The 110,015-nt window shown below is 73.7% G+C and carries 111 protein-coding genes, 1 tRNA gene and 2 pseudogenes (1 of these 114 running past the window's edge); 48 read left to right on the forward strand and 66 right to left on the reverse strand.

Going from position 1 to position 110,015, the window contains the following annotated elements; translation table 11 throughout:
* Positions 1-287: 287 nt before the first annotated feature.
* The 5 genes from ACVCAH_RS22225 to ACVCAH_RS22245 form a co-directional block, all read right to left on the reverse strand.
* Positions 288-965 carry a maleylpyruvate isomerase N-terminal domain-containing protein gene (locus ACVCAH_RS22225; RefSeq protein WP_447138111.1) on the reverse strand — a complete coding sequence of 226 codons (678 nt, stop codon included), beginning with the start codon at positions 963-965 and terminating at the stop codon, positions 288-290.
* 91 nt (positions 966-1,056) lie between these two features.
* A complete protein-coding gene (locus tag ACVCAH_RS22230) occupies positions 1,057-1,458 on the reverse strand; it encodes a TFIIB-type zinc ribbon-containing protein (RefSeq protein ID WP_447138112.1) in 402 nt (133 codons plus the stop codon).
* Between the two features lie 19 nt (positions 1,459-1,477).
* Positions 1,478-2,110, reverse strand: a complete 633-nt coding sequence (locus ACVCAH_RS22235; protein WP_447138113.1) for a phosphoribosyltransferase — start codon at positions 2,108-2,110, stop codon at positions 1,478-1,480.
* 83 nt (positions 2,111-2,193) lie between these two features.
* The gene (locus tag ACVCAH_RS22240) at positions 2,194-3,471 is read right to left on the reverse strand and encodes a glycosyltransferase family 87 protein (protein ID WP_447138114.1); all 1,278 of its coding nucleotides are present in this window, start codon (positions 3,469-3,471) and stop codon (positions 2,194-2,196) included.
* A gap of 120 nt (positions 3,472-3,591) precedes the next feature.
* Positions 3,592-6,111: a putative bifunctional diguanylate cyclase/phosphodiesterase gene (locus tag ACVCAH_RS22245; protein ID WP_447138115.1), complete on the reverse strand. Its 2,520-nt coding sequence runs from the start codon at positions 6,109-6,111 to the stop codon at positions 3,592-3,594.
* An 814-nt stretch (positions 6,112-6,925) separates the two neighbouring features.
* Between ACVCAH_RS22245 and moaC the strand changes: the two genes are divergently transcribed.
* From moaC to ACVCAH_RS22265, 4 genes are all read left to right on the forward strand, one after another.
* A complete protein-coding gene (gene moaC / locus ACVCAH_RS22250; RefSeq protein WP_447138116.1) occupies positions 6,926-7,417 on the forward strand; it encodes a cyclic pyranopterin monophosphate synthase MoaC in 492 nt (163 codons plus the stop codon).
* Positions 7,414-7,884 carry a MogA/MoaB family molybdenum cofactor biosynthesis protein gene (locus tag ACVCAH_RS22255; protein WP_447138117.1) on the forward strand — a complete coding sequence of 157 codons (471 nt, stop codon included), beginning with the start codon at positions 7,414-7,416 and terminating at the stop codon, positions 7,882-7,884. Before moaC ends, ACVCAH_RS22255 begins: the two co-directional genes overlap by 4 nt.
* Before the next feature lie 109 nt (positions 7,885-7,993).
* Positions 7,994-9,253: a molybdopterin molybdotransferase MoeA gene (locus tag ACVCAH_RS22260; RefSeq protein WP_447138118.1), complete on the forward strand. Its 1,260-nt coding sequence runs from the start codon at positions 7,994-7,996 to the stop codon at positions 9,251-9,253.
* Positions 9,250-9,678: a molybdenum cofactor biosynthesis protein MoaE gene (locus ACVCAH_RS22265; protein ID WP_447138119.1), complete on the forward strand. Its 429-nt coding sequence runs from the start codon at positions 9,250-9,252 to the stop codon at positions 9,676-9,678. Before ACVCAH_RS22260 ends, ACVCAH_RS22265 begins: the two co-directional genes overlap by 4 nt.
* 12 nt (positions 9,679-9,690) lie before the next feature.
* Here ACVCAH_RS22265 and ACVCAH_RS22270 read toward each other — a convergent pair whose 3' ends face one another.
* Positions 9,691-11,136, reverse strand: a complete 1,446-nt coding sequence (locus ACVCAH_RS22270) for a glycosyltransferase 87 family protein (RefSeq protein ID WP_447138120.1) — start codon at positions 11,134-11,136, stop codon at positions 9,691-9,693.
* 216 nt (positions 11,137-11,352) lie between these two features.
* On the reverse strand, positions 11,353-11,898 hold the full coding sequence (locus ACVCAH_RS22275) for a DoxX family protein (protein ID WP_447138121.1): 546 nt from the start codon (positions 11,896-11,898) through the stop codon (positions 11,353-11,355).
* 133 nt (positions 11,899-12,031) lie between these two features.
* Here ACVCAH_RS22275 and ACVCAH_RS22280 point away from each other — a divergent pair, with 133 nt between their 5' ends.
* Entirely contained in the window at positions 12,032-12,577 is a 546-nt protein-coding gene (locus ACVCAH_RS22280) for a GNAT family N-acetyltransferase (protein WP_447138122.1), read from the forward strand.
* 10 nt (positions 12,578-12,587) lie between these two features.
* On the opposite strand, the gene ACVCAH_RS22285 is transcribed toward ACVCAH_RS22280, so the two are convergent.
* From ACVCAH_RS22285 to ACVCAH_RS22295, 3 genes are all read right to left on the reverse strand, one after another.
* Positions 12,588-13,829: an AAA family ATPase gene (locus ACVCAH_RS22285; protein ID WP_447138123.1), complete on the reverse strand. Its 1,242-nt coding sequence runs from the start codon at positions 13,827-13,829 to the stop codon at positions 12,588-12,590.
* A gap of 157 nt (positions 13,830-13,986) precedes the next feature.
* On the reverse strand, positions 13,987-14,397 hold the full coding sequence (locus tag ACVCAH_RS22290) for an LppU/SCO3897 family protein (RefSeq protein WP_447138219.1): 411 nt from the start codon (positions 14,395-14,397) through the stop codon (positions 13,987-13,989).
* A 638-nt stretch (positions 14,398-15,035) separates the two neighbouring features.
* A complete protein-coding gene (locus ACVCAH_RS22295; RefSeq protein ID WP_447138220.1) occupies positions 15,036-15,539 on the reverse strand; it encodes an LppU/SCO3897 family protein in 504 nt (167 codons plus the stop codon).
* 450 nt (positions 15,540-15,989) lie between these two features.
* On the opposite strand from ACVCAH_RS22295, the gene ACVCAH_RS22300 reads away from it, so the two are divergent.
* Positions 15,990-17,018, forward strand: a complete 1,029-nt coding sequence (locus tag ACVCAH_RS22300) for an EamA family transporter (protein ID WP_447138124.1) — start codon at positions 15,990-15,992, stop codon at positions 17,016-17,018.
* A 264-nt stretch (positions 17,019-17,282) separates the two neighbouring features.
* On the opposite strand, the gene ACVCAH_RS22305 is transcribed toward ACVCAH_RS22300, so the two are convergent.
* The 5 genes from ACVCAH_RS22305 to ACVCAH_RS22325 form a co-directional block, all read right to left on the reverse strand.
* Complete coding sequence (locus ACVCAH_RS22305; protein ID WP_447138125.1) at positions 17,283-20,474, reverse strand: UvrD-helicase domain-containing protein; 3,192 nt, start codon at positions 20,472-20,474, stop codon at positions 17,283-17,285.
* Between the two features lie 61 nt (positions 20,475-20,535).
* Positions 20,536-21,780, reverse strand: coding sequence for a metallophosphoesterase (locus ACVCAH_RS22310; protein ID WP_447138126.1), 1,245 nt, complete (start codon positions 21,778-21,780; stop codon positions 20,536-20,538).
* Between the two features lie 11 nt (positions 21,781-21,791).
* Positions 21,792-22,067 (reverse strand): MoaD/ThiS family protein, encoded by a 276-nt coding sequence (locus ACVCAH_RS22315; RefSeq protein ID WP_447138127.1) that lies wholly within the window; start codon positions 22,065-22,067, stop codon positions 21,792-21,794.
* A gap of 1 nt (position 22,068) precedes the next feature.
* Positions 22,069-23,082: a GTP 3',8-cyclase MoaA gene (gene moaA / locus ACVCAH_RS22320; protein WP_447138128.1), complete on the reverse strand. Its 1,014-nt coding sequence runs from the start codon at positions 23,080-23,082 to the stop codon at positions 22,069-22,071.
* The gene (locus ACVCAH_RS22325; RefSeq protein WP_447138129.1) at positions 23,079-23,993 is read right to left on the reverse strand and encodes a fructosamine kinase family protein; all 915 of its coding nucleotides are present in this window, start codon (positions 23,991-23,993) and stop codon (positions 23,079-23,081) included. The genes moaA and ACVCAH_RS22325 overlap by 4 nt, the downstream gene beginning before the upstream one ends.
* Before the next feature lie 257 nt (positions 23,994-24,250).
* Here ACVCAH_RS22325 and ACVCAH_RS22330 point away from each other — a divergent pair.
* Together ACVCAH_RS22330 and ACVCAH_RS22335 are read left to right on the forward strand one after the other, a co-directional pair.
* Positions 24,251-25,337: pseudogene (locus ACVCAH_RS22330) on the forward strand (DUF4192 domain-containing protein).
* A 55-nt stretch (positions 25,338-25,392) separates the two neighbouring features.
* Positions 25,393-25,791, forward strand: coding sequence for a hypothetical protein (locus tag ACVCAH_RS22335; protein ID WP_447138130.1), 399 nt, complete (start codon positions 25,393-25,395; stop codon positions 25,789-25,791).
* A 50-nt stretch (positions 25,792-25,841) separates the two neighbouring features.
* On the opposite strand, the gene ACVCAH_RS22340 is transcribed toward ACVCAH_RS22335, so the two are convergent.
* Together ACVCAH_RS22340 and ACVCAH_RS22345 are read right to left on the reverse strand one after the other, a co-directional pair.
* A complete protein-coding gene (locus ACVCAH_RS22340) occupies positions 25,842-26,036 on the reverse strand; it encodes a DUF397 domain-containing protein (protein WP_447138131.1) in 195 nt (64 codons plus the stop codon).
* Complete coding sequence (locus tag ACVCAH_RS22345) at positions 26,024-26,770, reverse strand: Scr1 family TA system antitoxin-like transcriptional regulator (protein ID WP_447138132.1); 747 nt, start codon at positions 26,768-26,770, stop codon at positions 26,024-26,026. The genes ACVCAH_RS22340 and ACVCAH_RS22345 overlap by 13 nt, the downstream gene beginning before the upstream one ends.
* 363 nt (positions 26,771-27,133) lie before the next feature.
* On the opposite strand from ACVCAH_RS22345, the gene ACVCAH_RS22350 reads away from it, so the two are divergent.
* The 4 genes from ACVCAH_RS22350 (at position 27,134) to ACVCAH_RS22365 (ending at position 28,428) form a co-directional block, all read left to right on the forward strand.
* Complete coding sequence (locus ACVCAH_RS22350) at positions 27,134-27,367, forward strand: hypothetical protein (protein WP_447138133.1); 234 nt, start codon at positions 27,134-27,136, stop codon at positions 27,365-27,367.
* Positions 27,364-27,615: a flavin reductase gene (locus ACVCAH_RS22355; protein ID WP_447138134.1), complete on the forward strand. Its 252-nt coding sequence runs from the start codon at positions 27,364-27,366 to the stop codon at positions 27,613-27,615. Before ACVCAH_RS22350 ends, ACVCAH_RS22355 begins: the two co-directional genes overlap by 4 nt.
* Positions 27,616-27,720: 105 nt before the next feature.
* Positions 27,721-27,903 carry a hypothetical protein gene (locus ACVCAH_RS22360; protein ID WP_447138135.1) on the forward strand — a complete coding sequence of 61 codons (183 nt, stop codon included), beginning with the start codon at positions 27,721-27,723 and terminating at the stop codon, positions 27,901-27,903.
* 51 nt (positions 27,904-27,954) lie between these two features.
* On the forward strand, positions 27,955-28,428 hold the full coding sequence (locus ACVCAH_RS22365) for a GAP family protein (RefSeq protein WP_447138136.1): 474 nt from the start codon (positions 27,955-27,957) through the stop codon (positions 28,426-28,428).
* 92 nt (positions 28,429-28,520) lie between these two features.
* Here ACVCAH_RS22365 and fdhD read toward each other — a convergent pair whose 3' ends face one another.
* Positions 28,521-29,378 (reverse strand): formate dehydrogenase accessory sulfurtransferase FdhD, encoded by an 858-nt coding sequence (fdhD, locus tag ACVCAH_RS22370; RefSeq protein ID WP_447138137.1) that lies wholly within the window; start codon positions 29,376-29,378, stop codon positions 28,521-28,523.
* Positions 29,379-29,429: 51 nt separating this feature from the next.
* On the opposite strand from fdhD, the gene mobA reads away from it, so the two are divergent.
* The 3 genes from mobA (at position 29,430) to ACVCAH_RS22385 (ending at position 31,520) form a co-directional block, all read left to right on the forward strand.
* Positions 29,430-30,041: a molybdenum cofactor guanylyltransferase gene (gene mobA / locus ACVCAH_RS22375; protein WP_447138138.1), complete on the forward strand. Its 612-nt coding sequence runs from the start codon at positions 29,430-29,432 to the stop codon at positions 30,039-30,041.
* On the forward strand, positions 30,038-30,304 hold the full coding sequence (locus ACVCAH_RS22380; protein ID WP_447138139.1) for a DUF6457 domain-containing protein: 267 nt from the start codon (positions 30,038-30,040) through the stop codon (positions 30,302-30,304). The genes mobA and ACVCAH_RS22380 overlap by 4 nt, the downstream gene beginning before the upstream one ends.
* A 103-nt stretch (positions 30,305-30,407) precedes the next feature.
* Positions 30,408-31,520 (forward strand): T3SS (YopN, CesT) and YbjN peptide-binding chaperone 1, encoded by a 1,113-nt coding sequence (locus tag ACVCAH_RS22385; protein WP_447138140.1) that lies wholly within the window; start codon positions 30,408-30,410, stop codon positions 31,518-31,520.
* A gap of 63 nt (positions 31,521-31,583) precedes the next feature.
* Here ACVCAH_RS22385 and ACVCAH_RS22390 read toward each other — a convergent pair whose 3' ends face one another.
* Both ACVCAH_RS22390 and ACVCAH_RS22395 read right to left on the reverse strand, forming a co-directional pair.
* On the reverse strand, positions 31,584-33,473 hold the full coding sequence (locus tag ACVCAH_RS22390) for a beta-propeller domain-containing protein (protein WP_447138141.1): 1,890 nt from the start codon (positions 33,471-33,473) through the stop codon (positions 31,584-31,586).
* Between the two features lie 179 nt (positions 33,474-33,652).
* Entirely contained in the window at positions 33,653-34,111 is a 459-nt protein-coding gene (locus ACVCAH_RS22395; RefSeq protein WP_091593913.1) for an Lrp/AsnC family transcriptional regulator, read from the reverse strand.
* 59 nt (positions 34,112-34,170) lie between these two features.
* Here ACVCAH_RS22395 and ddaH point away from each other — a divergent pair, with 59 nt between their 5' ends.
* Complete coding sequence (gene ddaH, locus ACVCAH_RS22400) at positions 34,171-35,004, forward strand: dimethylargininase (protein ID WP_447138142.1); 834 nt, start codon at positions 34,171-34,173, stop codon at positions 35,002-35,004.
* An 88-nt stretch (positions 35,005-35,092) separates the two neighbouring features.
* Here ddaH and ACVCAH_RS22405 read toward each other — a convergent pair whose 3' ends face one another.
* Complete coding sequence (locus ACVCAH_RS22405; protein WP_447138143.1) at positions 35,093-36,289, reverse strand: ABC transporter substrate-binding protein; 1,197 nt, start codon at positions 36,287-36,289, stop codon at positions 35,093-35,095.
* Positions 36,290-36,368: 79 nt separating this feature from the next.
* A complete protein-coding gene (locus tag ACVCAH_RS22410) occupies positions 36,369-37,166 on the reverse strand; it encodes an alpha/beta hydrolase family protein (RefSeq protein ID WP_447138144.1) in 798 nt (265 codons plus the stop codon).
* A gap of 85 nt (positions 37,167-37,251) precedes the next feature.
* On the opposite strand from ACVCAH_RS22410, the gene ACVCAH_RS22415 reads away from it, so the two are divergent.
* Positions 37,252-37,851, forward strand: coding sequence for a bacterial proteasome activator family protein (locus ACVCAH_RS22415; RefSeq protein ID WP_447138145.1), 600 nt, complete (start codon positions 37,252-37,254; stop codon positions 37,849-37,851).
* A 5-nt stretch (positions 37,852-37,856) separates the two neighbouring features.
* On the opposite strand, the gene ACVCAH_RS22420 is transcribed toward ACVCAH_RS22415, so the two are convergent.
* Together ACVCAH_RS22420 and ACVCAH_RS22425 are read right to left on the reverse strand one after the other, a co-directional pair.
* Positions 37,857-38,669, reverse strand: coding sequence for an HAD family hydrolase (locus ACVCAH_RS22420; RefSeq protein ID WP_447138146.1), 813 nt, complete (start codon positions 38,667-38,669; stop codon positions 37,857-37,859).
* Positions 38,669-39,490, reverse strand: a complete 822-nt coding sequence (locus ACVCAH_RS22425; protein ID WP_447138147.1) for an HAD family hydrolase — start codon at positions 39,488-39,490, stop codon at positions 38,669-38,671. Before ACVCAH_RS22425 ends, ACVCAH_RS22420 begins: the two co-directional genes overlap by 1 nt.
* A 205-nt stretch (positions 39,491-39,695) precedes the next feature.
* Here ACVCAH_RS22425 and ACVCAH_RS22430 point away from each other — a divergent pair, with 205 nt between their 5' ends.
* Entirely contained in the window at positions 39,696-40,217 is a 522-nt protein-coding gene (locus tag ACVCAH_RS22430) for a GNAT family N-acetyltransferase (RefSeq protein ID WP_447138148.1), read from the forward strand.
* A gap of 60 nt (positions 40,218-40,277) precedes the next feature.
* Here the strand turns inward: ACVCAH_RS22430 and ACVCAH_RS22435 are convergent, their stop codons facing one another.
* A complete protein-coding gene (locus ACVCAH_RS22435; RefSeq protein WP_447138149.1) occupies positions 40,278-41,012 on the reverse strand; it encodes a hypothetical protein in 735 nt (244 codons plus the stop codon).
* Between the two features lie 113 nt (positions 41,013-41,125).
* Here ACVCAH_RS22435 and ACVCAH_RS22440 point away from each other — a divergent pair, with 113 nt between their 5' ends.
* From ACVCAH_RS22440 to ACVCAH_RS22450, 3 genes are all read left to right on the forward strand, one after another.
* Positions 41,126-41,557, forward strand: coding sequence for an OsmC family protein (locus ACVCAH_RS22440; protein ID WP_447138150.1), 432 nt, complete (start codon positions 41,126-41,128; stop codon positions 41,555-41,557).
* A gap of 122 nt (positions 41,558-41,679) precedes the next feature.
* Complete coding sequence (locus tag ACVCAH_RS22445; protein ID WP_447138221.1) at positions 41,680-42,027, forward strand: metallopeptidase family protein; 348 nt, start codon at positions 41,680-41,682, stop codon at positions 42,025-42,027.
* Between the two features lie 72 nt (positions 42,028-42,099).
* A complete protein-coding gene (locus tag ACVCAH_RS22450) occupies positions 42,100-42,822 on the forward strand; it encodes an AIM24 family protein (protein ID WP_447138151.1) in 723 nt (240 codons plus the stop codon).
* A 42-nt stretch (positions 42,823-42,864) separates the two neighbouring features.
* Here ACVCAH_RS22450 and pheA read toward each other — a convergent pair whose 3' ends face one another.
* The 5 genes from pheA to ACVCAH_RS22475 form a co-directional block, all read right to left on the reverse strand.
* A complete protein-coding gene (gene pheA / locus ACVCAH_RS22455) occupies positions 42,865-43,821 on the reverse strand; it encodes a prephenate dehydratase (protein WP_447138152.1) in 957 nt (318 codons plus the stop codon).
* Between the two features lie 10 nt (positions 43,822-43,831).
* Entirely contained in the window at positions 43,832-44,368 is a 537-nt protein-coding gene (locus ACVCAH_RS22460) for a hypothetical protein (RefSeq protein ID WP_447138222.1), read from the reverse strand.
* Between the two features lie 150 nt (positions 44,369-44,518).
* Entirely contained in the window at positions 44,519-44,908 is a 390-nt protein-coding gene (locus tag ACVCAH_RS22465) for an ACT domain-containing protein (protein WP_447138153.1), read from the reverse strand.
* A gap of 76 nt (positions 44,909-44,984) precedes the next feature.
* A complete protein-coding gene (locus tag ACVCAH_RS22470; protein ID WP_447138154.1) occupies positions 44,985-45,443 on the reverse strand; it encodes a hypothetical protein in 459 nt (152 codons plus the stop codon).
* Positions 45,444-45,617: 174 nt separating this feature from the next.
* Entirely contained in the window at positions 45,618-46,358 is a 741-nt protein-coding gene (locus ACVCAH_RS22475; RefSeq protein ID WP_447138155.1) for a hypothetical protein, read from the reverse strand.
* Between the two features lie 208 nt (positions 46,359-46,566).
* Here ACVCAH_RS22475 and ACVCAH_RS22480 point away from each other — a divergent pair, with 208 nt between their 5' ends.
* Positions 46,567-47,733, forward strand: a complete 1,167-nt coding sequence (locus tag ACVCAH_RS22480; protein WP_447138223.1) for an arginine deiminase — start codon at positions 46,567-46,569, stop codon at positions 47,731-47,733.
* Positions 47,734-47,855: 122 nt separating this feature from the next.
* Here ACVCAH_RS22480 and ACVCAH_RS22485 read toward each other — a convergent pair whose 3' ends face one another.
* The 15 genes and pseudogenes from ACVCAH_RS22485 to ACVCAH_RS22555 all read right to left on the reverse strand — a co-directional run bounded on the left by ACVCAH_RS22485 (position 47,856) and on the right by ACVCAH_RS22555 (position 62,876).
* Complete coding sequence (locus ACVCAH_RS22485; protein ID WP_447138156.1) at positions 47,856-48,740, reverse strand: DUF5926 family protein; 885 nt, start codon at positions 48,738-48,740, stop codon at positions 47,856-47,858.
* Positions 48,741-48,801: 61 nt separating this feature from the next.
* Entirely contained in the window at positions 48,802-49,218 is a 417-nt protein-coding gene (locus tag ACVCAH_RS22490) for an ATP-binding protein (RefSeq protein WP_447138224.1), read from the reverse strand.
* Between the two features lie 63 nt (positions 49,219-49,281).
* The gene (locus ACVCAH_RS22495) at positions 49,282-50,739 is read right to left on the reverse strand and encodes an ATP-binding protein (RefSeq protein ID WP_447138157.1); all 1,458 of its coding nucleotides are present in this window, start codon (positions 50,737-50,739) and stop codon (positions 49,282-49,284) included.
* Positions 50,740-50,794: 55 nt separating this feature from the next.
* Complete coding sequence (locus tag ACVCAH_RS22500) at positions 50,795-51,586, reverse strand: glycerophosphodiester phosphodiesterase (protein WP_447138158.1); 792 nt, start codon at positions 51,584-51,586, stop codon at positions 50,795-50,797.
* 9 nt (positions 51,587-51,595) lie between these two features.
* On the reverse strand, positions 51,596-51,931 hold the full coding sequence (locus ACVCAH_RS22505; RefSeq protein ID WP_447138159.1) for a rhodanese-like domain-containing protein: 336 nt from the start codon (positions 51,929-51,931) through the stop codon (positions 51,596-51,598).
* A gap of 58 nt (positions 51,932-51,989) precedes the next feature.
* The gene (locus tag ACVCAH_RS22510; protein WP_447138160.1) at positions 51,990-52,931 is read right to left on the reverse strand and encodes an LCP family protein; all 942 of its coding nucleotides are present in this window, start codon (positions 52,929-52,931) and stop codon (positions 51,990-51,992) included.
* Between the two features lie 267 nt (positions 52,932-53,198).
* Complete coding sequence (locus ACVCAH_RS22515) at positions 53,199-54,416, reverse strand: LCP family protein (protein ID WP_447138161.1); 1,218 nt, start codon at positions 54,414-54,416, stop codon at positions 53,199-53,201.
* Between the two features lie 222 nt (positions 54,417-54,638).
* A complete protein-coding gene (locus ACVCAH_RS22520; protein ID WP_447138162.1) occupies positions 54,639-55,859 on the reverse strand; it encodes an LCP family protein in 1,221 nt (406 codons plus the stop codon).
* 67 nt (positions 55,860-55,926) lie between these two features.
* Entirely contained in the window at positions 55,927-56,901 is a 975-nt protein-coding gene (locus tag ACVCAH_RS22525) for an NAD-dependent epimerase/dehydratase family protein (RefSeq protein ID WP_447138163.1), read from the reverse strand.
* A 106-nt stretch (positions 56,902-57,007) separates the two neighbouring features.
* Positions 57,008-58,681, reverse strand: coding sequence for a solute symporter family protein (locus ACVCAH_RS22530; protein WP_447138164.1), 1,674 nt, complete (start codon positions 58,679-58,681; stop codon positions 57,008-57,010).
* Positions 58,659-59,024: a DUF485 domain-containing protein gene (locus tag ACVCAH_RS22535; RefSeq protein ID WP_447138165.1), complete on the reverse strand. Its 366-nt coding sequence runs from the start codon at positions 59,022-59,024 to the stop codon at positions 58,659-58,661. Before ACVCAH_RS22535 ends, ACVCAH_RS22530 begins: the two co-directional genes overlap by 23 nt.
* 185 nt (positions 59,025-59,209) lie before the next feature.
* Positions 59,210-59,746 (reverse strand): annotated as a pseudogene (locus tag ACVCAH_RS22540) (flavin reductase family protein); the annotation flags it as partial.
* Between the two features lie 121 nt (positions 59,747-59,867).
* Positions 59,868-60,359, reverse strand: a complete 492-nt coding sequence (locus ACVCAH_RS22545) for an SRPBCC family protein (RefSeq protein ID WP_447138166.1) — start codon at positions 60,357-60,359, stop codon at positions 59,868-59,870.
* A gap of 73 nt (positions 60,360-60,432) precedes the next feature.
* Positions 60,433-62,127 carry an ABC transporter permease gene (locus tag ACVCAH_RS22550; protein WP_447138167.1) on the reverse strand — a complete coding sequence of 565 codons (1,695 nt, stop codon included), beginning with the start codon at positions 62,125-62,127 and terminating at the stop codon, positions 60,433-60,435.
* The gene (locus tag ACVCAH_RS22555) at positions 62,112-62,876 is read right to left on the reverse strand and encodes an ABC transporter ATP-binding protein (RefSeq protein WP_447138168.1); all 765 of its coding nucleotides are present in this window, start codon (positions 62,874-62,876) and stop codon (positions 62,112-62,114) included. The genes ACVCAH_RS22550 and ACVCAH_RS22555 overlap by 16 nt, the downstream gene beginning before the upstream one ends.
* Positions 62,877-63,018: 142 nt before the next feature.
* Here ACVCAH_RS22555 and ACVCAH_RS22560 point away from each other — a divergent pair, with 142 nt between their 5' ends.
* Both ACVCAH_RS22560 and ACVCAH_RS22565 read left to right on the forward strand, forming a co-directional pair.
* Positions 63,019-63,519, forward strand: coding sequence for a SigE family RNA polymerase sigma factor (locus tag ACVCAH_RS22560; protein ID WP_447138169.1), 501 nt, complete (start codon positions 63,019-63,021; stop codon positions 63,517-63,519).
* Complete coding sequence (locus tag ACVCAH_RS22565) at positions 63,512-64,306, forward strand: hypothetical protein (RefSeq protein ID WP_447138170.1); 795 nt, start codon at positions 63,512-63,514, stop codon at positions 64,304-64,306. The genes ACVCAH_RS22560 and ACVCAH_RS22565 overlap by 8 nt, the downstream gene beginning before the upstream one ends.
* On the opposite strand, the gene ACVCAH_RS22570 is transcribed toward ACVCAH_RS22565, so the two are convergent.
* Positions 64,297-65,955 carry a sodium/solute symporter gene (locus tag ACVCAH_RS22570; RefSeq protein ID WP_447138171.1) on the reverse strand — a complete coding sequence of 553 codons (1,659 nt, stop codon included), beginning with the start codon at positions 65,953-65,955 and terminating at the stop codon, positions 64,297-64,299. The genes ACVCAH_RS22565 and ACVCAH_RS22570 overlap by 10 nt on opposite strands.
* A gap of 1 nt (position 65,956) precedes the next feature.
* A complete protein-coding gene (locus ACVCAH_RS22575) occupies positions 65,957-66,370 on the reverse strand; it encodes a hypothetical protein (protein WP_447138172.1) in 414 nt (137 codons plus the stop codon).
* 243 nt (positions 66,371-66,613) lie between these two features.
* On the opposite strand from ACVCAH_RS22575, the gene ACVCAH_RS22580 reads away from it, so the two are divergent.
* The 4 genes from ACVCAH_RS22580 (at position 66,614) to ACVCAH_RS22595 (ending at position 74,089) form a co-directional block, all read left to right on the forward strand.
* The gene (locus tag ACVCAH_RS22580) at positions 66,614-67,987 is read left to right on the forward strand and encodes a hypothetical protein (RefSeq protein WP_447138173.1); all 1,374 of its coding nucleotides are present in this window, start codon (positions 66,614-66,616) and stop codon (positions 67,985-67,987) included.
* A gap of 329 nt (positions 67,988-68,316) precedes the next feature.
* The gene (locus ACVCAH_RS22585) at positions 68,317-69,606 is read left to right on the forward strand and encodes a hypothetical protein (RefSeq protein ID WP_447138174.1); all 1,290 of its coding nucleotides are present in this window, start codon (positions 68,317-68,319) and stop codon (positions 69,604-69,606) included.
* A gap of 181 nt (positions 69,607-69,787) precedes the next feature.
* Entirely contained in the window at positions 69,788-71,860 is a 2,073-nt protein-coding gene (locus ACVCAH_RS22590; protein WP_447138175.1) for a choice-of-anchor D domain-containing protein, read from the forward strand.
* A gap of 159 nt (positions 71,861-72,019) precedes the next feature.
* A complete protein-coding gene (locus ACVCAH_RS22595; RefSeq protein ID WP_447138176.1) occupies positions 72,020-74,089 on the forward strand; it encodes a choice-of-anchor D domain-containing protein in 2,070 nt (689 codons plus the stop codon).
* A gap of 116 nt (positions 74,090-74,205) precedes the next feature.
* Here the strand turns inward: ACVCAH_RS22595 and ACVCAH_RS22600 are convergent, their stop codons facing one another.
* Positions 74,206-74,868, reverse strand: coding sequence for a DUF5701 family protein (locus ACVCAH_RS22600; RefSeq protein ID WP_447138177.1), 663 nt, complete (start codon positions 74,866-74,868; stop codon positions 74,206-74,208).
* Between the two features lie 364 nt (positions 74,869-75,232).
* Here ACVCAH_RS22600 and ACVCAH_RS22605 point away from each other — a divergent pair, with 364 nt between their 5' ends.
* The 3 genes from ACVCAH_RS22605 to ACVCAH_RS22615 all read left to right on the forward strand — a co-directional run bounded on the left by ACVCAH_RS22605 (position 75,233) and on the right by ACVCAH_RS22615 (position 77,197).
* A complete protein-coding gene (locus ACVCAH_RS22605) occupies positions 75,233-75,709 on the forward strand; it encodes a hypothetical protein (RefSeq protein WP_447138178.1) in 477 nt (158 codons plus the stop codon).
* Positions 75,710-75,794: 85 nt separating this feature from the next.
* On the forward strand, positions 75,795-76,286 hold the full coding sequence (locus tag ACVCAH_RS22610; RefSeq protein ID WP_447138179.1) for a SigE family RNA polymerase sigma factor: 492 nt from the start codon (positions 75,795-75,797) through the stop codon (positions 76,284-76,286).
* 14 nt (positions 76,287-76,300) lie between these two features.
* Positions 76,301-77,197 carry a hypothetical protein gene (locus tag ACVCAH_RS22615; protein WP_447138180.1) on the forward strand — a complete coding sequence of 299 codons (897 nt, stop codon included), beginning with the start codon at positions 76,301-76,303 and terminating at the stop codon, positions 77,195-77,197.
* A gap of 33 nt (positions 77,198-77,230) precedes the next feature.
* Here ACVCAH_RS22615 and ACVCAH_RS22620 read toward each other — a convergent pair whose 3' ends face one another.
* The 4 genes from ACVCAH_RS22620 to ACVCAH_RS22635 all read right to left on the reverse strand — a co-directional run bounded on the left by ACVCAH_RS22620 (position 77,231) and on the right by ACVCAH_RS22635 (position 81,950).
* Complete coding sequence (locus tag ACVCAH_RS22620; RefSeq protein ID WP_447138181.1) at positions 77,231-77,998, reverse strand: LytR/AlgR family response regulator transcription factor; 768 nt, start codon at positions 77,996-77,998, stop codon at positions 77,231-77,233.
* Entirely contained in the window at positions 77,995-79,215 is a 1,221-nt protein-coding gene (locus ACVCAH_RS22625; RefSeq protein ID WP_447138182.1) for a sensor histidine kinase, read from the reverse strand. Before ACVCAH_RS22625 ends, ACVCAH_RS22620 begins: the two co-directional genes overlap by 4 nt.
* A 39-nt stretch (positions 79,216-79,254) precedes the next feature.
* Positions 79,255-80,826, reverse strand: coding sequence for a sugar transferase (locus ACVCAH_RS22630; protein WP_447138225.1), 1,572 nt, complete (start codon positions 80,824-80,826; stop codon positions 79,255-79,257).
* Positions 80,827-81,089: 263 nt separating this feature from the next.
* Positions 81,090-81,950, reverse strand: coding sequence for an Fpg/Nei family DNA glycosylase (locus tag ACVCAH_RS22635; RefSeq protein WP_447138183.1), 861 nt, complete (start codon positions 81,948-81,950; stop codon positions 81,090-81,092).
* Positions 81,951-81,974: 24 nt separating this feature from the next.
* On the opposite strand from ACVCAH_RS22635, the gene ACVCAH_RS22640 reads away from it, so the two are divergent.
* Positions 81,975-83,249 (forward strand): glycosyltransferase family 4 protein, encoded by a 1,275-nt coding sequence (locus ACVCAH_RS22640; protein WP_447138184.1) that lies wholly within the window; start codon positions 81,975-81,977, stop codon positions 83,247-83,249.
* A 298-nt stretch (positions 83,250-83,547) separates the two neighbouring features.
* Here the strand turns inward: ACVCAH_RS22640 and ACVCAH_RS22645 are convergent, their stop codons facing one another.
* From ACVCAH_RS22645 to ACVCAH_RS22665, 5 genes are all read right to left on the reverse strand, one after another.
* Positions 83,548-84,270: a CDP-alcohol phosphatidyltransferase family protein gene (locus ACVCAH_RS22645; RefSeq protein ID WP_447138185.1), complete on the reverse strand. Its 723-nt coding sequence runs from the start codon at positions 84,268-84,270 to the stop codon at positions 83,548-83,550.
* On the reverse strand, positions 84,245-85,312 hold the full coding sequence (locus ACVCAH_RS22650; protein WP_447138186.1) for an iron-containing alcohol dehydrogenase family protein: 1,068 nt from the start codon (positions 85,310-85,312) through the stop codon (positions 84,245-84,247). The genes ACVCAH_RS22645 and ACVCAH_RS22650 overlap by 26 nt, the downstream gene beginning before the upstream one ends.
* Positions 85,300-86,031 carry a phosphocholine cytidylyltransferase family protein gene (locus ACVCAH_RS22655; RefSeq protein WP_447138187.1) on the reverse strand — a complete coding sequence of 244 codons (732 nt, stop codon included), beginning with the start codon at positions 86,029-86,031 and terminating at the stop codon, positions 85,300-85,302. The genes ACVCAH_RS22650 and ACVCAH_RS22655 overlap by 13 nt, the downstream gene beginning before the upstream one ends.
* A gap of 78 nt (positions 86,032-86,109) precedes the next feature.
* The gene (locus ACVCAH_RS22660; RefSeq protein WP_447138188.1) at positions 86,110-86,880 is read right to left on the reverse strand and encodes a hypothetical protein; all 771 of its coding nucleotides are present in this window, start codon (positions 86,878-86,880) and stop codon (positions 86,110-86,112) included.
* Positions 86,877-87,326 carry an NUDIX hydrolase gene (locus tag ACVCAH_RS22665; protein ID WP_447138189.1) on the reverse strand — a complete coding sequence of 150 codons (450 nt, stop codon included), beginning with the start codon at positions 87,324-87,326 and terminating at the stop codon, positions 86,877-86,879. Before ACVCAH_RS22665 ends, ACVCAH_RS22660 begins: the two co-directional genes overlap by 4 nt.
* Before the next feature lie 114 nt (positions 87,327-87,440).
* Here ACVCAH_RS22665 and ACVCAH_RS22670 point away from each other — a divergent pair, with 114 nt between their 5' ends.
* The 3 genes from ACVCAH_RS22670 (at position 87,441) to corA (ending at position 90,628) form a co-directional block, all read left to right on the forward strand.
* Positions 87,441-87,833, forward strand: a complete 393-nt coding sequence (locus ACVCAH_RS22670; protein WP_447138190.1) for a CBS domain-containing protein — start codon at positions 87,441-87,443, stop codon at positions 87,831-87,833.
* A gap of 197 nt (positions 87,834-88,030) precedes the next feature.
* Positions 88,031-89,125 carry an aminotransferase-like domain-containing protein gene (locus tag ACVCAH_RS22675; RefSeq protein ID WP_447138191.1) on the forward strand — a complete coding sequence of 365 codons (1,095 nt, stop codon included), beginning with the start codon at positions 88,031-88,033 and terminating at the stop codon, positions 89,123-89,125.
* 354 nt (positions 89,126-89,479) lie between these two features.
* On the forward strand, positions 89,480-90,628 hold the full coding sequence (corA, locus tag ACVCAH_RS22680; RefSeq protein ID WP_447138192.1) for a magnesium/cobalt transporter CorA: 1,149 nt from the start codon (positions 89,480-89,482) through the stop codon (positions 90,626-90,628).
* 109 nt (positions 90,629-90,737) lie between these two features.
* On the opposite strand, the gene ACVCAH_RS22685 is transcribed toward corA, so the two are convergent.
* Complete coding sequence (locus ACVCAH_RS22685; protein WP_447138193.1) at positions 90,738-91,532, reverse strand: hypothetical protein; 795 nt, start codon at positions 91,530-91,532, stop codon at positions 90,738-90,740.
* A gap of 84 nt (positions 91,533-91,616) precedes the next feature.
* On the opposite strand from ACVCAH_RS22685, the gene ACVCAH_RS22690 reads away from it, so the two are divergent.
* Both ACVCAH_RS22690 and ACVCAH_RS22695 read left to right on the forward strand, forming a co-directional pair.
* Positions 91,617-92,147: a peptidylprolyl isomerase gene (locus ACVCAH_RS22690; protein WP_447138194.1), complete on the forward strand. Its 531-nt coding sequence runs from the start codon at positions 91,617-91,619 to the stop codon at positions 92,145-92,147.
* Positions 92,148-92,237: 90 nt separating this feature from the next.
* Entirely contained in the window at positions 92,238-93,149 is a 912-nt protein-coding gene (locus ACVCAH_RS22695; protein WP_447138195.1) for a rhomboid family intramembrane serine protease, read from the forward strand.
* An 8-nt stretch (positions 93,150-93,157) separates the two neighbouring features.
* Here the strand turns inward: ACVCAH_RS22695 and ACVCAH_RS22700 are convergent, their stop codons facing one another.
* Entirely contained in the window at positions 93,158-93,583 is a 426-nt protein-coding gene (locus tag ACVCAH_RS22700) for a PH domain-containing protein (protein ID WP_447138196.1), read from the reverse strand.
* 88 nt (positions 93,584-93,671) lie between these two features.
* Here ACVCAH_RS22700 and ACVCAH_RS22705 point away from each other — a divergent pair, with 88 nt between their 5' ends.
* From ACVCAH_RS22705 to ACVCAH_RS22735, 7 genes are all read left to right on the forward strand, one after another.
* A complete protein-coding gene (locus ACVCAH_RS22705) occupies positions 93,672-94,844 on the forward strand; it encodes a thiolase family protein (protein ID WP_447138197.1) in 1,173 nt (390 codons plus the stop codon).
* Positions 94,845-94,980: 136 nt separating this feature from the next.
* Positions 94,981-95,979 carry a phosphotransferase gene (locus tag ACVCAH_RS22710; protein WP_447138198.1) on the forward strand — a complete coding sequence of 333 codons (999 nt, stop codon included), beginning with the start codon at positions 94,981-94,983 and terminating at the stop codon, positions 95,977-95,979.
* A 168-nt stretch (positions 95,980-96,147) separates the two neighbouring features.
* A complete protein-coding gene (locus ACVCAH_RS22715) occupies positions 96,148-97,029 on the forward strand; it encodes a DUF1906 domain-containing protein (protein ID WP_447138199.1) in 882 nt (293 codons plus the stop codon).
* 162 nt (positions 97,030-97,191) lie between these two features.
* Entirely contained in the window at positions 97,192-97,704 is a 513-nt protein-coding gene (locus ACVCAH_RS22720) for a hypothetical protein (protein ID WP_447138200.1), read from the forward strand.
* 94 nt (positions 97,705-97,798) lie between these two features.
* A complete protein-coding gene (locus ACVCAH_RS22725) occupies positions 97,799-98,488 on the forward strand; it encodes a response regulator transcription factor (protein ID WP_447138201.1) in 690 nt (229 codons plus the stop codon).
* Positions 98,481-99,920, forward strand: coding sequence for a sensor histidine kinase (locus tag ACVCAH_RS22730; RefSeq protein WP_447138202.1), 1,440 nt, complete (start codon positions 98,481-98,483; stop codon positions 99,918-99,920). Before ACVCAH_RS22725 ends, ACVCAH_RS22730 begins: the two co-directional genes overlap by 8 nt.
* Before the next feature lie 55 nt (positions 99,921-99,975).
* Positions 99,976-100,554 carry a hypothetical protein gene (locus ACVCAH_RS22735; protein ID WP_447138203.1) on the forward strand — a complete coding sequence of 193 codons (579 nt, stop codon included), beginning with the start codon at positions 99,976-99,978 and terminating at the stop codon, positions 100,552-100,554.
* Between the two features lie 65 nt (positions 100,555-100,619).
* Here ACVCAH_RS22735 and ACVCAH_RS22740 read toward each other — a convergent pair whose 3' ends face one another.
* Both ACVCAH_RS22740 and ACVCAH_RS22745 read right to left on the reverse strand, forming a co-directional pair.
* Positions 100,620-102,134 (reverse strand): ricin-type beta-trefoil lectin domain protein, encoded by a 1,515-nt coding sequence (locus ACVCAH_RS22740; protein WP_447138204.1) that lies wholly within the window; start codon positions 102,132-102,134, stop codon positions 100,620-100,622.
* Positions 102,135-102,390: 256 nt separating this feature from the next.
* Positions 102,391-104,580, reverse strand: coding sequence for a hypothetical protein (locus ACVCAH_RS22745; protein WP_447138205.1), 2,190 nt, complete (start codon positions 104,578-104,580; stop codon positions 102,391-102,393).
* Between the two features lie 124 nt (positions 104,581-104,704).
* Between ACVCAH_RS22745 and ACVCAH_RS22750 the strand changes: the two genes are divergently transcribed.
* Positions 104,705-105,412: a glycosyltransferase family 2 protein gene (locus ACVCAH_RS22750; RefSeq protein ID WP_447138226.1), complete on the forward strand. Its 708-nt coding sequence runs from the start codon at positions 104,705-104,707 to the stop codon at positions 105,410-105,412.
* 43 nt (positions 105,413-105,455) lie between these two features.
* Here the strand turns inward: ACVCAH_RS22750 and ACVCAH_RS22755 are convergent, their stop codons facing one another.
* Together ACVCAH_RS22755 and ACVCAH_RS22760 are read right to left on the reverse strand one after the other, a co-directional pair.
* Entirely contained in the window at positions 105,456-106,358 is a 903-nt protein-coding gene (locus ACVCAH_RS22755; protein ID WP_447138206.1) for a transketolase family protein, read from the reverse strand.
* Between the two features lie 2 nt (positions 106,359-106,360).
* On the reverse strand, positions 106,361-107,098 hold the full coding sequence (locus ACVCAH_RS22760) for a transketolase (RefSeq protein WP_447138207.1): 738 nt from the start codon (positions 107,096-107,098) through the stop codon (positions 106,361-106,363).
* Positions 107,099-107,145: 47 nt separating this feature from the next.
* Here ACVCAH_RS22760 and soxR point away from each other — a divergent pair, with 47 nt between their 5' ends.
* Positions 107,146-107,610, forward strand: a complete 465-nt coding sequence (soxR, locus tag ACVCAH_RS22765) for a redox-sensitive transcriptional activator SoxR (RefSeq protein WP_447138208.1) — start codon at positions 107,146-107,148, stop codon at positions 107,608-107,610.
* Between the two features lie 6 nt (positions 107,611-107,616).
* Here the strand turns inward: soxR and ACVCAH_RS22770 are convergent, their stop codons facing one another.
* On the reverse strand, positions 107,617-108,594 hold the full coding sequence (locus ACVCAH_RS22770; protein WP_447138209.1) for an NAD(P)H-quinone oxidoreductase: 978 nt from the start codon (positions 108,592-108,594) through the stop codon (positions 107,617-107,619).
* Positions 108,595-108,603: 9 nt separating this feature from the next.
* On the reverse strand, positions 108,604-109,143 hold the full coding sequence (locus ACVCAH_RS22775) for an AAA family ATPase (protein ID WP_447138210.1): 540 nt from the start codon (positions 109,141-109,143) through the stop codon (positions 108,604-108,606).
* A 97-nt stretch (positions 109,144-109,240) separates the two neighbouring features.
* Between ACVCAH_RS22775 and ACVCAH_RS22780 the strand changes: the two genes are divergently transcribed.
* Positions 109,241-109,327, forward strand: a tRNA-Ser gene (locus ACVCAH_RS22780).
* A gap of 87 nt (positions 109,328-109,414) precedes the next feature.
* Here ACVCAH_RS22780 and ACVCAH_RS22785 read toward each other — a convergent pair.
* Positions 109,415-109,591: a hypothetical protein gene (locus tag ACVCAH_RS22785; RefSeq protein WP_447138211.1), complete on the reverse strand. Its 177-nt coding sequence runs from the start codon at positions 109,589-109,591 to the stop codon at positions 109,415-109,417.
* 147 nt (positions 109,592-109,738) lie between these two features.
* On the opposite strand from ACVCAH_RS22785, the gene ACVCAH_RS22790 reads away from it, so the two are divergent.
* On the forward strand, positions 109,739-110,015 hold the 5' portion of the coding sequence (locus ACVCAH_RS22790) for a YbhB/YbcL family Raf kinase inhibitor-like protein (RefSeq protein ID WP_447138212.1). 257 nt of this gene lie beyond the right edge of the window; only the first 277 of its 534 coding nucleotides appear in the window; the start codon lies at positions 109,739-109,741; the stop codon falls past the right edge of the window.

Raw genomic sequence — 110,015 nt, forward strand, 5'->3', positions numbered from 1 at the left:
TCCTGTGCCATGTGCGCGAACTGCCCGGGCAGCGAGAAGGTCTGGAACATGACCAGGATCCCGAACAGCAGGACGAGGAAGACTCTGAGAGCGGCTACCGCCCGATGCTCTGCAAGCATGTATCGATCTTCACTCGCTACCTATCGAATGTCAATAGATTGGGCGGGTTTGCGAGAGCGTCGCGTTGCGGCACGCGTCGCGGCCGCCCGCCGTGCGGACGCCGCCCGCCGGGCCTGACCCGCAGCCCGCTCCGCCCGACGACCGGGCGAAATGCCGGCAGGGCGGGGTCAGCCGAGCAGCGGGAACCAGCCGGCGACCTCGCCGAGTTCGAGCCGGTCGCGGTCGTTGAGCGGGAGCCGCCCGGTCCCCTTGAGCAGGAACTCCTCGTCGCTCCAGCCCACCGGTCGGACCGCCTCGTCGCTGAGCAGGCCGTCCAAGGTGGCCACCGCGACCCGTACGGCGAGTTCGCCGGGCGGTGGCGCGTCGGGCAGGTCCAGCACCAGGTCGAGGTGGTGGACGACCGCCTCGGTCGTGAGCGTGGCGAGGAAGTCCGGCACCCGCAGCACGTGACCCTGGGTGCTGACGCAGCCGTCCGGGTCCGCCCGGCTGGCGGCGCGTACCGCGGCGGGGGCGGTGTCGCACCAGAGCCGGACGACGCCGGTGGGCCGGTCGAAGGCGGCCGCCGAGCGGCGGGCCCACCAGGCGTGCCGGGCGGCGGTGCCGTCCTCGTCACCCGGGAACGAGCGCCAGTAGCTCACGTCGTCGGCGGTGGGCGGGCCGTCGGCCGGGCTGGCCAGCGCGACCAGGGCCCGCTGGGCGTCGCAGAGGACATGGAAGAGCAGGTCGGCGACGAGCCAACCGCGGCACCGGGTGGGCCGTTGCAGGTCGGCGTCGTCGAGGTCGGCGACCACCCGGGTGATCCCGTCGTACGCCTGCGCCAGCGCGACGTGCCCGTGAGGCGTCATGGGTTGCAGCGTCGCACGACCGGCCGGTTTCGGCACGCGGCGCGGCGGTGCGACCGGGCCGGCGCGCGGCCGGCCCGGTCGGTGTCGTTGCTCAGCCGAACATCTCGTCGAGGAAGCTCTTGTGCTTCTTGCGCCGGTAGTGCCCGTGGTAGCCGTGGTGCTGCTGGCCGTGGCCGCCGTAGGCCGGGGCGGGTGCCGGCGGGTAGCCGTGCGCGGGCGGCGGGGGCGGGGGCACCGCGCCGTAGCCGGGCTGGTGCGGCGCGGGCGCGGGCGGCGGCGGGGGCGGCGGGTAGCCCCCTTGCTGGTGGCCCGGTTGGCCGGCCGGGGCGGCGGTCTGCTGGCGGTTCCAGTTGGCCTCCGCCTCGAACAGCTTCTCCAGTTCGCCGCGGTCGAGGAAGATCCCCCGGCACTCCCCGCACTGGTCGATGACGACGCCGCTGCGCTCGTACTGGCGCATTTCTCCGTGACACTTGGGACAGGTGAGGCTCATCACCCGACGGTACCCGGTCCGGTCACGCGGTCGCGGTAAGCGCCTCGGTGACCTCGTCGTCGGAGACCTCGTGGAAGTCGTCGTAGTAGGCGCTGACCGCCATGAACTCCGGCGGATGCTGGGCACAGATGACCTGGTCGGCCTCGGCGGAGAGCATCTCGTACGCCTCCTGTGAGCCGACCGGCACCGCGACGACCACCCGGCGGGCGCCCAGCCGGCGGGCGACCGCCACGGCGGCCCGGGCCGAGGCGCCGGTGGCTAGCCCGTCGTCGACGATCACCGCGGTGCGCCCGGAGAGGTCCAATGGCGGTCGGCCGGCCCGGTAGAGCCGCTCCCGGCGGTCCAGTTCGGCCTGCTCGCGGCGGGTGACCTCGGCGATGTCCTCGGCGCTGAGCCGGCTCGCCACCTGATCGTTGAGCACCTGCACCCCGCCCGGTCCGAGCGCGCCGAAGGCCACCTCACGGGCCCAGGGCATGCCGAGCTTGCGCACCACCAGCACGTCCAGCGGCGCGCCGAGCCGTTCGGCGACGACCTCCGCCACCGGTACGCCGCCGCGTACCAGGCCGAGCACGATGACGTCCGGTTCCCCGATCAGGGCGGTGAGCCGGTCGGCGAGCATCCGACCCGCCTCGGCCCGGTCGCGATAGGTGGTCATGTCTCCAGGTGTACGCCCTGCCGCCGCACTCCGCCCGCCAGTTGGCCGAACCGGCCGCCCCGAGGTGCCGCCGACCCGGCCGCTCAGGCGGCGTCGGGCTGCCGGCTGGCCCGTAGCGCGGGCGCCCAGACCAGGAACGCGATCGGGTAGAGCAGGTAGCCGAACCGGGTCGACGGCATCAGCAGGATTGCGGCCAGCAGCCCGTACCCGCAGACCAGCGCGGCGGTGGCGGCGCTGCGCGGCGGGCGGCGGGCGAGCCGGACGGCGATCGCCAGCCCGACCGCGACGAGCAGCGCGGCGGCGACCACCCGGCCGGCCGGCAGCGCGGTGGTGATCAGGTGCCCGGGAAACGGGGACTGCGCGGGGCTGGTGACCAGGCCGTGGCCGAGCGGGAAGCGGAGCACGTTCTCCACCAGCGCGTCCCGGTCGACCAGCAGCACGGGCAGCAGCGCGGTGACCGGCAGGCCGATCGCACCGGCCGCTACCCGCAGGCCGGCCCGGCGGGTCGCCCCCCAGATGACCAGGACGAGGGCGACCGGCCAGGCGAAGAGCTTCAGCGCGCCGGCGAGGCCGACCGCGATGCCGGCGGGGCCGGGCCGGTCGGCGGCGGCGAGGGCCAGCGCCAGCAGGCAGAGCGCGAGGACCGGCAGGTCGTCGCCGCCGGTGGCCAGGGTCAGGGCGCAGATCGGCAGTACGGTGGCGGCCTGCACGCCGCGCAGCAGCGCGCCGTCCCGCCGGGTGCCCCAGCCGTCGGGGCCGCGCAGCGCACGGATCGCCAGGGCGAGGGCGATCGCGGTGCCGACGGCGAACCACACCCGGGCATCGGTCCACCAGCCGTCGACGGCCGCCCGGGGCAGCCCGAACAGCGCCATCCCCGGCTGATACGGGGTGTAGCCGAGCAGTTGCTCGCCCGGCGGCAGGGCGGCGATCGCGTCGTGCCCGAGGTAGGGCGTGCCGGTGTCGACGAGCCGCCCGCCGGAGTGCTCGACCACCTGCACCTCCTCCTGCGCCCGGTCGGTGCGCCCCCCGGCCCGTTCCACGCTCTGGATGAGCAGCGGCAGCAGGGCGGTGGTGGCCCAGGCGAAGACGGTGACCGCCCAGCGTGCCCGCAGCCCGGTCAGCGCGGAGCCGGGCGACCGGCGGCGCAGCAGGAGTTGACCGGCTGCCGCGAGCGCGGCGAGGAGGTAGCCGACCGCGGCGACGCCGCCCCACGCCCGGTGCGGCAGGAGGGTCGAGGTGACGGCGGTGACCGCGGCGAACGCGGCGGAGACGGCGTAGAGCCCGACGTCGAGGGCGAGATCGCCGGCGGCGGTGTCCAGCGTCCGCCAGGCGGGGCGTCGGGCGGTGGGGGCGGCGGTCACGCGCGCCAGTCTGGCAGACCGCCGCCCGACCCGTCCCCGCCGTCGCCGGTCGACCCGGCCCGCGGCGGTGCCGCTCCCGGCCTCGGGGACGCGCCAGCTGCCGCGGGTGGCGAGCCGGTCTCAGGCCGGCAGGTGCCGGTCGGTGCGGGTCCGTCCGTTCTGCCGGCGGCCGGGCGCGAAGCGGATCACCGCGCCCGCGTCGTGCAGCGGCGGCGCCAGTGTGCCGGGACTGCCGCCGGAGCCGCGTTGCAGCGCGGCGAGGAGGGTGCCGGCCGGCATCGGCCGGCCGAAGAGGTGGCCCTGCCCGGCGGCGCAGCCGAGTTCCCAGAGCGCGCGGCGCTGCGGTTCCCGCTCGACCCCCTCGGCGACGACGGCGAGGTCGAGGCTGCGGCCGAGGTCGAGGGTGGAGCGGATCACCGCGGCGGCCTCGGCCGAGGTCTCCATCTCGGTGACGAAGCTCTTGTCGATCTTCAACTCGTGCACCGGAATGCGGGAGAGCAGGGAGAGCGACGAGTAGCCGGTGCCGAAGTCGTCCAGCGCCAGCCGGACGCCCTCGTCGCGCAGCCGGCTGAGCACCCGGTCGACCACGTCCAGCTGGCTGAGCGTCAGGGTCTCGGTCAGCTCCAGCACCAGCCGGTCGGGAGGCAGGTCGTGCGCGCGCAGCCGGGCCAGGACCGAGCCGGGGAAGCGGGCGTCGAGCAGGCTGCGCGGGGAGACGTTGACCGCCACCGGCACGTCGAAGCCGGCGTCGCGCCAACTGCCCGCCGCGATGAGCGCCTGGTCGAGGATCGCCTCGGCGAAGGCGGGGAGCAGGCCGGAGCGTTCCACCGCCTCCAGGAAGCGCAGCGGGTCGATCACGCCGTGGACCGGGTGGTGCCAGCGGGCCAGCGCCTCGGCGCCGGTCACCTCGCCGGTGCCCAGGTCGACGATCGGTTGGAAGTTGACGGTGAACTCCTGGTCGGCGACGGCGCGGGGCAGTTCGCCGCCGAGGGCCAGCCGGCCGAGGTCGGCGGTGTCGCGGGTGGGCGCGTACGTGGAGATCCGCCGGCCGGCGCGTTTCGCCTGGTACATCGCGACGTCGGCGCGGCGCAGCAGCTCGGCCATCCCGCCGCTGGCCGGCGCGGCCGCGATCCCGCCGCTGGCCTCCACGCTGATCCGCATGCCGTCCAGGTCGAACGGCTCGTGCAGCGCGCCGAGCAGCGCCTCGGCCCGGTGCGCGGCCACCGCGGGCGCCGGCAGCCCGCGCAGCAGCACGGCGAACTCGTCGCCGCCGAGCCGGGCCACCAGGTCGCTGTCCTGGGCGACGCCGCGGAGCCGGTCGGCGACCTGCACCAGCACCTGGTCGCCGGCGGCGTGCCCGAGGGTGTCGTTGACCTCCTTGAAGTGGTTGAGGTCGATCAGCACCAGGGCGGTCACCCCGTCGGCGTGCCGGGCGCTGAGCTGCTCGGTGCCCTGTTCGAGCAGGTGCCGCCGGTTGGCCAGCCCGGTGAGCGCGTCGTGCGTGGCGGCGTACGCGTGCTCGTCGGCGACCCGGGCCAGCTCGGCGTACGCCTGCGCGTTGCGCACCGCGGTGCAGAGCGCCGAGGCGAAGGTACGCAGCGTGTACTGCTCGCGTTCGGAGAGCTGCACCGGGCCGCGGAACCGCAGCAGGAGCACGCCGACGTCGACCGCCCGGTCGTGCCCCTCGAGCGCGGCCGGGACGACCGTGCCGTCCACCGTGGTGGGCTGGCCGGCCGGTCCGTCGTACGTGATGCCGCCGCCCCCGCCCCGGACGGTGCGGCCGTCGTCGCGTAGCTCGATCTCCACCTCGTCGGCGGAGAAGAGCTCGGCGGCCTGGGTGACCGCGGTGGTGAGGACCTTGTCCAGGTCGACCACGTTCAGCGCGTCGGTGGTGCGGGCCAGCCGCTGCCAGGCCTGCTGCTCGGTGCGGGTGCGGAACCGGGTGGAGTAGGCGAGGTGCAGGCTCAGCACCAGCGGCGGCACGGCGAGCAGGAGTCGGGGGTCCGCCTTGAGGATGAGCAGGGTGCACACGGCGATGACGTACCGCACCGCGTACCCGGCCAGCCGCAGGTCGACGTTGCTGCGGAACTGGCGGGAGATCGGGGTGTCGGAGGCCAGCGCGATGACCGGGATGGCGAGGAGTTCGTCCAGGAACACCGCGACGAGGTAGACGACGGCGAGCAGACCGGCCATCCGCAGCGCGTCGGCCGCCTGCCAGGCGGAGTCGAGCAGCGCGAGCGCGGACCCGGCGCCCCAGGCGACCACGATGTTCTTGCCGACGCCAAAGGCGATCTTGATCGGGGTGAGTCGGAAGGAGGCGATGGCGACGCCCACGCCGGTGCAGAGGACCACCCAGGGCGCGGGGGCGATGGCCACCCCGATGACGATCGCGGTCTCGTTCCAACTGATCAGGTGGCTGGTCGACCGGACGCGGATCCGCGCCTTGACGAGCGTGCCCACCGCGATCATGAAGACGAGCATCACGAGGGTGCCCACGTCGTTCTCGGACCGTGGTGCGGCCGACGTCAGGGCGAGCCGCAGCGAGTCCAGCGCGACGACCCCGGCGACAACGACGACGAGACCGACGAGCAGCCGCAGCTGCCGATCGGTCTCAGTGTCGCGTCGCCTGAAAAGAGTCACTCCACTCCCGGGTGACCGCCCGCACCTGATGGCAGCCTACCGCCGGAATGCCGGGAGAGCTCTGGACGATTTCAGCCCCAGTCGTTGCCGCGCATGCCCCTGCCCCTTCCGTTCACACGCGAGAGTCGCATTTAGCCGGACGTGTCGTCTGGCTGATGAAAGGCAGCTTAAGTGAAGAAGGGCATGGTTAGCAGTGATAAATGTCGGTATCCTCAACATTAGCTAATACAATGCCTATTGGTGACGTTCTGTTGACCCGATCTGCGCGGAGAGCATAGGGATGTTCTCTCCTTCGCAGTCGATCGGTCGCGCAATGTGCCGCTCGGCCCGCCGGCCCTCGGAAAGATGGTCCCCGTCTCTCCAGTGTGCGGGCAAGGCGCCGTCGGCCCATCGTCGTTTCGGCCGGTGTCGGGCCCTCCGGGCCGGCTCCGAGGTCCCGGGTGATCATCTCCCGACCCTGCTGACCAGCGGCAATGCTGCAACTTGCAGGAAGTGAGTTGCGTTCGGGTCCCGTGGTCGGCGAATTTGTGGAGATTCACGTGGTTGGCCACCTCCACCCCACGCGCGACATTCACGAACGGAACCGGACCCGACCGGTGAGCGCTTCTCGCAATGGTCGGTAACAGCTGGATGGCCGGTCGTCATCCGCGGGATGACGAACGTCGTTCGGCAAGCCCGTCGACGGCGCGGTTCCACCGCCGCCGAATCCACGGAATCCCACCACGCCTGAATGCCGAGCGGATTTGTCGTCCACTCCCGATCCGGTGCGCGGGTGCGGCACCCTGCTTTCCCGCCGCCCGATAGGCTCGCCAGCGTGACCGAACCCGCGCAGCTCACCCACGTCGACGCGGCCGGCGCGGCCCGCATGGTCGACGTCTCCGCCAAGCCGGTTTCCGGCCGGGAGGCCGTCGCCGCCGGCCGGCTGCGGACCACCCCCGAGGTGGTCGACCTGCTGCGCCGCGACGGGCTGCCCAAGGGCGACGCGCTCGCCGTCGGGCGGCTGGCCGGCATCATGGGCGCGAAGCGCACGCCGGACCTGATCCCGCTCTGCCACCCGATCGCCCTGCACGGCGTGACCGTCGACCTGGCTCTCACCGACGACACCGTGGAGATCACCGCGACCGCCCGCACGGCCGACCGGACGGGCGTCGAGATGGAGGCGCTGACCGCGGTGGCGGTGGCCGGGCTGGCCCTGGTCGACATGGTCAAGGCGGTCGACCCGGCGGCCACCGTCGACGCGGTCCGAGTGCTGCGCAAGACCGGCGGCAAGACCGGTGAGTGGCTCCGTCCGGCGGACCGGTCGTGATCCGCGCCCGGGTGATCGTGGCATCCAACCGGGCCGCCGCCGGGGTGTACGCCGACACCAGCGGCCCGTTGCTCGTCGCCGGCCTGCGTGAGCTCGGTTGCGAGGTGGCCGAGCCGCTGGTGGTGCCCGACGGCGACCCGGTCGGCGCGGCGCTGCGCGGGGCGGTGGCCGACGGGGTGGACGTCGTGCTCACCAGCGGTGGCACCGGCATCAACCCGTCGGACCGTACGCCCGAGGTGACCCGGGCCCTGCTCGACTACGAGATCCCCGGCATCGCCGAGGCGATCCGGGCACACAGCCGCGACCAGGTCCCCGCCGCCGCGCTCTCCCGCGGGCTCGCCGGCGTGGCCGGCCGCACGCTGGTGGTCAACCTGCCCGGCTCCACCGGTGGCGCCCGGGACGGGCTCGCCGTGCTCGGTCCGATCCTGCGCCACGCCGTCGACCAGCTCCGCGGCGGCGACCACTGACCGGTGGCGCCGCACCGGGCGGCGGCGCGGGCGGGTCGCGCCAGGGTGCGTACGAGCCGGGCGGCCGCTGACGGGACCATCCGGGGCGCCGCCCCGATAGGCTCGGCCGGTGAGCACGGAAACCGTATCGGCCACCGGTCAACCGGCCGCGCCGCCACCGGCCGACTGGGCGGAGGCCCGCGCCCGCGCGTACGCGGTCGGGCTGGCCGCCGCGCTGCCCGCCGTGAGCCGGCCGCTCGCCGAGACCGACGGGCACACCCTCGCCGAACCGTTGACCACCCGGACGGACCTGCCCGCCTTCCCCACCTCCAGCGTGGACGGCTGGGCGGTGCGCGGCACCGGCCCGTGGCGGGTGGTCGGGCGGGTGCTGGCCGGTGGCACACCGGCCCCGCTGGGCGAGGACGGGACCACCGTCGAGATCGCCACCGGCGCGATGGTGCCCGAGGGCGCCACCGCCGTGCTGCGGGTGGAGGAGTCCAGCCGTACCGCCGACGGCCTGGTCAGCGGCACGCCGCGACCGGCGCCGGAGTGGCGCGCGCCCGGCGAGGAGGCCTACGCGGGTGAGGAACTGCTCCCCGCCGGCACCCCCGTCGACCCGGCGCTGATCGGCCTGGCCGCCTCCTGCGGCCACGACGCCCTCGTGGTCCGGCGGCAGCCGCGGGCCGCCCTGCTGGTCTTCGGCGACGAGTTGCTCACCGCCGGCCCGCCGGCGGCCGGCCGGGTCCGCGACGCGCTCGGCCCGGCGGTGCCGGCCTGGCTGCGCCGCTACGGCTGCCAGGTGCGCCCGGCCGACGTGGTGGGCCCGGTGGCCGACACCCTGCCCGCGCACGTGGCGGCGGTGCGGGCCGCGCTGGCCGGCGCGGACCTGGTCTGCACCACCGGCGGCACCATGCACGGCCCGGTCGACCACCTGCACCCGACGCTGGCCGCGCTCGGCGCGGACTACGTGGTCAACACCGTGGCGGTCCGGCCCGGCTTCCCTATGCTGCTGGCCCGGCTGGTCGACGACGACGGCCGGGTCCGGTTCGTCGCCGGGCTGCCGGGCAACCCGCAGTCCGCCGTCATCGCCCTGGTCTCCCTGGTCGTCCCGCTGCTGGCCGGCCTGACCGGGCGCCCGATGCCGGTGCTGCCGCACGCCACGCTCGCCGAGCCGGTGCCGGGCCGCGGCGATCAGACCCATCTGGCGCTGGTCCGGCTGGACCGGGTCGCCGGCACCGCGCATCCGGTCCGGCACGTCGGCTCCGCGATGCTGCGCGGGCTGGCCGGGGCGGACGGCTTCGCGGTGATCCGCCCGGGCACTTCCGGCGAACCGGGTGACCGGGTGCCGGTGCTGCCGCTGCCGCTGCTGCCCGGGGAGCGTGCCTGGTGACCGCCCCGACGACGACCTACGGCGAGGTGACCGACCGGCCGCTCGACCTCGCCGCGCACGAGGCGGCGGTCGCCGACCCCCGGGCCGGCGCGGTGGTCTCGTTCCAGGGCGTGGTCCGCGACCACGACCACGGCCGCGCCGTGACCAGCCTGGAGTACGAGGGCCACCCGAGCGCCGAGCAGGTGCTGCGCGAGGTCGCCGCGGAGATCGCCGCCGACCCCGAGGTGTACGCGGTCGCGGTGTCGCACCGGATCGGTCCGCTCGCCATCGGCGACGTGGCCCTGGTCGCCGCGGTGAGCACCGCCCACCGGGCCGCGGCGTTCGCCGCCTGTGCCCGGCTGGTCGACGAGGTCAAGGCGCGGCTGCCGATCTGGAAGCGGCAGGTCTTCGCGGACGGCACCGAGGAGTGGGTCAACTGCCCCTGACCGGCCGGTCGTTCAGCGGCGGCCGGTCGTGGTGACCGGCCGGCCGAACCGGTCGGCGTAGAAGACCGGCTCCGCGCCCGGCCGCCAGGGCAGCGCGGCGACCAGCACGATCAGGGCCAGCGCCAGCGAGTTCTCCATCAGCGCGCCGAAGAGGCCGTCCTGGTAGTGCGAGACCTCGGGCAGCTGGTGCTCGTACGGCCAGATCGGCGAGACCACGAAGAGCAGGTAGAGCCCGGCCGCCGCCACCCCGTGCCGCATCCCGGTCAGCGTCGGGTACCAGATCGGCGGGCGCAGCCCGTTGACCCCGGGCAGCCCCCCGTACGACGACGCCTGCGCCGCCCGCGGGGTGAGGCCACGGCTGGCCTCCCGGCGGCGTACCGCGGCGTCGGCCAGCACGATGATCGCCGGGATGACCCAGACCAGGTGGTGCGTCCACGAGATCGGGCTGATCACGTTGGCGGTGAGCCCGACCAGGGTGAATGCGGTCAGCTCGTCGCCGTCGGCGTGCGAGTTGGCGGCCCGGGACAGGCCCACCGCCAGCATCAGCACGGCGAACGCGAGCCAGAGCAGGCCGGGCGTCTCGATCGAGTCGTAGAGGCGGGCGAGCAGGCCGGCCAGCGACTGGTTCGGCGTCATGTCCGCCGCGCCCACCCGCTCGGTCTGCCACAGCACGCTGCCGAAGTATGCGCGTGACTCGGTGCCGACCACGGCGAACGTCCCGATGGTCACGCCGACGGCGGTGCCGACGGCGGTCGCCGCCGCCCGCCACTGCCGGGTGATCATCAGGTAGACGATGAAGAGCGCGGGCGTCAGCTTGACCGCGGTGGCCAGGCCGATGCCGGCGCCGGCCCAGGCGCCGCTATAGACGAAGCGCAGCAGCGCACCGTCGCTGTCGGCGGAGTGGGTGCCCCGCCGGGACCGCCAGCGCAGGCCGATCAGGTCGGCCATGACCAGGGCGAAGAGCAGCAGGTTGACCTGGCCGTAGCCGAGGGTCTCGCGGACCGGCTCGAGCGCCGCCGCGAGCGGCACCGCGATGGCGACGGTGTACCAGAGCGGCCAAGCCAGCCGGTCGACGATCGGGCGCAGCAGCCCGGCCAGCACCACGGCCAGCGCCGCGAGGCTGCCCAGCGCGTTGACCAGCCCGGCCCCCGCGACCGGCAGGTGCGCCATCGGCAGCATGGCCAGGCCGGCGAAGGGCGGGTAGGTGAAACCCAGGGTGGTGCCGGGCGCGATGAATTCGTACAGCTCATGACCGCTCGCCCACCACACCACCGCGCCGTGGTAAATCTTCATGTCGAAGAAGTTGTACGGCCGCCCGAAAGCGCCGATGGCGAGCCATGCGGCATAGGCGACGGCGGCCACGACGCCGGTCCGTACGACTGTCCTACGATCGATCCCACGCGTTACGCGACGGACTGGGGCGAGGCGGTCCAGCCGTCTACCGACGATCGCCGGCATGGCGTGGCCACCCCCGTACCAAGGTCGTCCTACCCGTCCAGGTCCGGTACGGAGCCTAGAACGGCGCCTCACGTTAGTGCCTCCCGCGTTATGCGACCGTGTCCGATCCCACACATGTTTTTGACATTTCCACCGCGTTAACGCCTACCGAGTGGTTCAGGTGATTCGCGGCGTTGGGAGGGGTGAGGTCTGCTACGGGGGTGGTATAGACGCAGGTCAGCCGGGGAGTCGTCGGGCCGTCGAGGCGGACCGTACGGCGATCCGGGCCTCCCGGCGGGCGGTCCGGACGGCGCGTTGCACCGAACGTCGGGAGTGGCCGATGCGATGCCCGGTCCGCCACCGCAGACCCGGCTTCCCCTCGGTGTCGGCCGCCGCCAGCAGCAGCCCGCCGAACAGGCCCAGGTTCTTCAGGAAGTGGATCTGGTTGTTGTTCCGGGCCGCCGGGTCGTCGGTGCTCCACCAGGGATGCCCGGCGATGGTGACCGGGATCAGCGTGCCGGCGAGGACCAGCGCCGCGGGTCGGGCGAACTTCCCGGTGGCCAGCATCAACCCCGCCCCGACCTGGACCACCGCGTTGGCCCGGATCAACGTCTCGGTGTCGGTGGGGATGCGCGGGTTGGCCTGCTTGAGCAGTGGCGCCATCCGGTCCGTCACCGGTTTCGCGGCGGGCGCGAGCCGCTCCGGGTTGGCGAAGTTGCGGGCCCCGCTGACCACGAAGATGCCGCTCAACATGGCCCGAGCGAGGGAGCGTACGGGTTTCATGGATCAGTCATACCCCGTCGCGGGCACGGCTACCCCGGCAACCGCCGATCCGATCGGCCGACGTGGACGTCACGCCACGCCGATTCGAGCGACCGTCGCTGATGGACCGGCCCCGACGGGTAACGTCCCCCGCGTGACCACGCTGCGCCTGCGCCCCGAGGATCCGGCCGATGTCGGCCCGATCCACCGGGTGCTGGCCGCCGCCTTCGCCCGCCCCGACGTGACCACTCCGCCCGAGGTGGAGCTGGTCGACGAGCTGCGCGGCAGCGACGTCTGGGTGCCCGAACTGGCGATGGTGGCCGAGTACGGCGGCGAGGTGGTCGGCTACGCCCTGCTCACCCGGGTGCGGGTGCGCTCCGACGAGCACACCGAGCCGGCGTTGGCCCTCGGGCCGGTGGCGGTGGCTCCGCACCGGCAGCGGATCGGGCTCGGCTCGGCGGTCGTGCAGGCGGCCCTCGACGCGGCCACCGAGCTGGGCGAGCGGCTGGTGGTGGTGCTCGGCGCCCCGGCGTATTACCGGCGGTTCGGGTTCGTCCGGGGTGACCGGATGGGCCTGACCAGCCCGTGGTCCGGGCTGGGCGAGCCCTGGCAGGCGCTGGTGCTGCCGCCGGCCACCAGCGGGGACGGTCCGCCGCCCCGGGGCGAGGTGCTCTTCCCGGCGGCCTGGTCCCGGGTCTGACCGGGCCGGGTCAGACCGGCTGGGTGCGCAGGTACCGGCCGAAGTGCGGGACGGTGAAGGCCACCGTGCCCCGCTCGCCGGAGTAGATCAGCCCCTTCTTGATCAGCGCGTCCCGGGCCGGGGAGAGGCTGGCCGGCTTGCGGCCGAGCGCCCGGGCGATCTCCGCGGTCGGCACGGCGGCGTCCATGTCGTCCCGGCCGCCCCCAGACGTCTCCCCCTCGACCAGCGAGAGGGTGGCCATGGCGCGCATGTACTCGCGCTCGGCCGGGGTGGCCCGCTCGAACCGGGAGCCGAAGAACCCGACCGCCAGCTCCGCCTCCGCCTCGGGCGCGGCCACCCGCACGTCGGCGGCGGTGATCGGCGAGCGGGGGGCGTGGTCCCAGGTAGCCTTCCCGTACGCCTGCACGAAGTAGGGGTAGCCGCCGGACTTCTCGTAGAGCAGGTCGAGCGCCTTCTGCTCGTACTCCACCTCCTCGCGCTCGGCCGGCGCGCAGAGCGCCTGGTCGGCGGCGATCCGGTCGAGCCGGTCGATCCGCTGGTAGCGGAAGAGCCGCTCGGAGTACGACTTGGCGGCGCTGAGCACGGCCGGCAGGTGCGGCAGCCCGGCGCCGACCACGATCAGCGGCGCGCCGAGCTGGGACAGCTCGTGGCAGGCGGCGCAGAGCGCGGAGACGTCCTCCGGGCCGAGGTCCTGCATCTCGTCGATGAAGACGGCGATGCCGGTGCCGACGTCGCTGGCCACCCCGGCGGCGTCGGTGAGCAGCTCGACCAGGTCGATCTCGATGTCGCCCGAGTCGGCCCGGCCGCTGGCCGCGGGCACGTCGATGCCGGGCTGCCAGCGGTCGCGCAGCTTCGGCGCGGCACCGCCCCGGCCGGCCGGCGCGGACCGCTGGGCGAACGCCTTGAGCACCCCGAGGAAGGTGTCGATCCGGTCGGGGGCGCGGTGTCGCGGGGCCAGTTCGCGGACCGCCATGTGCAGCGCCGCGGCGATCGGGCGACGCAGCGACTGGTCCGGCCGGGCCTCGATCTTGCCGCTGCCCCAGAGCCGGTTGATTGCCTGCGAGCGGAGCGTGTTGAGCAGCACGGTCTTGCCGACGCCGCGCAGCCCGGTGAGCATCAGGCTGCGTTCGGGGCGCCCGCGCGCGATGCGCTCCAGCACGATGTCGAAGACGTCCAGCTCGCGTCCCCGCCCGGCGAGTTCGGGCGGACGCTGGCCGGCGCCCGGGGCGTACGGGTTGCGGACCGGATCCACGCATCGCACAGTATCGGGCCGTCTAGCTGCGAGGCTAGACATCCGTAGATGGGCCTACCGCGTGTCGCGCGCTTGATCTGACCGGCCGGAAGCCGCCTCGACCCAAAACTAGGGCTGTCTAGCGTTCACGCTAGACAGCCCTAGTTTTCGCGATTCGCTATCGCTTCCGGAGGCAGAGCACGTAGTCGAGGAGGTCGACCGAGTTGTCGTGCACGTAGTGGGCCGTCGACCGCGGCGCCCGGGTCTTGCACTGGTCGGCGTCGGTGGTCGCCGGGAGTCGCAGCAGCACCTCGTACGTGTTCGGGCCGCACGGCACCTTGCGCAACTCGGCGTCGTCGTCGGTGCCGTCGTTGACCACGCAGTCGCCCTTGGCGTAGTCGTCGTCCTCGCTCGGGCTCGGCTCCGCGGTGGACGGGTCCGCGCTCGGCACGTCGGTCGGCTCGAGCGGTGCGCTCACCGACGGGGATGGCGCCTCGTCCGGGTCGTCGTCGGCGGCCTGCCACACCGCCCACCCGGCCAGGCCGAGGCACGGGCAGAGGACCAGCAGCACGACCAGGCCGATGATCAGGGCGATCTTCCCGCCACCGCCTCGTTTCGCCGGCGGGGCGGGCGGCATTCCGTACTGCCCCGGTGCGGGCGGCGGGGCGCCCCACTGGCCGGCGGCCGGCGGGGTCGGCTGCGGCCCGGCCGGCGGGAACGGCCCGGGCGGCGGCGGGTAGCCGGCCCCCGACGTCGGCGGCGGATAGCCGGCCCCGAACGTCGGCGGCGGGTAGCCGGCTCCGGAGGTGGGCGGCGGGTAGCCGGCTCCGAGGGGTGGCTGACCCGGCCCCGGGGTCGGCGGCGGGTAGCCGCCGGCAGGCGGCGGCTGCGACGGATCGGCCGGCTGCTGGGCCCACATCGGCGCGGTGGGCGGCTCGGCTCCGCCGGGCGCGGGCTGACCCCACTGCGGCACGGTCGGCTGCTCCTGGCCGCCGGCGGGCGGTTGACCCCACTGCGGCAGGGTGGGCTGCTCCTGGCCGCCCGCGGGCTGACCCCACTGCGGGACGGTCGGCTGTTCCTGGCCGCCGGCCGGCGGCTGGTCCCACTGCGGCACCGTCGGGTCGTCGGGGGGCGAGCCCTCCGGCCCGGTCGCCGGCCGCTGCGACGGGTCCTCCGGCTGGCCGGGTGGTCCGTAGGTGGTCATCTCTCCCCCAGGGGTGCGGTGGGTCAGCGCTGCTTCAGGCAGAGCACGAAGTCGAGGGTGTCCAGCTCGCTGTCGAAGAAGTACCAGTTGGTGTAGCCGGTCACCTTGGCGCACTTCGCCTCGGCGTCCCGCTCGCCGCTCGTCGCCCCGTCGAAGCGGCGCAGCACCTCGTACGTCTTCGGGGCGCAGTCGCTGATCAGCAGCTTGGGCTTGCCACCGGGCGGCCCCTCGTTGCGGACACACTGGCCGGCCTTGACGAACCGGGGGTCGGCGGACGCCTCCGGGGCCGGCGCGCTGGGCGGCGGCGCCGCGGCGGTCGGCTCCGCGCCCTCGGCGGTGGCCGAGGCGGTGCCTCCGACGGCGGTGGTCGGCGCCGGGGTGTCGTCGTGGCCGAGCAGGTAGAGCACCGCCGCCCCACCACCCAGGACGAGGACCAGCACGGCCGCCAGCACCGCGATCAACGGGCCGCGGGAGCGCCGGCGCTCCGGGGGCGGGACCGGTTCTCCGGCGTACGGACCGGCCGGCACGCCGACGTCGGGGTAGGAGGCGTACGACTGCTCCGCGGGCCGGTACGGGCCGGCGCCGTATCCGGGCTCGGTGTATCCGGGCTCGGTGTATCCGGGCTCGGCGGCATATCCCGGCTCGGCGGCGTACCCCGGCTGGCTGGGGTAACCCGGCTCGGCGGGACGGTACGGCCCGGACCCGTACCCGGTGCCGGGGCCGTAGGACGGCTCGGCGCGGCGGTAGGGGTCGGCGTACGGCTGCGCCGGCCCGTGCTGCGGGTGGCGGCTCTCGGACTCGTCCCACCCGTGCCGGCGGCCGGCCTCGTACTCCTCGTCGGGCCCCCGCCCCCGCCACGGCTCCGGGGATGCGCCCGGTGGTCCGTAGTTCGCCATGCCGCCCTCCTGAACCAGTGGTGAGAGGCCGGCCACCAACGAGGGACGCCGACGCCCAGGCCACCGTAGCGTGGACCACCAATGAGCTCACCTCCGCCAAGTGCGTCCCCGCCCAACGGCCCGGTCACCCGGCCCGGGCCGACCGTCACCCCGGGTCACCCCGGTGTCGCCGCGCCCGCGCTGATCTGGACCGCGCTGCTGCTGGTCTACGTCCTGTGGGGCTCCACCTATCTCGGTATCCGGATCGCCGTGGAGTCCATGCCGCCGCTCGCCTCGGCGGCCGCCCGGTTCGCCGCGGCCGGTCTGGTGCTCGCGGTCGTGCTGCGCCTGCGCCGCGGGCCGGGGGCGCTGCGGGTCGACCGGCGCCAGCTCGCCTCCGCCGCGCTGGTCGGCGTGCTCCTGCTCGCCGGCGGCAACGGGCTGGTGGTGCTGGCCGAGTCCGGGCCGCCCGGGGCGGCGGTGTCGTCGGGCATCGCCGCGCTGCTGGTCGCCACCGTGCCGTTGCTGGTGGTGCTGCTCCGCTCGGCCACCGGCGACCGCCCCCGGCTCTGGACGCTGGCCGGGGTGAGCCTGGGCTTCGTCGGGCTGGTGCTGCTGGTGCTGCCGACCGGTGGCGCGGACGCGGTGCCGATCGCCGGGGCGCTGACCGTGGTCGCCGGGGCGACCTCCTGGTCGGTCGGCTCGTTCCTGTCCGGCCGGATCCGGATGCCCAGCGACCCGTTCGTCGCCACCGTGTACGAGATGTTCGCCGGCGCGGCGGTGCTCGCCCTCCTCGCCGTCGGCCGGGGCGAGCTGCGCGGCTTCGACCCGGCCACGGTCACCACCCGGTCCTGGCTCGCGCTCGGCTACCTCATGGTGGCCGGCTCGCTGGTCGCCTTCACCGCGTACGTCTGGCTGCTGCACCACGCCCCGATCTCGCTGGTCTCGACGTACGCGTACGTGAACCCCGGGGTCGCGGTGGCGCTCGGCGCGCTGCTCGCGGCGGAGCCGATCACCGCGCAGGTGCTGCTCGGCGGCGCGGTCATCGTGGCCGGGGTGGCCCTGGTGGTGAGCACCGAACGCCCACGCCGGCCGGTCGACGGGGCGGCCCCGGAGCCGGCGCGCCGGTGACGCCCGCCGGCCCGTGGCTGGCCATGCTGCTCGCTTGACGCCCTTTCCGCGCCGTAGCGGCGCATGGTCACACCCGGCGAGCCGGGGCGCAGCCGGGCCCGATCCAGGCTGGCAGCCGTGAGCGTGTGGCGTCTCCGGCCGGGTGGGGGCACAGGCTGCGGAAAGCGTCATGCCGCTGCGGCATATTTATGACACTCCGGCATACCCGCGCACCGGACTCTGCCTCCGTCCGCCTTGCCGCCGGCGGCAGCCGTAACGTCCGCGTCAGATCAGCCGGAGCTGGCGGTCCTTGGGGCGGCGGGGCTCGGCGTCGCCGAAGCGTTCGAACAGGCCGGGGTCGATGGTGTCGAGGAACGGGGACGGGCGGCACTCGCGCTCCGAACCGTGCCGACTGCGGCGCGCCGCGTGGCTGACGTAGAGCCGGTCCTGGGCGCGGGTCAGCCCGACGAAGAAGAGCCGCCGCTCCTCGGCCACCGCGTCGTCGTCGGGTTCCGTGCCCGGCCAGCGCAGCGGCAGCAGCCCGTCCTCGCAGCCGACCAGGAAGACCACCGGGAACTCCAGCCCCTTGGCCGCGTGCAGGGTGAGCAGGGTGACCGCCTCGGCCCGCGGGTCGAGCGCGTCCACCTCGGCGCCGGTGGCCAGCTGGGACAGGAAGAGCGGCAGGTCGTCGCCGCAGCGCCGGGCCAGCGGGGTGAGCAGGTCGACTGCCGACCAGACCTCCTCGGGCCGGACCGCGCCGGACCCGTCCAGGGTGGGCGCGGCGAACCGTTCGGCGAGCACCTGACCGGCGAGCCGCACCCGGGCCGGCAGGCCACCGCCGAGCCCCCCGGCGTGCCGCAGTTCCCGGGCGATGGCGGCCACTCCGGGGCGGTCCCGCAGCCGGTCGTGCGAGCGCTTCTGCACCGGGATGTTGGCCCGGGCCAGCGCGTCCACGATCGGCGCGGCCTGCGCGTCGGTGCGGTAGAGCACCGCGATGTCGGAGAAGGAGAGCGACGTCGACCGGCCGTCGATCCGGCCCGAGTCCAGCGACCGGTGGGAGAGGCCGCCGACCAGCTCGTCGACGGTGCGTACCACGAAATCGGCCTCGTCGGCGACGGAGGCCGCCGGGTAGCGGCCGACCAGCGGGGCCTCCGGATCGAGCCGGGCCGGGTCCAGCCGGCGGCCGCGGACCAGCGACGACGGCGCGATGGCCTGCACCGCGGCGGCCAGGATCGGCGCCGACGAGCGGTAGTTGCGGTTCAGCCGGACCAGCCGGGCGTCGGTGAAGTCCTGGGAGAAGCGCAGGAAGTAGCCGACGTCGGCGCCGCGGAACGAGTAGATCGCCTGGTCCGGGTCGCCGATCGCGCAGAGGTTGCCGTCGGCGGGGCTGAGCAGCCGCAACAGCTCGTACTGCACCGCGTCGACGTCCTGGTACTCGTCGACGAAGATCCACCGCCAGCGGTCCCGGTAGTGCTCGACCAGCGCCCGGTCGTCGCGCAGCAGTGCGACCGGAAGGGTGAGCAGCTCGTCTAGGTCGACCAGACCCTGCTTGCGCAGCAGCGCGGTGTAACCGGCCGGGTCGTCACCGGCCTCGGCGCGGGCCGCCGCCCGCTCGGCGTCGTCGGCGATCCGGAAGTCCACCGGCAGCCCGGCCGCCGCCGCGTTCTCCCGCAGGACGGCCAGCCCGAGCGAGTGGAAGGTGCCGACGGTGACGTCCTCGGCGACCGGGCCGAGCAGGCCGTCGAGGCGGTGCCGCAGCTCCTCGGCGGCCCGCCGGGTGAAGGTGATCGCCAGGCAGTGTTCCGGGAAGACGTTCAGCTCCGCGCAGAGGTACGCGATCCGGTGGGTCAGCGTCCGGGTCTTGCCGGTGCCCGGTCCGGCCACGATGAGCAGCGGCCCGCCCGGCGCGGAGGCGGCCACCCGCTGCATCGCGTCGAGCCGGTCCAGCAGGCCGGTGCCCACCTCCTCCATGCCGGCGAGCATCGGCTCGAACGGCTCGTGCGGCGACGGCGGCGGGGCGATCGGCGGCGGCGGTGGGGCGGTCTTCCGCTTCGGCTCCGCCTTGACCGCCGCCGGGCGCTTGGCCCGGGGTTTGGCCGGCGGTTCCGCGGGCTTCCGCTGCGCCGGCACCGGTACGTCGAACAGCGTCTCCGCCTGCGTCCCGGTGACCGGTCCGCGCAGCTCGGCCGGGTCGAAGAGGGTGATCACGCCGTACTCGCCGTCGTAGCCGGGAACCCGGCGCACATCGCCGCGGCGCAACCGGCCGATCCCCTCGGCGAGCACCTCCCCGCCGATCCGCTCGATCTCGTCCAGCGGGGTCCGGGTGAGGATCTCCAGCTCCGGGCCGAGCGCGGCGAGCAGGTCGTTGAGCTTCCCCTCGACCTTCTTGGACCGGGCGCCGACCTTGTTGATCTCGCCTAGGATCTCGGCCAGCGGCACCAGGTGGGTCACCTCGCGGGCCTGCTCGGGGCGGTGTCCGGCCGGCCGGTCGGCCAGCTCCTCGACCCGGCTGAGCACGCCGACGGTGAGCGGCTTGCCGCACTCCGGGCAGCGCCCGCCGGCCGCCCGGGTCCGCTCGGGCGACCAGTTCACCCCGCAGAGCCGGTGCCCGTCGGCGTGGTACTTGCCCTCCTCGGGGAAGAACTCGATGGTCCCGGCGAGCCCGTCGCCGGTGCGCAGCGCGTCCCGGACGGCGAAGTAGTCGCGGGCGGTGGCGAAGACCGTCGCCTCGCGGGCCAGCGCCGGCGGGGAGTGCGCGTCCGAGTTGGAGACCAGCCGGTACGCGTCCAGGCTGCCGACCCGCCAGTTCATCTCCGGGTCGGAGGAGAGGCCGGTCTCCACCGCGAAGATGTGCTCGGCGAGGTCGGCGTAGCAGTCGGCGATCGCGTCGAAGCCGGACTTCGAGCCCAGCGCAGAGAACCACGGCGTCCAGATGTGCGCCGGCACCAGGTAACCGTCGGGACTCGCCTCAAGGGTGATCTCCAGCAGGTCCCGGGAGTCCAGGCCGAGGATCGGCCGGCCGTCGGAGCCGAGGTTGCCGATCCGGCCGAGCGCGGTGTTGAACCGGGCCACCGCGTCCAGGTCGGGCAGGTAGATCAGGTGGTGCACCTTGCGGGTCCGGTCGTCCCGCTTGTAGATGGTGGAGATCTCCACGCTGAGCATGAACCGCACCGGGTCGCTCTCGGCCTCGCTGGCCAGCCGGGGCGGCAGCCGCCGGGCGATGTCCCGCTCCGCCTCCGGGCTGAGCCGGTAGAGGCCGGGCTCGGCCGGGTGCAGCGTCTCCCGCAGGTGGTCGTACCAGGCGGGGTGGGTGAAGTCGCCGGTGCCGAGCAGGCCGATGCCCTTGCGCCGGGCCCACCAGCCGAGGTTCGGCAGGGTCAGGTCACGGCTGCACGCGCGCGAGTACTTCGAGTGGATGTGCAGGTCCGCGACGAACGGCGGGAGGCCACCGGGGGGTGCGGCGCTGAACGGAGGCACGCCGCATCCTGCCACGGCGCGCCGCGCCGCCGCGCGCCGCCACGCTCGGGCGTGAAGTGCGCTATGCCGAGCGCAGCTCGACGAGGGTGATCTGCGGTTCGGCGCCGACCCGGACCGGCGGCCCCCAGAAGCCGGCGCCGTTGGTGACGTACACCTTGGTGCCGTCGACCTCGCCGAGGCCGGAGACCACCGGCTGCTGGAGCTTGACCAGCAGGTTGAACGGGACGATCTGGCCGCCGTGGGTGTGCCCGGACAGTTGCAGGTCGACCCCGAACTTCGCCGCCTCCACCGCGGCGACCGGCTGGTGGGCCAGCAGCACCACCGGTCGGGACGGGTCCCGGTCGCCGAGCGCCGCCGCGTAGTCGGCCGGCGCGGCAAGCCCGGTGCCGGCGGCGGTGACGTCGTTGACCCCGGCCAGGTCCAGTACGCCACCGCGGGCCTGGATCTCCCGCCGCTCGTTCTGCAGCACCCGCAGCCCCAGCCGGTCCAGCTCCTGCACCCACTCCTCGACCCCGGAGTAGTACTCGTGGTTGCCGGTGACGAAGTAGCTGCCGTGCCGGGAGCGCAGATCCCGCAGCGGCGCGGCGGCCTCGCCCAGCTCGGCGACCGAGCCGTCGACCAGGTCACCGACGACCGCGACGAGGTCGGCGTCCAGGCGGTTGATGGCGGCCACGATCCGCTCGGTGTGCGCCCGGCCGCGCAGCGGCCCGAGGTGGATGTCGGAGACGGTGGCGATGCGCAGCCCGTCCATGCTGCGGGGCAGCTTGGCCAGCGGGATCCGGACCCGGTCCAGCTGCGGCGGGCCGAGCGCGGTGCGGACGCCGTACCCGGTGAGGCCGGTGGCGGTGAGCCCGGCGAAGATCGCCGCCCCGCGGGCGAGCAGCAGGCGGCGGGCCGGGTCGTGGTCGGGCTGGCCGACGGCGCCGGCGGCCGGCGGGTCGGCCGGGCCCGCCGCGCCGACCAGGACCGGCTCGGGCGCGGCGGCGGTCGGCTCGGTCGCGGCCACCCGGCGGCGCGACACCAGCCGGGTCACCAGCATCGGCACTTCCAGCGCGACGAGCAGGACCAGCAGGTAGAACATCACCGCGAGCCAGAGGTAGCCGGGCCACGCCAGCCAGTAGAGCCCGGCCTGGGTGCCGACCATGGTGGCCGGCACCAGCAGCGCCAGCACGAGCACGGTGATCCCGCCGACCCGTCGCCAGCGGCCGGGCACCGTGGTGTCCCGGACCAGCCGCTTCCACAGGTAGAGGTGGATCAGGCCGGTGACCAGCGCCAGGGTCCCCACGAACCCCAGGACCGCGAGCATGTGCGCCTCCCTCAGCCGCCCGCGAAGGGGGGCAGCACGTCGATCGTGGCCCCGGCCGGCAACGGCACCTGACGATCATGGCAGGCCACGCCGTCCACCAGGAAACTCGCCGCCCGCAACACGGCGGCGAGCTGGTCACCGTGCCGCTGCGCCAGCTCCGTGACGAGGTCGTCGAGGGTGCGCCCGGCGGGCGCGGTCTCCTCGGTGCGGCCGGCGGCGGCGCGCGCTCCGGCGAAGTAGCGCACGGTCAGCGGCGCCGGCCTGGCCGGCCGGCTGGGGTCGGTCACGTCAGCCTCCGATGGCCGACATCGGCCGGGCGGGTTGCAGGAACGTCGGGTCGTCGATGCCGTGGCCGGCCCGCTTGCCCCACATCGCGGTGCGCCACCGCCGGGCGATCTCGGCGTCGTCGGCCCCGGCCCGCAGCGCCCCGCGCAGGTCGGACTCCTCGGTGGCGAACAGGCACGCCCGCACCTGGCCGTCGGCGGTGAGCCGGGTCCGGTCGCAGTCGCCGCAGAAGGGCCGGGTGACGCTGGCGATCACGCCGACCCGGACCGGGCCGCCGTCGACCAGCCAGGTCTCGGCCGGTGCCGCGCCGCGTTCGGCCGGGTCGGGCCGCAGGTCGAAGACGGTACGCAGGGCGGCGAGGATCTCCTCCGCGGTGACCATCGCGGACCGGTCCCAGCCGTGCTGCGCGTCCAGCGGCATCTGCTCGATGAACCGCAGTTCGTAGCCGTGGTCGAGGGCGAAGCGGAGCAGCGCGGGCGCCTCGTCGTCGTTCACGCCGCGCATCAGCACCGCGTTGACCTTCACCGGGGTGAGCCCCGCCTCGACGGCACCGGCCAGGCCGGCCAGCACGTCGGCGAGCCGGGGCCGGCGGGTCAACCGGGCGAACCGGTCGGCGTCGAGGGTGTCCAGCGAGACGTTCACCCGGTCGAGCCCGGCGGCCCGCAGCGTCGGGGCGAGCCGGCCCAACCCGATGCCGTTGGTGGTCAGCGAGATCCGGGGGCGCGGTTCGAGCGCCGCGACCTCGGTGACGATGTCGACCAGGCCGGGCCGGATCAGCGGCTCGCCGCCGGTGAAGCGCACCTCGGTGACGCCGAGGTCGCGCACCGCGACCCGGACCAGCCGGACGATCTCCGCGTCGGTGAGCAGTTGCGGGCCGGCGAGCCAGGGCAGGCCCTCGGCCGGCATGCAGTAGGTGCAGCGCAGGTTGCACTTGTCGGTGAGGGAGACCCGCAGGTCCCGGGCGACGCGGCCGTACCGGTCGACGAGGAGGCCGTCGGTCGGCCGGGCGGCGGTCACCTGTCGACGGTAGCGCGCGCGAGCCCGCCGAGGGCGGCCCGGGCGGCCCGGGTGACCGCATCGCGGTACGCGGCGCCGAACAGGGCGGTGTGCACGAGCAGCAGGTGGAGCTGGTGCAGCGGCACCCGGTCCCGCCATCCGTCGGCCAGCGGCCACGCCTCGTCGTAGGCGGCGAGGATCCGGTCCAGGTGCGGCGCGCCGCCGAAGAGAGCCAGCTGGGCCAGGTCGGTCTCCCGGTGCCCGCCGTGCGCCGCCGGGTCGACCAGCCAGGCCCGGTCGTCGGCGCCCCAGAGCACGTTGCCCGGCCACAGGTCGCCGTGGATCCGGGCCGGCGGCTCGTCGCCGCCGAACTCGCCGACCCGGTCGGCCACCTCCTCGACCAGGGCGACCTCGGCGCCGGTTAGCGCACCGCCGTCGACCGAGCGGCGCAGGTACGGCAGCAGCCGGCAGCGGGCGAACCAGCTCGACCACGGGCCGGGGTCGGGGGTGTTGTCCGCCGGGAGCGCCCCGATGAAGCCGGTCCAGTCGGCCCCGAAGGCCGGCGCGCCGGCCCGGTGCAGCCCGGCCAGCTCGCGGCCGAAACGCTCGGCCGCCTCGGCGCTCGGCTCGCCGGGCTCGACCCACTCCAGCGCCAGCAGCTCCGGCAGCACCACGAGCACCTCCGGTACGGCCACCGTGCCGGCCTCGCGCAGCCAGCGCAGGCCGGCGGCCTCGGTGGCGAAGAAGCCCTCCGGCACCGGCCGTCCGGCCCGCTCCGGCCAGGTCTTGGCGAAGATCGAGTGACCGTCGTCCAGGGTCAACCGGGAGGCGGCACAGATGTCGCCCCCGGCCACCGGCGTCTCCCGGATCCGCTGGTGGGTCAAAAAGGTCGGCAGGTGGGACGGGTGCGCCCGCAGGTACGCCAGGTCCATGAGCGCAAGGTAGTCGCTCGCCACCGCCCGCGCGCCCGCCCGCCCCGGATCGCGTCCGGGTCGCCGCGGGTTCCCTGCGGATCTTGGAAGATTTCGGCCCCTCCAGGGGCCGTTTCCCACCAAGATCTCGCGGAACCGGCGCTGGGGACAGGTGGCGGATCGAGGTGAGCAGGGTCAATACGGTGGGTAGCTGTGGACGAACGGCGTGTCGTCCACAGGGGCTGCCGGGCCGGGTCGCCGGATCGCAGCCTGCGGGCATGACCTCGACCGACCGCCCCCGGCTCGCCGTCCGTTCCCCGGCCGATCTCATCGCCGCCGTGCCCTACCTGCTCGGCTTCCACCCCGCCGACAGCGTGGTCGTGGTGGCCATGCGCGGCCGGCGGATCACCTTCGCGGCCCGGGCCGACCTGCCCGGGCCGGCCGGCGACCCGGCACCGCCGGCCCGACACCTCGCCCGAGGTGTCGACCCGGCACCGCCGGCCCGACACCTCGCCGAGGTGATCGCCCGCCAGCACGCCGAGGCCGCCACCGTGCTGGGCTTCGGCCCGGCGACCCGGGTCACCCCGGCCGTCGACGCGGTGCGGGCGGCGCTGGCCGAGGCCGGGCTCACCGTGCTCGACGCGCTCCGGGGTCACCGACGGCCGGTGGTGGTCGTACGTCTGCACCGAGCCGGAGTGCTGCCCGCCCGACGGCACCCCGTACGACCCCGGCGCCAGCGACCTGCCCGCCGCCGCGGTCTTCGCCGGCCAGGTCGCCCTGCCCGACCGGGCCGCCCTGGTCGCGCAGGTGGCTCCGGCCGGCGGCCCGGTCCGGGTGGCGATGCGCCGGGCCACCGCCCGGGCCGAACGGCGGCTGACCGAGCTGATCGCCAAGGCTTCCGCGGCCGACCTGCTCGGCGGGCGGTCGCTACGCGCGGCCGGCGTGGCGGCCGTCCGGGCGGCGCTGCGGCGGCAGCGGCGCGGTGAGCGGCTCACCGACGACGAGGTGGCCTGGTTGAGCCTGCTGCTGACCCACCTGCCGGTACGCGACCACGCCTGGGAACGCACCGACGGGCGGGACGCGGACATCGCCCTCTGGACCGACGTGCTGCGCCGGGCCGAGCCGGAGCTGATCGCCGCGCCGGCGAGCCTGCTCGCGTTCGCCGCCTGGCGGGCCGGGCAGGGGGCACTGGCGGCGGTGGCGCTGGAGCAGGCGCTGACCGAGCACCCCGACTACTCCCTCGCGGCGCTCCTGGACGACCTGCTTCGCCGGGGCGTACCGCCGTCGGAACTGGACGGCTGGCCGGCGGTGGGGATGCCCGGGGTGGTCCGGCAGCGCAAGCGGAGCCGTCGTGGCGTCCGCTGACCGGGGCGGTGCCACCGGCGCTGGCCGAGGGCCGGCGGATGCTGGGCGACGTCGCATGAGCCGGGACGTCGCGGTCGTCCTGGACGCCTCCGCACTGGTGTCGTACGTCGAGGGCCGGGTCGCCGTCGGCGAGCTGATGGCCGAGGTCGCCGACGAGGGCCGGCAGGTCGCCGTGCCGGCCGCCTGCCTGGCCGCCGCCTACGCCGCCACGTCGAGCGAGGTCGGTGCCGCGCTCATCGCGCTGCTGATGACCGCGCCCGTCGTGCGGGTGCTGCCGCTCTCCGGTGACGACGCGCGGGAGACCGGCACGCTGGCCCGGTCCGTCGGCGGTGACATTGCGCTGGGCCACGCTGCGCGGGCCGCCCTCGCGCACGAGGCGCATGTCGCCACCGCCAGGCCGGCCGATGCCGCCGCCGTCCTGCCTGAGAAGTGGAGCATCCTCGCGCTCGACTGAGCCTAGAGTCCTGGGAAGCGGGTGGACCAGGGGTCGTAAGAGGTTGGTTGCTAGGCCCGCTCGGCGACGTGGGAGACGAAGGTACGCCAGGCTGCGAGCGAGAAGGTCAGGGTGCCGCCTTCGCGGTCTTTCGTGTCGCGGACGAGGACGACGCCGGGCAGGTTGTCCGCGACCTCCACGCACGCGCCGCCGTTCGAGCTGCTGCGGGTGCTGGTGCGCCATCGTGCACCGGTCAGGTCATCCATGCTCGTGCTTTCAATAGATTGATGGTCTGGTCTCGCGGAAGCGCAACCGACCTGACGGTATCCCAGACCGCCCAGAGAGGAGCAACGTCGTTTGTGATGCGCCCCGCGGACTGGTCGTCGAGATAGCCAACCTCCTCACCCTCGGGTGTGGTCGCGATGATGAACGGACCAGCCTGTCCCGGGTGAAGTCCTGCGCGTAGCGGCACCACGTGAACCATGATGTTGGGTCGCCGAGCCATCGTCACGATGTGGTCCAGCTGGGAGCCTAGGACTTCCGGATCGCCACGGTGGAGGGCCGCCTCGTCGATCACGAACACGGTCAGTGGTGGATGGGGACGGTCGAAGACGGCCACCTGCCGGCGAAGCCGTGTACCGACGTGGATCTCCGCATCTGTCATGAGAGGGCTGCTCGCGAGAACCGCTCGCGCGTATGCCTCCGTTTGCAGGAGGCCGGGGATGACAGCCGACTCGAACCAGCGCAGCGCGGCGGCTTCACGCTCGATGTCCGCCCATGGCCGAAACCAAGCTGGTTCCCGGGGCTTCAGAACGTCCGGCCACAGCTCGGCAACGTCCTTCTTCAAGATCGCTGCTACCTGGGCGCGATGTCGGGTCTGTGGGATTCGTCCGTGGCTCGCCCAGCGTGCTGCCGTCTTCGGGTCAACACCGATCTGAGCTGCAAGGCTCTCGGCAGTCTCCCCGGCTTCGGCCATGGCGGCCTTCACCGCACGGTTCATCCCCAACCCTTCATCGAACGTCCCGTACGTCCGAAGTACATAGTGCAACGCAGTGTGCTCGTTCAACAACACTCGGAAAGGTGGCATCAGGGGGTGCGGCGGGCGGAGAACCCGAACTCGGCGGCCGTGCTCCGGGGCCGCCCCGGCGAGGGGCGGGGCGGTCCCCTTCCGCATCACGAGGGAGGTACCCGTGAGACTCAGGTTCTGGCGCCCTAAGCCCGCCCCGGCACCAACCCCGCTCCGGCCGCCCCGGAACGAGCGACCGAACTGGGCAGAGCCAACGGCCATCTTCCCGACCGCCGGTGCGGGCCGCCCGGGCAACCTGACCCCGGCCCAGCGGTGGCGGGCGAACGGGGGTCGGTGGTGAGCCTGACCGTCGGCAGCACGATCCGGGTGCCCGAGGACTCCTACCGGTTCGGCACCGGACCGCTCACGCTGCACGTCACCGAGATCCTCAGCCGCGGACCGTTCGAGGGGCACGTCTGGGCGGAGGTCCGCGGGCACGACGTACGCGAGGACGGGTCGCTGGCCGTCCGCGCGCGCTTCGCCTTCGTCCGGGTCGACCGGGTCCGCGTCGTACGCGTGGTGAGCCTGTGAGCCGCCGGTCCCGTGACCACCTCCCCACCCGGCCGACCTGGCGCTGCCAGGCGTGCGGGATCGCCTGGCCGTGTTCGGCGGCCAAGCTGCGCCTGCTCGCTGAGTACCGGACGGACCGGGCAACGCTGCTGGTCTACCTGGCCACCCTCCAGGCCGAGGCCGCCGCGGAGCTCACCGGGCTGGACCACGCCACACCGCCGGTCGCGCTGGCCGACCGGTTCACCAACTGGGCGCGCCCGCGCGGATAGCGCTCTCCATCCCGGGAAGGACGCGCCGATCCTCCTGCGGGGCGAGTCGACCGCCCGGGGGACCCGGGAGAATGATCAGGTGGCCGTAATCCTCAATGGTCTCTCATGAGCATCGGACTGTTGCTCGCGCTCGCGGGTCTGGCGCTGGTCGACAGCACCAGCATCGGCACCCTCTTCATCCCGGTGTGGTTGCTGCTCACGCCCGGCCCGGTCAACGCCCGGCGGATCCTGACCTACCTCGGCACGATCGCCGGCTTCTACTTCGCGGTCGGGCTGCTGCTGGTCTGAGGCGGTAGTCGGCTGGCCGACGCGCTCGGCGGCGCGCTGGACAACCGGCCGGTGCTCTGGGCGCAGCTCGCCCTCGGGGTCGGGCTGTTCGTGCTGAGCTTTCGCTACGACGGCAAGCGCCGCCGGCCGGGCGGGGGTGCGGTGCTGCGCTGGCGGGACCGGGCCACTTCCGGTGACGCCTCGGCCCGCTGGCTGGTCGGGCTTGCACTGCTCGCCGCGCTGGCCGAGGTGGCGACGATGCTGCCGTACCTCGGCGCGCTGGGTCTGCTGACCACCTCGGGGTTGGACGCGGCGGCGGTGGTGGCGCTGCTCGCCGGGTATTGCCTGGTCATGGTGGTGCCGGCGGTGCTGCTGCTGGCCGCCCGGGTGGCCTGGCCGACCCGGATCGAGCCGGTGCTGGCCCGGCTGAACGCCTGGATCATCCGGACCTCCGGCAGCGCGCTGGGCTGGGTGCTCGGCATCGCCGGGTTCCTGCTGGCCCGCGACGCCGCCTTCCGGCTGGGGCTGTTCGACGCCCTGAGTTAGCGGTGAGATCCACTCGGGATGCGGCAGCTCGGGTTATCGACGCCGCCGGACACCGCGACATGCCGCAACTCGCGACCGCCCGCACCCCGACGTCAGGCCGTGACCCGGTGCGGGTGGGCGTAGACGTTCATGGTCCGGCCGCGCAGGAAGCCGACCAGGGTCAGCCCGGCCTCCTCGGCCAGGTCGGCGGCGAGCGTGCTTGGCGCGGAGACCGCCGCCAGCAGCGGCACGCCGGCCATCCACGCCTTCTGGGTCAGCTCGAAGCTGGCCCGCCCGGAGACCAGCAGCACGTGCCCGGCCAGCGGCAACCGGCGCTCCCGGACGGCCCAGCCGACCACCTTGTCCACCGCGTTGTGCCGGCCCACGTCCTCGCGCAGCACCACCAGCTCGCCGTCGGCGGTGAAGAGGCCGGCCGCGTGCAGGCCGCCGGTGCGGTCGAAGCCCTTCTGCGCCGCGCGCAACCGTTCCGGCAGCTCGGCGAGGACCGCCGCCGGCACGGCGACGGGGTCGTCCGCTACCGCGAAGACCGACCGGGTACGCACCGACTCGATGCTCGCCTTGCCGCACACCCCGCAGGAACTGGTGGTGTAGAAGTTCCGGGACGGATCGGTCTCCGGCTCCGGCACCCCGGGCGCCAGCGTCACGTCCACCACGTTGTAGGTGTTGGGCGTCTCCGCCCCGGCGCAGAGTTGCGCGGTGTGCACGTCGTCCGCCGACCGGATCAGCCCCTCGGTCAGCAGGAAACCGATGGCCAGGTCCAGGTCGTCGCCGGGCGTACGCATGGTCACCGCCAGCGGCCGCCGTCGCCCCGGCCCGGCCGGGCCGACCCGGATCTCCAGCGGCTCCTCCCCGCTCAGGCTGTCCCGCCGCCGGGTGGCGGCGGAGCGCCCGTCAGTCGCCGCGTCGAGGTCGATCCGGAGCACACTCCGGCGGTCAGTCGCCCGTCCCATCCCGCCATCCTGCCCCGCCCGTCGGGCCGCCCGCACCGCTACCGTGGCCTGATGACGGCGTACGCGGCGGTGGTGCTCGCGGGCGGCGCGGCGCGCCGGATGGGCGGGGTGGACAAACCGGCCCGCCCGGTCGGCGGCCGCCCGATGCGCGACCGGGTGCTGGCCGCCGTCGCCGACGCCACCCCGCGCGTCCTGGTCGGGCCGGTCGGGCCGGTGCCCGACGGCGTCCAGGTGACCCGGGAGGAGCCGCCCGGCGGCGGGCCGGTCGCCGCCACGGCCGCCGGGCTGGCCCGGCTCCACCCCGACACCCCGGTCGTCGCGCTGCTCGCCGGCGACCTGCCGCTGCTCACCCGGGAGGCGGTCGGGCACCTGCTGCGCCACCTCGACGCCGAGCCGGGCCGGCCCGGTGCCGCGCCCGACGGGGCCTGCTTCGTGGACGCGGACGGGCGGCGGCAGACCCTCTGCGGGGTGTGGCGGGTGCCGCCGCTGCGGGCCGCCGTCGACCGGCTCGCCGCCGGGCGGGGGCTGGCCGGCGCCCCGATCCGCGCCCTGCTGGCCGGGCTGACCGTCCGCGAGGTGCCCTGGTCCGCTCCCGGCCCGCCGCCCTGGTTCGACTGCGACACTGACTCCGACGTACGCCGGGCGGAGGAGTGGGTGCGATGACGGTGATGGACGACTGGGTCACGGCGGCCTGTGCCGAACTCGGCCTGGACCCGGCCCAGGTGCCGGTGCCGGCGGTGCTCGACCTGGCCCGGGACGTCGCCCACCAGGTGCTGCGGCCGGGCGCCCCGGTCACCGCGTACCTGCTCGGGCTGGCCGTCGGGCGCGGCGCGGACCCGGCCGACGCCGCCAACCGGCTCAGCGCGCTGGCCGGTGCCTGGCCCGTCGAACTCGGCGCCGACCGCCCGGACGAGACCCCGGCCTGACCCCCGGGCACGGCTCGCGGCGTCGCCGCTGTCCGATCCCGGTCCGGGCTGATTCGACCCCCGGGCGACGTGGGTAGGGTGACCTTGACGGACGGAGGCGATCATGACGGCTGACCACCCCTCGGCGCCGATCGGTGGCCCGCCCGGCGGGATGCCGGAGCAGCAGCACGAGTCGATCCTGCTCGACGAGCCGAGCACGGCCGACCTGCGGGCGAAGGTGACCCAGGCGTGGCAGGAGTTCGCCCGGGCGCTGGCCGACCGGCTGGCGGCGCTGCCCGCCGGGGCGCACCTGGAGGTGACCCTCGACCCGACCGCCTCCGGCACCGGCGACGCCATCTACTCGATCAGCGTGGACGCCGGCCCGGAGGGGACGCTCGCCGCCCGGGCCGTCGGGAACGCCAGCCTGCCGCAGGGCTACCGGCTGGACCGCAACGCGGTGGCGGACATGATCGCGCTCGGCTGGTCACCGCCGGGCGTGGTGGAGGGCTCCGGCGAGTACTTCGGGTTGGACTCCTCGACCGCCGACGCCGTCCGGCTGGCGGCGCTGCTCTCCCGTACGCTGCGCGACGTCTACGGCGCCCCGCACCCCGCCTTCCTCGTCTACCTGGTGCACGACGCCGAGGGGGAACCGCTGCCGGTCGAGCCGCTCGGCACCGCGCGCAGCGAGTTCGGCCCGGACCGGAACGTCGAAGCCGACCTGGACGAGGCGCTGGCCGCCGCGGCCGCCGCGAGCAAGTCCGGCGAGAGCGACGTGCTGGCGCTGGCCGAGCGGGTCCGCACGGTGGTGTCGACCATGCTGAAGTCGGATTCCGACCGGCTCCAGGTCGACTCGGACGGTGACATCAACATCCGGGCCGGCTCGGCGATGGTCTTCGTCCGGGTGCGCGACAACCCGCCCCTGGTCGACGTCTTCTCCCCGGTGCTCACGGAGGTCGAGCCGACCGAGCGCCTCTACGTCAAGCTCTCCGAACTGACCAACCGGATGCCGATCGGCCGGCTCTACTGCGCCGACGACACCGTCTGGGCGTCCATCCCGGTGTTCGGCCGCAACTTCCAGCCGACCCACCTGATGCTCGCCGTGCAGGTGATGACCGGGCTGGCCGACGAGTTGGACGACCGGCTGCACGGCGAGTTCGGCGGCAAGCGCTTCTTCGGCGAGGGCGACAAGCCGGTCAAGCGTGACGAGGGGGAGCACCGCACCGGCATGTACCTCTGACACCCCTCTGGGGTGGGACCCGGAGTCCCCGAGAAACCGGGCCCCACCCGTGGGGAGGGCGGATCAGGTCGAGGGGAGCCAGGCGAGGCTCCGCGCGGTGGTCGGGTCGGAGGCCCGCAGACCCGCTTCGGAGACGGTCCAGAGCGTCTCGCCGACCAGCAGCGACCGGCTCACCATGCCCGCCGCGCCGGGGTGGCGCACGGTGCCCACCGCGGCGATCGCGTCGCCGCTCACCCGGAGCAGGCGTACGTGGTCGTCGACCGGGAGGGCGACCAGGCCGGTGTCGGGGTGGTGCAGGAAGGCGTGCGGGTCGAACTCTACCGCGGAGTAGGCGTCGGGCACGTGGTAGCGGTCGAGCCGGGTCGGTCGGGCCGGGTCCCGGACGTCGAAGAGCGAGACCTGGAGCCCCTGCACCCGTCCCCGGCCGTCGGCCTCCTGCCCCACGCCGAGCAGCCGCCCGTCGGGCAGCGGGTGCAGATATCCCGAATAGCCGGTGATCTTCAGTTCGCCGGTGACCCGGGGCGCGGCCGGATCAGTCAGGTCGAGCGAGTAGAGCGGGTCGGTCTGCCGGAACGTGACCACGTAGCCGACGCCGCCGAGGAAGCGCACCGAGTAGATCCGCTCGCCCCGACCCAGGCCGGTCACCGCGCCGACCGGCTCCAGCCGGTCGTCCTCCCGGCGCAGCACGTGCACGCCGGACTGTGACCGCGCGCTGCCGGCCCGGACGTCCTCGACGGTGGTGGCGATCCGCAGGTGCCCCTGCCACTCCGACAGCGCGTACTGGTTGATCAGCCAGCCGGGCACCGAGCCGGCGCCCGCGTACCGGGGGCGGCCCGGCGCGGCGGTGTCGAACTGGTAGACGTCGGTGATCTGCTCGGGTGCCCGCCGACTCCACCGGGGCGAGCCGGGTTGGTCGGCCGGCGGCCGCTGCCCGGCGAGATAGAGGCTCTGCCCAGTGCCGTAGACGGTGTCCGCGTCGGCGGCCACGCTGACCGGGTCGCCGTCGCCGAGCCGGTCGGCGGTCAGGTCGAAGCTGAGCACGGTCAGCGTCGACACCCCGGTGAAGCGGCTGGGGCGGCTCAGCCGCTCGCAGCCGACCCGGCCGGTGTGCCGGAGCGCGCCCTCGGTCCACTCGTACGCCGGCAGCCAGGCGTCGATCCCGGCCGTCGCGATCACCGCCCGGTTGGTCGCGGTCCGCTGCGCGTCGGTGGCCCGTTCCGCGTACGGGAAGGAGAGCCGGGCGGGTGACCGGATCACCACCCGGGCCGTGCTCCCGGTCAGCCGGGCGTCCGCCAGGAAGCCCTCGATCCGGTAGGTACCGGTCACCCGGGGCGCCCCGGTGAGGTCGACCAGGAGCAGCCGGGCGTCGGCGTCGTGGCGGCCGGCCGGCCGGGTCTTCGCGATGCCCGGCTGCGCCTCCACCCCCGCCACGAGCACCAGGGCGCGGTCGCCGTGCAGCAGCAGGTTCTGCGCCGCCCAGCCGACCGGCGGCGTGATCCGGGCCAGGTCGAGGCGGCCGGTGACCCGGCGGGTGGCGGGGGTGACCACCCGCAGCACGTTGCCGGTGACCGTGACGATCCGCCGGCCGTCGGTCTTGACCAGGTCCGGCTCGTCCGCGTCGGCCTCGTGGTTGTTGGTGCCGGTGTGCTGCGGGGCGGCCGAAGCGGCCGATCTCGCGCCGGCGGCGTCCTTCGCCGCCCCCTCGGCCGCGTCGAGCGCGACCCCGGTGCGCCAGCCGGCGGAGAAGCCCCATGGGCCGACCGACGCGGAGGCGGCGGCGCGCAGCCCGGCGAGCGCCTCGGCGCAGGAGTCGAAGGAGACCAGCCGGAGCGCGGGCGGCTGCGGCGGCGCCGGCGGCGCGACGGGCGTCGGTCTGGCCGCCGTCGTGCTGCCGGCGAGCAGGGCGAGCGCGACCAGCGTGCCGGCCGCGGCGGTGGGCATACCCCGTTTCATGGCCGGTTCGACGCCGGTCGGCCCGGCCCGGTTCCCACCCGGGCGTCCCTTCTCGCCGCCGCGGTCCGGTCGCTGCGGTGAGCGGCTCGTCGCCGGTCCGCGGGGCGGCGGTGCGAAAGCGGCGCGTCTCCGGTCCGGCGGCGGCGGTGCGTCTCCGGACCGGAGGGCGGCGCGGCCGGTCAGCCGGCGGAGGGGCCGACGCCGGGGGACTCGACCAGCCGGGACAGCACGATGGTGCTGCGGGTGGAGGTCACGAACGACTCGGCCCGCAGCCGTTCCAGGGCCGCCTCCAGGTGGGCGATGTCCGCCGCCCGCAGGTGCACCAGCGCGTCCGCCTCGCCGGAGACGGTGTACGCGCCGACCACCTCCGGGTGCCGGCGGGCGGCCACGCCGATCTGGGCCGGCGTGGTCCGTCCGGCGCAGAACAGCTCGACGAACGCCTCCGTGGTCCAGCCGACTGCGGCCGGGTCGACGACGGCGGTGAATCCCCGGATCACCCCGGTGGCACGCAGCCGGTCCACCCGTCGCTTGACCGCCGGGGCGGAGAGTGACACCCGGGTTCCGATGTCCGCGTACGAGGCGCGGGCGTCGGCGACGAGCAACGCAATGATCCGCTGGTCAACGGCATCTATCTGCAACGTTCCGCCTCTGGCATGCAATGGTTGTGGCTGTTACCAAAGTTGTACGGTACCTACTCTTGGTGACCGTGAACCAGCAGCGAGTCCCGCGAAAGCGGACATATCTCATGTGCTCCCCCGAGCACTTCGCGGTCGAGTACGCGATCAACCCGTGGATGGACGTGACCACGCCGGTCGACCCGGAGCTGGCGGTCAAGCAGTGGGACCGGCTGCGCGAGACCCTGGTGGGTCTCGGTCACGAGGTGCACCTGCTCGCCCCCGAGCCGGGCCTGCCCGACATGGTGTACGCCGCCAACGGCGCCTTCGTCGTGGACGGGACGGTCTACGGCGCCCAGTTCAAGCACGAGCAGCGGGCCGCCGAGGCCGCCGCGCACCGGGCCTTCTACGAGTCGCAGGGCTGGCGGTTCATCGCGCCCAGCGAGACCAACGAGGGCGAGGGCGACTTCGCGTACCTGCCGGAGGCGCACGGTGGGCTGATCCTCGCCGGGCACGGCTTCCGCACCGAGCTGCCCGCGCACGCCGAGGCACAGGAGGCGCTCGGCCGTCCGGTGGTGTCGCTGCGCCTGGTCGACCCGCGCTTCTACCACCTGGACGTGGCGCTGGCCTCGATCGACGACACCAACATCGTCTACTTCCCGGGGGCGTTCTCGGCGGCCAGCCAGCGGGTGCTCGCCCAGCTCTTCCCGGACGCGGTGGTGGCGGACGACGAGGACGCGATGACGTTCGGGCTGAACCTGGTCAGCGACGGCCTGAACGTGGTGCTCAACAGCGAGGCGACCCGGCTCGCCGGCAAGCTCAAGGCCGCCGGTTACCACCCGGTGCCGGTCGAGCTGGCCGAGCTGAAGAAGGGCGGCGGCAGCGTGAAGTGCTGCATCGCCGAGCTGCGGCACTGAGCCGGACGCCACCCGGCCGGTTCACGTACGACCCGGGGCCGGCCTCCCTTGCGGGAGGTCGGCCCCGGCGCGTGTGCGGGTGGGCCGATCAGCCGAGCGTGGCCAGCTCGTTGATCAGGATGTTGGAGAGCACCTGGCCGTCGTTCTGCACCTCGCGCAGGTACCACTTCTGCTGCGGGGTGCGCGGCTGGTTGAACTGCCAGATCCCGCGCGGGCTGTCGATCTGGCCGATCTTGCCGAGCGCCAGGTTGACCTGCTGCGGGTTGGGCTCCGCGCCGGCGAGCCGGATGGCCTGGTCCAGCACCTGCGCCGCGTCGTACGACGCCATCGCGTAGGTGGTGGGGGACGAGTTGTGCTTCTTCCGGTACGCCGCGGCGAACCGGCGGTTGGCCGCGTTGTTGATGTCGGCCGAGTAGTTCAGCGCGGTGCGGATGCCCAGCGCGTACTGCCGGGGCTTGATGCTCTCGAGCACGGTGCCCTCGGTGAGGAAGCCGGGCGCGTAGATCGTCCCGGTGAAGCCCGACTGGCGCAGTTGCCGGATGAACTCGACCGCGGCGTCCCCGGCGAAGTGGCAGAACACCGCCGTCGGCCTCCGGTTGAGCGCGGTCCGGATGTCGGCGGCGTAGTCCGACTTGTTCGGGTCCGGCTTCGCCGACGTCCAGACCACCGGGTCCTTGATCCGGGAGTCGGACGCGCCGAACTCCTCCCGGAACCCGCGCACCACGTCCTGGCCGCTGACGTCCTCCGGCACGATGATGGCCAGCTTGTCGGACGGCTTCAGCTCGGTCTTGAGGTAGCGGCCGAGCGCGCGGCCCGCCTCGTCCAGCACGTACGAGGTGCGCCAGATGTAGACGACGCTCTGCAGGCTGCTCGGCGAGGCGTTGGAGCCCACCAGGGGCACCCGGGCCTGCTCGACGGTGTCCCGGATGGCCGCCATGACCTCCGAGTGGACCACGCCGGTGAGGGCGAGCACCCCCTCCTTGAGCAGGTTCTTGACGGCTTCCTCGCCGGTCTTGGCGCTGTCGCCCTCGTCGGCGGTCACCAGGGTGACCGGGTGGCCGCCGAGGCGCTGCTCGTTGAGGTCGAGGAAGAGCTCGAAACCTTGTTTGATCTCGGAGCCGATCGCCTTGAAGCTGCCGGACGTCGGCGCCACGAGACCAATCTTGATCGGGCTTCCCGGGGTGGCCGGCTCGCCCTCCGACTCAGAGCCACATCCGGCTGCGAATCCGGCCGTACCCAGGGCGGCCAGCAGCTGGAGTGCCCGCCTGCGGTTCATTTGCGACACCGAGTTCCTTCCGGGAGCGTTGCAGGGCTGATCAGCGCCCCCTCGGCGTTCTACCTGCTTGGCGACGCTGCGTCAATGCTTAGTGATCTTCATGCAAGCTTCGGAAAGCGGTTGTTACCTCCGGCCAGGCCGCCGACTCCGGGTCGATAAGCCCGAAATGTTCGCATCCCGCCAGCTCGACCAGCCGGATATCGCCCCCGACGGCCCGGTCGGCGGCGACGAAGCTCCGGCTCATGGCCGCCGGCACCTGTTCATCCAATGCGCCGTGCATGACTACTGCTCGTGTTTGCAGTGGTACCAACGACCGTGGATCGCTGGTGGCGTACCGGTCCGGGAAGTCCGTCGGGCCGCCGCCGAGCAGCGCGGCCACCGCGCCGCCGTCCAGGTCCAGCCGGTAGGCCTCGGCGAGGTCGCTGACCGGGGCGAGGGCCAGCACCCCGCCGACCGCCGCCGGAACCGTGGCCGCCGTGTACAGCGCGAGGTGGCCGCCGGCGGAGTGGCCGACCAGGATCGGCGCCCCGGCCGCCACCCGGCCGGGCATGGCGTCGGCCGCCAGCCCGGGCAGCGCGGTCACGCCGGCCACCACGTCGGCCAGGGTGCCCGGCCAGCCGCCGCCCGGCCGACCGGTCCGGCGGTACTCCAGTTGCGCCACCGGGTGCCCCAGCCCGGCCAGCGCGGCGGCCAGCGGGCCGGTGTGCGTCCGGTCGTACTCCGCCCGCCAGAAGCCGCCGTGCACCACCACCACGAGCCGTCCGGCCGGCCCACCGCCGGCCGGACGGCGCAGGTCGGCGATCTGGTCCGGGTGCGCGCCGTAGGCGACGGTGTGGTCCGGCGCCGGTGCCGGACGGGTGAGGACGGCGCGGGGGTCGGCGGGCATGGGCCAGACCGTAGCGCGCCCGCCCGGGTGGTTCCCCGCCGCCGACCGGGTCCCGGCGCGCACGGACGGGGTCGGCTGGGTAAAGATGGATCCCATGACCGAAGCGCACTCCGCTGGACAGAACGACGAGCCGGACGCCGACGGCACCGGTCACTCCGGCACCGTGGTGGTGGTCGGCCCGGACGGCCGGCCCGTCGGCACCGTGCAGACCGAGGAGGGGCAGGGCGAGGACCCGACCCGGCTGGTCGAGCAGCCGGCCAAGGTGATGCGGATCGGCAGCATGATCAAGCAGCTGCTGGAGGAGGTCAAGGCGGCCCCGCTGGACGACGCCAGCCGCAACCGGATGCGGGAGATCCACGAGCGCTCGATCGTCGAGCTCAAGGAGGGCCTCGCCCCCGAGCTGCGCGAGGAGCTGGAGCGGATCTCGCTGCCCTTCACCGAGGAGCAGACGCCGAGCGAGGGCGAGCTGCGCATCGCGCACGCCCAGCTGGTCGGCTGGCTGGAGGGCCTGTTCCACGGCATCCAGGCGGCCCTGGTCGCCCAGCAGATGGCGGCCCGGGTCCAGCTCGAGCAGATGCGCTCCGGCCGGCAGGCGCTGCCCAGCGGGCCGGGCGGGGTGGTGCCCGGCATGCCGGGCATGGGCCAGCAGGGTAACGACGGGCACAGCACCGGCCAGTACCTCTGACCGGCTCAGCCCACCCCGAAGACCTGCTCCAGATACGCGGCCACGCCGTCCGCGGAGTTCGCCGAGGTGACCTCGTCGGCGATCTCCAGGACGGCGCGGTGCGCGTTGGCCACCGCCACCCCGCGGCCGGCCCAGGTCAGCATCGGCACGTCGTTGGGCATGTCGCCGAAGGCCAGCACGTCCCGGGCGTCGATGCCGAGCCGGGCGCAGTACCAGGCCAGCCCGGCCGCCTTCGTCACCCCGGCCGCGGAGATCTCCACCAACCCGGAGTACGACGAGTGGGTGGCCTCCGCCAGCCCCGCCAGCGCTCCCGCCACGAGCGCCAGGAACGCGTCCGGGTCCTGCTCGCCGGCGCGGGCCAGCAGCTTCACCGCCGGGGCGGCAAGCAGCTCCTCCGGAGTCTCGACGGCCCGGATCGCGTCGTGGTCGGCGTCCCAGCGCAGCGGGTAGCCCGCCTCGTGCCGCATCTGCCGGCTGTCGACGATCTCCACCGCGAAGCTCACCCCGGGCACCTCGGCGCGGAGCCGGCGGGCCACCTCGGCGAGCAGTTCCGGGGCGAGCGGGTCGGCCCGGAGCACCTCGTCGGCGGCCGGGTCGTAGACCACCGCGCCGTTGGCGCAGATCGCCGGCAGCGGCTCGGCCAGCTGGTCGTACACCAGCTTGAGCCAGCGGATGGGGCGGCCGGTGACCAGTACGACCGGCGTGCCCCGCGCGGCGATCCGGGCCAGCACCGCGGCCGTGCGCGGGCTCACCGTCCGGTCGTCGGCCAGCAGCGTGCCGTCGATGTCGGTGGCGATCAGCCGGGGTGTCTCTCCCATCAGCGGGACAGTAGTCGATCGAGGTACACCGCCACCCCGTCGTCGTCGTTGCGCAGGGTGATCTCGTCGGCGGCGGCCCGGACCGCCGGGTGGGCGTTCGCCACCGCCACCCGGGCCCAGCCGGCCCACTCGAACATCGGCAGGTCGTTGGGCATGTCGCCGAAGACCAGCACCTCGGCCGGGTCGACCCCGAGGGCCTGCGCCACCACCGCGAGCCCGGTGGACTTGTCCACCCCGGGCGGGCAGATCTCGACGAAGCCCAACCCCGCCTGGGTGAGCGTGGCCACCTCCGGCGGCACGATCCGGCGCGCCCGCGCCAGCAACTCGTCGACGTGGTGGTCGGCGGTCCGGACGAACGCCTTGATCACGTCGCAGGAGAGGCACTCCGCCCGGCTGCGCGCCTCGAACCGGTCCTGGTAGGGCCAGCTCGGGTGGTAGTCGCCCCAGAGCGGGGCGTCGGGCTCGTCCGACGCCTCGACCATCACGGTCAGCGGCCCCACCGCGGCCTCCAGGTCGGCCAGCAGCCGGGCCAGCACCTCACCGGAGAGCCGCTCGTCGCGCAGCACCACCGGGCCGGCCGGGTCGCTCTGGTCGACCACCCGGCCGCCGCCGGCCATCACCAGGAAGTCCGCGGCGCGGATGTCGTTCCGGGTCAGCTCGGTCAGCCGGGGCCCGCGGCCGGTCGCGCCGACCACCGGGATCCCGGCGGCCCGCACCCGGTCGAGCACCTCGTGGGTGTACGCGGAGACCGTGTCGTCGCTGCGGACGAGCGTCCCGTCGAGATCGGTGGCGATCAGCTTGGGCAGTCCCGGGCGGGTCATGGTTCCTCCTTCGCCCGCCGCCGTCGCAGCCAGCCGTCGTGGTCCTGAGGTGCCTCGACCCTCTCGACGGCGGGCAGCAACCGTACCTCGCGGAACAGGCCGCAACCATGGCTTCCCGGCGAATCGGGTGCCAACGGGCGACGGACCGCGGGTGACGTTCCGCGCCCCGCCGCGGCAGCCCGGCGACCCGCCGTACGGTTACCGGGTGGCAGAACGGGACTGGCCGGTGGCGGAGGTCATCGGCACCGAACGGCTGGTGCTGGAGCCGCTCCGGGTCGAGCACGCCGAGGAACTCGCTCCGCTCCTCGACGACCCGGTGCTGCACGAGTACATCGGTGGCCGGCCGGCGAGCCTGGACGAGTTGCGGGAGCGGTACCGGCGGCAGGTGACCGGCCGCTCGCCGGACGGTACCCAGGGCTGGTTGAACTGGGTGGTCCGGCACCGGGACACCGGCGTGGCGGTGGGCACCGTGCAGGCCACCCTCCGGCTCGACGGCGACCGGCCGGTGGCCGAACTGGCCTGGGTGGTGGCCGCCCCGGAGCAGGGTCGCGGCTACGCCGGCGAGGCGACCGCCGGCATGGTCGGCTGGCTGGAGGGGCACGGGGTACGGGCGCTGCTCGCACACGTGCACCCCGACCACCGGGCCTCCGCCCGGGTCGCCGAGCGGCTCGGGTTGCGCGCCACCGACGTCGTGGTGGACGGCGAGATCCGCTGGGCGAGGCCCTGAGCCGGCCGTGGGCGCCGTCCGGGACGGTCCGGGCGGTTGCGCACGGCGGTCGGCGGCGGGTCAGATCGGCGGTTCGGGGCGGGCGAACGGGATGGCCGGCCCGACGGTGAGGTCGGCGGGCGGTGGCAGGTCGTCCTCCGCCGTCGCGCGCCCCGGCCGGCGCCGGCGGCCGCGGAGCACCGGCTCGCCGGGCTCCGGGTCGGCCTCCTCGCCGTCCGGCGGTACGGCCCGGACCGGGGCCAGCTTGAGCGCCGCGGCGAAGAGCACGCAGGCGACGAATGCCATCACCAGCCCCCGGCCGTACTCGACCCGGAAGCCGTCCTCGGAGGAGTAGAAGAGGGTGCGCTGGCTCGTGTCGTCGAGCGCGGCGGCCGTCGCGGCCAGCAGGGCCAGCAGCGCCCCGGCCAGGGTCAGGCCGGCGATCCGGGCGTTCGTCCGGACGGCCGGGGTGCCGCGCAGCGCGAGCCCGACCGCGCAGGCCAACGCGAGCAGCCCGACCAGGTAGCCGACCCCGAAGCCGCCCACGTCGGACACCCCGCCGGGCACCTGTACCGAGGTGTTCCCCTCCGGGCCGGCGTTGGGCAGGGTCATCACCAGCCACTCGCCGACCAGCGACGCGCCGGCGGCCACCGCGCCGAGCCCGGCCAGCAGCGGGGGCAGCCGGCGGTCGGCGGCCAGGCCGGCGAGCACCCGGCCGAACCGGCCCGCCGGGGCTGGTTCCGCCGCACCCCACTCCACGACGGCCGTACCGTCGGACCGGTCTTCCTGCCGTGGGATGGGGAGATCCTGGGACATCGGTCACCCTTCCGCGTTCGCGGGCCTGAGCCGAATCATGACACAGGCGGCAGGGTGGGACGTGGATCGCGAACGGTCGCAGGGGGCAACTCCTTTCGGATAGCGTTCGGGGCATGCCTATCCGTACCGCTTCCGCACGTTGGCAGGGCAACCTCACCGAGGGGTCCGGCACGATCCGCACCGGCAAGGGCGGGGTCGAGGGGAACTACTCCTTCAAGTCGCGCTTCGAGGAGGGTGAGGGCACCAACCCCGAGGAGCTGATCGGCGCCGCGCACGCCGGCTGCTTCTCGATGGCCTTCTCCAAGGCGCTCGCCGACGCCGGCTCGACGCCGACCTCGGTGGAGACCACCGCCAAGGTCCACCTCGACAAGACCGACGCCGGGATGACCGTGACCCGGATCGACCTGGAGACCGTCGGCCAGGTGCCCGGCATCGACGACAGCGAGTTCCAGAAGCTCGCCGAGGCCGCCAAGGCGAACTGCCCGATCTCCCGCCTGCTGTCGCCGGGCGCCGAGATCACCCTCACCGCCCGCCTCACCTCCTGACCCGACTCCGCACCTCCCGCGAGAGTGGCCGTCCCACCCGGACGGCCACTCTTTCCGGACGGCCGCGCGGATCTTGGCCGGGTCCGGGCGCGGCGGCGGTCGGGCAGAATGGGTGCGTGCCGGTGGAGATGAGCCGCGAACGCTTCGAGGAACTGGTCGGCGACGCCCTCGACGAGGTCCCCGAGGAACTGCTCGGCCTGATGAACAACGTCGTGATCCTGGTGGAGGACGACCCGCCGCCCGGCGACGAGGAGCTGCTCGGCCTCTACGAGGGGCACGCCCTCACCGAGCGGGGCTGGGACTACGCCGGGGTGCTGCCGGACCGCATCCTGATCTACCGGCACCCGATCCTGCGCATCTGCGACAGCGACGACGACGTGATCGACGAGGTCGCGGTGACCGTGGTGCACGAGATCGCCCACCACTTCGGCATCGACGACGCGCGCCTGCACGAGCTGGGCTGGGCTTGAGCGGCCGATGCCGCCGGTTGCGGATCTGACCTACCTTCGCAGGCAGGCATCACGACCTCAGGAGGCACTTTCATGCGCAGCGAGCTGTTCTCGGCGGAGAACCTGGAGAAGGAGTCCGCGCAGCCCGGCATGCGGCTGCAGAACTCCAAGATGTTGAAGATCGAGCTCAACGGTGAGGCGATGGCCCGGGTCGGGTCGATGGTCGCCTACCAGGGGCAGGTGCAGTTCCAGGCGCTCGGCTCGGGCGGGCTCGGCAAGTTCCTCAAGCAGAAGCTCACCGGCGAGGGCGTGCCGCTGATGAAGGTCACCGGCCACGGTGACGTCTTCCTCGCCGACTTCGCCAAGGACGTGCACGTCATCGACCTCGAGCCGGGCGACGCGCTCTCCATCAACGGCTCCAGCGTGCTGGCCTTCGACTCGACCCTGCAGTACGACATCCGGATGGTCGGCGGCGCCGGCATGGCCTCCTCGTCCGGCCTCTTCAACTGCGTCTTCACCGGCCACGGCCGGATCGCCATCACCACCAAGGGCACCCCGGTGGTGCTCAACGTGGACGCCCCCACCTACGTCGACCCGCAGGCCGCGGTCTGCTGGTCGGCCAACCTGCAGACCGGCTACCACCGGGCCGAGCAGCTCGGCCTCGGCACGCTGCTCGGCCGGCGCACCGGCGAGGCGTTCACGATGAGCTTCGCCGGCCAGGGCTTCGTCGTGGTGCAGCCGTCCGAGGAGCCGCCGATCATGGGCAGCGGCGCGCAGGAGCAGCAGGGCGGCCTGCTCGGCGGCCTGCTCAGCTGACCCGTCCGGGGCGCTCCGCCGTCGTCGGCGGGGCGCCCGCGCTCAGCTCAGCTCGCCGGCGCGCAGCCGGGCGAGCCACGCCGCGGCGTCCGCGTAGTCGGCGTCGGAGAGACCGGCGGGAGCGGGGACCGGCCGGTCACCCGCCGTCGGTGTCCAGCGGTGCCGGGGGTACGAGCCGAGGAAGCGCACGTCGGCGCAGACCCGCCGCAGCCCCTGCAACGCCTCGCCGAGCCGGACGTCGGCCACGTGCCCGGTGCAGTCGAGGAAGAAGACGTAGCGGCCCAGCGCCTCACCGGTCGGCCGGGACTCGATCCGGCTCAGGTTGACCCCCCGGACGGCCAGCTCCATCAGCACCGACAGCAGCGCGCCCACCCGGTCGTGAGCGATGTAGACGGCCAGCGACGTGACGTCGTCGCCGGTCGGCGGAGGGGGCGGGCCGGGGCGGGAGACCAGCGCGAACCGGGTCACCGCGTCCGGGTGGTCGGCGATCTTGTCGGCCAGCACGGCCAGCCGGTGCCGGGCCGCCCCGATCGGCGCGCAGATCGCCGCGTCGTAGTCGCCGGCGGCGGCCCCGGCCGCGGCGGCGCCGTTGGAGAGCACGTCGACCACCACCGCGTCGGGCAGGTGCTCCCGCAGCCAGCCCCGGCACTGGGTGGACGCCTGCGGATGGGCGGCGACGGTCTGCACCGACGTCAGCGACGTGCCGGCCCGGGCGCCGAGGACGAACTCCACCGGCAGGATCACCTCGCGGGTGATCACCAGCGGGTCCCCCTCGGCCAGCTCGTCCAGGGTCACCCCGACCGCGCCGCCGATAGAGTTCTCCAGCGGCACCAGCGCGGCGTCCGCGTCCCCGGCCCGTACGCTCTCCAGCGCCTCGGGGACGCTGCGGGCGGGGGTGCGGCTGCCGCGCTCGGCGGCGGGGACGGTGCGCAGCGCCTGTTCGGCGAAGGTGCCCTCCGGCCCGAGGTAGACGAAGCGCGTCGGCGGTGTACCCGGCATGGCGACCAGCCTACGCACCCGGTACGCCGAGCGTGCCGCCCTCGCAGGCCAGGTTCCGGATCCCGGGCGGGCCGGCCGCCCGGACCTCCGCGGTGCACACGTCGGTGCCCGCGGTGACCAGCCGCGGGGCGCTCCCCGGGCCGCGGGTGACCACCTGGAGCTGCTCGTGACCGGTCACGTCGAGCAGGGTGTACTGCCAGTCGGCGGCGCAGAGCGGCCCGCTGCGCACCCGTACCCGCACGTCGGCGGGGAGCACCCCGCCCCGGCCGCGGACCAGGTCGACCACCCGCCCGCCGGTCGGCCCGTTCCGGCAGGCCACCGCCACCAGCCCGGCGTCGGCCGTCGGGGTGGGCGTGCCGAGCCCGGGCAGGCCGGACGGGCTGACCGGGGAGGGTGCGGTGCCGGCCGGCGTCGGGGCGGCCGTCCGGCTCGGGGCGGTCACCGGCGTGGGCGAGGCGGTGCGCAGCTCCGGCGGGGTGCCGCAGCCGGCGAGCACCGCGGCGACCAGCGGGGCGACCACCGCGAGCCGGCGGCGCGGGCTGCGCAGCCGGACAGGGTGGGACGATCCGTGCGGAGCGCGGCGGGGTGGGGTGGGCGGCACGGGGTGTCCTCGGACATCGGAGATTGTCGTTACGGCCGGGGGTGGCCCAGCCCATCGTAGGAGGATCGGCCGGTGCGGTGAAGCGGCGACCGGAGCTCAGCCGAGGACGCGGTGCCCGGCGCGTTCCAGCGCGGTGGTGGCCGCGCCGAGGCGGACCGCCGGGACGAGCAGGTAGTCGGTGTCGAAGCTGGAGAACGCCATCGCGCTGACCCGGGCCTCGGTCAGCGGATCCACCAGCGCGGCGAGGGTGCCGGTGACCGCGACGTCGACCGGCCCGGCCACCCGCAGGCACCGCCAGACCGTCTCCGTGGTGGCCCGGTCGGGCACCCGGTCGACGGGACAGATCAGCGAGATCCCGTCGGCCGTCCAGGTCACCGTGACGACGTCGCCGTCGCGCAGCCCGCCCGACAGCCCCGGGGGCAGGGTGGAGTCGGCGGCCAACCGGCACACGGCGTACTCCCCCGGCAGCAGAGCGATATCGAGCATGAGGGCACCTTACGGCCTGGTCGCCGGCCGGCCCCAGCTTCGACGCGTGCGGCGAGCCCCACACCGCCGCCGCAGGTCAGACCTCGGAGAAGAAGGTGAGCGAGCCGGCGACCGACCCGTCGGTGAGCACCGGGGTGGAGATCGCGTCGACGGTCGCGTCCGGCGCCCCGGACGAGGTGGCCTGGACGCGGAGCAGGCCACGGGCCAGCCGCCCCGAGGAGAGCGCGAGCAGCGGCGGAATCTTGTCGATCTCCTGCTCGGTCAGCACCCGCGGGTTGGCGGTGAAGTCGAGCAGCCGCAGCCCACCGCCGAGCAGCGGCAGCCCGATCACGTCCTCGGGCGCGCCGAGGCAGAGCAGCTCGCAGCCGGCGGCGGAGACCGCGACCACCTTCGTCTCGGCGTCGATCAGCAGGCACGGCTCGTCGGCGTGGGAGACGGTCAGCGACCACTGGCCGAAGTTGTCGGACTCCTGCTCTGTCGATGTCCCGGCCGGGGGCGCGAGGACTTCCGAGAGCGAGAGTTCGACGTGGGCCACCGAGCCTCCTATGTACACCGACGGGCTGTCCACGCTAGCCGGTCGCCGGCCGGACGCCGACCGCGCGTGGGTCACCGGGCCGCCGGTGGTGATCGGTGCCCTGACCGGGCGGCCGGCGACGGCGCGACCGGCGGTGCCGGCGGCAACCCGGGCCGCGTGGCGTCGCCGGTGACGTTACCGGCGGTTGGCCGGCTTGTCAGCGGCCGTTCGGCCCTCCTCGTACCACCGGTAGTCGGCCGCTGGACGGTAGGTGCCGTTCAGCCAGGTGCTCGGGTGCTGGGCGACCCGGGAGAGCTTCTCGGCGGTCGCCGGGCTGATCCGGTTGCCCGCGGCCACGAGCAGGCGGTCCAGCTCGCGGTGGGTGGCCATGAGGCAGTCCTTCGGCAGCCCGTAGACGCTGATGACGCCGGAGCCGACGAAGGTCAGCACCGGCGTCACCGGGATCGGGTGGCCCACCGCCGAACTGAGCGCCTTGCTGGCCCGCTTGGCGTCCCGGCGGGCCTCGGCGACGTAGGGCGGGCGCTTGCCGTTGATCTGCACCACGTCGCCGGCCACCAGCACCCGGGCCCGGCCGTGGTCGGCGATGGTGACCGCGAAGAGCCCGCTCGGACCGATGGCCAGGAAGCCGGCCCGGTCGTCCTGGCCGTGGTCGAGCAGGACGTCGGCGACGTCGGTGCGCGGCCACTCGATGACGTGCCAGGCCGGGCCGAGGTGGTCGAGCTGGCCGAGGGCGCGCGCGCCGGCCGCCTCCAGCCGCCGCGCGCCCCGCTCCGCCCGCCGGCGGCGGGCCCACTCCAACGGGGACGGACGGGCCGGTGTGAGAACCCCCGGCGACTCCACCCGGGGGTGGGGCACCGCCGCGGGCGGCAGTGCCCGGGTGGGGGATACGGCTCGGCGAGCGGGAAAGACAGTCATCGCGACCTCCGGCAAAAGGTCCCTCGAAGTTATGTCCTCACTACCCTACGTTGCTAGTCCCGGGGCTCGGCAAGTTGGAGCGCCGGAGTGAGTGTGGATGAATGCCATATTCATCCACAGTCGTTTTCTCGGATGCCGCCAAACCCTGCCCTACGCTGCGAGGGTGACCCACTACGTCGACAGCGAGGTCGGTCGGCTCGGCACCGTGATGCTGCACCGCCCCGGCCCGGAACTCGCCCGGCTCACCCCCCGCAACAACGACTCGCTCCTGTTCGACGCGATCCCCTGGGTGGGCCGCGCGCAGGAGGAGCACGACGCCTTCGCGGCGGCCCTGCGCGAGCGCGGGGTCGAGGTCCTCTACCTGGCCACCCTGCTGGCCGAGACGCTCGCCGTGGACGAGGCGCGGGCCGAGCTCACCGAGGAGGTGCTGCGCTCGCCCCGGCTCGGCGAAACGCTGCGCGCCCGGGTCGCCGACCACCTCGCGTACCTCGACCCGGTGGCGCTGGCCGACGTGCTGATCGCCGGGCTGGCCCACGAGGAGCTGCGGCTCAGCCCGGAACGGCCGGGCGGCCTGGTCTACACGCTGATGGACCGGCACGACTTCGTCATCGACCCGTTGCCCAACCTGCTCTTCACCCGGGACTCGTCGCTCTGGATCGGCGACCGGGTCGGGGTGACCAGCCTGGCCATGCTGGCCCGGCGCCGGGAGGCCACGCTGACCGGCGCGATCTACCGCTACCACCCGCGCTTCGTCGGCACCGAGGCCGTCTACCACCCGCACCTGGAGCACCTGGAGGGCGGCGACGTGCTGCTGCTCGCGCCCGGCGTGCTCGCGGTGGGGGTGGGCGAGCGGACCACCCCGGCCGGTGCCGAGCGCCTCGCCCGGCAGGTCTTCGCCGCCCGGCTGGCGCACACCATCCTGGTCGTGCCGATCGCGCAGGAGCGGGCCACCATGCACCTGGACACCGTCTGCACGATGGTCGACGTGGACGCCGTGTTGATGTATCCGAACGTGGCGAACACGCTCTCGGCGTACACCGTGATCGCCGGCGCGGACGGCGAGGACCCGCGGGTGGGCGGCCCCGCGCCGTTCCTACGGGCCGCCGCCGACGCGATGGACCTCGACCAGCTCCGGGTGATCGACACCGGCCTGGACCCGGTCACCGCCGAACGCGAGCAGTGGGACGACGGCAACAACACCCTCGCCCTCGCCCCTCGGCTCTGCGTCGGGTACGAGCGCAACGTGGAGACCAACGCGCAGCTGGAGCGGGCCGGCATCGAGGTGATCCCGATCGCCGGTTCGGAGCTCGGCTCCGGCCGGGGCGGGCCGCGCTGCATGTCCTGCCCCCTGGTCCGCGATCCCCTCCACCCCTGACGCCCCCAAGATCCGCGCACGTTCACTGAAAGAGTGGCTATTTCGCCTCGGAAGACCACTCTTTCCGTGAACGAGCCGGCCCGTATCGGCGCGTGGGGTGGCGGGGCGTGGGGGGTGGGGGGTCAGCGCAGGGTGAGCTGGCGACCGAGCAGGCCCTGGCGGGCCCGGCGACCGGCGGCGTCCAGCGGGGTGGTGTCGGCGAGCGCCTCGGCGTACCGCTTGGCGAACTCGGCGACCGGGTCCTCCCACTCGCCGGCCGGCGTCTCCTCCGGCAGGTCCCAGACCGGCACCAGCCGCCCGTGTGCGCGGAACATGCCGGCGAACCGGGTGTCCCCGCCGAGGGCCAGCGTGCCGGCGGCGCCGAGCCGGGCCAGGGCGTCCAGCGCGGTGTCCTCGTCGTCGGGCAGCACCCAGCGCACGTGCGCCTTCTCCGGCACCTGGCACCAGTAGGCGGCCCGGGCGGCGGTCAGCCGGACGGTCGGGTAGATGGCGGCGTTGGCCCGTTCCAGGGAAGCCTGCACGGTCGGGTCCTCGCCCGCGCCCGGGTCGAGCCAGAACTCGAACCCGTCGTGCATGGTGATCTCCAGCGGGCCGTCCACCAGGACGTCCTGCAACCGGGGGCCCGGGCCGGGCAGCGGGGGCACCGCGACCTGGCGACCCGGCTCGGTACGCAGCGCGCAGAGCAACGCCTCGGCCAGGTCCCGGGAGACGTCACCGGACTGCTGGTGACGCTGGAGCCCGACGAACACCCGGCCGTCGGGCTTGGTCATCGCCGGGGCGGCCATCGGCAGCACGGTGGCCAGCGTGACCGGCCGGTCGCCGAACTCCTCGACCAGTTCGGGTACGAGGCGCAGCGGGGCGGAGGCGGCCGGCACCAGTTCGCGCAGGGCGATCCACTCCGGCTCGTCGGTCAACCCCTCGAAGGGCCGGGGCACGAAGATGTCGCGCACCTTCTCCCGCTTCGGGGTGGTTTCGGCTGCTCGCTGGCTCTTTCGACGCTTGCTCACGGCGAGACAGCCTAGAGGCCGCGGCCGGGCGGCGTGGGCAGGACCCGCCCCCGGTGGCTGTTCAGCCGGCCACGACCAGGTCCGACTGGGCCACGCCGGCCGGCTCGAACTCGGCCCAGACGCTCTGCCCCAGGCCGTCGCGGTCCACGCCCCACCGGTCGGCCAGGCCGGAGACGATGTGCAGGCCCCGGCCGTCGACCGCGTCCGGATCCGCCGACCGGATCCGCGGGCCGGCGGCCGCGCCGCCGTCGGTCACCCGCAGCACGACCCGCTGACCCTCGGCCGACGTCCACAGCCGCCAGGCCACCCGGACCACCCCGCCGGGCAGCGGGTCGGCGTGCCGGACGGCGTTGCCGACCAGTTCGGCCAGGACCGCGACCAGATCCGCCAGCAACATCGGGGGTACGACCTCGGCCAGCTCCTCGGCGAGTCTCCGCCGGGCCAGCCGCGCCCCGGTGGCGTGGTGGGGCACCACCACACACCACGCCCGTTCGACCGCTCCCGTCGACACGCTCGCCCCTTCTCACCTCGCCGCCGCCGGTCACCCGCGGGGCAGCCGCACCTCTGCGACCGTACCGCCACCGGCCCTCGGTCGGAGGGATACCCATCCATTCTGCTGTTCAACGATCCGGCGGACGAGATAGAGCCCGAGACCGGCGCCGGGATAGCGCCGCCGGTCCCCGGACTCGCCCTGCCAGAACCGGTCGAACGCCCGCTCGACGTGCTCCGGCCGGATGCCGATGCCCCGGTCGCTGACCCGGAACGAGACGGTCTGCCCGTCGGAGCCGGCGGTGACCTCGATCGGCGACCCGGCCGGGCTGTACTTGCCCGCGTTCGTGCCCAGCTCGGTGAGCACCGTCGCCAGGCCGGGCCGGTAGCCGAGCGCCTTGGGCAGGTCGGCCGGCAGGTCGAGGACCAGCCGGTGACGCAGCTCGGCCGGCAGGTCGACCACCGCGGCCCGGAGCGCGTCGCCGAGGTCGAACGGGGCGGGCGGGTCGTCGCCCGGCACCGGCTCGGCGGCGGAGGAGAGCAGCCGGTCGACCAGCCGGGCCAGCTCGTTGGCGCGCTGGCCGATCACCCGGGCGGCCTGCCGGCGGTCGGTGTCGGTCAGCGACTCCCAGTGGTCGGTGAGGGTGTCCGCGTACCCCTTGATCACGGTCACCGGGGTCCGCAGCTCGTGGCTGGTGACCGCGACGAACAGGTCCCGGTCGTGGTCGCGGCGCTGCTGGTCGGTGATGTCGCGGAAGGTGACCACGCGCAGGGTGCCCGGCCCGGGCAGCTCGCCCGAGGTGATCCGCAGCCACCGGCCGTCGGGCAGCCGGTGGTCGAGCACCTGCCCGGGCGGCGGCAGCGGGAACGGCAGCGGGTGGTTGAGCGCCTGGCCGGCCGCCCGGCCGGTCACCTGGGCCGCGGCGGGATTCCAGAGCCGGACGTGCCCGTCCCGGTCGACCACCGCCAGCCCGTCCGCGAGCGCGGCCACCACCGGGCCGTCGCCGTGCACCGGCAGCCCGCTCTGGTCGCCGTACATGTGCGCGATGCAGGAGGCGAGATAGGCGAGCACGCCGTGCTGCTCGGTGCCCGGTTCCTCGTCGCCCGGCGGGTAGAAGGCGTGCAGGCTGCCGACGGCGAGCCCGCCGATCTCCGCTCGGGCGATCACGATCCGGTGCAGCCCCCGGGCGGCCAGCGCCTCGGGGATCTCGCCGGTGAGCTGGTCCGTCCGGACCTGCTGCACCCGGGGGCCGGAGAGCAGCCAGACGGTGGCCGGTTCGCTGGCCGCCAGCGGCCGGCCGAGCGTCCACTCGGCGGCGCCCGTCGCGGCGATCACCCGGCCGCCGGCCGGCGCGTACTCCATGAACGCCATGCCCACCGCGCCGAGCGCCGGCTGGGCCACCCGGAGCAGGTGGGTGAGCACCGGCAGCCCGGCGTCCCCAGAGTTGATCATCTCGATGACCACGGTGTGGCCGGCGATGAGTGCGGGGAAGTCGATGCGCTCCGGCATGCCCCGAGTGTGCCGCGCCGCCCGGCTTTCGCACACCCCCGCCCGGATCGGGCGGTCAGCGGCCGAGCCGGGCCAGCGTGTGCGCCGGACGGTCGGTGATGATCCCGTCCACCCCGGCGGCGAGCACGAGGTCCAGGTCGGCCGGTTCGTTGACGGTCCAGACGTAGACCTGGTTGCCGGCCACGCGCAGCGCCGGCACCAGCGCCGGGCGGGCCCGCACCAGGCCGATCCCCGGGCCGGCGATCCGGGTGCCGAAGGGCAGCCGGCCCAGCCGCAGCCAGCGCGGCAGCACCTCCAGCAGCAGCACCGTGGGCAGCGCGGGAGCCAGATCCCGGATCCGGCGGACCGCCAGCGGGGAGAAGGACATCACGGTGACCTGTACCGGGTCGTCCGGTTTCGGTTCGGCGAGCCCGTACCGGCGCAGCAGGGCGACGAGCCGGCGCTCGACGTTCCCGCCGTACCGGGACGGGTGCTTGGTCTCCACCAGCAGCCGGACCGGCCGCCCGGCGGCCAGTACGGCGTCGAGCAGCCGCTCCAGGGTGAGCAGCCGGGTGTGCGACTCGTCGAGCACCTCGTCCCCGTCGGCCGGTACGCAGCCCGGGTGCCAGGAGCCGAAGTCCAGCGCCTCCAGTTCGGCGAGGGTACGCGCGCTGACCAGGCCCCGACCGTTGCTGGTCCGGTCCAGCCGGCGGTCGTGCACGCAGACCAGGTGCCCGTCCCGGGTCAGCCGGACGTCGCACTCCAGCCCGTCGGCGCCCTCCTCGAGGGCGCGCAGGTAGGCGGCGAGCGTGTGCTCCGGCAGGTCGTACGAGGCGCCGCGGTGCGCGAAGACCAGGGGTTCGGCCATCCCTTCCGCCTAGAGGACCCGCCCCGGCTGCCCGTCCTCGCCGACCACCGGTCGCCCGGCGGCGGCCCACTCGCCCATCCCGCCGGCCACGTTGCGCACCTGTTCCCAGCCGTTGCGCTGGAGGTAGGCGACGACCTGGGCGGAGCGCCCGCCGGAGCGGCAGATGACCGCGACGTCGCGGTCGGTGGGCACCTCGGCCAGCCGGGACGGCAGCTCCATCATCGGCAGGTGGTGGGCGTCGGGGGCATGGCCGGCGGCCCACTCGTCGTCCTCGCGGACGTCGAGCAGGTAGGTGTCGTCGGCGATCTCGGGCACGGTCACGGTGGGAACCTGGGGTCCGAACACGGGTACCAAGCCTAGATCCTCGCCGGGCCGACCGCCGCAGCCGTGGCTGCCGGTCCGGTCACAACCGGGTCACCCAGCGGGGGTTGGCCCCGACCCAATCGGCCACCTCGGCGTCCCGGACCGCCTCGAAGAGCCCGTTGCCCCCGTTGTCGAGCACCACGTACGAGACCTGGTCGATGGTCTGTGGGTAGGAGGGGACGTGCACGCCGCGCAGCGCGTCGGCGGGCAGGTCGCGCAGCGCGACGAGCAGGTCCTCCAGCGGCACGCCGTTGGTGTCCAGGGTCAGCGAGCCGCCCACCGCCCGGATCACCTGGTCGAGCTTGATTGGGTTGGTGCGCAGCCGGTTCTCGGAAACGCGTTCCAGCATCGCCCGGAGCAGTTGCTGCTGGTGGGTCTGCCGGTCGTAGTCGCCGCCGGGCAGGTCGTAGCGCTGGCGCACGTAGTCCAGCGCCGCCGCCCCGTCCATCTGCTGACAGCCGGGGCTGAAGACGCGGTTGGTGTGGATCGAACGGACCTCGGTCTGCACGCACATCCGCACCCCGCCGAGCAGGTCGATCACCTTCCGGAAGCCGGAGAAGTCGATCAGGGCCGCGCCGTCGAACCGGATCCCGGTCAGCCGGGCCAGCGTGGCGGAGAGCAACCGCGCGCCGCCCTCGCCACCTCCGCCGTGCTCGAACACGGCATTGATCTTGTCCTGTCCGCCGCCGAAGCCGTTCCGGCCGGCCGGGATGGCCACCAGCAGGTCGCGCGGGACGGAAACCAGGTACGCCGCCCGCAGCCCGGCCGGTACGTGCACGATGAGGATGGTGTCGGTGCGCTCGTCCGGGTTGCTGTTGCCGGGGCGGGCGTCGGAGCCGACGAGCAGGTAGTTCAGTGGCCCGTCGAGGTCGGTCCGGTCCCGCCGGGCGGCCGGGTCGAGCAGTTGCTCGCGGAGCACGGCACGGTCGTACCGGTCGGTCAGGGCGCGCAGGCCGAACACGGCGAGCCCGGCCAGCAGCACGAGCGCCAGGCCGACCCGGAGCAGGACCCGGGGCCAGTGCGGCGGCGCGGTCCGGGCGCCCGCCCGGCTCCGTTCCCGTCCGTCCCACCCCGACCTGGACGTGGTGCCCTCCCCGCAGCCAGTACGTGAAACCTGCTCACGTCAGGCTACGGGCGCGGCGGACCGGATCGACCCGGTTTGTCGACATCCGCCAGGTGGTCGGCGTGGCTCGGACGACCCCGGCCACCGAGAAGCGGACGCCCGCGGACCAGGTGAAGCGGGACGCCGCTACTTGCGGGTGGAGATCACCCCGGGGTTGGCGAAGACGAACTCGGCCAGCTTGTCCTCCTTGACCGCCCGGAACATGGCCAGGGTCTCCTCGCTGAAGGTCTCCTTGCCCGCGCCGTCGCCGTGGAAGGTGCCGCCGTTGGTCTTCAGCATGGTCAACTCGTTGGCGCCGACCCCGCGCATGGTGAAGACGAAGTCGGCCACCGCCACCCCGTTGGTGTCCAGGATGAAGGCCTTGCCCGCCGCCTTGATCAGCTCGTTCAGCTTCGCCGGGTTGGTCAGCGTGCCGTTCTCGCTGGCCTTACGGGCCATCGCCTTGATCAGCTGCTGCTGGTTCTGCTGGCGGTCGTAGTCGCCGTTCTTCAGGGTCTTGCGCTGGCGGGAGTAGTCCAGCGCCTCCCAGCCCTCCATCTGGCGGCAGCCCTTCTTGTGCACCACCGGGGTCCTCGGCTTGCCGGTCTTCTTGGCGTCCGCGTTCCACATCGGCTTGCCGTCGACGTACGACATGTGCAGCGACTCGACTTCCTGGCTGACGCAGATGCGCACCGAGCCGAGGGTTTCGATGATGTTCTTGAAGCCGCCGAAGTTGATGATCGCGGCGCCGTCGAAGCTGATCCCCGTCATCTTCTTGATGGTCTGCGCCATCAGCTGGGCGCCGCCCTCCCAGCCGCCGCCGTTGCGGGCGCCGGCCTGGAAGGCTGCGTTGATCTTGTCGACCCCGCCGGCGTAGCCGCTCTTCTTGAAGGCCGGAATCTGCGCCTCGGTGTCCCGGGGGATCGAGATCAGGTACGCCTGGTCGTGGGTCGCCGGGATGTGCAGCACGATGATGCTGTCCGCGCGGACGTCGTCGGCGGCCCACCGCTCCCGGGCGTCCACGCCCAGCAGCAGCATGTCGATCGGGCCGTCCAGGCTGGCGCCACCCTCGGCGTCGCTCTTGCCGGCGTCACCGAGCAGGTTCTGCTGGGTGATGTTGCCGGTGGCCTGGTTGATCAGCATCTTGCTGCCGACGATGGCGATGCCGCTGGTCATCATCAGCACGGCGCCGAAGACCACGGTGAGCCGGGCCCAGAGCGGGTCCCTGCGGCGCGGCCGCTTCTTCGCCGGACCGCCGCCGGTCGTCGTACCCTTCCGGGGCTGCGCCGGAATCGTCGTGGACACCCGGGCGGACGCGCGGGGTGGTTCCAGCGACGGGGGGCGTCGGCTGGTCTGAACCGGCATGCGTGCTCCAGCTCGCGTGATCAGGGGGCGGCACCACTGTACGTACGGTTTCCCGTCCTGGCGAGTTCGTCTCACCGCAATTTGCCGTTGTCCTGGCGGCCATCCAGGCGATCTGACCGAACGGACAGATCAATGCGACCGGTCGGCGGTTGGCCTACCGGCGAGGTGAATCCGGGCGCTGACCCATGTTGACGTCCGTCGACGTCCCGCGCCCCGCGACGGTCAGCCGCCGTTGCCGTCCGCCTTCTGGTTGGCCTTCACCCAGTCGGCCATCGTGTCCCCGGCCATCGCCCGGTACATCGCGAGGGCCTTCTCCCGGTCGGAGACCACCACCGACTCCCCGTTGATCGTCTGGCTGCCCACGTGCGGGCTGGTGACGAAGGTGAGGTTCTGGCCGCGCAGGTTGCGGAACTGCACCGCCATGTCCATCAACGAGAAGCCCTGGTCGACGGTTACCGCGTCGGTCACCGACTGGAGGAAGTCGTGCAGCTTCTTCGGGTTGGTCAGGGTGCCGCTGCTCGCCGCCTTGTCCATCAACGCGCGGAGGAACTCCTGCTGGTGCCGCATCCGGGCGAAGTCGCCGTCCGGGAACTGCTTGCGCTGCCGGATCCAGTCCAGCGCCTCGGCGCCGTCCATGTGGTTGACGCCCTTGGTGAACGTCCGGTACGGCTTGTGGATCGAGGTGATGGTCCGCTCCACCTTCAGGTCCACGCCGCCGAGCGCGTCGGTGACCTGCTTGAAGCCGGCGAAGTCGATCGCCATCACGTGGTCGAGCCGGACGTCGGTGAAGCACTCCACGGTCCGTACCGCCAGCGGCAGCCCACCGAACGCGAACGCCGCGTTGATCTTCCCGCGCCGGCCGGAGCCGCACTCGGCGTTGGCGCTCTCCGGGATCGGCACGTAGAGGTCGCGCGGAATGGAGACCAGATAGGCCTGCTGGTGGTCGGACGGGATGTGCATGACGATGATCGTGTCGGCCCGCCACTTGCTGCTCTGGTCCACCGGGGCGTCCGGGTCCCGGGAGTCGCTGCCGACCAGCAGGATGTTCAGCGCACCCTCGACCGGCTTCACCGGCCGGCCGCCGGTGATCTCCGAGAACGGGTCGGTGCGGGCAAGGTCGTTGTTCAGGTTGCGGGCGTAGAACCAGGCGCCCGCCCCGCCGAGCAGCGCGAGCACCAGCACGGCCACGCCGGCGACCAGCGCGATCCGACCCCACCGCGGGCGCGGACCGCGCCGCTCCGGCCGGCCCGGGCCACCGGGGCCGTCCGGGCCGATCGGCCCACCGGGCCCCCCGGCCTGCGGCTCGTCCGGCGACGGGTACCAGCGCGCCTCGCCCGGGCGGGCGCGTCCGGTGGCGCTCCGACCGGGGCCGGGCACCGACGCGCGCCCGGTGCTGCGCTGCAGGTACGGGAGCGGGAGGCCGGCTGGCGTGGTCGCTGACATGTAACTCAGGGTACGTAGCCCGAGCGAGTACCGCCCTGATCCACCGGCCGGTGTTGTGCCGGCGCGGTTACCCTAGCCGCTCGCGGAAGTACTCGATCGTGCGTCGCAGGCCGTTTTCGGGCGCCACGGTCGGCTCGTATCCGAGCAGTTCGCGGGCGAGGGTCAGGTCGGGCCGGCGCATCTCCGGGTCGTCGGCGCTGCGGGTGACGTAGGTCACCTCGGAGCTGCTGCCGGAGAGTGACACGATCGTCTCGGCCAGTTGCCGCATGCTCATCTCGTGCTCGGTGCCGCAGTTGATCGGCCCGGTCTCGCGGGAGTCGAGCAGCAGCAGGATGCCGCGGACGAGGTCCTCGACATAGCAGATCGAGCGGGTCTGGTTGCCCGTGCCGTGCACGGTGATCGGCTCGCCGCGCAGCGCCTGGGAGATGAAGGTGGGGATCGCCCGCCCGTCGTCCGGGCGCATCCGCGGTCCGTACGTGTTGAAGATCCGGACGATCGCGGCGTCCAGCCCGCGGCTGCGGTGGTAGGCCATGGTGGCCGCCTCGGAGAAGCGCTTGGCCTCGTCGTAGACGCTGCGGATGCCGATCGGGTTGACGTTGCCCCAGTACGTCTCGCGCTGCGGGTGCTCCTTCGGGTCCCCGTACGCCTCGGAGGTGGAAGCCATCAGGAACCGGGCGCCGTCGGCGACCGCGCGGTCCAGCAGGTGCAGGGTGGCCACCGAGCCGACCCGGAGGATCTCCACCGGCAGCTTCTCGAAGTCGGTCGGGCTGGCCGGGGAGGCCATGTGCAGGATGGCGTCGAACCGCTCGGCCAGCGCCGGGTGGGCCGGCAGCCCGTCCGAGATGTCCGCCTCCACCAGCGTGAACCGCGGCTCGTCGAGCAGGTGGGCGACGTTCTCCTTGGAGCCGGTGACGAAGTTGTCCAGCGCGACCACCGTGCAGCCCCGGGCGATCAGGGCGTCCACCAGGTGCGACGGCACGAAGCCGGCGCCGCCGGTGACGAGGATGCGGTGATCCGGTCCGAAGCGCGCAGCAACCTTCATGGCGGTCAGCCTACTCACCGGGTGCGGTCCGGCTCCCGCTGACCGCACCCGGTACGCGGGCGGGCCCCCGGTCGCCTCGACCGGGGGCCCGCCGCACCGGACCGGCTCAGTGCGCGCCGGCCCCGGTGAGGGCGCGCACCTCCAGTTCGGCGTACTTCTCGTCGTTGCGTTCCTTCGAAATGACGGTGCCGATCCACCCGCACAGGAAGCCGAACGGGATGGAGAGGATGCCCGGGTTGGACAGCGGGAACCACTGCCAGTCCTGGTCCGGGAACATCGACGTCGCGGCCCCGGAGACCACCGGCGAGAAGAACACCAGCAGCACGGCCGAGAGCAGGCCGCCGTAGATCGCCCAGACCGCTCCGGAGGTGTTGAACCGCTTCCAGAACAGGCTGTAGAGGATCGCCGGCAGGTTGCCGGAGGCGGCCACCGCGAACGCCAGCGCCACCAGGAACGCCACGTTCAGGTTTTGCGCGAAGATGGAGAGCACGATCGAGATCGCGCCGATCACCAGCGCGGAGATCCGGGCGACCGACACTTCCTGCCGCTCCGACGCCTGCCCGTTCTTCACCACGTTGGCGTAGAAGTCGTGCGCCAGGCTCGACGACGAGGCCAGGGTCAACCCGGCGACCACGGCCAGGATGGTGGCGAAGGCGACCGCCGCGATGACCGCTAGCAGCGTCGCCCCGCCCAGGTCGCCGCCGAGGAAGTCCACCCCGAGCGCCTCGGCCAGCTGTGGTGCGGCGGTGTTGCCGGCCCGGTCCTGGGCGGTGATCGCCTCCCCGCCCACCAGGGCCGCCGCGCCGAAGCCGAGGGCCAGGGTGAGCAGGTAGAAGGTGCCGATGATGCCGATCGCCCAGAGCACGCTCTTGCGGGCCGCCTTCGCGGTCGGGACGGTGTAGAAGCGGATCAGGATGTGCGGCAGGCCGGCCGTGCCGAGCACCAGGGCGATGCCGAGCGAGAGCAGGTCCATCTTGTTGTAGAAGGTCTGCGTCGCGTTGCCGGCCACCTCGACCCCGTACCGCAGGCCCGGTTCGAGGAAGGCGCTGCCCTTGCCCGAGGACGACGCGGCGTCGCCGAGCAGCGAGGAGAGGTTGAACTTGTACTTGGCCAGCACCAGCAGCGTCATGATGATCGCGCCGCCCATCAGCAGGAACGCCTTGACGATCTGCACGTAGGTGGTGCCCTTCATGCCGCCCACCGTGACGTAGATGATCATCAACGCGCCGACCATGATGATGGTGGCGATCTTCGCGGCGTCCGCGTCCATGCCGAGGAAGGTGGTCCCCGGCTTGATCCCGAGCAGCAGCGCCACCAGGGCGCCCGCGCCGACCATCTGGGCCAGCAGGTAGAAGATCGACACGGTGATGGTGGAGACCGCCGCGGCGGTCCGCACCGGGCGCTGGCGCATCCGGAAGGCCAGCACGTCGGCCATGGTGTAGCGGCCGGAGTTGCGCAGCAGTTCGGCGACCAGCAGCAGCGCCACCAGCCAGGCGACCAGGAAGCCGATCGAGTAGAGGAAGCCGTCGTAGCCGTATAGGGCGATGAGGCCGGCGATGCCGAGGAACGACGCGGCAGACATGTAGTCGCCGCCGATCGCCATTCCGTTCTGGAAGCCGGAGAAGGACCGGCCGCCGGCGTAGAAGTCGGTGGCGGTCTTGGTCTGCCGGCTGGCCCAGATGGTGATGGCCAGGGTCACCGCCACGAAGACCAGGAAGAGCGTGATGGTGAGGTTGCGGGCGGTGGTGTCGCCCGCCTCAGCCGCGAGGACCGTGTTCATGGGTCACCTCCCCGATCTCGTCGCGGATTCGGTCGGCGACCGGGTCGATCTTCCGGTCGGCGTACCGGGAGTAGAGCCAGGCGATGAGGAACGTGGACACGAACTGGAGCAGTCCGAAGACCAGCGCGACGTTGACGTTGCCGATGAGCTTCGTGCCCATGAAGTCCCGGGCGTACGCGGACAGGATCACGTAGAGCGCGTACCACAGGAAGAACGCGACGGTCATCGGGAAGACGAAGCCGCGCAGCGCGCGGCGCAACCCGGCGAACTCGTCCGACCGCTGTACGGCGAGATACCGGTCCGGCGTGGACGCGTCGGCCGGCGCGGGTGTGTCCGTGGACATCTGTGGATCACCACCTTCACAGGCATCGGGGATTTCCGCGCACGGTAGGAAGCGCGCGGCCCGCCGGGGAAGGGTGAGATCGACGCCGGTCGCCGGCTGCGCCGAACGGCACGGTGGCTGCGCCGAGTGACCCAGCTCACTTCGACGAGCGGTCGGGTCGTGGGCCGGTTGACGGCCGGGGTGGATCAGGCCAGCTCGCGGTACCGGCCCCGGTAGTGCAGCAGCGGGTCGGTCTCCTCGGTCAGCTCGACGGCCTCGATGACGGCCTCCACCAGCAGTCCCCAGCCGTACTCCCGGGCGGTGTCCAGCCGGCAGCCGGCCCAGCCGCCGACGTCGGCCGGCACCGGGCCGTAGGGCGTGTCGGTCCACCCGCCGGTGGCGAAGAGGCCGCCGGGCGACGGAAAGAGGCCGGCGAACCGGTCGGCTAGCTGCCGGTGCGGCGGGCCCAGCGGAGCCACCGCGAACCGGCCGGCTTCCTCCGCCGCCGCCCACAGGTCGGACTCCGGGTCGATCAGGCCGAGCAGCCGGTCCGGCTCGCCCTCGGCCACCAGGGTGGACGACACCGTCAGGCCCGCCGGCCCGGGCGCCGTCCAGAGCGTCACGGGCGCGGCCAGCCGACCCCGCAGTCGGCGTACGGGGGAGCGCTGCCCGGCCGGCACGGCGAACGGATCGGTGTGGTGGATCTCGGCGCCCGGCTCATGATTCACACACCCCATTCTGCCGCCCGCCCCGCCCGGCCGTCTTGGGTCCGCCCCGTCGGCCGGCGCAGGGTGCGGCGCTTGAGATCTTGGAGGATTTCGGCCCCTCCGGGGGCCCTTTCTTTCCAAGATCTCGACAACGCCCTCAGTCGGCGGCGAGCGAGCGGCGGGCGGCGGCCAGCACCTCCGGGTCGGCGCAGCCCGCCGCGTAACCGGCGATCCGGCGGCGGATGTCCCGGCCGAGCAGCCAGACCCCGACCCGCTCGGCGACTGGGCGCAGGAACGCGGGACGGCACCGGAAGCTGTAACGCCAGGTGGCGATCGTGTGGCCGGGTTCCGGGGCGGGCGCGAACCGCCAGCCGCCGGCGAACATCTCGAAGAACCACGGCCCGCGCACCATCTTCATGCCGACGTGGCTCGGTGGCGCCCAGGAGACGTACTCGCTCACCATGACCAGCCCGTGCCGCGACCGGGTGAAGGTACGCACCCCCTTGCCGGGCCGGCTCGCGCCGTCGGTGAAGTGCTGCTCGCGGACGAACGGGTCCCATCGGTAGCGCACCGGCGCGGTGGTCTGGGAGACCGCGAAGGCCAGCTCGGGAGGCACCGGGACGGTCGCCACCGCTTCGACGACGGGCATCGGGTCATTGTGCCGCCGGCCGGCAACTCGCCGGTCGCCCCGCGCGACGCCCACCCAGCGCGGGCGCCGACGGTCAGCGGCGCGGGGTGACGGTGGCGAGCAGTTCCGGCTGCCGGCGGTCCAGCACGTCCCCGGCCAGGTACGCGCCGAGCAGGGCCGCTCCCAGGCCGTAGCCCGCGCCGACCGGCAGGGCCAGCCAGTGCCAGACGTCGCCGAGCAGCGCCGCGGCCACCACCACCGGCACGGCCGCGACCGCGGTGCTCACCATGGCCAGCAGGGTGAGGAAGCTCTTCGCTACGCCGGCGCCGCTGTTCAGCGCGAACGGGTTGCTCGTCTCCGGCAGCGCGTACGCCCCGAGCACCGAGACGAAGCTGTTCACCGCCAGCCCGGCGCCGTAGGTGGCGAGCAGGCTGCCGGCGGTCACCCCGATCCAGCCGGGCCGGCCGAGGATCACCGCCAGCGCGACCGAGACCACCCCCAGCATCGGCAGCACGTAGAGCGAGAAGGCCGCCATCCGGGCCCGCAGTTCCTGCTGGCCGGGCACGCCGGCCACCACGTGCGCGGCGTACGCGCTGCCGTCGAAACCGAACTGGTTCGCCAGGGTCACCGAGGCGAGCACGCCCACGAAGAGCATGGAGAGGCTGACCAGCACCGGCGACGAGGCGTCGGGCACGGCGAGCCCCGGGGTGTCGCCGGCGGCGAGGTTCGGGCCGCCCAGGTTGACCATGACGGGAACGAAGAGGCCGACGACCGCCACGGTGATCAGGTTCGCCCGCCGCCGGGCGTCCCGCCACCAGTAGCGGGCCTCCCGGGCCACCAGTGCGCCGAACCGGTCCCGCCGGGCCCAGCCGACCCAGCGCGGGAAGAGCTGCGCCACCGCGCCGCCGGCCGGGCCGCGCCGTGCCGGGGCGGGCCCGGCGCTCGCCGCACCGACCATCGCCGACTCCAGCGACCGGGACCACCAGGCCAGCAGCGCCAGCAGGGCGAGCGCGGTGATCAGCAGCTTGACCGGCGCGGCCCAGACCCGCCCCTCGGCCACGTCGACGCCGGCCGTCCAGGGCGCGCCGAACGGGGTCCAGCCGACCACCTCCGCCATCGGATCGAGCCGGTCCCAGTCCGTCTCGCGCAGCGCCGCCAGCCCGAAGATCTGCAGCGGGCCGAGCAGCGCGGCGGCCACCGCGAGCAGCACGGCGGCCAGGTCGCGGACCCGGCGCGAGCGGAGCATGGACGCGAACGCGCTGGTGACCGCCCGGGCGGCGGCGACGCAGAGCAGCAGCCCGGCGACCACCCCGACCACTTCGACCAGGGCCGCCGACCAGCCGCCGAGCGCGCCGGCGGTGACCACCAGCCCGGAGAGCGCGAGCAGCACCGCGACCGCCGGCACGCTCACCAGGGCCGCCGCGAGCAGACCGGTGACCAGGGTGCGGCGGGACAGCGGCAGCAGCGCGAACCGGGCCGGGTCGAGCGTCTCGTCCACCCCGAAGAAGACCAGCGGCAGCAGCAGCCAGCCGAGCACCATCAGGCCGCCGCCGAACGCGGCGACCATCAGTGCGTACCGGTCGCTGCCGGCCAGGCCGGGGGCGGCGAACAGGAAGAAGCCGCTGCCGGCGAACCAGAGCCCGACCACCGCGCCGGCCCCGTAGAGCGCGATCCGCCAGCCCTGGCCACGGAAGTTGTTGGCCATCACCCGGAGCTTGAGCCGGACGAAGTGGCGCGCGGACACCCGGCGGGCGGCCGGGCCGGCCGGGGCGGTCACCGGGACAGCCACGCCAACTCCTCACCGGTCGCCGTCCGCCCGCCGACCACCTCGACGAAGACCTCCTCCAGCGAACGGTCCCCGCGGACCTCCGCCAGCGTGCCGACCCGCTTGATGGCGCCGGCGGCCAGGATCGCGACGTGCGAGCAGAGCCGCTCGACGACCTCCATCACATGACTGGAGAAGACCACCGTCCCGCCGCCGGTCACGTACCGCTGGAGGATGTCCCGGATCAGCGCGGCGGAGACCGGGTCGACCGCCTCGAACGGCTCGTCGAGCACGAGCAGCCGCGGCCCGTGCAGCAGCGCGCAGGCCAGGCCGATCTTCTTCTTCATGCCGGCGGAGTAGTCGACCACCAGGGTCCGCCCGGCGTCGCCGAGCGCGAGCACGTCGAGCAGCTCGGCCGCCCGCTGGTCGACCACCGCCGGGTCCATGCCGCGCAGCAGGCCGTGGTACGCGAGCAGCTCCGCGCCGCTGAGCCGGTCGAAGAGGCGTACCCCGTCCGGCATGACGCCGAGCAGCTGCTTCGCCCCGACCGGGTCGGCCCAGACGTCGTGCCCGAGCACCCACGCCCCGCCGGCGTCCGGGCGGAGCAGCCCGACGGCCATCGACAGGGTGGTGGTCTTGCCGGCGCCGTTGGGGCCGAGCAGGCCGTAGAAGGAACCGGCCGGCACGTCGAGGTCGACGCCGGCCACCGCGACCTTGGCGTCGAACCGCTTCGCCAGGCCACGCAGCGACAGGGCGGAGTGCTCACCAGTCATGGATCCGACCGTATCCGTCCGCGACCAATTGCTGGTCCGGCCGAGGAATGATCCGCTGTCATCCCGCAGGCGTATCCGGGTCACGTGCAACCGACCGGCCGGGTGGCGGGTGACAGTCGCAGGAACGGCGGGCGGAGGCCGGATGGACACCGAAGCGGGGTTCGAGGAGTTCTACCGGACCACGAGACATCGGGTGGTCACCGTGCTGTACGCGCTCGGCGGCGACCTCGGCGAGGCACAGGACGCCGCCCAGGAGGCGTACGTGCGGGCCTGGCAGCGCTGGCGAAAGATTCGCGACTACGGCGACCCGGAGGCGTGGGTGCGTACGGTCGGCCACCGCCTGCTGGCCAACCGCTGGCGCAAGATCCGCAACGGCAGGGCCGCATATCGCCGGCACGGTGTCGCCCCCAGCGTCGGGCCGCCGTCCGAGGACACCGTCGCACTGGTCACCGCGCTCCGCCGACTGCCGGCGGAACAGCGGGAAGCCATCGTGCTGCACCACCTGGCCGACCTGTCGGTGGCGCAGATCGCCGCGCAGACGGGTGCGCCGACGGGCACGGTCAAGGCCCGCCTCGCCCGCGGCCGGAAGGCCCTGGCCGACCTGCTCGGCACCACCCTCCCCGAGGAGGTCAGCAATGCCTGATCCGCTCTTCATCGGCCTGTTCCGGGACACCGAGCAGCTGACCTGGGCGTCCGTGGAGGAGGTACGCGGGCGCGCCCGGCAGTTGACCCGCCGGAAAATCGCCACGGTGTTGGCCGGCGTGGTCGCCGTCTCGGTGGTCGCGGCCGGCGCGGTGGGCCTGGCGAGCCGCCCGGACGCCGCCCCGCGGCCGCTGCCGCCGGCCACCGGCTCGCCCACCCCTTCGGCGGCGCCGACCCTGCCGCCCGCACCCTGGCCGACCCCCGATCCGGACGAGCCGCCGATCGAGGACGGGGCCATGCTCCAACCTGGCGACGTGACGGCCGGCTACCGTCTGGCCAGGGACGAGGCAGACGACGGCTGGAGCTTCACGTCCCGGACGGCCGGCTGCCTCGATCCGGACCACCCGTTGCGCCGCCACATCCCGCCGCGGGCCGAACGGGAACAGACCTTCCAGCGTGGTGCGGACGAACTGCTCTCCGAGCGGGTGCAGCGGCACTTCAACACGAACCGGGTCTTGTTCGTGGTGCGGGCCACGGTCGAGGTCTGCCGCGACGAGAGAGTCGCGCTGACCGTGCTCGAGAATGTCCCCTTGCGGTTCCCGCAGTGGAAGGAGTTGCTGGTGGTCCGGGTCGATCACGCCGGCGGTGGCAGTTCGCTGCACGTCTTCGTCGCGGCGGGGGAGCTGTTCGCCGAGGTGTGGGGACGCGGGCTGATCGATCCGGCGGAGGCCGGACGCCTCGCCCAGCGGGCGACCGACCGGATCTGCGACGTGCAGCTCTACTGCTGACGTCCCGACTGGAGACGCAGCGACTCCGGGGTGTGCAGGCGGAGCATGGTGGCCCCGACGTCGGCCGGCGCCCGGCGGCGGGTGGCCAGCGACACCGCCACCATCACGGTGAAGGCGAGCGGCACCGTCCAGGCGGCCGGCTGCGCGGTGAGCGTGGCCGGCCAGCCGGACAGCGGCGGCCCGACCACGGTGACCAGCACCGCGACGATCGCGGCGCCGCCGCCGACCAGGATCCCGGCGGCGGCGCCCAGGTCGGTCAGCCCGCGCCACCAGATGCCGAGCACCAGCAGCGGACAGAAGCTGGACGCGGCGACCGCGAAGGCCAGCCCGACCACCTGCGAGACGTCGAGCCCGGCGAGATTGAGCGCCAGCACCGTCGGCACCGCGCCGGCGATCACGGTGGCGAGCCGGAAGCCGCGTACCGAGCCGCGCCCGAGCACGTCCGTCGAGATCACCCCGGCGACGCTGGTGAGCAGCCCGGACGAGGTGGAGAGGAAGGCCGCGAACGCGCCGGCCGCGACCAGCGCGGCGAGCAGCCGCCCGGTGGTGCCGTCGCCGAGCACGGCCTCGGGCAGCAGTACCACCACCGCGTCGGTCTGCCCGGTGACCAGCAGTTGCGGGGTGTAGATCCGGCCGAGCACCCCGTAGATGGTGGGGAGCAGGTAGAACGCGCCGACCAGGGCGAGCACCACCAGGGTGGTGCGGCGGGCGGCCGCACCGTCCGGGTTGGTGTAGAAGCGCACCAGCACGTGCGGCAGTCCCATGGTGCCGAGGAAGGTCGCCAGGATCAGCGAGTAGGTCGCGAAGAGTCCCCGGTCGTCGTCCCCGGCGGTGCTGGGCAGCAGCCAGTCTGCGGCATCGGTGGCCACCCCGGAGACCTCCGGCACCGGGTCACCGGCGGCGAACGTCAACTCGTCGCCGGGGCGTACCTCCCGGGTCCGGCCGTCGGGCAGGGTGAGCGTCGCGCGGTGCTCGACCACGACGGTGGTCGCGGTCCGGAACGTCGGCCCGTCGGGCGGGGTCACCGCCGGGCGGGCGTCGGCCTGCCACTGCAAGGCCAGGAAGATCGCCGGTACGGCGAGCGCGGTCAGCTTCAGCCAGTACTGGAAGGCCTGCACGAAGGTGATCGCGCGCATGCCGCCCAGCGCCACGTTCGCGGTCACCACCACGGCCACCACCAGCGCGCCCACCGGGTACGCGGCGCCGGTCACCGTGGTCAGGGTCAACCCGGCCCCCTGCAACTGCGGCACCAGGTAGAGCCAACCGATGAAGATCACGAAGACGGTGGCCAGGGTGCGCAGCCGGCGCGAGCCGAGCCGCAGCTCGCAGAAGTCGGGCAGGGTGAACGCGCCGGAGCGGCGCAGCGGCGCGGCCACGAAGAGCAGCAGGGCGAGGTAGCCGGCGGCGAAGCCGACCGGGTACCAGAGCACGTCCACGCCGTACTTGAGGACCAGGCCGGCGACGCCGAGGAAGCTCGCCGCAGAGAGGTACTCCCCGCCGATCGCCGCCGCGTTCCAGGTGGGGCTGATCACCCGGGAGGCGACCAGGAAGTCGGAGGTGGTGCGGGCCAGCCGCAGCCCGTAGAAGCCGATCCCGACGGTCACCAGGGTGACCGCGACGATCGCCGGCACCACGAAGCTGTTGCCCACCTCAGCGCTCCGGTCGCTGGACCAGGTCGGTGAAGTCCTGCTCGTTCCGCTCGGCCAGCCGCACGTACGCCCAGCCGACCGCGATCAGGAACGGAAACGACACCACCCCGAGCAGCAGCCAGGGCAGGTTGACGCCGAGCACGGTGACCCGGCCGACCGAGGGCGCGATGGCGAAGAGCCAGGGCAGTCCGCCGAGCCCGATCGCGACCACCAGGGACAGCCGCAGCGCCAGCGCCAGTTGGGCGCGGACCAGGCCACGGACCAGCGCCTCGCCGACGCGGGTCTGCTGGGCCAGTTCGGTGCGGGTGCGGTCGGCCCGGTCGTCCCGTCGGGAGACCTCGGCCAGCACGATCCGGGCGCGCCGGGGCGGCTCCGGCGCCCGGGGCGCCGGGACGGGATCGTCGGCAGCGGCCACCTGGGCAGTCTCACCTGCTCAGCCCGAATGTCAAGGGGAAGCGGGGGCCGGTGTGGACAACCTGTGGAAAACGCTTCACCCCTGTGGATAACTCGGTTCACGGTTCTTTAAGGGACCATTAAGTCCCGATTCGTCCATCAGCTGATTTCCACTCTGACTCCGCCGTATCGGCCTTGCCGGCATTGACCCCGACACCTACGCTGAGGCGGCAATTCCCTGTTCCTCTTCTTCCACGGGGTTTCTATGCGCAAATTCCGCACTCTGCTCGGCGTCACCCTCGCCGGAGCATGTGCACTGGCCGTGGTGCCGGGTACGGCATCGGCGGCTCCGACCGCGCCGCAGCAAGCTGCGGCCGCCATCGAAGACACCACCGGCGCCTACTACGCGCTCAACCCGGCCCGGCTGCTCGATACCCGCAGCACCGGTGCGATCGGCGCGGGCGGCAAGGTCGATCTCCTGGTCGCCGGCCGAGGCGGCGTGCCGGCCGTCGGTGCCGGCGCGGTCGTGCTGAACGTGACGGTCACCGGCCCGACGGTCGGTGGCTTCGTCACCGCCTACCCGACGGGTGAGGCGCGGCCGAACGCGTCCTCGCTCAACTTCCCCAAGGGCTGGCTCGGCTCGAACAACGTCATCGTCAAGCTGGGCAGCGGCGGCAAGGTCTCGCTCTACAACCACCTCGGCTCGACGCACGTGGTCGTGGACGTCGTGGGCTTCTACGCCGCCGACAACGGCATGACCAACCGGAACGGCCTCGAGTACCAGGCGTACCTGCCCGAGCGGCTCTGGGACACCCGCTCCGACGGCACCGGCAAGCTGCCGGCCAACTCCTGGATCGACTACTCGCTCGACTTCGCGGAGTTCAACCCCAACGTCAAGGCGGTCGTGGTCAACCTGACCGCGGTGTCGCCAGCGGCCGGTGGCTTCCTGACCGCGTGGTCCGGCGCCGGTAGCCGGCCGAACGCCTCGACGGTCAACTACGCCGTGGGCAAGAACGTGCCCAACCTGGCCTACATCCAGACCACGCCGTGCCTCGGCTACGGCGACGACTGGTGGTGCACCGCCGGTGCGCCGAAGTGGCGGGTCTACACCTCGCAGTCCGTGCACCTCCTCACCGACATCGTCGGTGCGATGGACGACGGCACGATGGGCGACGGCCTGCGGTTCAAGCCGATGAGCCCGACCCGGATCGCCGACAGCCGGATCGGCCAGGGCATGCCGGCAGCGCTCGGCCCGAACTCGGTCCGGACGATCACCCCGCCGGCCGGGATGGTCACTGACGCGACCTGGGCGCTGGCCACCAACGTGACCGCGGTCGCGCCGAGCTCCAACACGGTGATCACCATGTGGCCCGCCGGGTACGAGCTGCCCAAGCCGAACTCCAGCAACCTCAACCCGTACGCCGGTGTGACGGTGTCGGCCGGGGCACTGCCGCTGACCGGCGTGAACGGCACGATCAACGTGCACAACCTGCTGGGCACCACCCACTTCCTGATGGACGTGGTGGGCGAGTTCTACCTCCCGGCGCCGGCGGCGGGCACCTCCGCCGCCACCGCGAAGGCCGCCGTGAAGCGGCCGGTCGGCGAGGGCGCGCACAGCCCGGTCTCGACCGGTAAGTAAGCACGTCCGAGAAAGGGCGCCCCGGCCGTCGGCCGGGGCGCCCTTTTCGTGTCGCCGGCGTGCCCCGGATGCCGACCGACCTGGCACGGAAGCAGCAGACACGCAGGTCAGAGGCTTGCTGCCATAGATGGGTCGCCTAATCTGAGCGGGCGAAGCCCTGCTTCTCCCCCTCCCCGGGTCGGCATCGGCGGATACTGACGACGTCGGTCCACACCGGCCTGATCAAGTCGAACGGTCGGGAGTGTTGCCGGGACGTGGTCTTGTCGACCGTGGTCTTCGCTCCTAGTCTGGGCCGACCGATCTTCGCCCATCGTTCTCACGGGGACCGAATGCGAATACTCCGCGCACTGCTCAGCACGGGCGTCACCCTGGCCACGACCTGCGCGCTCGCGGCCGCCCCGGCCACCGCGCAGCCGCAGGCGGCGAGCGCCGCCGTGGACGTGACCGGCACCTACTACCCGGTCGCTCCGACCCGGCTGATGGACACCCGAGAGGGCCTGGGTGCGCCGCAGGCCATGATCGGTCCCTCGGGCCAGGTCGACCTCCAGGTCGCCGGGCGGGGCGGCGTACCGGCCAGCGGGGTCGGTGCGGTCGTCCTCAACGTGACGATCACCGGCCCGACCGCGGGCGGCTTCGTCACGGTCTATCCAGCGGGTCAGCCCCGCCCGAACGCATCCTCGGTCAACTTCGCCAAGGGGTGGCTGGGCTCCAACAACGTCACGGTCAAGCTCGGCTCCGGCGGCCGCGTGTCGGTGTTCAACCGGAACGGCGAGACGCACGTCGTGGTCGACGTGGTCGGTTTCTACGCGGCCGACAACACCCTGGCCAGCCGGGGGATCGGCAGCTTCTACCACCCGCACCGGCCGGGCCGGATCTACGACAGCCGGACCGACCCGAACACCGGCGGCCAGAAGCGCTGGGCCGGCAGTCACCTGCACCTGACGCGGCTGCTCGGCGGGGACAACCCGCACGCCCGGGCGCTGGTCGTGAACATCACCGTGGTCGACCCCGAGCAGGACGGCTTCGTCACGGCCTGGTCGGGCGCCGGTGACCGCCCGACCGTCTCCACGGTCAACTTCCGAGCCGGCACCGTCACGCCCAACCTGGCCATCGTCCAGACGCGACCCTGCGACGGCGAGCTCTGCTCGCCGGACGGAGCCCCGACCTTCTCCATCTACACCTCGGCCACCGCACACATCGTGGTGGACGGCTTCGGGATGATGGACGACGGGACGGTGCTCCACGGCTACCGGTTCCAGCCGTTGAACCCGACCCGGATCGTCGACAGCCGCACCGGTCTGGGCACGGCGGGCGCGCTCGGCGCCGGCGACATCCGCAAGGTGACCCCGCCGTCGGCGATGGGGACCACGGAGGACGTGGCTCTGGCGATGAACGTGACGGCCGTGGCGCCGACGGGGCACACCGTGCTCACCGTGTGGCCGGCCGACTGGCCCGACTACGGCGTCCCGGACGCGAGCAACCTCAACCCGGCGGCCGGGCAGACCGTCTCCGGCGCGGTGTTCGGCGAGCTCGGTCCGTACGGCAAGTTCAACGTGCGCAACCACGCGGGCAGCGTGAACGTGGTCGTCGACGTGGCGGGCCGCTTCTACCGGCCCTGACGCACCGGCGGGCGCTGGCCGGAGGTGATCCGGGCAGCGCCCCCACCGCCGGCGATCACCGCCCGGTTCCCCGGGTGCTTCGCCCGGGCCCCACCGCGGTACTGCTGACCCCCTGCCGGCCCCGTGATGCCCTACGCTGAGCCGGCGAATTCTCGTTCATCTTTCTTCCCACGGGGTTTTCATGCGTATCTTCCGCGCCCTGCTCGGCATGGGCGTCGCCACGGCATGCGCCGTGGCCGGACTGCCAGGGGTCGCCGTCGCCGACGCGACGACGCCGACCAGCATTCTCGTCGTCGACGCGGGCGACCAGACCCGGTTCGGCTACGGCATCTACAGCGGTGTCTTCGACAGCCGCTACGAGGAGGTGCAGACCGGCCTGGGTGGCCGGGACGCGCTCACCATGACGGCGCACTTCCGGGCCGGCACCGTGCACGACTGGACGGGCGTGCACGTCACGCCGCCGGAGGGCGAGACCTGGCAGGCAGGACGCACGTACGCCACGGCCGAGGGCGGCATCGCCGCGCGGTTGAGCGTCGACGCCAGCGGACGGACCTGCACCGGCACCGGCCAGATCACCGTGCGGCAGGTCGCCCGGGACGCCGAGACGCAGCAGTTGACTGCGTTCGCCGCGGCGTACGCGTTCCGCTGCAACGACGACAGCGGCGTCATCGACGGTGAGCTGCGCTGGAACTCCGACCTGGACTACCAGGCCGTCTCGTACGCGTCGCCCCTCGACTTCGGGCCGGTCGAGATCGGCGCCGCGCCGCGGACCCGCACCGTCACCCTCACCTCCACGGGGACCGTGCCGGTGACCTTCGGCGCGCTGACCGTCGCCGGACCCGATGCGGCGACCTTCCAGGTCACCGGCAACGACTGCACCGGCCGCACGCTGGTGTTGGGCGACGACTGCACGCTGCAGGTGGCGGCAGGCGTCACCAGCACCGCGGTCAGGGCGGCGACGATCTTCCTCGCCGACGACACCAGTCACGGCTCCCGTCGCGTGCGGTTGAGCATCAGCGGCTACCACAACGCCGTCGGCACCTACTATCCGCGCCAGGGGCGGATCCTCGACACCCGCGTCGACGGCACGGCACCGGCCCCGATCGGCCCGGCCGGCGTGCTCGACCTTCAGGTCGCCGGCCGGGCGGGAGTGCCCGCCGAAGGGGTCGGGGCCGTGGTCGTGAACGTGACGGTGGTCCGGCCAACCGCTGGCGGCTACCTGACGCTGTACCCGGCGGGCGAGAGCCGGCCGACCGCCTCGTCGATCAACTTCGCCGCCGGCTGGCTCGGCTCGAACCTGGTCACGGCCAAACTCGGCGCCGGTGGCAAGATCAGCATCTACAACCACACCGGCGCCACGCACGTCGTGGTCGACGTCGTCGGCTTCTACGCCGCCAGCGACGCGGCCCGCGGGCACCTGGAGCCGGTGGGTGGCCAGGTACATCCGGTCACGCCGATCCGGCTCTTCGACACCCGGGTCAGCGGTGGGGCGCTGTCGGCCGGGGAGACTCGTCGGGGGTGGGTGGACTTCGGCCCCGAGCTGGATACGTCCGCCCAGTCCCTGATCGTCAACATCACCGTGGTGGCCCCCGAGAAGGGCGGTTTCCTGACCGCCTGGGCCGGCGGCGGCGATCGACCGGGAACGTCCACGGTGAACTACGACGCGGGCCGCACCGTCCCGAACCTGGCGGTTGTGCAGACCATGCAGTGCCACGGCTGCGGCACCGTCAACGTCCAGGCGACGTTCTCCCTGTACAGCTCGCAGAAGGCGCACGTGGTGGTGGACCTGGTCGGGGTGGTTGCTGGCACGGACGTCCCGAACGGCCTGCGGTTCACCCCGAAGAGCCCCACCCGGATCGTGGACAGCCGCTACGACCAGGGCACCACCGACGCCCTCGGTGCCAACGTGACCCGGAAGGTCACCACTCCTGCCGCGCTGATCACCGACGCCACCCGGGCACTGGCCATGAACGTGACCGCGGTGTCGCCGACGAGTGGCACGGTGATCACGGTGTGGCCGGCCGACACGGGCGCCACCAGGCCGACGGCCAGCAACCTGAACCCGGCCGCGGGGCAGACCGTCTCGAACGCCGTGCTCTCCGGCATCGGCCCGGCGGACGCGTTCCACCTGCACAACCTCCTCGGCTCCACGCACCTGGTGGCGGACGTGGTCGGCACCTTCGAGCTCTACCCGTACACGGTGGGCACCGGGGAGGGCTTCCGGGTCCACGCCTCCGGCATCCGTACCTGGTAGGCCGGCAGGTCAGTGACGAGGGTGCCCCGACCTGTCGGGGCACCCTCGTCGCGCTTCCGGCGCCAGCGGCCGGGGGCGAAGAGGGCTCCTTGCCGCGATCCGAGCACCGCCCTACGCTGGGCCGGCAATTCTCCCGCCTCTTGAGCAAACGGGGTCCTCATGCGCATGTTCCGCGCGCTGCTCGGCATGGTGGTCGCCGTGACAGGTGCGTCGGTCGTACCGACCGGGATGGCGCTCGCCGCGCCGGCCTCACCGCATACAGCCCTGACCATCGACGTGGGCGACCACGGCGGCCACCCGGTCCCCACCTCCGGGGTCTACGACACCGACAACTCTCAGGTGGACGCGAAGGCCTTCGGCGAGTACGTCTCCTTCTACATCACCCGTCCGGGCGAGTACGTCGACCTGGGGCTGCGCCCGCCGGAGGGGCAGCGCTGGGTCGAGGGGCAGACGTACCCGATGAGCGGTCTCCTCACCGCCACCGACAAGGGCTATCTGTTCCTGGGCTCGACCGGTCGCGCCTGCAGTGACAGTTCCGGTTCCGTGACGGTCCTCGACGTTGTGCGCGACCCGGTCTCGGGCGCGATGACCTCGTTCGCCGCGGCCTACACGTACCGCTGCCCACCGAGCACCGGAACGCTCAGGGGCGAGATCCGGTGGAACTCCACGCTGGACTACGTCGCCGCCGTGCCGGACGTCGCGGCGGTCGACCTCGGCCGGGTGGAGATCGACGGTGCCGTACCCACCCGGACGGTGACCGTCACCTCGGCGGGCAGTGTGCCGGCGGTCTTCGGTGCGGCGAGCCTCGGCGGTGCCGAGCCGGCGCAGTTCGCCATCTCCGGTGACACCTGCTCCGGCCGGACCGTCGCGCCGGGCGGCACCTGCTCGGTGACCATCTCGACCCGGGCCACCCGCAGCGGTGAGCATCTCGCCCAGCTGGTGCTGCCGGACAACAGCACCCACGGCACCCACCTGGTGCCGCTGCGGTACGACGCCTACGAGGGCGTGGTCGGGATGTACTACCCGCTGCCGCCGCAGCGGCTGATGGACACCCGGATCGGGCTCGGTGCGCCCAAGGCGCCGATCGGCCCCGGGCAGACGGTCGACCTCGACATCACCGGCCGGGCCGGGGTGCCGGTCGGTGCCGGCTCGGTCGTCCTGAACGTGACGGTGACCGGCCCGACCGCCGACAGCTTCCTCACCGTCTATCCCGCTCACCAGAACCGCCCGACGGCCTCGTCGATCAACTTCCCGGCGGGCTGGCTGGGGTCGAACAACGTGACCGTGAAACTCGGTGCCGGTGAGGTGTCGATCTACAACCGCGCCGGCTCGGTCCACGTGGTGGTCGACGTCGTCGGCTTCTATGCCGAATTCAACAGCGTCCAGGAGACCAGCGGGCGGGGCGGCCACTACCTTCCGGTGACGCCGACCCGCCTGTTCGACACCCGGGCCACCGGTGGTGCCGTACCGGCCGGGGGCCGGGTGCGGGGCTGGGTCGACTTCGGGTACGAGGTCAACACGCACGTCCGGGGCCTGGTGCTGAACGTCACCGCGGTGGCGCCGGCGAAGGGCGGCTTCCTGACCGCCTGGTCGGGCGAGGGCGACCTGCCGACCTCGTCGACGGTCAACTACGGAGCCGGCAAGGTCGTGCCCAACCTGGCCTTCGTGCAGACGACCTGGTGCGGCACGTGTGTCAGCGGGCGGTGGGTGCGGTCCTTCACGGTGCACACCTCGCAGAGCGCGAACGTGGTGGTCGACCTGGTCGGTGTCATCGACGACGGCACCGTCGCGAACGGGCTGCGGTTCCGGCCGCTGAGCCCGACCCGGATCGTGGACAGCCGCTCCGGGCTCGGCACCTCCGGCGCGCTCGGCCCGAACGTCACCCGCCGGATCGTCGCTCCGGCCACCATGGCCAGCGAGGCGACGCGGGCGCTGGCGATGAACGTGACGGCGGTGTCGCCGGCGAGCAACACCGTGATCACCGTCTGGCCGGCGGATGCGGGTCTGGGCAAGCCGGCGACCAGCAACCTGAACCCCGCCGCCGGGCAGATCGTGTCCAACGCCGCGATCGCCGGGATCGGCCCGCAGGACGCGTTCCACGCGCACAACCTCACCGGCAGTACGCACCTGGTGGCCGACGTGGTGGGCACCTTCTACCTCTACCCCGGTACGGCGGGCAGGTCGTCCGCCGGGGGCCTCGCGCTCGTCGCCGCCGGCGCCGTTCGCTGACAGCGAGCGGAAGGGGGGCGTCCCGGCCGGCCGGGACGCCCCCCTTCCCGTCCGCGACCCCGGCGGCCGGCACCCGGCGAGGTGCCGGGTGCCGGCCGCGCGGCTCGCGGTGGTGGTCAGTTCAGCCCGACCCGTTCCGGCCGGGCGGAGGCGGAGCCGAGCCAGGTGTGCGGGTTGCCGTACCAGCACCAGCCCAGCTTCGGCGCGCCCTGGCTGATCCAGATCGCCGGCACCCGCTTGTCGCCGCAGCGCGAGCCGACCAGCGAGAAGCACTTGTTCTTGGCCAGCGCCGCCGGGTACAGCGTGACGAAGGCGAGCCCCTCGTCGATGGTGAGCGGCAGCCGGTCCTGAGCAGTGATCACCTCCATCGCGGCCGACGGCGCCAGGTTCAGCGTCTCCTCGCCCCGGTCGACGTCGAAGAGCAGGTACGCCGGGCCCTCGGGCACCTCCAGTTCCTTGATCGGGTCGAACTTCGGCAGGTCGCCCTCGGCGTAGTGCCGGTCCAGGAAGCCGGGCTTGCGCTTGCCGGCCAGCGTGGTGCGCGCCAGCCGCTCCTCGACCGGCACCAGGTCCCGGGTGACCACCAGCAGGAACGGCACCCGTGCCTCAGTGGGCGCGGGCAGGCCCGCCGTGCCGGTGACGGCCGCCGCCCGCAGTGGGGCGACCAGTTCCCGGAAGGCGTCCTCGGTCAGGTTGGCGAGCGCCGGGTAGCCCAGTTCCACCAGGCGGTCGAGTTGGCGGTCGAATTCGGTCGCGGCGTCGAACAAGGCGGCCTCCATTCTCGTACGGAGTACCGTACAGCGTACGACACGGAGTCCTTATTCCCTCCGCGAGAATGTGTCTTCGACCCGCCGGGTCGAGCGGTCATGCAACCCCTGCGGCGATCCGTCAGTCATTAGGGTTATGAAGGTCATCAGGAAGCGGTTCGGCGTGCCGCTCGCGGTGCTCCTCGGGCTGTCCGTGGCCGGCGAGCCGGCCCCGAGCGGTGATCGGCCGGACGCCGTCGGCGGCATACCGGCACCCGTGACTGCGTCGGCCGCCAGCCTTCGGCGGATGGACGCCCCGATGCCCCGCGGCGACATCCGGTCGGTCCCCTCGCGGGCGGAATCGGCGGAGGTGACGGCGCGGCGGATGGTCGTGGCGGTGAACCGAGCGCTTCTCGCGGAAGCCCCGGCCGCGGTCTGGAGCCCGTCGCCGGACCGCCCGGCGTACCTGGTGACAGTAGGGCGGGACGGCCGCCCGAACTCCGTCCGGATCGGCTCGCCGCTGGTGCGCCAGGAGCGCCGGGGCGACCTGCAGGTGACGATCACCCTCGGTGTGCCCGAGGCGCGGGCACGCCGGTTCGACTGGTCCTGCCGGTCGGCCGATCGGCGCACGGGCGCGCTCTGCGACGAATCCCCGGCACCGGACGGCACGCGGATGAAGGTCCAGACGAGCGTCGGGAGGGACGGTTCCGTCCGGCACCGGGTCGACGTCGAGTTGCCGGAGGCCGGCCGGCTCCAGTTGGACGTCTCAAACAGGTCCGGCAAGACTGACCACCGGCCCGCCTCGGACGCCCCGCTGCTGATGGGGGAGGCCCGGGCGGTGGCGCAGAACATCGCCACCAGGATCGGATCCTGACCGCCGCGAGCCGCGCCCGGTGCAACCTCGCGGCACGATCGCTGCGTCGTACGGCCGTGATGGTCAGTGGAGAGGAAACAGCGCGGTGAGGCGGGCCGAGGAGGACGACTTCCACGCCTTCGTCACCGAGCGGATGGATCGCTGGCGGCGCAGCGCGTACCTGCTCTGCCAGGACTGGCACACCGCCGACGACGTCGTGTCGGTCGCCGTCGCGAAGCTCTACCGGGGCTGGCGGCAGGTCAGCCGGGCGGAGAACCGCGACGCGTACGCCCAGCGGGTGCTGACCCGCTCCTGGCTCGACGAGCGGCGCCGCCCCTGGCACAACCGGGAGCAGTCCAGGGCGGCGGTGCCGGACGCGGCCGGCGTGGTGTCGGAGACGGTGACCGACCGGGACGGGCTCGCCGCGCTGCTGCGCTCGCTCGCCCCGAAGCAGCGGGCGGTGCTCGTCCTGCGCTTCTACCTCGACTACTCGGTGGAGGAGACGGCCCGGATGCTCGGCATCTCCGCCGGCACGGTCAAGAGCCAGTCGGCACGCGGGCTGGCGAACCTGCGTACCGCCGTCAACGGCCAGTTCTGAGCGGGAGGCACCCGATGAGTCACCAGTTGTTCGACGAGTTGATCGGCAACCCGCCGCCGGCCCGGGTCGACGTGCCGGGCATCGTCCGGCGGGAACGGCGGGCCCGGGCCACCCGGCGACTCGGCGGCTCGCTGGCCGCCGTGCTGGCCCTGGCGCTGGCCGGCGGCGTCGGCGTCGCCGTACGCGAGCAGGACCCGACGCCGGCCCCGCCGCCGGTCGCGGCCTCCTCGCCCACCCCGGACACCCGGTTCCGGCTGGTCTTCGACACCGAGGAGACGGCCGACGCCACCGCCCGGCGGCTCAGCCAGGAACTGGACCGGGCGCTGCGGGAAGTCGCGCCCGGCGCGACGTGGGTCTGGATGCCGGAGTACCTCGGCGAGGCCCGCAAGCCCGACGGGCAGCCGCCGACGTTCGTCCACAACGGCACCTCCGACCTGGTCAACGGCACCTCCGGGGTGAGCTACCAGGGGCGCAAGGGTGCCCTGGGCGTGTCCATCGCGCCGGATCGGAGCGACCCGGACGAGACCGGGTCCCACGGGTCGTGCCGGCGTCCGCCGGGCGCCCAGGAGGGCGAACGGTTCCTCCCGGGGTGCATGGAGGCGACCGGGTTCCACTGGCCGTGCCGGCTTCCGCCGGAGGTCCAGGAGGACAATCGGTACCGCCGGGAGTGCGTGGAGGGAACCACGCCGAGCGGTGCCCGGACGAAGACGCAGACGTACACCGGCCGGCGGCAGCAGAGTGTGCAGCACGTGGTGAGCGTCCAACTGCCGGACAACCGGGTGCTCGAGGTGAGCGTCCTGAACATGGTCGGGGTCGACGAGTCGGCGGTGCCGGCGCAGCCGGAGTCCCCGCTGTCCCGCGAGCAGGTGACCGCCATCGCGCGTTACCTGGAGGGGCGGGTCAAGGCCTGACGGCCGGCGGAGCGGGACCGGGCTGGCGCGCGCTCAGCGGTTCCAGTCCTGCTTCGCCGCCCGCACCAGCTTGTCCTTCAGTTCCCGGGTGTGCCGCCGGCTCACCGGCAGCTCCGTCGAGTCGATCACCACCACGTACCCGGAGTTGACCAGCCGCAGCTCGGCGATCAGCTTCAGCTGCACCAGGTACGACCGGTGGATCCGGACGAACCCGGCGTCCGCCCAGCGTTCGGCCAGGGTCGCCAGCGACACCCGGACCAGGTGCGAGCCGTCGGCGGTGTGCAGCCGGGCGTAGTCGCCCTGCGCCTCCACCCAGCGCACCGCTGAGCGGGGCAGCATCCGGGTGGTGCCGGCCAGCTCGATCGGGATCGTCGGGTCCTCCTCGGCCCGGGCCAGCGCGGCCGGGTGCGACGGCACCACCCGGGAGCCGATCACCCGGCGCAGCGACTCGGCGAGCCGCTCGGCGCGGACCGGCTTGCGGACGTAGTCGGTGGCGCCGAGGTCGAAGGCGTCCACCGCCCCGTCGTCGTACGCGGTGACGAAGACGATCGCCGGCGGCCGGGCGAACCGGCGCAGCACCCGGGCCAGCTCCATGCCGTCCAGGCCGGGCATCCGGATGTCGAGGAAGACCACGTCCACGTCGCCGTCGCGGAGCACCCGGAGCGCCTCGGTGGCGTCCCCGGCCGTGTGCAGCCGGGCTACCCGGGGATCCGACCGCAGGTGGTAGGCCAGCTCGTCCAGCGCCGGTGGCTCGTCGTCGACCGCCAGCACCCGGAGAAACCCGGACGGGTTCGCGCTCACGAACCCGCCCGTACGCCCGGGTGGAACTTCGGCACCCGCATGCTCACCTTCGTGCCCGAGCCCAGCCCGGTCTCGACGACCAGGCCGAAGCCGTCCCCGAAGACCGACCGGAGCCGCTCGTCGACGTTGGAGAGGCCGACGTGCTGGCCCGGGTCGTCGCCCAGGTCACCGGCCGCCAGCTCGGCGATGCCGGCGGTCAGCGTGGCCGGATCCATTCCCACCCCGTCGTCCTCCACCGTGATGTGGCACTCCGCGCCCGCGTCCCGGGCCTCGATGCTCACCATGCCCGTGCCCGGCTTGCGGGACAACCCGTGCCGGACGGCATTCTCCACCAGCGGTTGCAGGCAGAGGAACGGCAGCGTCACCGGCAGCACCTCCGGGGCGATCTGCAACCGCACCTGGAGCCGGTCGCCGAACCGGGCCCGCTCGATGGTCAGGTAGCGGTCGATCGAGCGCAGCTCCTCGGCCAGCGTGGTGAACTCCCCGTGCGCCCGGAACGAGTAGCGGGTGAACTCGGCGAACTCCAGGATCAGCTCCCGGGCCCGCTCCGGGTCGGTGCGGACGAACGAGCCGATCGCGGTCAGCGCGTTGTAGATGAAGTGCGGGCTGATCTGCGCCCGCAACGCCCGGATCTCGGCCCGGGCTAGCCGCTCCCGGGACGAGTCCAGCTCGGCGAGCGCGAGCTGGTTACCGGCCCAGTGCGCGGTCTCCAGGGTGGCCTGCACCAGCCCGGGCGCGGGCGCGGCGTCGGCGATCGCGACCAGGGCGCCGACCACCCGCCCGTCCGGGCCGGCCAGTGGCGCCACCACCGCGCCGCGGACCGGGCAGTCGACCCGGTCGCAGTGCAGCTCCGCGTCGCCCAGCACGGTCGAACGCCCGGCCGCCACGGCCCGGCGGGCCGCCGCGGCCAGTTGCCCGCCGTGGTGCCCGCCCCGCCCGTCCAGGGCGAGCAGCTCCGCCTGGTCGGTCAGGGCCAGCCCGACCGCGCCCACCAGGGCGCGCAGGTGGCGTACGGCCTTCGCCGCGTTCGCCGCGCTCAGCCCGGCCCGCAGCGGCTCGGCGGCCAGCCCGGCGGTGTGCAGCACCTCGTAGGTGGCCCGTTGGGTGGCGGTGGCGATGCCCCGCCGCCCGCGCAGCCGGACGACCGCGAACAGGGCCGCGCCCAGCGCGGTGACCAGCGAGACGACGCCGAAGACGGCGGAGAGGTTGCCACCCACGCCCAGATCCTGTCGGCTCCGGACCCCGACGCCAAGGGGTCAGTACGCTCCCTTGCGGGCGAGCACCACGCCGACCGTGCGCCACAGGATGCTCAGGTCGTACGCCAGCGACCAGTTGTCGACGTAGTAGAGGTCCAGCCGGACCGCCTCGTCCCAGGAGAGGTCGGAGCGGCCGGAGACCTGCCAGAGCCCGGTCATGCCGGGGCGGACCAGCAGCCGGCGGCGCACGTCGCCCAGGAAGTCGCCGTCGTCGGCCGGGAGCGGACGCGGCCCGACCAGCGACATCTCGCCCCAGAGCACGTTGATCAGCTGCGGCAGCTCGTCGAGCGAGGTGGCCCGCAGGAAGCGGCCCACCGGGAAGACCCGGGGGTCCTGCTTCATCTTGAACAGCATGCCGTCGGTCTCGTTCTGGTCGACCAGGCTGGCCAGCCGCTCCTCCGCGTCGACGTACATGGTCCGGAACTTCCACACCCGGAAGGTGCGCCCCTCGTGGCCCACCCGGGGCTGGCGGAAGAAGACCGGCCCCGGGTCGGAGATCCGGATCGCGATCGCGATGGCCAGGAAGACCGGGACCAGAAGCAGCAGCCCGAGCCCGGCGGCCACCCGGTCCATCAGGTTCTTGGCCAGCAGCGCCGGCCCGGACAGGGTCGGCTCCTCCACGTGCAGCAGCGGCAGGCCCTCGATCGGGCGGATGTGCACCCGGGGGCCGGCGATGTCGGTCAGCTGCGGCGCGACGACCAGGTCGACGCCGGAGCCCTCCAGCTGCCAGGCCAACCGGCGCAGCTCACCCGGCTCGGCGCTGGCCGAGCCGCAGACCGCGATGGTGTCACCGCCGACCTCGCGGACCAGGGCCAGCACGTCGCGGCCCGCGTACACCGGGACCGGGGTCTGCATGCCCCGGGCGGCCGCGTAGCCGTCGGTGACGTGGATGGCGACCGGCATCAGCCCGGCCGCCGGGTTGCGGGTGACCGCGGTGTAGACCTCGAGGCACTCCGGCAGGGTGCCGACCAGCACCATCCGGTGCCCGGCCTGGCCGATGTTGCGCCGGACCGCGTGCAGCACGAAGCGGCAGAGGATCCGGTTCAGCAGGATCAGCATCAACGCCGCGAGCAGGGCGGTGCCGACGGTGTACCGGGACAGGTCGGTCTTGGTGGCGAAGGCGATGAACGAGACCGTGGCCGCGACGGCGACGCCGGCCCGGATCACCCGCTTGAACTCGTCCGGGCCGAGGCCGAGGTAGCGCCGGTCGTAGGCGCGGTTGCCCCAGAGGATCACCACCCAGCCGAGCGGCAGCAGCACGAACGCCACCGTGTGGAACCAGGTCGGGTCCTGCTCGGCGTTGTAGAAGCCGGCCCGGGACTGGTCGAACGCCTGGATGGCGATCAGGCTCGCCACGGCCGCCGCCGCGAAGTCGAGCAGCAGCAGCAGGGCGATGTAGGGACGGTGCCAGCGGGACACGCGGCGCCGGGCCCGGGCCCACGCCGAGCGGGGTACGCCGTTGTGGGACGGCGATGCCGGCGGCTGGATCTCGAAGCTGTCGACGTGCCGCACGAGTTTGCTCCGGCCTTCGTTGGTTACCGGGCGCTGGAGGCTTGTCGTCACCTCACCCATGTCCTCCCGCATGACACGTGCCGCTCACTCGCAGTGAGGGCCCGGGTCGCCCACCGTCCCAGTCTCCCACGCGGGCACCGGCCCGACGCCGACCCGGAGGACAATGCGCCTGGCTGGTGCGGCAGGGATCTGGCCGGCTCCGTGCCCTTTGGAAGCCGGGGACCGAGCCACTATACCGATGGATGGCCACCCTGGAAGAGACTCGGACCGGAGGTTCGGCGATCGAAGTCCGATTCCTCTCCGTAACCATGGAGTGGTGTTACTCACCGTACAAGGCGGGACAACCGTCGGTCAGCCAGCGGCTTGCCGCCGGTCTGACAGGTCGGGCAGTACTGGAGGCTGGAGTCGGCGAAGGAGACCTCCCGGACGGTGTCCCCGCAGACCGGGCAGGGCTGGCCGGTGCGGGCGTGCACCTTCAGCCCGGAGCGCTTCTCGCCCTTCAGCTCCGCCGCCTTCTGGCCGAGCGACCGGCGCACCGCGTCGCCGAGCACCTGCCGGGTGGCCTCGTGCAGCGCCGCCAGCTGGTCGTCGGTCAGCCGGTCGGTGATCGCGAACGGGGAGAGCTTCGCCGCGTGCAGGATCTCGTCCGAGTACGCGTTGCCGACCCCGGCGAGCACCGCCTGGTCGGTCAGCACCCCCTTGACCTGGCCCCGGCGGCTGCGCAGCCGGGCGCTGAAGGTGGCCAGGTCGGCGGCGAGCGCGTCCGGGCCGAGCTTGGCCACCCCGGGCACCGTCGCCGGGTCGGTGACCAGGTAGACGGCCAGTTTCTTCTGGGTGCCGGCCTCGGTGAGGTCGAAGCCGGAGCCGTCGTCGAGGCGTACCCGCAGCGCGATCGGCCCCTTGCCGGGGCGCAGCGGGGCCGCCGATCCGAAGGCCTCCCGGTAGTGCAGCCAGCCCGCCCGGGCCAGGTGCACCACCAGGTGCAGGTCGCCGTCGAGCATCACGTCGAGGAACTTGCCGTGCCGGCGGGCGTCCACCACCGCGCGCCCGGCCGCCGCGGTCGGCGCCGGGTCGTACGTCTTCAGGGCGCTGATCGCGGCGACCTCCAGCCGGTCGACACGCCGCCCCACCGCGCGCTCGCGCAGGTAGCCCGCGAGCGCCTCAACCTCCGGGAGTTCGGGCATCAGCCAACGGTAGCCTTCTTTCCCGTGAGAATCGTGGTGGCGCACAACCGGTACCGGGAGGCCCAGCCGTCCGGGGAGAACACCATCGTCGACGCCGAGATCGCCCAGCTCACCGCGGCGGGCGTCGAGGTGCTGCCGTTCCTGCGCAGCTCGGACGAGATCCCGACGATGCCGAAGACGGCCAAGGCGCTGCTGCCGATCTCCCCGATCTACGCGCCCCGCGCCCAGCAGGACCTCAGCCGGCTGCTCACCGAGCACCGGCCGGACGTGCTGCACCTGCACAACCCGTACCCGCTGATCTCGCCCTGGGTGGTGCGGACGGCGCACCGGCACGGCGTGCCGGTGGTGCAGACGGTGCACAACTACCGGCAGGTCTGCTCCTCCGGGCTCTACTTTCGGGACGGGATGATCTGCCAGGACTGCCGGGGCCGGGCGCTGGGCGTGCCGGCGATCGTGCACCGCTGCTACCGGGGGTCGCGGGCGCAGAGCGCGCTGATGGCCACCACGCTGGCGGTGCACCGGGGCACCTGGCGCTCGGTGGACCGGTTCATCGCGCTCACCTCGGCGGTCGCCGACCACCTGCGCGACTACGGCATCCCCGCCGAGCGGATCGTGGTGAAGCCGAACGGCATCCCCGACCCGGGCCGGCCCGCCCCGCTCGGCGACGGGTTCCTCTTCCTCGGCCGGCTCTCCCCGGAAAAGGGGCTGGGTCTGCTGCTGGACGCGTGGCGGCGGCACCCGGACGGCGCGCTCGGCCCGCTGCGCATCGCCGGCGACGGTGAACTGCGCCCGCTGGTCGAGGCGGCGGCCGCCGAGCGGGCGGACGTCACCTTCCTCGGCCCGCTGGACCGCGCCGGCGTGCGTGCCGCGCTGGAGTCGAGCGCGGTGGTGCTGGCCACCTCGACCTGGCACGACGTGCTGCCCACCGTGATCATCGAGGCGCTGGCCGCCGGCCGGCCGGTGCTCGGCACCGCCCTCGGCGGCATCCCCTACCTGGTCGGCGCGGACACCCCCCGGGAACCGGCCGGCACCGGCCCGGCGGCCGTCGCCTCCGCCGTCCCCGGTGCCGGGCTGGCCACCCTGCCGACGGGGGTGGTGGCGGGCGAAGCGGGCTGGGTGGTGCCGCCGGAGCCGGCCGCGCTGGCCGGCGCGCTCCCGGTGGCCCGGGCCGGCGCGGTGACGCTGGCGACCGCCGCCCGCGCCCGCTACGAGCGCACCTTCCACCCCGACGTGGTCACCAGGCAGCTCATCGACATCTACACCGGCGTGATGCGCACCGGAACGCCCGTCGACCGCTGACCTCCACCCGCCGTCCCAAGCCCGGCCCGCCCGCTCCGCCGTCCCGCTCGCTCCGCCGTCCCGCCCCGGCCCCGCTGCCAGCCCGGGTGGGCTCAACCCCAGCTGCCCCCAGCCCGCCAGCTGCCCCTTGCCCGTCAATCGGGACCGCCGTTCCATCAGCTGGAATGACGAAGAGATCTTGGTGGGAAACGGCCCCTACAGGGGCCACTTGCTACCAAGATCTCTCGGCGCTCGGCGCTCGGCGCTCGGCGCTCGGCGCTCGGCGCTCGGCGCTCGGCGCTCGGCGCTCGGCGCGGGGTCAGCGGAGCGAGGCGCGGGCGGAGAAGGCGATGCTGGCCAGCAGGAAGCCGCCGTTGACGAGGGTGAAGGCGACGATCACCCAGAACGCCAGGGCGGGGGCGAGGAGCAGCACCAGCGCGGCCACGAAGATCACCGCGCCGTAGTCGCGGACCAGCTTCACGAGGCGTACCGGCAGCGACGTCGAGGTGACCATGCTCGCGGCGTTCGGGCCGGCCTGCATCACCGAGGTGACCAGGTTGACCATCCAGGTGCCGGCGAAGACCGCCACCAGCCAGCTGGGGGTGGACGGCCGCTGCGCGACCGCGGTCGCCGACAGGGCGGCGACCAGGGCGATCTGCGCCGCCACGTCGCAGAGCACGTCGACGCGGGCACCGGCCGCGCTGCCCTGGCCGGTCACCCGGGCCAGCTGCCCGTCCGCGCAGTCCAGGGCGTACGCGACCTGCCAGCCGACCAGCGCGAGCAGCCCGACCAGCCAGGCCGGCACGTCGCCGGCGGCGACCGGCCCGGCGAGCGCCACCACGGTGACCGAGGTGGCCAGGCCGAGCACCAGGTTGGTGATGGTCAGCGCGGTGGGGCGCAGCCCGAGGCGCTGCGCGACGAGCGCGAAGACCGCGCCCAGCCACTGGCTGATCGATTCGCTGAACAGGCCGCCACCCCGGTTCACCCGGTGGAAGTCGGCGACGGTGGGACGGGGCTCAGCCAAGGTGGTCGCGGATTGCACCGGCGTAGTCTGCCAGCCGTTGCCGCGTCTCGGTAGGCGACATCGCCAGGTGTTCGAGGATGGTGTACCGGTCCGGCCGGGTGGCCGGCGCGAACTGCACGGCCTCGACGAACTGCTCGTCGGCCAGGCCCAGCTCGGCCGGTGTGGTGGCCAGACCGTGCCGGTGCAGGCAGCGGGCGAGCCGACTGAACCGGTCCGGATCCCCGCGGAGGAAGGTGCAGAAGAGGGCACCGAGCCCCACTTGCTCACCGTGCGAGCCGGTGCCGGGATAGAGCCGGTCGATCGCGTGTGAGATCTCGTGGTCGCCGCCGCTGGCGGGGCGGGTCGACCCGCACACTGAACTGGCGATACCGCCCAGGATCAGAGCCTCGGCCAGCGTGGTGAGGAAGCCGTCGTCGGTGATCTTGCCGGGGTGGTTGAGCAACGCCTCGGCGCCGGTGCGGGCCAGCGTCACGGCGAGCCCGTCGATCGGCTCGCCGCGTACCTCGTGGGCGAGTTCCCAGTCGGCGCAGGCGTTCAGGTTGCTCACCGCGTCGCCGATGCCGGCCTGGGTCTGCCGGTCCGGGCCGGTCTCCACGAAGTCGAGGTCGACCATGACCGCGATCGGGATGTGCACTCCGTAAGAGCCCTTGCCGCCCTCGTGGTCGAGCGAGGCGGTGGGGGAGGCGATGCCGTCGTTGGCCAGGCTGGTCGCCACGGTCACCATCGGAATCCCGTACCGGGTGGCCGCGTACTTGGCGGTGTCGATGGTCTTGCCGCCGCCGATGCCGACCACGGCGTCGTACTGGCGGCGGCGCAACCGGTCGCCAAGTTCGTTGGCGGCGTCGATGGTGCCGCCGGCGACCGTGAACACGTCGGCCGCGCCGAGCGACGGCCGGCACAGTTCGACGATCTTCTCGCCCTGGCCGGGGCCGACCACCACCGCGACGTCGCCGCCGGCGGAGATCCGCCGGTCGGCCAGGAGCGGGCCCAGGTCGGCGACCGCCCCACGCCGCACGTCGATGTGCAGCGGGGTCAGCACCGTACGGGCTAGTAGCGGCACGCGACCTCCCAGGCCCGGGCCAGGTCGGCGTGGTTGTCGACCTCGACCCAGGAGACGTCCCCGATCGGCGCGGCCCGCACCTCGCCGCCGCGGTCGGCGAACTCCTGGTAGCCGTCCTCGTAGTAGAGGTTCGGGTCGCGCCGCCAGGTCGCCTCGAGCGCGTCGGCCAGGGCGTCGGCCACCTGCGGCTCGATCAGCGTCGCGCCGATGTACTCCCCGTACGCCTCGCCCGGATCCATGATCTTGGTGATCCGGGTGAGCTGGCCGGCCGCGTCGAAGGTGGTCTTCATCTCCTCCTCGGCCAGCGCCTTGATCGTGTCGATCGCCAGCAGGATGCCCGGGCCGCGCTCGGCCAGCAGGGTCTTCTCCACGCTCACCGGGTGCACGGTGTCGCCGTTGACCAGCAGTACGCCCCGGGCGAAGTGCTCCCGGGCCAGCCAGAGCGAGTAGGCGTTGTTCCACTCCTCGGCCTTGTCGTTGTGCACCAGGGTGAGCGTGACGCCGTACCGCTTCTCCAGGTCGGCCTGCCGCTCGCGGACCGCGTCCGCCGCGTAGCCGACCACGATCACGATCTCGGTGAGCCCCACCTCGGCCAGGTTGCGCAGCGCGATGTCCAGGATGGTGGTGTCCCCGTCCACCGGCACCAACGCCTTGGGCAGGGTGTCGGTGTACGGGCGCAGCCGGCGCCCCGCCCCGGCCGCGAGCACCATCCCGATCATCCGACATCCTCCCTCGTACGACTCCCGGTCACCGGTGGAGGATAGCGCTGCGTGACAGAGCGGCCGTGGCCAACCGGTTCAGCCGGGCAGCGCCGCCAGGTCGGCGAGCATCGCCAGCCGCTCCTCGGCGGTCAGCACCAGATAGGGCGGGGCCGCCCGCCGGTCGGTCTCCAGGTCGATGGCGAGCCGCTCCGGCCCGGCCGGCAGGGCGGCGACACTCGACGCGGTGTGCCCGGCGGCGGTCCACGCGGCGGCGTGCGCGTCGGCCCGGTGGTAGCGCAGCGTGCCGAGCCGGTTGAGCAGCAGCACCCCGGGCGGGGTGCCGTCCGGCTCGTACGGCGGGGCCGTCGCGGCGAACGCCGCGCCCGTGCCGTCCCCCTCCTCCTCGGCGTGGACCAGCGCGTACGTCAGCAGCCGGCCGAGCGCCGCCACCAGCCGGACGACCCGCTCCTCGTGCCCGGCCCAGAGCTCCTCGGTCACCTCGGCGTGCACCCGCCACAGCTCGGCGAGGAAGGCCACGCCCCGGTCGGTGGCGGAGAGCCCACCGTCCGGCCGGCGGTGGATCATCCCGTACGCGACCTGTTTGTCCAGGGCCCGCTGGCAGGCGGCCGGATCCCGGTAGCGGGTAACCGCGGCGAAGCCGGCTCCGTCCACGGTCCCGCCGGGCATTGCGAGCCGGGTGCGGAACTCCACCAAGAAGCCGGTCGCGGCCGGTCCGCCGTAGCGCTGGCTGAGCTCGGCGCCGCCGCCGTCGCGCCCGGCCAGCATGGCGGCGACGAAGGCCCGGTCGACCGCCGGGGCCACCAGCCCGGCGAACCGGTGCGGCGGCAGCTCGACGGCGTCGTTCACAGACCGATCGAACGCAGGGCGGCGAAGGCTTCCTCGGCGATCCGCCGGATCAGCCCGTCGTTGACGTCGCGGTGCTCGTCGAGCAGGGCCAGTTCGTCGGCGCGGAGCCAGCGGAACTCGGTGTGCTTGCCCGCCTCCAGCCGGGGTCGGGCCAGGTCGCCGTCGACCCGGACCAGCCAGTCGCTCTCCACCCGGGCCACCCCGTCGTCGCCGACGTAGCGGTACTCGCCGACCTGGCCGAGCACGTGCGAGACCGTCCACCCGGTCTCCTCGGTCACCTCGCGGCGCAGCGCGTCGTCGACCTCCTCGCCGGGCTCCAGGTGTCCCCCGACGATGTCCCAGCAATTGGGAAAAAGGCGCCGGTCGGCGGACCGCCGCTGGAAGAAGAGGCGGGCGTCGTCGTCGACGATCAGGGCGCCGGCGCAGCGCAGAGGCTCGGTGGACACGCCACGACAGTAGCGAGCGCCCGGGCGTGGCGGCGATGCCCGGTCTTGTCCCGGAAACATCCGGGGTCCACGATGTCCGTACCGGGTGCCACCGTCCCACAGGGGTGATGCGTGATGCAGGTTCGGGAAGCGATGTCCAGCGAGGTTCTCGTGGTCGGCCCGGAGCACACGCTCCGGCAGGCCGCGCGGATGATGACGGCCCGCGGGGTCGGGTCGGCGGTCGTGATCGACCCGGACTCCGAGGGAGTCGGGATCATGACGGAACGTGACGTGCTGAAGGCGATCGGGGCCGGGTTGGACTGCGACGTCGAGCGGACCGGGGAGCACCTGACCTGGGACGTCGTCTACGCCGGGCCGGAGTGGACGGTGGAGGAGGCGGCCGCGGCGATGGCCCGGGGCGGCTTCCGGCACCTGGTGGTGCTCGACGGCCGCGAGGTGGCCGGGGTGATCTCCGTCCGGGACATCATGCGGGTCTGGGCCGGCAGCCGGATGGTCGGCGCCGGCTGAGCCGCGGCTCCGCCCGGCGCGCGGCTCGCGGGTCGCGGTGGAGGGGCTGTTCCGGTACGCGCAGCACGACCCGCTCGGCCTTCCGGTCGGATCTGTCGGCCACCGGTCGACGCAGGTCACCCGACCCGGTGGCTCAGGATGCGGACATCGCCGTGCCGTCCGCGCGCACCCCGTCGCCGCCCGTACGCTGAACAGCCATGACCGCCGAGCAGCTGATCTCCTTCGCCCGTGGCGCTCCCTCGCTGGACATCGTCGATGTCGAGGGGCTCAAGGCCGCCGCCGTCCGCGCGTTCGACGCCGACCCCGCCGGGGTGACCGCCTACGGCACCTCCGTCGGCTACCTCCCCCTGCGGGAGTGGATCGCCGCGAAGCACGGGGTGAAGGCGGAGCAGGTCCTGGTCACCAACGGCTCGTTGCAGGCCGACGCGTTCCTCTTCGACCACCTGGTCCGCCCCGGCGACGCGGTGGTGGTCGAGCGGCCCACCTACGACCGGACCCTGCTCAATTTGAAGCGGATGGGCAGCGAGCTGCACGGCGTCACCATCCAGCCGGACGGCCTGGACACCGCCGAGCTGCGCAAGCTGCTGGAGTCGGGGGTGCGCCCGCGGCTGGCCCACGTCATTCCGAACTACCAGAACCCGGCGGGCGTGACGCTCTCCCTGGAGAAGCGGCGCGAGCTGCTCGACCTGGCCGCCGAGTACGACTTCACCATCTTCGAGGACGACCCGTACGCCGACATCCGGTTCCGGGGCGAGGCACTGCCCTCGATGCTCTCGCTGGACACCCGCGGCGTGGTGGTGCACGCCTCCAGCTTCACCAAGACGGTCTGCCCCGGGGTGCGGGTCGGTTACCTGGTCGGTCCGGCGGACCTGATCGCCGACATCGCCAAGAAGGCGACCAGCCTCTACATCTCGCCCGGCATGGTCTCCGAGGCGATCGTGCACCAGTTCTGCGTCTCCGGCGACATCGACCGCTCGATCGAGACCGTACGCGCCGCGCTCGGCGAGCGGGCCCGGGTGCTCGCCGAGTCGCTGCGCCGGCACATCCCGGAGGCCCGCTTCGTCGAGCCGGACGGCGGCTACTTCCTCTGGATCGAGCTGCCCGAGGACGTGCTGGTCGACCGGCTCGCCCCGGCCGCCGCCGAGCGCGGGGTGGCCGTGGTCAAGGGCAGCGACTTCGTCGTCGAGGGCGGCCAGCACGCCCTCCGGCTGGCGTTCTCGGCGGTCACCGCCGACCGGATCGACGAAGGTGTCCGGCGGCTGGCCGAGGCGATCGCGGCCGTCCGGGGCTGATTTCTGTCGGGTTTCCGACAGTATGACGATACCGGCCGTCCCGGGACTCCCGCCGGGGCGGCCCGCGGCCCACAATGCTGCGAGCGTCATTCACCACGTGTAGCGGAATTCACTCCCCCGGCGCGGCCCCGAGGTCACCGGAGGAAAGTGCCGGCCCCAGCCGATCCGCCCCACGGTGCGTGGCGCGACCAGCACAACCCCCGCCCCCAAAGGGCGCCGGGTGGGCCGTGTCGTCCTTCACCCCCGATGCGGCCCGGCCCGCCCGGCGCCACCCCCGCACCCCGATCGTCACCGGCGGTGATCGGCGCGGCGGCGTAACCTGCAAGCCGCAGCGAAGCGTGGAAGGGGGGCGCGATGACGGACCGGGCCGAGCGGGAGCGGGTGGTGCCGCAGAGCGCCGGGCGGGTGCTCAAGCCCCGGGCCTGGGTGGCGCCGGTCCGGGCGATGGCCCGCCGCCGAGGCGCCGAGGAGTCCCCGGACACCTCCCCGCCCAGCGGCCCCGGGCGCAGCGCCGTGGTCGACTGCGCGCTCTACGTCGACGGCCGGCGGCAGCCGGGCGACTGGCAGTACGCCGAGGCGCTCCAGGCCGCCCGCCGGGCGGAGCACGGTTTCGTCTGGCTCGGCCTGCACGAACCGTCGCTGGACGAGATGACCGCCATCGCCGCCACCTACGGCCTGCACGAGCTGGCGGTCGAGGACGCGGTCAAGGCCCAGCAACGCCCCAAGCTGGAGCAGTTCGGCGAGGTCAGCTTCCTGGTGCTGCGGACCGCCCGGTACTGCGAGCACGCGGAGCTGACCGAGACCTCGGAGGTCGTCGAGACCGGCCAGGTGATGCTCTTCATCGGCCCCAACTTCCTGATCAGCGTCCGGCACGGGGACGCCTGCCGGCTCTCGCCCGTCCGGGCCGACCTGGAGACCAAGCAGGAGTTGCTGCTCCAGGGCCCGTGGGCGGTGGCGTACGCGGTCACCGACCGGGTGGTGGATCTCTACCTGGAGGTGGCCGACCGGCTGGAGGACGACCTCGACACGCTGGAGGCCGAGGTCTTCGACCGGCACGCCACCGGCCGGATCCAGCGGATCTACCAGATGAAGCGGGAACTGGTGGAGTTCAAGCGGGCGGTGACCCCGCTGCAACGGCCGCTGCTGACACTCACCTCGCAGATGAACCGGGACGTGCCGAAGGAGGTCCGCCGCTACTTCCGGGACGTGCAGGACCACCTCAGCCGGACGGTCGAGCAGGTCAACTCCTACGACGACCTGCTCAACTCGATCCTCCAGGCGCGGCTGGCCCAGGTCACGGTCGACCAGAACAACGACATGCGGAAGATCGCCGCGTGGGCGGCCATCGCCGCGGTCTGGACCGCCATCGCCGGCATCTACGGAATGAACTTCGACGTCATGCCGGAGCTCCGGATGACGTACGGCTATCCGGTCGTGCTCGCGCTGATGCTGACCATCTCGCTGGCCCTCTACCGCTGGTTCCGCCGCAACGGCTGGCTCTGACCCGCGCCGGCGGCCGGTGCGCACGCGGAAGCGCCGGCGTCGCGGGGGTGCCCCCGCCTCGCCGGCGCTTCCCGCGACCCGCGGGTCAGCGGCGTCGGTGACCCTCGGGTCAGCGACGCCCGTTGGTCCGGGCGGTGTCCTTGCCCATCGCCTTGCTCAGGTCGTCGGCCGGTCGGCCGGAGACGTCCCGGGCTCCCTCGGCCACCGACGGGACCTTCTTCGTCTCCTGGATGGTCGGCTGCTTGCCGGGGGAGGTGGTGGAGGCGCTGTCGCCGCCGGCCACCGCCGAGCTGCCGGCCCCGGTCGGGCCGCCGGCCACCGCCGAGCCGCTGGACATCGTGGACGCGTCGGTCACCGTCGTGCCGCCGGCCGACCGCGTCTTCACCTCGATGGTGTCCACCTCGTCGCGCATCGGCTCCAGCGTGCGGGTCGGGTCGTACTCGGCCCACTCCTGCTGCTCACGGCGGCGGCGCAGAGCCATCGCCCCGGCCAGGCCGGCCACCGCGCCGGCGGCCAGCAGACCGGTCATCATGGACCCGCGACGGCGGGGCTGCTTCTTCTTGCCAGTGATCCGCATGTTCTTCGCCTTGGCCTTCCTGGTCATCGAGCCCGCCTGCCCGGCACCGTCACGGGCGGCGGCGGCCAGCGGGGCGAGCGTGGTGAGCGTGGTCCCCCAGCCGGTCGCGGCGCGGTCACGCACCTTCGCCGCCGTCGGCGCGACGAAGCCCCGGGCCGCCTGGACCCGCGGGCCGACGTTCGCGCCGGCACCCTTCGCGGCATGGTTGGCTGCCTGCATCAGGTGGCTGATGCTCTGGTTCAGCTCGGCCCTGGCGAGCTGCCCCTGGGACTTACGCCGCCCGATTCCAAACACGGTCCCACCTCCTGGGAGTTGTTCCTCCGTCATCCTCCACCTTCGGATGCCTCCGCATGGCCAGATCGGGCACATGGGAGGATCCGCATGGAACTGACCAACGAGTGAGGAGTACCCGTGGCCGAGGCTGTCTACGCCACCTTGCACACCAACGCCGGCCCGATCCGGCTGGAGCTCTTCCCCAACCACGCGCCGAAGACCGTCCGCAACTTCGTCGAGCTGGCCGAGGGCAAGCGCGAATACATCGACCCGCGCACCGGTCAGCCGGGCAGCGGACCGTACTACGACGGCACCATCTCGCACCGGGTGATCAGCGGCTTCATGGTCCAGATGGGCGACCCGACCGGCACCGGTCGCGGTGGCCCCGGCTACAAGTTCGCCGACGAGTTCCACCCGGAGCTGCGCTTCGACCGGCCGTACCTGCTGGCGATGGCGAACGCCGGGCCCGGCACCAACGGCTCGCAGTTCTTCATCACCGTCTCGCCGACGCCGCACCTGAACAACCGGCACACCATCTTCGGTCAGGTCGCCGACGAGGCCTCGGCGAAGGTCGTCGACACGATCGCCAACACCCCGACCGGCCCGAGTGACCGGCCGCTGCAGGACGTGGTCATCGAGCGGGTCGAGATCGAGCACGCCGAGGGCTGAGCCTCGGCGAGGTACCTTTGCTCGCATGACTGAGCGCTCCGGAGGGCGGGCCCGGCGGGACCGTACGGTCCCGGAGGAAAGGCCGGCGCGATGAGCGAGTCGCCGCCGACCACCCCGGTCTGCTACCGGCACCCGGGCCGGGAGACCTACGTCCGGTGCACCCGCTGCGACCGGCCGATCTGCCCGGACTGCATGCGGGAGGCGTCGGTCGGGCACCAGTGCCCGGAGTGCGTCAACGAAGGACGCCGTAGCGTGCGGCCGGCGCGTACCGCCTTCGGTGGCGGTGCCGCCGGCCGGCACGGCTACGTGACCAAGGCGCTGATCGCGCTCAACGTGCTGCTGATGCTGCTCTCCATCGCCTCCGACCGCGGCGGCGACGCGGCCGCCGGCGGTTCCGGCTTCGGCGGCCTGCTGGGCGGCCCCACCCCGCTCACCGACTGGGGCTCGGTGCTGGGCGGTGCGATGTTCCCCGACGGAGCTGTCGGCGGCATCGCCGAGGGCCAGTGGTACCGGCTGGTCACCGCGATGTTCCTGCACTTCGGCGTGGTCCACCTGCTGCTGAACATGTGGGCGCTGTGGGTGCTCGGCCGGTCGCTGGAGGCCAACCTCGGGCCGCTGCGCTTCCTGTCGCTCTACCTGCTCGCCGGTTTCGGCGGGAACGTCGCCGCGTACCTGTTCAGCGAGCCGAACGTGACCACCGCCGGCGCCTCCACGGCCATCTTCGGGCTCTTCGCCGCGCTCATCGTGATCGAACGGAAGATGGGCCGGGACATCTCCCAGGTCATCCCGATCCTGGTGGTCAACCTGGTCTTCACCCTGACCGTGCCGGGCATCTCCATCCCCGGGCACCTGGGCGGCCTGGTGGTCGGCGCGGCGATGGCGCTGGTGCTGGCGTACGCCCCGCGGTCGCGGCGCACGCTGGTGCAGCTGGCCGGCGGCGCGCTCCTGGTGCTGGCGCTGCTCGGCCTGGCGCTGGTCCGTACCGCCGCCCTGGTCGGCTGAGCGGCGGGTCAGGCCGCCGGGCGGGCACTGCGCAGCGCCTCGGCCACCTCGGCCGGCTCGGCGCCCAGGTCGGAGCGGCCGAACAGGTGCAGCGACTCGCCGGCGTCGATCTCCAGCACCTCGCTGGTCAGGCCCAGCCGGGCGCGGCGGTCCACGGTGATCGCCTCGACCGCGGTCCAGGGCAGCCGGCGGCGCCCGGCCCAGCCCGCGATCACGGTGATGCCCTCGGGGTCGACGGCCAGCCGGACCGGGGCGACCACGTCGCGCAGTGCCCAGCCGAGCAGCGCGGCGGCGGCCAGCCCGGCGAGCACCAGCTGGACCGGATCGCCGCCGGCGAGGAGCAGCCCGAGCGCCACCAGCACGACCGCGCCGGCGGCCTTCAGCACCGGCAGGGCGGCGGGCACCCGCCACTGCCCCGACGACTCAGCTTCCATCCGCCCAGCATGCCAGCGCCCCGTGGGGGGACGACCGCCCCGCCGAGGACGTAGGATCGGGGACGACCCAAGTTACCGGGGAGTAGACATGAGTGACGCGGTTATCGTCGGCGCGGTACGCACCCCGGTGGGGCGGCGCAAGGGCAGCCTGGCCACGGTCCACCCGGTGGACCTGTCGGCGCACGTGCTGCGCGCCCTCGCTGAGCGCACCGGCATCGACCCGGAGCAGGTCGACGACGTCATCTGGGGCTGCGTGTCGCAGGTCGGCGAGCAGTCGTGGAACATCGCCCGCAACGGCGTACTGGCCGCCGGCTGGCCGGAGTCGGTGCCCGGCACCACGCTCGACCGGCAGTGCGGGTCGAGCCAGCAGGCGCTGCACTTCGCCGCCGCCACCGTGCTCTCCGGCCAGGCCGACCTGGTGGTCGCCGGCGGCGTGGAGTCGATGTCCCGGGTGCCGATGGGCTCCAGCGTGGCCGGTGGGATGCCCTTCAGCGACCAGGTGCGCGACCGCTACCGGGGCGTGACCGGCTTCGCCGACGAGTCCCCCCTGCCGTTCAACCAGGGCGTCGGGGCCGAGCTGATCGCCCAGCGCTGGCGCTTCTCCCGGGCCCAGCTCGACGAGTACGCGCTGGCCAGCCACGAGAAGGCGGCCGCCGCGCAGGACGCCGGCGCGTTCGACGCCGAACTCGCCCCGGTGGCCCTGGCCGACGGCGGCAAGTTCGCCGCCGACGAGGGCATCCGGCGGGACACCTCGCTGGCGAAGCTCGGCGAACTGCCCACCCCGTTCCGGCCCGACGGCGTGGTCACCGCCGGCTCCGCGTCGCAGATCAGCGACGGCGCGGCGGCGCTCGCCGTCACCACCAGCGAGTGGGCCAGCCGACACGGCCTGCGCCCGCTGGCCCGCGTCCACACCGCCGTGGTCGCCGCGGACGACCCGGTCACCATGCTCACCGCCCCCATCCCGGCCACCGCCAAGGCGCTGCGCCGCGCGGGGCTGGGCATCGAGGAGATCGGGGTGTACGAGGTGAACGAGGCGTTCGCCCCGGTGCCGCTGGCCTGGCTGGCGGAGACGGAGGCGGCCCCGGAGCGGCTCAACCCGCGCGGCGGCGCGATCGCCCTCGGGCACCCGCTGGGCGCGTCCGGCGCCCGGATCATGACCACGATGCTCGCCCACATGCGCGACAACGGCATCCGCTACGGCCTGCAGACGATGTGCGAGGGCGGCGGCATGGCCAACGCCACCATCGTCGAGCTGCTCTGACCCACCGCCCCGGCACCGGCGGCCGGGCGGGGCCCCGCCGAGTCGGCGGTCGGTTCCCGGGCGTCCGCCGGTCGTTAGGGATGGGAGGCCGGTAATGGCCTCGCCCGGCGGGCGGCGGGGGCCTACATTGCCGTGCGTGACCGCCACCTCGACGCCGCACACCGGCTGGGCCGACCCGCACTGGCAGGCCGCCGCCCTCGACTGGGTGACCGACCAGCTCGGCCGGCAGGGCCGGCGGGTCACCGGCCCGGTCGAGCCCCGGATCCGTCCCTGGTCGCTGGTCTGGCGGGTGCCGACCGATGCCGGGGACGCCTGGTTCAAGGCGAACAACCCGGGCACCGCGCACGAGGCCGGGCTGCTGGCCGTGCTGGCCCGGCGCACGCCCGGTCGGGTGCTCGACCCGATCGCCGTGGACGCGGACCGGGGCTGGTCGCTGCTGCCCGACGGCGGCGAGTCGCTGCGCGACCTGCTCGCCCGGGACCGGGACCTGACCCGCTGGGAGCAGGTCCTGCCCGACTACGCGGCGCTCCAGCTCGCCCTCGCTCCCCGGGTCGACGAGCTGCTCGCCGCCCGCGTGCCCGACCACCGGCCCGAGATCCTGCCTCGCCTCCTCGCCGAGCTGCTCGACGATCGTGGGTCGCTGCTGATCGGCGCCGAGGACGGGCTCAGCCCCGAGACGTACGACCGGCTGCGCGGGCTGCTGCCCCACTACGCCGACCGGTGCCGGCGACTCGCCGAGATCGGCATCCCGGCCAGTCTTCAGCACGACGACCTGCACGACGGCAACGTCTTCGTCACCGCCGACGGTTACCGCTTCTTCGACTGGGGCGACGCCTCGGTGGCGCACCCGTTCGGCACCCTGCTCGTGACGCTGAACTCGGTCGGTCACGTCCTCGCACTCGCCCCCGGCGACCCGGCGCTGGTCCGGTTGCGCAACGCGTACCTGGAGGCGTGGACGGACCGGTACGACCGGGCCACCCTGCGCGAGGCGGCCGCGCTGGCCATCGGGGTGACCAAGGTGAGCCGCTTGCTCTCCTGGCGGCGTGCCCTGGACACCGCCGACCCCGCCCGGTCCGAGTACGCCGCGGCGGTGCCCGGCTGGCTGGCCGAGCTGCTGGAGCCGGATCCGGCCTGACCCGGACGGGCGACCGGGTGGTCACCGCCGACCCGGTCGGCCGCACCGGCCGGGCGACCGAACTGGACAGTCGCCGGCCGAGCGGGGATGATCCGAACGCGGCGGGTGGAGGGTCCGACGGACCGTCCCGTTCCGCCGCCTCTCCGCCCCCGTCAGATCGGGAGACCCGTGACGCTCATCCCTGCCCGGCCCGCCCTGCGCCGTACCGCCCGACACGTCCTCGCCGCGGCCGCGGTCGCCGCGCTCCTCGTGGGCGCGGCGGTGACCAGCCGGCCGGCGCCGGCTGCCGCGGCCGGCTACACCGGACCGCACCCGGGCACCTTCACCGGCCTGGGCTTCGACACCTGCGCCGCACCCTCGAACGAGCAGATGAACGCGTGGCTCCAGTCGCCGTACCGGGCGGTGGGCATCTACATCGGCGGGGTCAACCGGGGCTGCGCCCAGGCCAACCTGACGAAGGACTGGGTCAGCACCCAGCAGGCGGCGGGCTGGCGGTTCTTCCCGCTCTACGTCGGGCTCCAGGCGCCGTGCACGACGTACCTGCGCCGGATCGACCCGACGCGGGCGGCCGCCCAGGGGCGCGAGGCGGCCGACGACGCGGCGCTCAACGCGCGGAACCTGGGTCTCACGTCGAACAGCACGATCATCCTGGACATCGAGCACTACGAGGGCGACGCGGCCTGCACCGTTGCGGTCGACACCTTCGCGAGCGCGTGGACCACCCGGTTGCACGAGGTCGGCTATCTGTCCGGCCTCTACACCTCGGTGGGCTCGTACGGCCTCCGCGACCAGGTGGCGGCCTACGAGCGGCCCGGCTACGCCCGCCCCGACATGCTCGACTTCGCCCGCTGGGACGGGGTCCAGACGGTGTCGGACCCGGCCATCCCGGCGAGCTACTGGGCGCCGAAGCGCCGGATGAAGCAGTACCAGGGCGACCACTACGAGACCTGGGGCGGCGTCCGAATCAACATCGACAGCAACTACCTCGACCTCGAACAGCCGGGTTACCGGATGACCGGGACGGCGCCGACGCGCTGGCACCGCCCGTGAGGTCCGGGGCCCTCCGCCGCTGACCCGCTGACGGCGGCCGCGGCCCCGGTCGCGGCCGCCACCCGCCCCGCCGTCGCACAGACGGTGCGACGCGGCGTCGTGGAACTTCCAAAACTGTCGTGTGAGCCGCGTCACCCTCGTGCGGCCGTCGTTGGGCAGGGCATGGACGTCTTCTCCCGAACGTTCCTCCCGGCCGCCTCCGAGGCCGGCCTGGCGGTGCAGACCGCCACCCGGCACATGCCGATCTTCCGCCGTTGCGTCGGCTCCGGCGACGCGACCATCCTGGTCACCCGGTGCGGCCGTCCCGACCGCCCGATGGCGGGCGAGTACCTGCTGCTGCTCACCCACCGCCGGCTGGTCGTCACCCAGCAGACCCGGGTGCTGCACCGGCTGCGCCTGCACCTCAACACCGAACTGCGCGAGCTGAGCAACGTCACCTGGAGCCCCGACCCCCGGCTGCACTCCGTCGAGCTGGCCGCCACCGCGATCGACGGGGTCCGCGAGCGGTTCGTCATCCGGACCCAGCACCCGAAGCAGGTGTGGCAGCTCGACGCCCTGCTCAACCACGCCTTCCGGACCCGGCTGCGCAGCGCCCGGGAGCGGATCGTGGCGACCATCGGCGACGCGCCCGCGGCCGCGCGGCCGGCCACCTTCCGTCCCGCCACGGTCCGCTGACCGCCGGCCGGGGCATCCCGCCCCGGCGTGTCCTTACCGAACCCGAACATCCGCCGACGTCCGCGTCGCCGCCCCGGTGGGCAATCATGGGCCGGTGACCGTCGACGCCCAGCCGCGCGGGCTCGTCCTCGTGGTCGAGGACGAGCCGGCCATCGCGGACCTGGTCCGGCTCTACCTGACCCGGGACGGGTTCGGCGTACACCTGGAACGGGACGGGACGGCCGGGCTGGCCGCGGCCCGCCGGCTGCGCCCGGTGGCCTGCGTGCTCGACATCGCGCTGCCCGGGCTGACCGGCACCGAGGTCTGCCGGCGGCTGCGCGAGGCCGGCGACTGGACCCCGGTCATCTTCCTCACCGCCCGGGACGACGAGGTCGACCGGGTCGTCGGCCTGGAACTGGGCGCGGACGACTACGTCACCAAGCCGTTCAGCCCGCGGGAACTGGTCGCCCGGGTGCGGGCGGTGCTGCGCCGCACGGCGGGGGCGCCCGAGGTGGACCGGCCCCGGGTGGTCGGCCAGGTGACCCTCGACCCGGCCCGCCGGACGGTGACCGTCGCCGGCGTCCCGGTCCAGCTGACCAGCACCGAGTTCGACCTGCTCGCCCATCTGATGGCCCGGCCCGGTCGGGTGTTCACCCGGGAGGAGCTGCTGGCCGCGGTCTGGGGCTACGCCGCGCACGCCGGCACCCGGACGGTCGACGTGCACGTGGCGCAGGTGCGGGCGAAGCTCGGCGCGGCCGGCGTGATCCGCACCCACCGGGGCGTGGGATACGCCGCCGATGGCTGAGCCGACCCTGGCCCTGCCGGTGGTCGGCCCGCCGCCGGCACCGCCCCGCCACCGTTCCGGCCGTACGCTGACCTCCCGCGCGGTGCTGGTCACCTGCGCGGTCGCCCTGGTCTCGGTGCTGGTCACCGCGATCGCCGCGGTGCCCGTCGCGATTCGCGGGGTCGAGCGGCGCGACCAGGAGGCGCTGGCCGCGCAGGCCCGGCTCGCCGCCGAGGTGCTGCGCCCCCGGCTGGAGACCGGACGCACCGCCGACGAGGAACGGCTGGTCCGCCAGCTGCGCGCGCAGGGCGTCGACGCGTACCTGATCCGGCGGGGTGTCGCGGATCGGCCCGGGCTGCCGGCCCGGGTGGTGCAGCGCGTGGCCGAGGGGCGCAACGTCTCGACCCGCCGGCCGGTCGACGGGCGGCGCGCCCTGATCGAGGGGCGGGCCCTGCCCGGCGGCAACGGAGTGGTGCTGACCCGTTCCCGGTCCATTGCTCCGTGGCGGCAGGTGCTGCCCAGCCTCTGGCTGCCGCTGCTGGCCGGGCTGGCCGCCGGGTTGGTCGCCGGGCTGCTGCTGGCCCGCCGGCTGGCCCGCCCGATCCGGCGCGCCGCCGAGGCCGCCGCCCGGCTGCGCGCCGGGGACCGGACCGTACGGGTGCCGGTGGAGCCGCCCGACGAGGTGGCCGACCTGGCGTACGCGCTGAACGGGCTGGCCGCCGCCCTGGCCACCAGCGAGGGCCGGCAGCGGGAGTTCCTGCTCTCCGTCTCGCACGAGTTGCGCACCCCGCTGACCGCGATCCGCGGCTACGCCGAGGCGCTGGCCGACGACGTGATCCCCGCGACCGAGGTGGCCGGCACCGGGCGAACCGTGCTGGCCGAGGCGGAACACCTGGACCGCCTGGTCAGCGACCTGCTGGCGCTGGCCCGGCTGGAGGCGGCCGATTTCCCGCTGGAACCGGTGCCGGTCGACCTGACCCGGCTGGCGGTCGACGCGGAGCGGACCTGGGCCGGCCGGTGCGCGGCGGTCGGGGTGACGTTCCGGGTCGAGGTCCCGGACCGGCCGGTGCCCGTGTACACCGACCCGGGCCGGATCCGGCAGGTGGTCGACGGGCTGTTGGAGAACGCGCTGCGGGTCGTACCGCCGGGGGCGCCGGTGGTGCTCGCGGTCCGGCCGGCGGGCGCGGACCCGGCCACCGGCGGCGTGGTCGAGGTCCGCGACGGCGGACCCGGCTTCACCGACGACGACCTGGCGGTGGCGTTCGAACGCGGGGCGCTGCACCAGCGGTACCGCGGGGTGCGCAAGGTGGGTAGCGGGCTGGGGCTGGCGCTCGCCGCCGGCCTGGTCCGCCGGCTCGGCGGGGATATCGGGGCGGGACACGCTCCGGAAGGTGGCGCGGCCTTCACCGTCCGGCTCCCGCCCGATCCTTACCCGGCTCGAACATCGGCCTGACGCTCCGCTCGCCGACGCGGGGGAGGCTGGTAGCACCACGACGAGAGGAAGACTCATGGCACGTTGGGGATTCGCCGCCACCACGCTGCTCGCGGCGGTCACGCTCGGCGTCGCCGGCTGCGGGGCCGCCGAGCCGGCCGGTCAGCCGGTCCGGGAGACCGCCGTCGAGGTGGCCGCCGCGATGGGCGCGGAGGGCCAGGCGCTCGCCGCGCTGGGCTTCGACGCCGTCGACCTGGAGGTGGACACCCTGGCCGCGACCGCGCCGCCGGCCGCGACCGGGGAGAAGCCGCGGCGCGAGCGCGCCGAGGAGGGGCGTGAGCGCCGGAAGGCCCGGGTGCTGCTGCGCCGCAACACCCTGCACGGCGAGGCCGTGGTGCAGACCAAGGACGGTACGAAGACCGTCGCCGTGCAGCGCGGCGAGGTGACCGCGATCGACGGCGACTCGATGACCGTGAAGTCCACCGACGGCTTCACCATGACCTGGACCTTCGGCGACAAGCTGCGCGTCGTCGAGCGCCGCACCACGATCCGGTCGACCGACATCAAGGTCGGCACGATCGTCGGCGTGGCCGGCGCCAAGGAGGGCGACGGCGGCGTGGCCCGCCTGATCGTCGTGCCGGCGAAGCAGAAGTAGCGCACCACCCCACGCGTGAGCAGTGGCCGCCCCGGGAGGGCGGCCACTGCCGGTACGAGGATCAATCAGTACACCCGGGAGCCGATGAAGTCGTCGTGGCCGTAGCCGACCGGGTTGGCGAAGTTGCGGGACTCGAACGACCACTGCTGCCGGGTGCTCGTCGAGCAGGTGGCCAGCCGCAGCCGCGGGCTGCCCAGCCACGGGCTGTCGAACGCCAGGCAGAGGTTGGTGTTGCCGGCCGCCTTGATCTGGTTGCCGGCGAGCACGAACTTCTGGTTGGCGCCGCCGTGGCAGTCGTAGATGTTGACCGCGGTGCCGGCGCTCAGCGTGCCGCCGGCCACGTCCAGACAGCGGTCGTGGGAGAGCTCGGAGTGCAGCGACTGCCGGGTCGGGTCGTACCAGAAGCCCTGGTTACGCCCGCCGTGGCAGCCGTACGACTGCTGCGGTGTGCCGTTGCGCGAGTCGTAGCCCCTGCCGTCCACGCAGGTGCCGGTGGCGACGTTGCGCAGCTGCTTGAACTCGAACAGCCCCGGGTAGAGCACGCCGCCGCCGGTGCTGGCCGGGTCGACGCAGGTGGCCCGCTGGAGGCCCGCGTTCCAGAACTGGGTGATGCACTGGGCGAACATGCCGTGCCCCCGGTAGTTCGGGTGGAACGACTGCCGCGCCGCGTTCTCGTCCCAGGTGCCGACCTCGATGTAGAGGCCGCGGACCGAGGTGTTGTCGGTGCACACCTCGTGGCCGTGGAACAGCCGGCTGGCGTCCAGGTAGCGGGTGCCGGTGTTGGTCGCCGCCGCCCGGATCGCCGCCTCGAACAGCGGCACCGCTTTGTTCCGGGCGAACGCCGCGTCGGCCAGGTAGAGCAGGCAGCCGCCGGCGTACCAGCCGGGGAAGTTCGGGTTGTCCTCCACGTCCGGGCTGCCCGGGCTCGGGTACGACATGAGCACCAGCTCGTAGTCCGACCGCAGGTAACCGGCGTCGGTCATGGTCCGCCGGATGTCGGTGAGCGCGTCCTCGACCGCCCGCCGGCTGCCGTCGGTGCGGATCGTCCACTGGTCGGTGTAGGTGGGGTAGCACGGGCCCTGGAAGAAGACCCGGCGGATGGTGCAGTCGGTGGCGACCGGGCCGAACTGGATCGTGCCGTCGCCGTTGGCGCCGACCACCACCCAGATCAGCTTGACGTGCGTGTTCCGCGCCTTGATCGCCAGGTGGTCGCCCTGGTTGAGCTCGTTGTGCTGGGTGGGTCCGCCCCGGATCAGGTTCCACGGGGTCGCCCCGGAGCAGGCGATGTTGTACTTCTCGTCGGCGGCGATGCCGGTGCGGAACACCGCCTGGTCGTACGAGCGGTCGCACCAGTTGCCGGGTTCGTGGGTGCCGGGGACGTAGTTGCCCACCCCCTCGCCCGAGATCTCGCTGTCGCCCATGGTGATCAGCGCGGTGCGGCGCTGCTCGATCGGGCGGACGGCGGGCGTGCCGTAGAGCGCGGTGGCCTCGGCGGCGCGGATCGCCTCCAGGTGGCTGGGGAGTGGCTGGATGGCCGGACGGTCGGCCGCGGTGGCGGGGGTGGCCGGTCCGGCGAGCATCGGCAGGACGAGAGCGGCGGCGCAGACGGCGGTGAGTGACCGTCGTCGAGTCGCACGTTCGCGCCTGGCAGCGGAACCAAGCATCGACGCACTCCTTTCGCCTCGATCGCGGGATGTCGATCGAGTTACCGGACGGTAACGCCTGGCATACAGGTATGTGAATACGTCTCAGAATCCTTGCGCGCGGTCTGCCGAACCGGGCGATCCCGGCAAACCGCCGTACCGGTCGGAGTTGGCGGGGCTGATCGACGTCCGGTCAGCGGCCGGGCGGCAGCGCGTAGCCGACGTAGCCCCGGAACTCCACCCGCCAGCCCGGCGGCACCAGCCGGGTGCAGGCCGGCCGGCTGCCGGTGCAGACGATCGCGTCCACCGACGCCGGGTCGGCCGGCGGCCGCTCCGGCAGCACCGACTGGAGCGCGACCAGCTCCGGCGGCCGGCCGTCCGGACCGCGCAGCAGCAGCCACCAGGGGTACTCCCAGTTGTCGTTCTGCTGCACCAGACCGATCCGGCGGGCATCGGCGGCCCGGACCGCCTCCGCCGCCCAGCGGAACTCCTCCGCCCACTGTGGACGGCGCAGGAACCGGGTCTCCCACTCGCCGGTGGTGAAGACCGAGCCGGTGCCGACCAGCCGGCGCGGGAAGCCGTACGAAACCGCGAGCACCCCGGCCAGCGCGCTCGCCGCCAGCACGGCGACCGCGAGCCCCACCGCCACCGACCGCCGCCCGTGCGGGCCACCGGTGGTCGCCCCGCCGGCTTCCGTGCCGGGGGCGGACCGGCGGTGGAACAGCGCGTCCAGCCAGAGCCCGGCCAGCGGTACGGCCAGCACCAGCGCGTACAGCAGCAGCCGGTTGCCCCACGGCTGCCACTTGATCATGGCGGTGTGCAGCAGCACCGCCGCCACCACCACCACCGCGTACGCCCGCAGTGCTCCCGCCCGCTCCGGGCTCACCCGGCCGGGCCGGGTCAGCGCGAACCCCGCCCCGAGCAGCGCCAGCGCTCCGGCCAGCGGGAAGGCCACCCGGTCCTCGTCCGGGTACCAGGACGGCACCGGGAAGGTCTCCCGCCCGAAGGTGGTGGCCCGGTCCTGCGGGTCCACCCCGATCAGGCCGGCCCCCTCGACGATCGCCTCCGCGCCGGCCCGGCGTAGCGGCGCCAGCGGGGTGTCGAACGCGGTGTGCCCGATCCGCAGCGCGTTGACCAGGACGGACCCGGGGTCGTGCCGTTCCATCGGAATGGACTCGCGCAGCCGGGGCGGGCCGAGCGGGTGGCCGAACTCGACGGTCACCCGGGCCAGGAACGGGCCGACCACCGCGACCGCGACGGTGAGGATCAGCAGCGACCCGGCGACCGTACGGGCCACGCCGGCCGGCCGGGCCGCGCTCCGGTCGAGGTGGGCCAGGCGCAGTTGGGCGAGCCCCCAGAGCACCAGCAGCGGGCCGACCGCGATCAGCCCGCTGGTCTTGGTGACCGCGGTCAACCCGGTGGCCGCCCCGAGCCCGAGCAGCGTGCCCACGCCGGTGCGTCGGTGCAGCCCGTCCAGCGCGAGGGTGGCCGCGGCGGCCACCCAGGCGGCGCAGACCAGGTCGGTCTGCGTGCTGGTCGCCTGCAACGCCACCATCGGCGTGGTGGCCAGCACGAACGCGGTGAGCAACTGGGCCCGCCGGCCGCCGCCGAGCTGGGCGGTGATCCGGGTGGCGACCAGCAGGCAACCCAGCATGGCCGCCCACTGCACCAGGTTGTGCAGCGCGTCGCCGCCGGTGAACAGGCGCAGGTGCAGCAGCAGGTACTCGGCGCCCGGCGGGATGGTCACCTGGCGGTGGATCGCGGTGGGCCAGAAGTCCAGCTCGCGCTGCGCCACCCAGTGCTCCACCTTGGGCAGGTGGTAGGTCTGCGAATCGAAGTTGTTCGGCTCGGCCAGCAGCGCGACCAGCAGCTCGACCAGGACCAGACCGCCGACCGTGCCGGCGAGCAGCCGCTCGCCCCGACCCGCCGTACGCCACCACCCGGCCAGCCGGGTCGACCAGCCGGCGCGGCCGGGAGTGTCGTCGGCCGGGCCGGCGGGTGCGGGCCGGTCGCTGACCGGGATGCCGGCGCCGGCCGGCCGGGCCGGCTCGCCGGCGGTCGCCCCGACCAGCGCACCGGGCCGGGCGACGACGACCGACCCGGTCGACCGCGCCGCGTCCCGGCGGCGGCGCCCGCCGACCGCCACCCCGGCGGCGACCAGGAAGAGCAGCCAGGCGATCGCGAACGCCGGCCGGGTGAGCAGGCGCAGCGCGCCGAGCAGCTCCACGGTGAGTACCGCGAAGGCGCCGGTCAGCAGCGCGGCCCGAACCACGGCCAGCCGCAGTGGCGCCACCGTGGCCGGCTCGGCCGGCCGCAGGGCGACGGTCAGCAGGACGAGGGCGGCGACGGGCGCCAGGGCGAGCGGGTAGCCGGCTGCCGACATGGCCGGAAGTAAACACCATCGGCCTGACGCCGCCACCCGGGACGCCCGGCGGTGGCGGCGACCGCCGCGCTGACCAGCCAGGCTAGGCTAGGCCCGACACATTGTCGCCACCGTGGAGATTCCCGTGAAGCTCTCGATCCTCATGCCGGTCTACAACGAGGAAGAACGCATCGCGGATGCCCTCAAGCAGGCATTGGCGGTCGATTACCCGTGCGAGATCGAGCTGGTCGTGGTCGACGACGGCAGCCGGGACGGCACCGGGGAGATCCTCGGCCGGGCCGACGACGCGCGGCTGCGGGTCATCACCCACCCGCGTAACGCGGGCAAGGGCGCGGCCATCAAGACGGCGGTCGACAACGCCGAGGGCGACTACATGGTCATCCTCGACGCCGACCTGGAGTACGACCCGCAGGACATCCCCAAGCTGCTCGACCCGGTGCTCGACGGCCGCGCCACGGTGGTCTACGGCAATCGCACGTTCGGCAGCCACAGCGCCTACAGCTTCTGGTACGTGATGGGCAACAAGGGCGTCACGATGGCCGCGAACGTGTTGTTCAACTCCTACATCGGTGACCTGGAGACCTGCTTCAAGCTGATGCCGGTCGCCCTCTACCGCTCGCTCGACGTCCGCTCCCGCGGCTTCGGCATGGAGGCCGAGGTGACCGGCAAGCTGCTGCGCCGCCGGATCCGGCCCTACGAGGTGCCGATCAGCTACCGCGCCCGCAACCGCGAGGAGGGCAAGAAGATCACCTGGAAGGACGGGGTCGAGGCGCTCTGGATCCTCGGCCGCGAGCGCACCCGCCGCCGGCCCGCCGGCACCCCGACCCGCTGACCCTCGGCCCGCCCGTCCGGCGGGCCCCGCTCGGCGCGGCCGCTCAGCGGCCGGCCGCCGCCAGCGCCGGCGCCAGGAACCCGGTCACCGAGTGGCGCAGCCCGGCCGCGTCCAACCCGTGCCAGCGGGTGTGGTCCTCGGCCGACCCGTAGCGGCGCAACTCCTGCCGGCCCACCCCGAGCGCCAGCAGCCGGTGCGGCCGGTCGGCCAGCGCCGCCGACACCACCCGGGCCGACGTCCCGGCCAGGTAGGGCTCGACCAGGATCACCTCGGCGCCGGCCAGCGCCCGCAGCCCCGCGACGTCGAACGGTCGGGGCCGGTGGGTGTACGCCACCGAGACGCCCAGGTCGGCCACCGCGGCCACCGCGGCGTCCAGCACCGGCCCGACCGCGACCAGCAGCGGCGCGCCCGGCCCGGCGTCCCGGACCAGGTCCAGCGCGCCGTCGCCGCCGCGCGGCCGGTGGTTCTGCAGGGTGGAGAGCCGCAGGTACGCCGAGCCGTCGGTGGCCACCGCGGCGCGCAGCAGCGCCGGCGCCTCGCCGGGGTGCCCGGGCACGTGCACGGTCCACCCGTGCAGCGTGTCGATCAGCGAGACGTCGGCCGGGGAAAGGTGGGTGCGCCCGGCGGCAGCCCGGTCGTACGAGGCGCCCACGCTGACCAGCACGGCCCTCGCCCCCTGGTGGTCGAGGTCCAGCTTGAGCTGCTCGTACGCCCGCTCGACGAGGAACGGGGCGTAGCTGTGCACGATCGGGCGCAGCCCGGTCAGCGCGAGCCCGCCGGCCACGCCGACCATCAACTGCTCCCGGATGCCGACGTTGAGCACCCGGTCCGGGTGCCGGCGGGCGGCCGGGGCGAACGCGGCGGCGGAGATGTCGGCGAGCACCAGCGCGGTACGCGGGTCCTCGGCCAGCAACGCGGTGGTGGTGTCGACGAAACTGTCCCGCACGGTCACTCCCCCGAATCGACGACCGCGACGACGACGTGCGGCCGGTGGTTGTCCTGCCCGGTCAGGGCGGTGTGCAGGGCGTCGTGGTCGCGCCCGTCGACGGTGGCGGCGGACCACCCGTTCACGGTGAACCGGGCCGCCGCCCCGCCCGGCCAGCCGTGCGTGGCCGAGGAGTTGTCCACCACCACGGCGGTCAGGTTGGCCAGCCCGGTCGCCCCGGCGTACGCGATCGCCTCGTGGTTGGAGCCCTCGTCCAGCTCCGCGTCGCCGAGCAGGACGTACACCCGCGGGGTGAGCAGGCCCTGGGCGCGCAGCCCGAGCGCAGTGCCGACGCCGAGCCCGAGGCCGTGGCCGAGCGAACCGGAGCCGATCTCCACCCCGGGCACCAGCAGCCGGTCCGGGTGGTCGCCGAGCCGGCTCTCCGGTCCGCCCTGGTCGTCGAGCCAGTCGACCGGGACGAAGCCCTTGGCGGCGAGCACCGCGTAGTAGCCGGCCACGGCGTGGCCCTTGGAGAGCAGGAAGCGGTCCCGTTCCGGGTCGTCGACGGTGTCCGGGGTGATCCGGAGGATCCGGTCGTAGAGCACCCAGAGCACGTCGACGGTGGAGTAGACGTTGGCGCCGAACTCCCGGCCGGCCCGGATCCGGTCGAGCAGCGGCGCGACGGGCGCCGGGAGCCGCGGCCCCGGCGGCGGGGACGGGGCGGTGCCGGTTCGGCCCGTGCTGGCGGTCATCATGGTCATGCGGATAGCCTGCAAGTTGAAGTGGACTTCAACTCAAGGCGAACGTGATGCACGAGTCTCTGACCATCGGCCAGCTCTCCGACCGCAGCGGGGTGGCGCCCTCCGCGCTGCGCTACTACGAGCGGCTCGGGCTGATCCGGGCCGAGCGCACCGGCGGCAACCAGCGCCGCTACGCCCGCGGCGAGCTGCGCCGGGTGGCGTTCATTCGGATCTCGCAGCAGGTCGGCATCTCGCTGGACGAGATCCGGGCGGCGCTGGAGTCGCTGCCCGCCTCACGTACGCCCACCGCGGACGACTGGTCGCGGCTCTCCAGGGTCTGGCGGGACCGGCTGGACGAGAAGATCCGGCTGATGACCAAGCTCCGCGACGACCTGGACAGCTGCATCGGCTGCGGCTGCCTGTCGTTGCAGCGCTGCACGCTGAGCAACCCGAGCGACGCGCTGGCCGGCGAGGGCCCGGGCCCGCGCCTGATGCTGCCCCGCCCGGCCGACGACCAGGCCCTCGCCAAATAGGCCGGGTCACCCCGTGGTCAGCAGGACCTTGCCCACGTGGTCGTTCGTCTCGACCAGTCGGTGCGCCTCGGCGGCCTGGCTCATCGGCAGCCGCCGGTCCACGATCGGGCGGATCGCCCCCGACTCGACCAGCGGCCAGACATGCTCGCGCACCCCCCGGACGATCTCCGCCTTCTCCGCCACCGGCCGGGACCGCAGCGCGGTCGCCGCGACCGTGCCCCGCTTGGCCAGCAGCGCGCCGAGGTCCAACTCGCCCTTGCGCCCGCCCTGCATGCCGATCACCACCAGCCGGCCGCCGGTGGCCAGCGCGGCCACGTTCCGGGCCAGGTAGGAGGCGCCCATGATGTCGAGGATCACGTCCGCGCCCCGGCCGTCGGTGACCCGCCGGACCTCCTCGACGAAGTCCTGCTCCCGGTAGTCGACGGCGTGCGCGGCGCCCAGCTCGCGCAGCCGCTGGTGCTTGGCCGTCCGGGCGGTCACCACCACGGTCGCGCCCAGCGCCACCCCAAGCTGGATGGCGAAGGTGCCGATTCCGCTGCCCCCACCGTGCACCAGCAGCGTCTCGCCCTCGGCGAGCCGGGCCAGCCGCACCACGTTCGACCAGACCGTGCAGGCCACCTCGGGCAGCGCGGCGGCGTCGACCAGGTCGACCCCGGCCGGCACCGGCAGCAGCTGGCCGGCCGGCACCGCCACCCGCTCGGCGTACCCGCCGCCGGAGAGCAGGGCGCAGACCTCCTGGCCGACCCGCCACCCGGTCACCTCGGGGCCGATCGCGCTGACCACCCCGGCGCACTCCAGGCCGGGGTACGCGGGCGCGCCCGGCGGCGGCGGGTAGTGCCCCTGCCGTTGCAGCAGGTCCGCCCGGTTGACCGCGCCGGCGCGGACGTCCACCACCACCTCGCCCGGTCCGGGCTCGGGATCGGGGACCTCGCTCCAGACCAGTGCCTCGGGTCCGCCGGGTTCCGGAATAGTGATCGCGCGCATGCCTCGTGTCTACCCCACCTGACCGTCGGTCCACGCCCGGGCCAGGATCTCGTCCACCGTCTGCCCCGGGGTCTGCGCGGAGGTGTCCAGCCAGAGCCCGATCCGGGGCGTCCGGGTGCGCAGCTCGGCGTCGAAGTCGGCGACCGGCCAGTCGCCGTACCCCTTCTTCGGGCGGTCCCGCTCGCGGGCGGCGACCACCTCCGGCCGGGGTGCGAGCACCACGACCGCCAGCGGCCGGTGCCGGATCCGGTCGACCATGGCCGGCAGCTCGGCGCCGATGACGATGTCCTGGAGCACCACGGTGAAGCCGGCGGTGGCGTAGCGGTCCGCCGCCGCGGCGGCGAGGTCGTAGCGCAGCCGCAGCTGCCGGTACGCCTCGTCCGACAGCTCGGCGGTCATCTCGGCCCGGCCGCTGACCACCATCCGCCGGAAGACGTCGCCGCGCAGGTGCACCGCGCGGGGCAGCCGGCGGGCCAGCGCCTCGGCCACAGTGGACTTGCCGGCGGCCATGATTCCGGTGATCAGCACGATGGCCGGGGTCTCCCACACGGCGCCGATCATCCCAGCCCGGGTGGCGTGCCCGCTCGCCCGGACGGCGGCCGTGGCAGACTAGGCACGGCCGCGCACCCGTCGGGTCCGTGGCCCGGGAGGGTTCGCCTAGTGGCCGATGGCGCTGGTCTTGAAAACCGGTAGGGCGGCAACGTCCTCGTGGGTTCGAATCCCACACCCTCCGCCGCCGATCCCCTCGCCGGCGCCTGCTCGCCTGCGTCCGTCGGGTCGGCGCCCCCGTGGTCGGGCGCCTCTTTCGACGCGGCGCCGGTCAGTCCTCCGCCGGCCGGTCGTCACGCTCCGGCGCGGTGAGCCGTTCCTGCTCGCGGATCTTCTCCTCGGCGAGCCGCCGCATCGCCCGCCGGCGCTCGGCGCGTACCGCCGCCTCGTCGGGGCGGCGGACCGCGGCGACGAGGGCGGTGCAGAAGTCGCGCCAGATGGAGCTCACGGGGTATTCCTCCCGAGAACGATTGTCGCCCGGCAACGGTCCGGGCCGGACCGTCGGATCGGCCGGACAACGCGAGCTTCCGGTCGATTACCGGGTGCCGGCGCGGTAAGAAGGGGCAGGAAACCGTTCACCGGAAGGACCCGTTCGATGACCCTGGAACGACCGATCGCCCCGGACCCGTACGAGCTGCTGCCGACCGTCTCGTCGTTCACCCTCACCAGTGACGACGTGCAGAACGGCGAGCCGATGGAGGCCACCTTCGCGCACAGCAGCCTCGGCGGCGACAACCTCTCGCCGCAGCTCGCCTGGTCCGGCTTCCCGGCGGAGACCCGGGGCTTCGTGGTGACCTGCTTCGACCCGGACGCCCCGACCGGCAGCGGGTTCTGGCACTGGGTACTGGTCAACCTGCCGGCCGACGTGACCT

The sequence above is a fragment of the Micromonospora sp. LZ34 genome (genome assembly GCF_052981855.1).

What these genes read in the sequence shown, in the direction of transcription:
- ACVCAH_RS22770 (WP_447138209.1), bottom strand. Translation starts at nt 108,594, where the DNA reads ATGCGCGCGATCACTATTCCGGAACCCGGCGGACCCGAGGCACTGGTC.
- ACVCAH_RS22450 (WP_447138151.1), top strand. Translation starts at nt 42,100, where the DNA reads ATGCGCAGCGAGCTGTTCTCGGCGGAGAACCTGGAGAAGGAGTCCGCG.
- ACVCAH_RS22385 (WP_447138140.1), top strand. Translation starts at nt 30,408, where the DNA reads ATGACGGCTGACCACCCCTCGGCGCCGATCGGTGGCCCGCCCGGCGGG.
- ACVCAH_RS22390 (WP_447138141.1), bottom strand. Translation starts at nt 33,473, where the DNA reads ATGAAACGGGGTATGCCCACCGCCGCGGCCGGCACGCTGGTCGCGCTC.
- ACVCAH_RS22655 (WP_447138187.1), bottom strand. Translation starts at nt 86,031, where the DNA reads ATGATCGGGATGGTGCTCGCGGCCGGGGCGGGGCGCCGGCTGCGCCCG.
- ACVCAH_RS22720 (WP_447138200.1), top strand. Translation starts at nt 97,192, where the DNA reads ATGGACGTCTTCTCCCGAACGTTCCTCCCGGCCGCCTCCGAGGCCGGC.
- ACVCAH_RS22595 (WP_447138176.1), top strand. Translation starts at nt 72,020, where the DNA reads ATGCGCATGTTCCGCGCGCTGCTCGGCATGGTGGTCGCCGTGACAGGT.
- ACVCAH_RS22560 (WP_447138169.1), top strand. Translation starts at nt 63,019, where the DNA reads ATGGACACCGAAGCGGGGTTCGAGGAGTTCTACCGGACCACGAGACAT.
- ACVCAH_RS22225 (WP_447138111.1), bottom strand. Translation starts at nt 965, where the DNA reads ATGACGCCTCACGGGCACGTCGCGCTGGCGCAGGCGTACGACGGGATC.
- ACVCAH_RS22745 (WP_447138205.1), bottom strand. Translation starts at nt 104,580, where the DNA reads ATGTCGGCAGCCGGCTACCCGCTCGCCCTGGCGCCCGTCGCCGCCCTC.
- fdhD (WP_447138137.1), bottom strand. Translation starts at nt 29,378, where the DNA reads ATGGGACGGGCGACTGACCGCCGGAGTGTGCTCCGGATCGACCTCGAC.
- ACVCAH_RS22735 (WP_447138203.1), top strand. Translation starts at nt 99,976, where the DNA reads ATGGCACGTTGGGGATTCGCCGCCACCACGCTGCTCGCGGCGGTCACG.
- ACVCAH_RS22345 (WP_447138132.1), bottom strand. Translation starts at nt 26,770, where the DNA reads ATGAACCGTGCGGTGAAGGCCGCCATGGCCGAAGCCGGGGAGACTGCC.
- ACVCAH_RS22740 (WP_447138204.1), bottom strand. Translation starts at nt 102,134, where the DNA reads ATGCTCGCCGGACCGGCCACCCCCGCCACCGCGGCCGACCGTCCGGCC.
- ACVCAH_RS22495 (WP_447138157.1), bottom strand. Translation starts at nt 50,739, where the DNA reads ATGCCGGAGCGCATCGACTTCCCCGCACTCATCGCCGGCCACACCGTG.
- ACVCAH_RS22420 (WP_447138146.1), bottom strand. Translation starts at nt 38,669, where the DNA reads ATGGGAGAGACACCCCGGCTGATCGCCACCGACATCGACGGCACGCTG.
- pheA (WP_447138152.1), bottom strand. Translation starts at nt 43,821, where the DNA reads ATGCCGGGTACACCGCCGACGCGCTTCGTCTACCTCGGGCCGGAGGGC.
- ACVCAH_RS22590 (WP_447138175.1), top strand. Translation starts at nt 69,788, where the DNA reads ATGCGTATCTTCCGCGCCCTGCTCGGCATGGGCGTCGCCACGGCATGC.
- ACVCAH_RS22520 (WP_447138162.1), bottom strand. Translation starts at nt 55,859, where the DNA reads ATGTCAGCGACCACGCCAGCCGGCCTCCCGCTCCCGTACCTGCAGCGC.
- ACVCAH_RS22235 (WP_447138113.1), bottom strand. Translation starts at nt 2,110, where the DNA reads ATGACCACCTATCGCGACCGGGCCGAGGCGGGTCGGATGCTCGCCGAC.
- ACVCAH_RS22635 (WP_447138183.1), bottom strand. Translation starts at nt 81,950, where the DNA reads ATGCCCGAACTCCCGGAGGTTGAGGCGCTCGCGGGCTACCTGCGCGAG.
- ACVCAH_RS22730 (WP_447138202.1), top strand. Translation starts at nt 98,481, where the DNA reads ATGGCTGAGCCGACCCTGGCCCTGCCGGTGGTCGGCCCGCCGCCGGCA.
- ACVCAH_RS22615 (WP_447138180.1), top strand. Translation starts at nt 76,301, where the DNA reads ATGAGTCACCAGTTGTTCGACGAGTTGATCGGCAACCCGCCGCCGGCC.
- soxR (WP_447138208.1), top strand. Translation starts at nt 107,146, where the DNA reads ATGCACGAGTCTCTGACCATCGGCCAGCTCTCCGACCGCAGCGGGGTG.
- ACVCAH_RS22535 (WP_447138165.1), bottom strand. Translation starts at nt 59,024, where the DNA reads ATGTCCACGGACACACCCGCGCCGGCCGACGCGTCCACGCCGGACCGG.
- ACVCAH_RS22580 (WP_447138173.1), top strand. Translation starts at nt 66,614, where the DNA reads ATGCGCAAATTCCGCACTCTGCTCGGCGTCACCCTCGCCGGAGCATGT.
- ACVCAH_RS22440 (WP_447138150.1), top strand. Translation starts at nt 41,126, where the DNA reads ATGCCTATCCGTACCGCTTCCGCACGTTGGCAGGGCAACCTCACCGAG.
- ACVCAH_RS22530 (WP_447138164.1), bottom strand. Translation starts at nt 58,681, where the DNA reads ATGAACACGGTCCTCGCGGCTGAGGCGGGCGACACCACCGCCCGCAAC.
- ACVCAH_RS22475 (WP_447138155.1), bottom strand. Translation starts at nt 46,358, where the DNA reads ATGACTGTCTTTCCCGCTCGCCGAGCCGTATCCCCCACCCGGGCACTG.
- ACVCAH_RS22515 (WP_447138161.1), bottom strand. Translation starts at nt 54,416, where the DNA reads ATGCCGGTTCAGACCAGCCGACGCCCCCCGTCGCTGGAACCACCCCGC.
- ACVCAH_RS22410 (WP_447138144.1), bottom strand. Translation starts at nt 37,166, where the DNA reads ATGCCCGCCGACCCCCGCGCCGTCCTCACCCGTCCGGCACCGGCGCCG.
- ACVCAH_RS22525 (WP_447138163.1), bottom strand. Translation starts at nt 56,901, where the DNA reads ATGAAGGTTGCTGCGCGCTTCGGACCGGATCACCGCATCCTCGTCACC.
- ACVCAH_RS22480 (WP_447138223.1), top strand. Translation starts at nt 46,567, where the DNA reads ATGCTGCACCGCCCCGGCCCGGAACTCGCCCGGCTCACCCCCCGCAAC.
- ACVCAH_RS22380 (WP_447138139.1), top strand. Translation starts at nt 30,038, where the DNA reads ATGACGGTGATGGACGACTGGGTCACGGCGGCCTGTGCCGAACTCGGC.
- ACVCAH_RS22760 (WP_447138207.1), bottom strand. Translation starts at nt 107,098, where the DNA reads ATGACCATGATGACCGCCAGCACGGGCCGAACCGGCACCGCCCCGTCC.
- ACVCAH_RS22300 (WP_447138124.1), top strand. Translation starts at nt 15,990, where the DNA reads ATGAGCTCACCTCCGCCAAGTGCGTCCCCGCCCAACGGCCCGGTCACC.
- corA (WP_447138192.1), top strand. Translation starts at nt 89,480, where the DNA reads ATGACGGACCGGGCCGAGCGGGAGCGGGTGGTGCCGCAGAGCGCCGGG.
- ACVCAH_RS22435 (WP_447138149.1), bottom strand. Translation starts at nt 41,012, where the DNA reads ATGTCCCAGGATCTCCCCATCCCACGGCAGGAAGACCGGTCCGACGGT.
- ACVCAH_RS22585 (WP_447138174.1), top strand. Translation starts at nt 68,317, where the DNA reads ATGCGAATACTCCGCGCACTGCTCAGCACGGGCGTCACCCTGGCCACG.
- ACVCAH_RS22675 (WP_447138191.1), top strand. Translation starts at nt 88,031, where the DNA reads ATGACCGCCGAGCAGCTGATCTCCTTCGCCCGTGGCGCTCCCTCGCTG.
- ACVCAH_RS22600 (WP_447138177.1), bottom strand. Translation starts at nt 74,868, where the DNA reads ATGGAGGCCGCCTTGTTCGACGCCGCGACCGAATTCGACCGCCAACTC.
- ACVCAH_RS22565 (WP_447138170.1), top strand. Translation starts at nt 63,512, where the DNA reads ATGCCTGATCCGCTCTTCATCGGCCTGTTCCGGGACACCGAGCAGCTG.
- ACVCAH_RS22335 (WP_447138130.1), top strand. Translation starts at nt 25,393, where the DNA reads ATGAGCCGGGACGTCGCGGTCGTCCTGGACGCCTCCGCACTGGTGTCG.
- ACVCAH_RS22270 (WP_447138120.1), bottom strand. Translation starts at nt 11,136, where the DNA reads ATGCCGGCGATCGTCGGTAGACGGCTGGACCGCCTCGCCCCAGTCCGT.
- mobA (WP_447138138.1), top strand. Translation starts at nt 29,430, where the DNA reads ATGACGGCGTACGCGGCGGTGGTGCTCGCGGGCGGCGCGGCGCGCCGG.
- ACVCAH_RS22700 (WP_447138196.1), bottom strand. Translation starts at nt 93,583, where the DNA reads ATGGAAGCTGAGTCGTCGGGGCAGTGGCGGGTGCCCGCCGCCCTGCCG.
- ACVCAH_RS22555 (WP_447138168.1), bottom strand. Translation starts at nt 62,876, where the DNA reads ATGACTGGTGAGCACTCCGCCCTGTCGCTGCGTGGCCTGGCGAAGCGG.
- ACVCAH_RS22500 (WP_447138158.1), bottom strand. Translation starts at nt 51,586, where the DNA reads ATGGCCGAACCCCTGGTCTTCGCGCACCGCGGCGCCTCGTACGACCTG.
- ACVCAH_RS22340 (WP_447138131.1), bottom strand. Translation starts at nt 26,036, where the DNA reads ATGGATGACCTGACCGGTGCACGATGGCGCACCAGCACCCGCAGCAGC.
- ACVCAH_RS22685 (WP_447138193.1), bottom strand. Translation starts at nt 91,532, where the DNA reads ATGACGGAGGAACAACTCCCAGGAGGTGGGACCGTGTTTGGAATCGGG.
- ACVCAH_RS22425 (WP_447138147.1), bottom strand. Translation starts at nt 39,490, where the DNA reads ATGACCCGCCCGGGACTGCCCAAGCTGATCGCCACCGATCTCGACGGG.
- ACVCAH_RS22545 (WP_447138166.1), bottom strand. Translation starts at nt 60,359, where the DNA reads ATGCCCGTCGTCGAAGCGGTGGCGACCGTCCCGGTGCCTCCCGAGCTG.
- ACVCAH_RS22705 (WP_447138197.1), top strand. Translation starts at nt 93,672, where the DNA reads ATGAGTGACGCGGTTATCGTCGGCGCGGTACGCACCCCGGTGGGGCGG.
- ACVCAH_RS22630 (WP_447138225.1), bottom strand. Translation starts at nt 80,826, where the DNA reads ATGGGTGAGGTGACGACAAGCCTCCAGCGCCCGGTAACCAACGAAGGC.
- ACVCAH_RS22415 (WP_447138145.1), top strand. Translation starts at nt 37,252, where the DNA reads ATGGATCCCATGACCGAAGCGCACTCCGCTGGACAGAACGACGAGCCG.
- ACVCAH_RS22360 (WP_447138135.1), top strand. Translation starts at nt 27,721, where the DNA reads ATGAGCATCGGACTGTTGCTCGCGCTCGCGGGTCTGGCGCTGGTCGAC.
- ACVCAH_RS22670 (WP_447138190.1), top strand. Translation starts at nt 87,441, where the DNA reads ATGCAGGTTCGGGAAGCGATGTCCAGCGAGGTTCTCGTGGTCGGCCCG.
- ACVCAH_RS22310 (WP_447138126.1), bottom strand. Translation starts at nt 21,780, where the DNA reads ATGCTCGCGGTCCTGGGGTTCGTGGGGACCCTGGCGCTGGTCACCGGC.
- ACVCAH_RS22465 (WP_447138153.1), bottom strand. Translation starts at nt 44,908, where the DNA reads ATGCTCGATATCGCTCTGCTGCCGGGGGAGTACGCCGTGTGCCGGTTG.
- ACVCAH_RS22325 (WP_447138129.1), bottom strand. Translation starts at nt 23,993, where the DNA reads ATGGACCTGGCGTACCTGCGGGCGCACCCGTCCCACCTGCCGACCTTT.
- ACVCAH_RS22695 (WP_447138195.1), top strand. Translation starts at nt 92,238, where the DNA reads ATGAGCGAGTCGCCGCCGACCACCCCGGTCTGCTACCGGCACCCGGGC.
- ACVCAH_RS22275 (WP_447138121.1), bottom strand. Translation starts at nt 11,898, where the DNA reads ATGAAACCCGTACGCTCCCTCGCTCGGGCCATGTTGAGCGGCATCTTC.